The 96667-nt window shown below is 65.1% G+C and carries 91 protein-coding genes; 52 read left to right on the top strand and 39 right to left on the bottom strand.

The window, feature by feature from the left end; genetic code table 11:
• Positions 1–893 (top strand): porin (locus GR158_RS22620; RefSeq protein WP_160872685.1); only part of this gene is annotated, 893 nt, incomplete at its 5' end.
• A 98-nt stretch (positions 894–991) separates the two neighbouring features.
• On the opposite strand, the gene GR158_RS22615 is transcribed toward GR158_RS22620, so the two are convergent.
• On the bottom strand, positions 992–1867 hold the full coding sequence (locus GR158_RS22615; RefSeq protein WP_160872684.1) for an alpha/beta fold hydrolase: 876 nt from the start codon (positions 1865–1867) through the stop codon (positions 992–994).
• Between the two features lie 93 nt (positions 1868–1960).
• Positions 1961–4030, bottom strand: a complete 2070-nt coding sequence (locus GR158_RS22610; RefSeq protein ID WP_160872683.1) for a lytic transglycosylase domain-containing protein — start codon at positions 4028–4030, stop codon at positions 1961–1963.
• 314 nt (positions 4031–4344) lie between these two features.
• Between GR158_RS22610 and dapA the strand changes: the two genes are divergently transcribed.
• Complete coding sequence (gene dapA / locus GR158_RS22605; RefSeq protein WP_134649769.1) at positions 4345–5229, top strand: 4-hydroxy-tetrahydrodipicolinate synthase; 885 nt, start codon at positions 4345–4347, stop codon at positions 5227–5229.
• A 1-nt stretch (position 5230) separates the two neighbouring features.
• The gene (gene smpB, locus GR158_RS22600; RefSeq protein WP_134649770.1) at positions 5231–5710 is read left to right on the top strand and encodes an SsrA-binding protein SmpB; all 480 of its coding nucleotides are present in this window, start codon (positions 5231–5233) and stop codon (positions 5708–5710) included.
• A gap of 19 nt (positions 5711–5729) precedes the next feature.
• On the opposite strand, the gene GR158_RS22595 is transcribed toward smpB, so the two are convergent.
• Both GR158_RS22595 and GR158_RS22590 read right to left on the bottom strand, forming a co-directional pair.
• Complete coding sequence (locus tag GR158_RS22595; protein WP_160872682.1) at positions 5730–6113, bottom strand: hypothetical protein; 384 nt, start codon at positions 6111–6113, stop codon at positions 5730–5732.
• Between the two features lie 190 nt (positions 6114–6303).
• A complete protein-coding gene (locus GR158_RS22590; protein ID WP_134649772.1) occupies positions 6304–6879 on the bottom strand; it encodes an NYN domain-containing protein in 576 nt (191 codons plus the stop codon).
• 404 nt (positions 6880–7283) lie between these two features.
• On the opposite strand from GR158_RS22590, the gene rpoZ reads away from it, so the two are divergent.
• From rpoZ to era, 8 genes are all read left to right on the top strand, one after another.
• On the top strand, positions 7284–7685 hold the full coding sequence (gene rpoZ / locus GR158_RS22585) for a DNA-directed RNA polymerase subunit omega (protein WP_134649773.1): 402 nt from the start codon (positions 7284–7286) through the stop codon (positions 7683–7685).
• A gap of 116 nt (positions 7686–7801) precedes the next feature.
• Positions 7802–10030 carry a bifunctional (p)ppGpp synthetase/guanosine-3',5'-bis(diphosphate) 3'-pyrophosphohydrolase gene (locus tag GR158_RS22580; protein WP_134649774.1) on the top strand — a complete coding sequence of 743 codons (2229 nt, stop codon included), beginning with the start codon at positions 7802–7804 and terminating at the stop codon, positions 10028–10030.
• 168 nt (positions 10031–10198) lie between these two features.
• Entirely contained in the window at positions 10199–10351 is a 153-nt protein-coding gene (locus GR158_RS22575; RefSeq protein ID WP_134649775.1) for a DUF3563 family protein, read from the top strand.
• A 103-nt stretch (positions 10352–10454) separates the two neighbouring features.
• Positions 10455–11042 (top strand): DUF2062 domain-containing protein, encoded by a 588-nt coding sequence (locus GR158_RS22570; protein WP_160872681.1) that lies wholly within the window; start codon positions 10455–10457, stop codon positions 11040–11042.
• Complete coding sequence (gene acpS, locus GR158_RS22565) at positions 11039–11452, top strand: holo-ACP synthase (protein ID WP_160872680.1); 414 nt, start codon at positions 11039–11041, stop codon at positions 11450–11452. The genes GR158_RS22570 and acpS overlap by 4 nt, the downstream gene beginning before the upstream one ends.
• Positions 11453–11542: 90 nt before the next feature.
• On the top strand, positions 11543–12286 hold the full coding sequence (lepB, locus tag GR158_RS22560) for a signal peptidase I (protein ID WP_134649928.1): 744 nt from the start codon (positions 11543–11545) through the stop codon (positions 12284–12286).
• A complete protein-coding gene (gene rnc, locus GR158_RS22555) occupies positions 12283–12996 on the top strand; it encodes a ribonuclease III (RefSeq protein WP_134649778.1) in 714 nt (237 codons plus the stop codon). Before lepB ends, rnc begins: the two co-directional genes overlap by 4 nt.
• A gap of 79 nt (positions 12997–13075) precedes the next feature.
• A complete protein-coding gene (era, locus tag GR158_RS22550) occupies positions 13076–14020 on the top strand; it encodes a GTPase Era (protein ID WP_134649779.1) in 945 nt (314 codons plus the stop codon).
• 18 nt (positions 14021–14038) lie between these two features.
• Here era and GR158_RS25670 read toward each other — a convergent pair whose 3' ends face one another.
• Positions 14039–16402, bottom strand: coding sequence for a bifunctional diguanylate cyclase/phosphodiesterase (locus GR158_RS25670; RefSeq protein ID WP_160872678.1), 2364 nt, complete (start codon positions 16400–16402; stop codon positions 14039–14041).
• Positions 16389–17438, bottom strand: a complete 1050-nt coding sequence (locus tag GR158_RS22540; protein WP_134649781.1) for a spermidine/putrescine ABC transporter substrate-binding protein — start codon at positions 17436–17438, stop codon at positions 16389–16391. Before GR158_RS22540 ends, GR158_RS25670 begins: the two co-directional genes overlap by 14 nt.
• Positions 17439–17658: 220 nt before the next feature.
• On the opposite strand from GR158_RS22540, the gene GR158_RS22535 reads away from it, so the two are divergent.
• Together GR158_RS22535 and bla are read left to right on the top strand one after the other, a co-directional pair.
• A complete protein-coding gene (locus tag GR158_RS22535) occupies positions 17659–19968 on the top strand; it encodes a Tex family protein (protein ID WP_160872677.1) in 2310 nt (769 codons plus the stop codon).
• Positions 19969–20105: 137 nt separating this feature from the next.
• Positions 20106–20999, top strand: coding sequence for a BKC/GPC family carbapenem-hydrolyzing class A beta-lactamase (bla, locus tag GR158_RS22530; RefSeq protein ID WP_160872676.1), 894 nt, complete (start codon positions 20106–20108; stop codon positions 20997–20999).
• Between the two features lie 30 nt (positions 21000–21029).
• On the opposite strand, the gene GR158_RS22525 is transcribed toward bla, so the two are convergent.
• On the bottom strand, positions 21030–21353 hold the full coding sequence (locus tag GR158_RS22525) for a helix-turn-helix transcriptional regulator (RefSeq protein WP_160872675.1): 324 nt from the start codon (positions 21351–21353) through the stop codon (positions 21030–21032).
• Between the two features lie 70 nt (positions 21354–21423).
• Here GR158_RS22525 and GR158_RS22520 point away from each other — a divergent pair, with 70 nt between their 5' ends.
• Positions 21424–21912, top strand: coding sequence for an SRPBCC domain-containing protein (locus GR158_RS22520; protein ID WP_134649785.1), 489 nt, complete (start codon positions 21424–21426; stop codon positions 21910–21912).
• A gap of 76 nt (positions 21913–21988) precedes the next feature.
• On the opposite strand, the gene GR158_RS22515 is transcribed toward GR158_RS22520, so the two are convergent.
• The gene (locus GR158_RS22515; RefSeq protein WP_160872674.1) at positions 21989–22699 is read right to left on the bottom strand and encodes a L,D-transpeptidase; all 711 of its coding nucleotides are present in this window, start codon (positions 22697–22699) and stop codon (positions 21989–21991) included.
• A 204-nt stretch (positions 22700–22903) separates the two neighbouring features.
• Between GR158_RS22515 and recO the strand changes: the two genes are divergently transcribed.
• The 4 genes from recO to GR158_RS22495 all read left to right on the top strand — a co-directional run bounded on the left by recO (position 22904) and on the right by GR158_RS22495 (position 28243).
• Positions 22904–23668 (top strand): DNA repair protein RecO, encoded by a 765-nt coding sequence (gene recO, locus GR158_RS22510; RefSeq protein WP_134649787.1) that lies wholly within the window; start codon positions 22904–22906, stop codon positions 23666–23668.
• A gap of 143 nt (positions 23669–23811) precedes the next feature.
• Complete coding sequence (locus GR158_RS22505; protein ID WP_160872673.1) at positions 23812–26628, top strand: DUF2339 domain-containing protein; 2817 nt, start codon at positions 23812–23814, stop codon at positions 26626–26628.
• A gap of 36 nt (positions 26629–26664) precedes the next feature.
• A complete protein-coding gene (locus tag GR158_RS22500; protein ID WP_160872672.1) occupies positions 26665–27318 on the top strand; it encodes an HD domain-containing protein in 654 nt (217 codons plus the stop codon).
• A 79-nt stretch (positions 27319–27397) separates the two neighbouring features.
• On the top strand, positions 27398–28243 hold the full coding sequence (locus tag GR158_RS22495; protein WP_160872689.1) for an MOSC domain-containing protein: 846 nt from the start codon (positions 27398–27400) through the stop codon (positions 28241–28243).
• Here GR158_RS22495 and GR158_RS22490 read toward each other — a convergent pair.
• The gene (locus tag GR158_RS22490; protein ID WP_160872671.1) at positions 28240–29232 is read right to left on the bottom strand and encodes a magnesium transporter CorA family protein; all 993 of its coding nucleotides are present in this window, start codon (positions 29230–29232) and stop codon (positions 28240–28242) included. The two genes, GR158_RS22495 and GR158_RS22490, sit on opposite strands and share 4 nt — an antisense overlap.
• A gap of 299 nt (positions 29233–29531) precedes the next feature.
• Here GR158_RS22490 and GR158_RS22485 point away from each other — a divergent pair, with 299 nt between their 5' ends.
• The 5 genes from GR158_RS22485 to GR158_RS22465 all read left to right on the top strand — a co-directional run bounded on the left by GR158_RS22485 (position 29532) and on the right by GR158_RS22465 (position 35337).
• The gene (locus GR158_RS22485) at positions 29532–30767 is read left to right on the top strand and encodes an MFS transporter (RefSeq protein WP_160872670.1); all 1236 of its coding nucleotides are present in this window, start codon (positions 29532–29534) and stop codon (positions 30765–30767) included.
• A gap of 166 nt (positions 30768–30933) precedes the next feature.
• Positions 30934–32013, top strand: coding sequence for a quinolinate synthase NadA (gene nadA / locus GR158_RS22480; protein ID WP_160872669.1), 1080 nt, complete (start codon positions 30934–30936; stop codon positions 32011–32013).
• Between the two features lie 194 nt (positions 32014–32207).
• On the top strand, positions 32208–33806 hold the full coding sequence (locus GR158_RS22475) for an L-aspartate oxidase (RefSeq protein WP_160872668.1): 1599 nt from the start codon (positions 32208–32210) through the stop codon (positions 33804–33806).
• Between the two features lie 36 nt (positions 33807–33842).
• On the top strand, positions 33843–34748 hold the full coding sequence (gene nadC, locus GR158_RS22470) for a carboxylating nicotinate-nucleotide diphosphorylase (RefSeq protein WP_134649794.1): 906 nt from the start codon (positions 33843–33845) through the stop codon (positions 34746–34748).
• Positions 34749–34815: 67 nt separating this feature from the next.
• Positions 34816–35337, top strand: a complete 522-nt coding sequence (locus GR158_RS22465) for a superoxide dismutase family protein (protein WP_371731774.1) — start codon at positions 34816–34818, stop codon at positions 35335–35337.
• Positions 35338–35433: 96 nt separating this feature from the next.
• Here the strand turns inward: GR158_RS22465 and GR158_RS22460 are convergent, their stop codons facing one another.
• The 9 genes from GR158_RS22460 to GR158_RS22420 form a co-directional block, all read right to left on the bottom strand.
• Positions 35434–36264, bottom strand: a complete 831-nt coding sequence (locus tag GR158_RS22460) for a mechanosensitive ion channel family protein (RefSeq protein WP_160872667.1) — start codon at positions 36262–36264, stop codon at positions 35434–35436.
• Between the two features lie 68 nt (positions 36265–36332).
• On the bottom strand, positions 36333–37310 hold the full coding sequence (locus GR158_RS22455; RefSeq protein ID WP_134649797.1) for an NAD regulator: 978 nt from the start codon (positions 37308–37310) through the stop codon (positions 36333–36335).
• Entirely contained in the window at positions 37307–37840 is a 534-nt protein-coding gene (locus GR158_RS22450; protein ID WP_160872666.1) for a tyrosine phosphatase family protein, read from the bottom strand. Before GR158_RS22450 ends, GR158_RS22455 begins: the two co-directional genes overlap by 4 nt.
• 2 nt (positions 37841–37842) lie before the next feature.
• Positions 37843–38472, bottom strand: a complete 630-nt coding sequence (locus GR158_RS22445) for a YfbR-like 5'-deoxynucleotidase (protein WP_160872665.1) — start codon at positions 38470–38472, stop codon at positions 37843–37845.
• Positions 38469–39314: a folate-binding protein YgfZ gene (locus GR158_RS22440; protein WP_160872664.1), complete on the bottom strand. Its 846-nt coding sequence runs from the start codon at positions 39312–39314 to the stop codon at positions 38469–38471. Before GR158_RS22440 ends, GR158_RS22445 begins: the two co-directional genes overlap by 4 nt.
• A gap of 196 nt (positions 39315–39510) precedes the next feature.
• Positions 39511–40296, bottom strand: coding sequence for a hypothetical protein (locus GR158_RS22435; protein ID WP_160872663.1), 786 nt, complete (start codon positions 40294–40296; stop codon positions 39511–39513).
• 15 nt (positions 40297–40311) lie between these two features.
• Positions 40312–40581, bottom strand: coding sequence for a hypothetical protein (locus GR158_RS22430; RefSeq protein ID WP_134649802.1), 270 nt, complete (start codon positions 40579–40581; stop codon positions 40312–40314).
• Between the two features lie 92 nt (positions 40582–40673).
• Positions 40674–41093: a TIGR02301 family protein gene (locus GR158_RS22425; protein WP_160872662.1), complete on the bottom strand. Its 420-nt coding sequence runs from the start codon at positions 41091–41093 to the stop codon at positions 40674–40676.
• Positions 41090–41524, bottom strand: a complete 435-nt coding sequence (locus tag GR158_RS22420; protein WP_134649931.1) for an NUDIX domain-containing protein — start codon at positions 41522–41524, stop codon at positions 41090–41092. The genes GR158_RS22425 and GR158_RS22420 overlap by 4 nt, the downstream gene beginning before the upstream one ends.
• Positions 41525–41584: 60 nt before the next feature.
• Here GR158_RS22420 and GR158_RS22415 point away from each other — a divergent pair, with 60 nt between their 5' ends.
• Positions 41585–42361, top strand: coding sequence for an SOS response-associated peptidase (locus GR158_RS22415; protein ID WP_160872661.1), 777 nt, complete (start codon positions 41585–41587; stop codon positions 42359–42361).
• 11 nt (positions 42362–42372) lie between these two features.
• Here GR158_RS22415 and GR158_RS22410 read toward each other — a convergent pair whose 3' ends face one another.
• Positions 42373–42555 carry a hypothetical protein gene (locus GR158_RS22410; RefSeq protein ID WP_160872660.1) on the bottom strand — a complete coding sequence of 61 codons (183 nt, stop codon included), beginning with the start codon at positions 42553–42555 and terminating at the stop codon, positions 42373–42375.
• 574 nt (positions 42556–43129) lie between these two features.
• Here GR158_RS22410 and cysS point away from each other — a divergent pair.
• The 6 genes from cysS (at position 43130) to rarD (ending at position 49301) form a co-directional block, all read left to right on the top strand.
• Positions 43130–44563: a cysteine--tRNA ligase gene (cysS, locus tag GR158_RS22405; RefSeq protein WP_160872659.1), complete on the top strand. Its 1434-nt coding sequence runs from the start codon at positions 43130–43132 to the stop codon at positions 44561–44563.
• Complete coding sequence (locus GR158_RS22400) at positions 44560–45042, top strand: GFA family protein (protein ID WP_134649807.1); 483 nt, start codon at positions 44560–44562, stop codon at positions 45040–45042. The genes cysS and GR158_RS22400 overlap by 4 nt, the downstream gene beginning before the upstream one ends.
• A gap of 115 nt (positions 45043–45157) precedes the next feature.
• Positions 45158–45640, top strand: a complete 483-nt coding sequence (locus GR158_RS22395; protein ID WP_134649808.1) for a GFA family protein — start codon at positions 45158–45160, stop codon at positions 45638–45640.
• Complete coding sequence (pip, locus tag GR158_RS22390; protein ID WP_160872658.1) at positions 45637–46596, top strand: prolyl aminopeptidase; 960 nt, start codon at positions 45637–45639, stop codon at positions 46594–46596. The genes GR158_RS22395 and pip overlap by 4 nt, the downstream gene beginning before the upstream one ends.
• Positions 46597–46623: 27 nt before the next feature.
• Positions 46624–48240, top strand: coding sequence for a citramalate synthase (gene cimA, locus GR158_RS22385; RefSeq protein WP_160872657.1), 1617 nt, complete (start codon positions 46624–46626; stop codon positions 48238–48240).
• Positions 48241–48356: 116 nt separating this feature from the next.
• On the top strand, positions 48357–49301 hold the full coding sequence (gene rarD, locus GR158_RS22380) for an EamA family transporter RarD (RefSeq protein ID WP_134649811.1): 945 nt from the start codon (positions 48357–48359) through the stop codon (positions 49299–49301).
• Positions 49302–49374: 73 nt separating this feature from the next.
• Here the strand turns inward: rarD and GR158_RS22375 are convergent, their stop codons facing one another.
• A complete protein-coding gene (locus tag GR158_RS22375; RefSeq protein WP_134649812.1) occupies positions 49375–49995 on the bottom strand; it encodes a TIGR00730 family Rossman fold protein in 621 nt (206 codons plus the stop codon).
• A gap of 160 nt (positions 49996–50155) precedes the next feature.
• Here GR158_RS22375 and GR158_RS22370 point away from each other — a divergent pair, with 160 nt between their 5' ends.
• The 7 genes from GR158_RS22370 to GR158_RS22340 all read left to right on the top strand — a co-directional run bounded on the left by GR158_RS22370 (position 50156) and on the right by GR158_RS22340 (position 59621).
• Positions 50156–52459 carry a LysM peptidoglycan-binding domain-containing protein gene (locus GR158_RS22370; protein WP_246665759.1) on the top strand — a complete coding sequence of 768 codons (2304 nt, stop codon included), beginning with the start codon at positions 50156–50158 and terminating at the stop codon, positions 52457–52459.
• A 146-nt stretch (positions 52460–52605) separates the two neighbouring features.
• Positions 52606–54501, top strand: coding sequence for an ABC transporter ATP-binding protein/permease (locus GR158_RS22365; RefSeq protein WP_160872656.1), 1896 nt, complete (start codon positions 52606–52608; stop codon positions 54499–54501).
• Between the two features lie 175 nt (positions 54502–54676).
• A complete protein-coding gene (locus GR158_RS22360) occupies positions 54677–55375 on the top strand; it encodes a phosphatidylserine decarboxylase (RefSeq protein ID WP_134649814.1) in 699 nt (232 codons plus the stop codon).
• A gap of 118 nt (positions 55376–55493) precedes the next feature.
• Positions 55494–56342, top strand: a complete 849-nt coding sequence (gene pssA / locus GR158_RS22355) for a CDP-diacylglycerol--serine O-phosphatidyltransferase (protein ID WP_134649815.1) — start codon at positions 55494–55496, stop codon at positions 56340–56342.
• A gap of 132 nt (positions 56343–56474) precedes the next feature.
• Positions 56475–56930, top strand: coding sequence for a MarR family winged helix-turn-helix transcriptional regulator (locus tag GR158_RS22350; RefSeq protein WP_160872655.1), 456 nt, complete (start codon positions 56475–56477; stop codon positions 56928–56930).
• 80 nt (positions 56931–57010) lie between these two features.
• Positions 57011–58582 (top strand): MFS transporter, encoded by a 1572-nt coding sequence (locus GR158_RS22345; RefSeq protein ID WP_230640057.1) that lies wholly within the window; start codon positions 57011–57013, stop codon positions 58580–58582.
• Between the two features lie 4 nt (positions 58583–58586).
• Complete coding sequence (locus tag GR158_RS22340; protein ID WP_160872654.1) at positions 58587–59621, top strand: HlyD family secretion protein; 1035 nt, start codon at positions 58587–58589, stop codon at positions 59619–59621.
• Between the two features lie 63 nt (positions 59622–59684).
• On the opposite strand, the gene GR158_RS22335 is transcribed toward GR158_RS22340, so the two are convergent.
• The 5 genes from GR158_RS22335 to alr form a co-directional block, all read right to left on the bottom strand.
• Positions 59685–60425: an SDR family NAD(P)-dependent oxidoreductase gene (locus GR158_RS22335; RefSeq protein ID WP_134649819.1), complete on the bottom strand. Its 741-nt coding sequence runs from the start codon at positions 60423–60425 to the stop codon at positions 59685–59687.
• Positions 60426–60436: 11 nt separating this feature from the next.
• On the bottom strand, positions 60437–61930 hold the full coding sequence (gene purF, locus GR158_RS22330) for an amidophosphoribosyltransferase (protein WP_134649820.1): 1494 nt from the start codon (positions 61928–61930) through the stop codon (positions 60437–60439).
• Between the two features lie 190 nt (positions 61931–62120).
• Positions 62121–62723, bottom strand: coding sequence for a CvpA family protein (locus GR158_RS22325; RefSeq protein ID WP_134649821.1), 603 nt, complete (start codon positions 62721–62723; stop codon positions 62121–62123).
• Positions 62724–62864: 141 nt separating this feature from the next.
• Positions 62865–64268, bottom strand: a complete 1404-nt coding sequence (gene radA / locus GR158_RS22320) for a DNA repair protein RadA (protein ID WP_160872653.1) — start codon at positions 64266–64268, stop codon at positions 62865–62867.
• 102 nt (positions 64269–64370) lie between these two features.
• Positions 64371–65540, bottom strand: coding sequence for an alanine racemase (alr, locus tag GR158_RS22315; protein ID WP_134649823.1), 1170 nt, complete (start codon positions 65538–65540; stop codon positions 64371–64373).
• Positions 65541–65642: 102 nt separating this feature from the next.
• Here alr and GR158_RS22310 point away from each other — a divergent pair, with 102 nt between their 5' ends.
• Positions 65643–66236, top strand: a complete 594-nt coding sequence (locus GR158_RS22310; RefSeq protein ID WP_160872652.1) for a hypothetical protein — start codon at positions 65643–65645, stop codon at positions 66234–66236.
• 158 nt (positions 66237–66394) lie between these two features.
• On the opposite strand, the gene GR158_RS22305 is transcribed toward GR158_RS22310, so the two are convergent.
• The 6 genes from GR158_RS22305 to rpsF all read right to left on the bottom strand — a co-directional run bounded on the left by GR158_RS22305 (position 66395) and on the right by rpsF (position 72186).
• The gene (locus GR158_RS22305; RefSeq protein WP_134649825.1) at positions 66395–67894 is read right to left on the bottom strand and encodes a replicative DNA helicase; all 1500 of its coding nucleotides are present in this window, start codon (positions 67892–67894) and stop codon (positions 66395–66397) included.
• 289 nt (positions 67895–68183) lie between these two features.
• Positions 68184–69470, bottom strand: a complete 1287-nt coding sequence (locus GR158_RS22300) for a cyclopropane-fatty-acyl-phospholipid synthase family protein (protein WP_160872651.1) — start codon at positions 69468–69470, stop codon at positions 68184–68186.
• 205 nt (positions 69471–69675) lie between these two features.
• On the bottom strand, positions 69676–70254 hold the full coding sequence (rplI, locus tag GR158_RS22295) for a 50S ribosomal protein L9 (RefSeq protein ID WP_160872650.1): 579 nt from the start codon (positions 70252–70254) through the stop codon (positions 69676–69678).
• A 21-nt stretch (positions 70255–70275) separates the two neighbouring features.
• The gene (locus GR158_RS22290) at positions 70276–71250 is read right to left on the bottom strand and encodes a DUF2232 domain-containing protein (protein ID WP_160872649.1); all 975 of its coding nucleotides are present in this window, start codon (positions 71248–71250) and stop codon (positions 70276–70278) included.
• A gap of 210 nt (positions 71251–71460) precedes the next feature.
• Positions 71461–71709, bottom strand: a complete 249-nt coding sequence (gene rpsR / locus GR158_RS22285; RefSeq protein ID WP_023515801.1) for a 30S ribosomal protein S18 — start codon at positions 71707–71709, stop codon at positions 71461–71463.
• A gap of 24 nt (positions 71710–71733) precedes the next feature.
• Entirely contained in the window at positions 71734–72186 is a 453-nt protein-coding gene (rpsF, locus tag GR158_RS22280) for a 30S ribosomal protein S6 (protein ID WP_117369405.1), read from the bottom strand.
• A 351-nt stretch (positions 72187–72537) separates the two neighbouring features.
• Between rpsF and GR158_RS22275 the strand changes: the two genes are divergently transcribed.
• Entirely contained in the window at positions 72538–72906 is a 369-nt protein-coding gene (locus GR158_RS22275) for a hypothetical protein (RefSeq protein ID WP_134649829.1), read from the top strand.
• A gap of 115 nt (positions 72907–73021) precedes the next feature.
• Here GR158_RS22275 and GR158_RS22270 read toward each other — a convergent pair whose 3' ends face one another.
• Entirely contained in the window at positions 73022–74065 is a 1044-nt protein-coding gene (locus GR158_RS22270) for an aldo/keto reductase (protein WP_160872648.1), read from the bottom strand.
• 191 nt (positions 74066–74256) lie between these two features.
• Here GR158_RS22270 and fabD point away from each other — a divergent pair, with 191 nt between their 5' ends.
• The 7 genes from fabD (at position 74257) to gmk (ending at position 81239) form a co-directional block, all read left to right on the top strand.
• The gene (fabD, locus tag GR158_RS22265) at positions 74257–75198 is read left to right on the top strand and encodes an ACP S-malonyltransferase (protein WP_134649831.1); all 942 of its coding nucleotides are present in this window, start codon (positions 74257–74259) and stop codon (positions 75196–75198) included.
• A gap of 106 nt (positions 75199–75304) precedes the next feature.
• Positions 75305–76042: a 3-oxoacyl-[acyl-carrier-protein] reductase gene (gene fabG, locus GR158_RS22260; protein WP_134649832.1), complete on the top strand. Its 738-nt coding sequence runs from the start codon at positions 75305–75307 to the stop codon at positions 76040–76042.
• Between the two features lie 279 nt (positions 76043–76321).
• Entirely contained in the window at positions 76322–76558 is a 237-nt protein-coding gene (locus tag GR158_RS22255; protein ID WP_003531676.1) for an acyl carrier protein, read from the top strand.
• 118 nt (positions 76559–76676) lie between these two features.
• Positions 76677–77936, top strand: a complete 1260-nt coding sequence (gene fabF / locus GR158_RS22250; protein ID WP_160872647.1) for a beta-ketoacyl-ACP synthase II — start codon at positions 76677–76679, stop codon at positions 77934–77936.
• A 226-nt stretch (positions 77937–78162) separates the two neighbouring features.
• Positions 78163–79344: an endolytic transglycosylase MltG gene (gene mltG / locus GR158_RS22245; RefSeq protein WP_134649834.1), complete on the top strand. Its 1182-nt coding sequence runs from the start codon at positions 78163–78165 to the stop codon at positions 79342–79344.
• Between the two features lie 344 nt (positions 79345–79688).
• Positions 79689–80576 (top strand): YicC/YloC family endoribonuclease, encoded by an 888-nt coding sequence (locus tag GR158_RS22240; RefSeq protein WP_160872646.1) that lies wholly within the window; start codon positions 79689–79691, stop codon positions 80574–80576.
• Between the two features lie 3 nt (positions 80577–80579).
• Complete coding sequence (gmk, locus tag GR158_RS22235) at positions 80580–81239, top strand: guanylate kinase (protein ID WP_134649837.1); 660 nt, start codon at positions 80580–80582, stop codon at positions 81237–81239.
• 199 nt (positions 81240–81438) lie between these two features.
• On the opposite strand, the gene rsmA is transcribed toward gmk, so the two are convergent.
• From rsmA to lptF, 6 genes are all read right to left on the bottom strand, one after another.
• Positions 81439–82266 carry a 16S rRNA (adenine(1518)-N(6)/adenine(1519)-N(6))-dimethyltransferase RsmA gene (gene rsmA / locus GR158_RS22230; protein WP_160872645.1) on the bottom strand — a complete coding sequence of 276 codons (828 nt, stop codon included), beginning with the start codon at positions 82264–82266 and terminating at the stop codon, positions 81439–81441.
• A complete protein-coding gene (gene pdxA, locus GR158_RS22225) occupies positions 82266–83303 on the bottom strand; it encodes a 4-hydroxythreonine-4-phosphate dehydrogenase PdxA (RefSeq protein ID WP_160872644.1) in 1038 nt (345 codons plus the stop codon). The genes rsmA and pdxA overlap by 1 nt, the downstream gene beginning before the upstream one ends.
• Positions 83304–83372: 69 nt before the next feature.
• The gene (locus GR158_RS22220; RefSeq protein WP_370358525.1) at positions 83373–84305 is read right to left on the bottom strand and encodes a peptidylprolyl isomerase; all 933 of its coding nucleotides are present in this window, start codon (positions 84303–84305) and stop codon (positions 83373–83375) included.
• Positions 84306–84432: 127 nt separating this feature from the next.
• A complete protein-coding gene (locus GR158_RS22215) occupies positions 84433–86754 on the bottom strand; it encodes an LPS-assembly protein LptD (RefSeq protein WP_160872643.1) in 2322 nt (773 codons plus the stop codon).
• Positions 86754–87836, bottom strand: a complete 1083-nt coding sequence (gene lptG, locus GR158_RS22210; protein ID WP_160872642.1) for an LPS export ABC transporter permease LptG — start codon at positions 87834–87836, stop codon at positions 86754–86756. Before lptG ends, GR158_RS22215 begins: the two co-directional genes overlap by 1 nt.
• Positions 87833–89014 carry an LPS export ABC transporter permease LptF gene (gene lptF / locus GR158_RS22205; protein WP_160872641.1) on the bottom strand — a complete coding sequence of 394 codons (1182 nt, stop codon included), beginning with the start codon at positions 89012–89014 and terminating at the stop codon, positions 87833–87835. Before lptF ends, lptG begins: the two co-directional genes overlap by 4 nt.
• A gap of 271 nt (positions 89015–89285) precedes the next feature.
• Here lptF and GR158_RS22200 point away from each other — a divergent pair, with 271 nt between their 5' ends.
• From GR158_RS22200 to GR158_RS22185, 4 genes are all read left to right on the top strand, one after another.
• Complete coding sequence (locus GR158_RS22200) at positions 89286–90776, top strand: leucyl aminopeptidase (RefSeq protein ID WP_160872640.1); 1491 nt, start codon at positions 89286–89288, stop codon at positions 90774–90776.
• Between the two features lies 1 nt (position 90777).
• Positions 90778–91227, top strand: a complete 450-nt coding sequence (locus tag GR158_RS22195; protein ID WP_160872639.1) for a DNA polymerase III subunit chi — start codon at positions 90778–90780, stop codon at positions 91225–91227.
• A 60-nt stretch (positions 91228–91287) separates the two neighbouring features.
• Positions 91288–91689: a MarR family winged helix-turn-helix transcriptional regulator gene (locus GR158_RS22190; protein ID WP_160872638.1), complete on the top strand. Its 402-nt coding sequence runs from the start codon at positions 91288–91290 to the stop codon at positions 91687–91689.
• 72 nt (positions 91690–91761) lie between these two features.
• Positions 91762–93054 carry an MFS transporter gene (locus GR158_RS22185; RefSeq protein ID WP_160872637.1) on the top strand — a complete coding sequence of 431 codons (1293 nt, stop codon included), beginning with the start codon at positions 91762–91764 and terminating at the stop codon, positions 93052–93054.
• A gap of 32 nt (positions 93055–93086) precedes the next feature.
• Here GR158_RS22185 and GR158_RS22180 read toward each other — a convergent pair whose 3' ends face one another.
• Positions 93087–94013: a Gfo/Idh/MocA family protein gene (locus GR158_RS22180; RefSeq protein ID WP_134649847.1), complete on the bottom strand. Its 927-nt coding sequence runs from the start codon at positions 94011–94013 to the stop codon at positions 93087–93089.
• A gap of 248 nt (positions 94014–94261) precedes the next feature.
• Here GR158_RS22180 and GR158_RS22175 point away from each other — a divergent pair, with 248 nt between their 5' ends.
• Together GR158_RS22175 and GR158_RS22170 are read left to right on the top strand one after the other, a co-directional pair.
• Positions 94262–94837 (top strand): TRAP transporter small permease subunit, encoded by a 576-nt coding sequence (locus GR158_RS22175; RefSeq protein ID WP_134649848.1) that lies wholly within the window; start codon positions 94262–94264, stop codon positions 94835–94837.
• Positions 94834–96624, top strand: coding sequence for a TRAP transporter large permease subunit (locus tag GR158_RS22170; RefSeq protein ID WP_160872636.1), 1791 nt, complete (start codon positions 94834–94836; stop codon positions 96622–96624). Before GR158_RS22175 ends, GR158_RS22170 begins: the two co-directional genes overlap by 4 nt.
• Positions 96625–96667 lie beyond the last annotated feature (43 nt).

The following is a 96667-nucleotide window of genomic DNA, read 5'->3' as shown; positions in this document are numbered from 1 at the left end:
TCTTCTACATCCCGGGCACCGAAACCTGCCTCAAGGTCGGCGGTTACGTCCGTTTCCAGACCGACTTCGGTCGTGACGCATTCGGCGCTTCGGACTGGAACAGCTTTACCCGCGCTCGTGTAACCTTCGACGCCAAGTCGGACACGGAACTCGGCACGCTCACGAGCTTCATCGCTCTGCAGGTCGAAGCTGGCAACGAAGACGGCCCGATCCCGGGTGCTTCTTCCGGCGCTTCTGGCGATCTCTACATTGACGAAGCCTACATCGAACTCGGCGGCTTCCGCGTCGGTACCTTCCTGAACTGGTGGGATAACGACCTGATCGGCGAAACCGAAACGGCCTCCTACAAGACCCGCTTCACCTCGGTTCGTTACGTATACGACGGCGGCACCTTCCGCGCCGGCCTCAGCGTCGACGAAATCCCGAACTACTATGACGTACTCGCTGGCGTTGGTAATACTCACAACGACTTCGGCGTTTCCGGTATGGTTGCCGCAACGCTCGGTGGCGTGAACTTCGAACTGCTCGGTGCATACGACAACGCCGCTGAAGAAGGCGCAGTCCGCGCTTGGCTGTCGGCTGAAGTCGGTCCGGGCACGCTCGAAATCATGGGTCTGTATGCCAGCGGCTACAACGTCTACTACAACGCCTCTGAATGGAGCGTTGCTGCAGACTACTCGTTCAAGGCAACTGAAAAGCTGACGATCACCCCCGGTGCCCAGTACTTCGGTGACTACCTGCTCGTCGACGGCAACGACGCATGGCGCGTTGGCCTGACGGTTGACTACGCTATCGTTGACAACCTCAACCTCAAGGCGACCGTCAACTACACGGATCCGGACAACAGCGACGACTTCGTCTCTGGCTTCCTCCGTCTGCAGCGCAACTTCTAATCTGAAGTTGAGCTAGGAATAGACCCGCAGCCTCTCTGAGGCTGCGGGTTTTCGTTTTTGCGGTCTTAAGCCGTATAGCGTTTCATGATCGCGGCACGTTAGTGCCCGTCGAGAAATCCCTTTACCCGTTCGAACAAATCCGGATGATGCAAAAGCGGCGCGTGGCCCTGGCCTTTCGCAATCGTGGTTTCGACATTCGGCCCCTGCGCCTTCATCCGCGCCAACGTCTTCTCTGAAAACAGTTTGGAATACTCGCCGCGCACAACGAGCAGAGGCTTTTGGGCGAGCAGGGCATATTGCGGCCAGAGCGTCGGCAGGGGCTGGGTGAAATCCATTGTGAGCAAGGGTGCTACCAGGGCCGGGTCGTGGTCTGAGACCAGCCTGCCATTCTCCTCGACATAGATGGCGTCTGCCATATCCAGCCAGTCCTGCCGGGTGAGGGCCGGGAAGGTCGGGCCGTGAACGGCTTCAAGATGGTCGGTCGCCGCTTCGGTATCGTCAAACACGGCCCGGCGTGCGAGGTAATCACGGATGTCCCGAAGACCCTCCGCCTCGATCTCCGGGCCGATGTCGTTGAGAACGGCCGCTGCGATCCGATCGGGCTGCAATGCCGCCATGACATGCAGAATCAACCCGCCCCGCGAGGTCCCGACGAAGGTGGCCTGGGCGATGCCGAGCGCGTCGCAGACGGCCAGCACATCGGCGCATTCCGCGCCGACATTATAATGTGTGGGGTCCGGGTCGCGGCTCGAGCGGCCCCGGCCGCGATAATCGATGGAGACCACGCGTCTTGGAGAGGCCGCATCCTCGCAAAGGCGGGAGGCGAACGGATGAAAGTCACGGCTGTTGCGGCTGAGCCCCGGCAGGCAGACGACGGGAAGCCGGGCGGCAGCGTCTGACACCGGCGCATAATCCCGCACATGGAGTTGCAATCCGTCCGTTGCGGTGATGAAGCGGCTGATAAAGTTTGCCATGCTGCGCCCTCGTGTCCGATGGCGAGAGCTTAGGGCAAAAGAGCGGCTGTTGCGTAGCGCTTTCGCATGGGAATTATGTGCCGCGGCGCGCCGTTAACGCCCCGCGACGAGGTCGTGTTCGATATCGGCCTTCTGGCCAAGCCGCGTCTTGTAGACCTGGTAGTTCTCCATCACGCGCTGCACATAGCCACGCGTTTCCGAGAAGGGAATGCGCTCGATCCAGTCCACCACCTCGTCGATCGGCTTGCCGCGCGGGTCGCCATAGCGGGCGATCCACTGCGGTACGCGGCGCGGACCGGCATTGTAGGCGATGAAGGTCAGCACGTAGGAGCCGCCGAAATCATTGATCTGTTCACCGAGATAATGCGCGCCGAGCGTGGCATTGTAGGCGGCGTCCGTCGTCAATCGCTCCTTGGAATAGGCGAGGCCGTAGCGTTTCGCGACGCCCTGGGCGGTCGCCGGCATCAATTGCAGCAGGCCTTGCGCATTGGCGGGCGAGACGGCCGCCGGGTTGAAGGCGCTTTCCTGGCGCGCGATGGCATAGGCCAGCGCCTTGCCCGAGCCGGAAATGTTGGCGCCGTCGGGAATGACACCCACCGGGAAGGCCAGTGCCGCCACATCGATGCCGCGGCCGAAGGCGATCTTGCCGATCTGGAGTGAAAGCTGGTGGTTGCCGCCTTTTTCCGCCTGCGCGGCCAGCAGCGCCAGTTCGCCGGGGCTCATCAGTTCGGCAGCCAGTGCGCGGTAGAGGCTGTCGCCGCGCCAGCCGTGGCCGGCGGCCTGGAGCCGGGCGATGGCCTGAACCGCCTCACGCCCGTGGAAACGCGCGCGCTCCTCCGCCGTCGGCTTCGGATAGGCGACGTTCAGGGCCTTGCGGCCGAGCCGTGCCGCGGCAAGCTGGCCGTAGAATGTGCCGGGAAAGGCCGCGGCCTTCGCGAAATAATCCTTGGCGTCGCCCGTGCCGCCCTTTTCCGCCGCACGGCCGAGCCAATACCAGGCGCGGGAAACGGACAGCGGACGATCGGAGGCTTGCAGGATGCGCTGGAAATGCTTGTGCGCGGTCTTCGCATCGCCGAGATCGCGTAGCGCATACCAGCCGGCATGGAATTCCGCCTCGACGATATCGGTGGGATCGTCCGCGCCATGATGGGCGGCAACCCGGTAGGCATCGCGATAATCGCCGAGATCGGCAAGGCCGCGGCTGACGATGCGCTGCTCGTTCCACCAGGCGCCCGGATTGACGAGCCGTGCGGGGTCTTCCGGCATGGCGGAGAACAGCTTGCCGGCGGCGCGGTATTCCTCGTTGTTGCGCAGGTTGCGGATGCGCAGGTAGGTATAGGCGGGATTGTTCTGCCAGCGGGCGTCCACGGCCTTAATCAGGGCGGCCGTATTCTTGCTCTTGCGGATGACGGCGGCCCAGGCGCGGTAAAGCGACTGCGCCTGGCCGAGATCGCCGAAACGCTGGGCCTGGTCGGCGCGGTCCCGGTAGAGCAGCATCTCCATGCGCGCACGGTGGTCCGCGATGGTGAGAAGCGAGCCGAATTCACCGAGAACCTGCGTTTCGAGATCCGTGTTCATCGCCTCCTTGTGCCAGAAGGTGCGCAGCACGTCCGTGGCACGGGCCGTATCGCCCGTCGCGATGAGGGCGCGTGCAAGCACCATGGCGCCTTCCGCCGTTTCGGGGCGGGTGGTGCCGAAGGCGGCGAGCACATCTGATGTCGGCGGGTTTTCGCGGGCGAGCGCCCGTTCGGAATGGCCGCGCAGCGCCTTCAGCCCGGGCCAGCCCTTCAGCTCGCGCTGCGCCTCGGCGATCTCCCAGGATGGCACGCCGCGCTGGCCGGAGACGGCGATGGCCCATGTCAGGATATGGCGGTCGAGGCTGTCTTTCGGAAGGCGATCGCGCGCGACCATCGCGGCCGCCGCATCCCGGTTGGAGAGCGCGTCCAGCCCGGCCTTGAGCGCGGGGTTCACCTGCGGCAGGGCATCGCCGCGCGGAATGGCGTTGGTGATGATGTCCTTCGACGGCATCTCGGCCGCGAAACCGAGCGGTTTGATCGTGGGCGTCGCGACACTTTCCGCTTCCACAGGGGAGGGGCGAAGGGAAAGACCGGCCACGCCGGCCAGCAGCAGCGCGCAAAGGGCAAGATTGCGTTTTGAGATCATCTCACGTCCCGGATGCCTGGCAGGCGACGATGCTCATATTGCGCCTGATCCTCGACAATCATTAACCCTTTGTTGTCTTAACGAATGCTTAACCGCCCCGGTCACCAAGCCGTGAAGGCCCATGCTTCACACGACGGGCCGAACGACGCGGATATTCGCGTCGTTGCGGCACTTTCGCCTTGATCGCGCACGAAAAACGCCTCTCACGCCGCTTGCCGCATGACTGTCACATGACTATTGTGCGTTCGTTTTTAACCACGGAATACGGCCAAAGCATGTAAGCCCTCGGGCGGCTCTGGTCCTAGGAGTTCTCGATGTTCAAGGGATCCATTCCCGCTCTCGTCACCCCCTTCACCGATGCCGGTGCCGTCGATGAGGCCGCATTCGCCGCCCATGTCGAATGGCAGATCGGTGAGGGCAGCCACGGCCTCGTCCCCGTCGGCACCACGGGCGAATCGCCGACGCTGTCGCATGACGAGCACAAACGGGTGGTTGAACTCTGCATCGAGGTTGCCAAGGGCCGCGTTCCCGTCATCGCCGGCGCGGGCTCGAACAACACCAAGGAAGCGATCGATCTGGCCCGCCATGCCGAGAAGGCAGGCGCGGATGCGATCCTCGTCGTCACGCCTTATTATAACAGGCCGACGCAGAAGGGCCTGTTCGCGCATTTTTCCGCCATTGCGGAAAGCGTGGCGCTGCCGATCGTGATCTACAACATTCCCGGCCGTTCGGTCGTGGACATGACGCCGGATACGATGGGCGCGCTGCACAAGGCGCATCCCTCGATCATCGGCGTCAAGGATGCCACCGGCAAGATCGAGCGTGTCTCCGAGCAGCGCATCGCCTGCGGCAAGGATTTCGTCCAGCTCTCGGGCGAGGACGCAAGCGCGCTCGGCTTCAACGCGCATGGCGGCGTCGGCTGTATCTCGGTCACGGCCAATGTGGCGCCGCGCCTGTGTGCGGAGTTCCAGGAGGCGACGCTTTCGGGCGATTACGCCAAGGCGCTCGGCTATCAGGACAAGCTGATGCCGCTGCACAAGGCGATCTTCATGGAGCCGGGCGTCTGTGGCGCGAAATACGGCCTGCATCGCATCCGCGGCGGCAACCGCGCCGTCCGCTCGCCCCTTCTTCCCAGCCTGGAGCCGGCAACGGAGGCCGCTATCGATGCGGCCCTTCGCCATGCCGGTCTGTTGAACTGACATGGCAACCAAGGCACGTCCGACAACGATCAAGAAGATTGTCGCGGAGAACCGCAAGGCCCGCTACAACTACGAGATCGTGGATACCTACGAGGCCGGCCTCGTGCTGACCGGCACGGAGGTCAAATCCCTGCGCGAGGGCAAGGCGAATATCGCCGAGTCCTACGCGTCGGACGAGGGTGGCGAGATCTGGCTGATCAATTCCTACCTGCCGGAATACCTGCAGGCGAACCGCTTCAACCACGAGACCCGCCGCCGCCGCAAGCTGCTGCTGTCGAAGCGGGAAATCCATCGCCTGCGCTCCGCGATCAACCGCGAGGGCATGACGCTGGTGCCGCTGAAGGTCTATTTCAACGACAGCGGCCGCGCGAAGCTCGAGCTGGCGCTTGCCAAGGGCAAGAAGCTGCACGACAAGCGCGAGAGCGAGAAGGAACGCGACTGGAACCGCCAGAAGGGCCGCCTGCTGCGCGATCGCGGCTGACGGCCTCGCGCTTCCTGCGTCAGAACTGGCTGTAGAGCCGTGCGATCATCGACTGGTTGACGGTGCGCGGCGACGTCTCTCCATCGTCGGCGGTGCGCGCCGTAAGGAAAGACGACATCAAGGCGTTGAGGTCTGCGCTCTGGATGGCAAGCGGGGCGGGCGTATGACGCGCGGTGTCGGCGCTCGCACTGCGCTCGACCGTATCGGCCGATGCCGCCGAAACGCTTGGAAGGCCGTTCGCCGCGTAAAGAAAGCCGGTGTCATCCACGGTCTCGGACGGCTGTGCGACGGCGGGTGCCGGAGCGATGGGACGGGTCTCGCCGGCCGGTGCGGCCGGACGCAGCGCCAGCGCCTGGGTTGCCGCCCGGTAGCTATTGCCAGAAAGCGATACTGCGTCGACCATGACGGGATATTCCAATGCGGGACGTGTTGACCGCATTTTGATAGCAGCAGAACGTTGCGGAATGCTAATGGAGTTCCGCGCTATTCTCCTCGATGTTTAACGAACCGTTGAAAGGCCCGGTTGCAGCATCGGCACGCGTCGCAAACCGGTCACTTCCGGTCCCTTCGCGCGAACGGCTCTTTCACAAATATCAGTCGGCGGCCGTGTCGGTCACTTCCGCCGGGCGGGCGGGACGTTCGGAGGGATCGCGGCCGATTTCGGCCTTCAGCGTGCCCAGATCGATGAAGTAATCCGCCTGCCGGCGCAGGTCGTCGGCGATCATCGGCGGCTGGGTCTGCATGGTGGAGACGACGGAGACCTTGCGGCCGCGGCGCTGGAGCGCTTCGACCAGCGTCGTGAAATCGCCATCGCCGGAGAAGATGACGAGGTGGTCGACCGTTTCGGACTGCTCCATCGCGTCGATGGCCAGTTCGATGTCCATGTTGCCCTTGATCTTGCGGCGGCCGAGCGAGTCGGTGAATTCCTTGGCCGGCTTGGTAACGACCTTGTAGCCGTTGTAGTCGAGCCAGTCTATCAGCGGGCGGATGGAGGAATATTCCTGGTCCTCGATCAGTGCCGTGTAGTAATAGGCGCGCAAGAGATAGCCGCGTTTCTGGAATGCTTTCAGTAGTTTCCGATAATCGATGTCGAACCCGAGTGTTCTGGAAGCGGCATAGAGATTGGCGCCGTCGATGAAGAGTGCGATTTTCTCGCGCGGGTCGAACATTTCAAAAATTCCCTTAAATAGAGCCCGGAAGATGCGTAAGCCACGCCGGCCCGGCGTGCATGGCTGCGTTTTCCGGTGGCATTATGCATATTTCATGTATTTGTCATTTAGGGCAGCTTGGTGACATTTCCAACCAAACACGGGTTGCGGGGCATTTTTTCGAGAAGCACGGAGCCCGTGCATTTCACAATAGGCAAATTGGGAAGTATTTACCGGCCGTTATCCTGGCCGTTCATTGTGCCGTGCCCCAATTTTTCCGAGGTCTGGAACCTCAACCGGGAATTACAAGCGGCCGTTAAGGGGGCCGCGAAAGGGGATGCCGGCAAGGAAAAACTTGAATTTGCCGTCCTTTGCCTGTATCGGGCATGCAAACTCCTGAAATTCTCGATCACAAAGGACAGGCAATGGCCCGTGTCACCGTTGAAGATTGCATTGACAAGGTAGACAACCGCTTCGAGCTGGTTCTCCTGGCAAGCCATCGCGCCCGCCTCATCTCGCAGGGTGCGGCCATCACCATCGATCGCGACAACGACAAGAACCCCGTCGTGGCGCTGCGCGAGATCGCCGACGAGACCCTGTCGCCCGACGATCTCAAGGAAGACCTGATCCACTCGCTGCAGAAGCATGTGGAAGTCGATGAGCCCGAGCCCGATCCGGCAAGCCTGCTGGCCGACGATGCCACGACGGCGACCGCCGACGAGGACGACGACCAGCCCGAGACGATCGCCTTCGACCGCATGTCGGAAGAAGAGCTGCTCGCCGGCATCGAAGGCCTCGTTCCGCCGGAAAAAAGCGACGATTACTGATTTCGGTAGCCATTCCGAAACCTTTATTATTGTGAATACCGGTGCGCCCCTTCTAAGCTTGGGGCGCACTTTTTGTTTGCCCCGCCTGAACGAGCCGGGGAGGGAGCCCACCGAGAATGATGCGTCAATATGAACTCGTGGAGCGGGTTCAGAAATACAAGCCCGATGCCAACGAGGCGCTGCTCAACAAGGCCTATGTCTACGCCATGCAGAAGCACGGCCAGCAGAAGCGTGCGAGCGGCGATCCCTACATCTCGCATCCTCTCGAAGTCGCCGCCATCCTCACGGATATGCGGCTCGACGAATCGACCATCGCCGTCGCCCTCCTGCACGATACGATCGAGGACACCAGCGCGACGCGCGCGGAAATCGACGAACTGTTCGGCGAGGATATCGGCGCCCTCGTCGAGGGCCTGACCAAGATCAAGAAGCTCGACCTCGTTTCCAAGAAGGCCAAGCAGGCGGAAAACCTGCGCAAGCTCCTGCTCGCCATCTCAGACGATGTGCGCGTGCTGCTCGTCAAGCTCGCCGACCGCCTGCACAACATGCGCACGCTCGAGCACATGTCGCCGGAAAAGCGCGCCCGCATCTCCGAGGAGACGATGGACATCTATGCGCCGCTCGCCGGCCGCATGGGTATGCAGGATATGCGCGAGGAGCTGGAAGACCTTTCCTTCCGGCATATCAATCCGGAAGCCTACGAGACCGTCTCGCGCAAGCTGGAGGAGCTGTCGCAGCGCAACGAGGGGCTGATCCGCAAGATCGAGGAGGAGCTGCGCGAACTGCTCGTCGTCAACGGCCTGCCGGATGCCCTCGTCAAGGGCCGCCAGAAGAAGCCCTATTCGGTCTTCCGCAAGATGCAGTCGAAGTCGCTCTCCTTCGAGCAACTGTCCGACGTCTACGCCTTCCGCATCCTCGTCGGCGACATTCCCGCCTGCTACGCGGCGCTCGGCATCGTGCACACGCGCTGGCGCGTCGTGCCGGGCCGCTTCAAGGACTATATCTCGACGCCCAAGCAGAACGACTACCAGTCGATTCACACCACGATCGTCGGGCCGTCGCGCCAGCGCATCGAGCTGCAGATCCGCACCAAGCGCATGCACGAGATCGCCGAATACGGTATCGCCGCACACTCGCTCTACAAGGACAAGGAGCCGGTCAACGAGGAGGCCGCGCGCTCGCCGCGCTCCAATGCCTATGCCCTGCTGCGCCGGACCATCGAGGCGCTTGCCGAAGGCGACAACCCGGAGGAGTTCCTTGAACACACCAAGCTGGAACTGTTCCAGGACCAGGTGTTCACCTTCACGCCCAAGGGCCAGCTGATCACGCTGCCGCGCGGCGCGACACCCATCGATTTCGCCTATGCGGTGCACACCAATATCGGCGATACCTGCGTCGGCGCCAAGATCAACGGCCGCATCATGCCGCTCGTCACCCGCCTCAATAATGGCGACGAGGTGGAGATCATCCGCTCCGGCATCCAGGTCCCGCCGCCCGCCTGGGAGGAGATCGTCGTGACCGGCAAGGCGCGCGCGGCCATCCGCCGCGCCACGCGCGCCGCCATTCGCAAGCAATATTCCGGCCTTGGCTACCGCATCCTGGAGCGCACCTTCGATCGCGCCGGCAAGACCTTTTCACGCGACGGCCTGAAGCCCGTGCTGCACCGGCTCGGCCAGAAGGACGTGGAAGACGCCATCGCCTCGGTGGGGCGCGGCGAACTCTCCTCGCTCGACGTGCTGCGCGCCGTCTTCCCGGATTATCAGGACGAGCGCGTCACCGTGAAGCCCAGCACGGACGAGGGCTGGTTCAACATGCGCAGCGCCGCCGGCATGGTCTTCAAGCTGCCCGGCAAGACGAAGGCGGCGCTGGAAGACGGCGAAGGCGAAACGGGCCCCGAGGCCCTGCCGATCCGCGGTCTGTCCGGCAATGCCGAGGTGCATTTCTCCGCCGGCGGCGCCGTTCCCGGCGACCGCATCGTCGGCATCATGGAGAAGGACAAGGGCATCACCATCTATCCGATCCAGTCGCCGGCCCTGCAGAAGTTCGACGACGAGCCGGAGCGCTGGATCGACGTGCGCTGGGATCTCGACGAGGCCAACAACACCCGCTTCATGGCGCGCATCATGATCAACGCGCTGAACGAGCCGGGCACGCTGGCCGAGGTCACGCAGGTCATCGCCACCAGCGACATCAACATCCGCTCGATGTCCATGGCGAGGGTGGCGGCCGATTTCACCGAGGTGCATATCGACCTCGAGGTCTGGGACCTGCGGCAGCTCAACCAGCTAATGGGACAGCTGAAGGAGTTGCAGTGCGTTTCGACCATCAGCCGTGTGTTTGAGTAGGGGCTATAACGCAATTTTCAGCATTTTGCCTTGAATAAGGCATGATTGCCCAAGTTTTGACCAGTCGATATGCGCCATTCGCATGGCTGCGTTGGTATACTCGCGCTGGTGCCGAAGGGGTGTTCGACTTATCTTCTGTCTCGGGAGGTCAACCGAAAGAGGTTTACCATGCTGAAGCAGTTCAGAAACATCGCCCGCGCCCTGCGCGTTCCGTCGACCGAAGAGCGCGAAAGTGCTTATCTCAACGGCGCCATCGACCGGATCGACCTGGAATACCGCCAGCGTCAGATCGACCGCGGCCTTTTCCGCAAGTCCTACTAAGGTCTGCAGCCATGCGGCGCACCCCGTGCGCCGCGGCGGCCCATGCCGTGGCGCCGTCAGGGCGCCATTGAAATGCCACCAACGGATCGGCTATGTCTGAGCAATGTTGTTCAGACGCCGAAAAAAGGCCTCGCGGGCCGAACGCTTGCGCGAATTTCTCTGGCCGCGCAAGGGCCTGACGCGGCCGGCGCGCTATCTCGCGAAGCGCATCATCCGCCTGTCGGCGTCTCCGCACGCGGTCGCCGCAGGTGTCGCGGCCGGTGTCTTCTCCGCCTTCACGCCGCTGCTCGGGTTTCACGTCATCCTGGCGCTGGTTCTGGCCTATCTCATGGCCGGCAATCTGCTTGCCGCTGCCCTTGCCACCACCGTCGCCAATCCCCTGACCATTCCGCTGATCGCGCTTGCCACCTTCCGGGCGGGCGAAACGCTGCTCGGCATCCAGGCCGCGGAGGCCATCACCACGCATGACCTGCTGCACAGGCTGGAGCATCTTCAGTTTTCCGAGCTCTGGCAGCCGGTGCTGAAACCCATGCTGGCCGGCGCCGGTGTTCTCGGGCTGCTCGCGGCCGTCATCGCCTATGGCGTGACGCGCCTTGCCGTCCAGTCCTTCAAGGCCCGCCGCCGCGCGCGACTGGCGCTGCGCGCAGGGCTTGCGCCCACAGCCCTCTCATCCGGAGACCTGTCCTCATGATCATCGGCATCGGCAGCGACCTCATCGACATCCGTCGGGTGGAGAAGTCGCTGGAGCGTTTTGGCGCGCGCTTCACCGAGCGCTGCTTCACGCAGATCGAGCAGGCCAAGTCCGACGGGCGCAAGAACCGCGCGGCCTCCTATGCCAAGCGCTTCGCCGCCAAGGAGGCCTGTTCCAAGGCGCTCGGCACGGGTCTGGCGCAGGGTGTCTTCTGGAAGGACATGGGCGTCATAAATCTGCCCGGAGGCAAGCCGACCATGCATCTCACCGGCGGCGCGCTCGAAAGGTTGAAGTGGATGCTGCCGGCCGGTCACGAGGCGCGGATCCACCTCACCATCACCGACGACTTTCCGCTGGCGCAGGCTTTCGTGATCATCGAGGCGCTGCCCGCCGGGACGCCGGCCTTGTGAGGTTCCGCGTCTTTTTGACCGATGTGATTTCCAACGGACAACCTTTCCTCTATAGAGGGCTTCATGTTAGCAAATAAGGACAAGTCGGGCGTGGCAGAGAAGACTGAGAAGGCCGAAGGCGGCCTGTGGGAAAACGTCAAGGTCATCATCCAGGCGCTGCTGCTCGCCGTCGTGATCCGCACCGTGCTTTTCCAGCCCTTCACCATTCCGTCCGGCTCGATGATGCCGACGCTGCTGGTCGGCGACTACCTGTTCGTCAACAAGTTCTCCTACGGCTATTCGAAATATTCGCTGCCCTTCTCGCCGAACCTGTTCTCGGGCCGCATCTTCGCGAGCGAGCCCAAGCGCGGCGACATCGTCGTGTTCCGCTTCCCGCCGAACCCCGATATCGACTACATCAAGCGTCTCGTCGGCCTGCCGGGCGACCGCGTGCAGGTGCGCGACAGCATTCTCTACATCAACGACAAGCCCGTCGAGCGCCAGCAGGACGGCTTCTTCCGCGCCGATGACCAGTACGATACCGGCGAGAACATCCCGATGTTCCGCGAGACGCTCGATACGGGCGTCTCCTACGACACGCTGGACACCCGTCCGGGCACCGTCGGCGACAACACGCGCGAGTTCATCGTGCCCGAAGGCCATTATTTCATGATGGGCGACAACCGCGACAACTCCGCCGACAGCCGTTTCGACGTCGGTTTCGTGCCCGCCGAGAACCTCATCGGCCGCGCCAGCCTGATCTTCTTCTCGCTGGGCCACGACACGTCCTTCAGCGAAATCTGGAAATGGCCGGCGAACCTGCGTTGGGACCGCCTCTTCAAGGTCGTTGAATGAAGGGCGCCATTCCGTTGAACGACGTCAACCGCAAGGCCCTCGAAGAGCTGATCGGCTACGTCTTCACCGACAAGGATCGCCTCGACCGGGCGATCACGCATGCAAGTGCGCGGCCCGGCAAGGGCAGCAACTACGAGCGGCTGGAGTTTCTCGGCGACCGCGTTCTCGGCCTGTGCGTGGCCGAGATGCTGTTTCGCACCTTCCGCGATGCCAAGGAGGGGGAGCTCTCCGTTCGCCTCAACCAGCTCGTCAGCGCGGAAAGCTGTGCGGCTGTTTCGGATGATCTCGGTCTCCACCGCTTCATCCGCACCGGCGCCGACGTCAAGAAGCTCACCGGCAAGGCCATGTTGAACGTCAGGGCCGATGTGGTGGAATCGCTGATCGCAGCCATCTATCTCGATGGCGGGCTGGAGGCCGCGCGCGGCTTCATCCTCGCCAACTGGGAGGGCAGGGCGGCGCGGGCCGAGGGCGCGCGGCGCGACGCCAAGACGGAATTGCAGGAATGGGCGCACGCGCGGTTCGGCCTCACACCGAATTACCGGGTGGACGAGCGCTCCGGACCGGATCATGATCCCCGCTTCACCGTGACGGTCGAGGTCAAGGGCGTGGCGCCGGAAACCGGCATCGATCGCTCGAAACGGGCCGCCGAGCAGGCGGCCGCGACGAAGATACTGGAACGCGAAGGCGTCTGGCCCAAGGCCGGTGCCTGACCGCATTTCCACCTTTTGAAATTGCATGGAAACAGGAACGTGGGGCCTTCCGCCGGAAGGACCCGGATTGACGGATATCATGACGGAAGAAACCAACACCCCCGCCGAGACCGGCGCCGCAGCCGAGGGCGCGACCCGCTCGGGCTTCGTCGCCCTGATCGGCGCCACCAATGCCGGCAAGTCGACGCTGGTGAACCGGCTCGTCGGCGCCAAGGTGTCGATCGTCAGCCACAAGGTGCAGACGACGCGCGCCATCGTGCGCGGCATCGCGATCCACAACAACGCGCAGATCGTCTTCATGGACACGCCCGGCATCTTCAAGCCGCGCCGCCGGCTCGACCGCGCCATGGTGACGACCGCCTGGGGCGGCGCCAAGGATGCCGACTTCATCATGTTCCTGATCGACAGCGAGCGCGGCCTGAAGGGTGACGCCGAGACGATCCTGGAAGGCCTGAAGGAAGTCCACCAGCCGAAGATCCTCGTGCTGAACAAGGTCGATCGCGTCAAGCCGGAAGACCTGCTGAAGCTGACGGCAGCCGTGAACGAGGTCGTGAAGTTCGAGCGCACCTTCATGATCTCCGCGCTCAACGGCTCGGGCTGCGAGGATGTGATGGACTATCTTGCGGCCGCGCTGCCGGAGGGTCCCTGGTACTATCCGGAAGACCAGATTTCCGATCTGCCCATGCGCCAGCTCGCCGCCGAGATCACGCGCGAGAAGCTGTTCCTGCGTCTCCACCAGGAGCTTCCCTATTCCTCCCATGTCGAGACGGAAAAGTGGGAAGAGCGCAAGGACGGCTCGGTGCGCATCGAGCAGGTCATCTATGTCGAGCGCGACAGCCAGAAGAAGATCGCGCTCGGCAAGAACGGCGATGCCATCAAGGCCATCTCCACGGCGTCCCGCAAGGAGCTCTCGGAAATCCTGGAGCAGCCCGTGCACCTCTTCCTCTTCGTGAAGGTGCGCGAGAACTGGGGTGACGATCCGGCCCGCTTTCGCGAAATGGGCCTCGACTTCCCGACATCCTGATCCGTCGGCTCGTCCGTCTCAGCCCTGTGCGCGGCGTTCCGCCGACCGCATCGTCTCGCGCGCGGTGTCCAGGAGGCGCTGCATGGCCCAGACACCGAGGTCGTCGAGCGGCAGCGGACGGCTGATGAGGTAGCCCTGGTAGAGATCGCAGCCCGCCGCGGCGAGCAGCGACATCTTCTCCGGCGTATCGACCCCTTCGGCAATGACCGACATGTCCTGCGCGTGGCAGAGTGCGATCAGAGCGCGCAAGGTGGGGAGCGCTGCCGACCGGGTCAGGCTCTCCACCAGCTCCCGGTCGAGCTTGATGGTCTCGGCCGGGTATTCGATGATCTGCTGGACGGACGTATAGCCCGCGCCGAAATCGTCGATCGAGATGCGGAAGCCCTTGGCGCGCAGGATCTCGATGTTGCGGCGCGACTGCTCGCCCAGCTTGACCGCGAAGGTCTCCGTCAGCTCGATCTCGATCAGCCGCGCATCCACGCCATGCCTGTCGGCGCAATCGCAGAAGTGATCGCTGATCGACTTGGTGTAGAGTTCGGCGGACGAGATGTTGATGCACAGGATCGTCTCTGCGCCGAAGAGCTTCCTGACATGGCCGTAATCGGCCATCGCGCGGTTGATCACCCACCAGTCGATCTTGCTGAAAAGGCCCGTCGTTTCCGCGATGGGAATGAATTCGTCCGGCGTGACGTTGCCAAGCACCGGCGAGGTCCAGCGCAGCAGCGCCTCGCAGCCCGTGACCTTGCCCTGGCCGTTGACGATGGGCATGTAGACGAGATGGAACTGCTCGTCGGCATTGAGGATGCGCAGCTCCTCCTCGATGCGGCGGCGGCGGTTGCGCTTTTCGTGCAGGGAGCGGGAATAGCGTGCCGAGCCGTTCTTGCCCTGCGACTTGGCCTGGTACATGGCCGCGTCCGCATTGGCGATGAGTTCGGGCAGCGTGCGCGCGTCCTCGGGATAGACGGCGATGCCGATGCTGGCGGTGACCGGATAGGCCTTGTCCAGCACTTCGAAACCTTCGGCGAACAGTGCCAGGATATCGCCGGACAATTCGGTGATCGTGCCGGCGCCGGGCTGGCAACGCAGCATGATGGCGAATTCGTCGCCCGAGAGGCGGGCGAACAGCCCCGCCGGCAGCTGGCGCTCGACGACGATGCGCGCGACGATGTCCGAGATGCGGTCGGCGAGCGTCTTGAGCAGCTCGTCGCCGATCTTGTGGCCATGCTTGTCGTTGACGAATTTGAAGTTGTCGACGTCGATGAACAAAAGCGTGCAGCCGATGCCGGCTTCCGCCGCCTCTTCGAGCAATTGCGTCGAGCGGATGTTGAAATATTCGCGGTTGGAGATGCCGGTCAGCGTATCCGTCCAGGAGGCGTTCTGCACGAGGTCGAAGGAGTGCATGGACTGGTCGTGCAGGCGCTTGACGTTGACGGAGAGGCGGCCGATTTCGCCGATCTCGTCCATGTCGGGCAGGGCGCTGCGGTTGCCGGTCATGACTTCGGTTAGCTGGCGGTCGAGGCGGGCGATCGGGTTGGTGATGTAGCGGCGCACGAGCACCAGCACGAGAACGATGGTGCACAGGCTGAGCGCGATGGCGCCGAGCGCCAGCAGCATCCTGAGCGTCGAAAGCCGCTCTTCGAGGAAGCCCGGCTCCGGCGTCAGGCGTGCGAAGAGCGACGGGCCGAGCGTGGCGGTCGCCGAAAGCCCGCCCTGCGCGAGGAACTGATGCCGGGCGATCTCGACCGTCGCGCCATATTCCTTCTCGAGCGCCCGCTTCAATTCGAGAAACGCCTTCGGCCGCACCGCCGTCTGCACCAGGATCGATTCGGCCTTGGCGCTGGCGACCGGGCGATTGAAGGTCACGGGGTCGATGAATTCGGAATGCACGATGAGCGGTTCGATGCCCGGCGTGTCGAGATAGGTCCACGAGGAGAGCCGCGGGCTGTCGATGGTCCGGCGGATATGCTCGAGCTGCTGTGGGGTGATCTCGGCGAAGGGATCGTCGCTGTCCTCGAAATAGTAGTCCACCGTCAGCGGCGGGCGGATGATGGCGGCCGAAATGAAGCGCTTGCGATCCTCGGAGAGCGAGGTGATGCTCTGCTGCAGCCGCACACCGAGCGCCATGCGGCGGTAATCGGCATTCGGCTCGTTGACGAAGAGGCGCACCGCACCGCCTTCGACGAGCGAATAGAGGAAGCTGCGGTTCTGCATCACGTCGTTCTGGAAGACGGCGGTCAGCATGCCGATCTGCTGCCACAGGCGCGCACGCTCCAGCCCGGCAATGGACGAGCTCTGCACATAGTAGATGAGGGAGGCCGCAAGCACATAGCCGGCGAGAACGACGGGAAAGATGAGGGCGAGGGCGCGTTTACCGAGCGTCACTGAATTGAGCCAGACTGCTGAGGATGCGACGGCGGGCCTGTACCGATTGAACGGTCAGTTCCTCCTGAAGCTGGCTCTTAGCCAGGATTTCCGGGGCCGCATAGATTTCGGGATTGGATTGCATGTCTTCCGGCAGCAGCGCCATCGCCGCCTTGTTTGCCGTGGGCATGTTGAGCTTGATGGCATTGCGCGCGCTGTTTTGCGCGTTGCCGATGTAATCGACCAGTTTCAGCGCCAGCGCCTTTTCCTTCGAACGCTCGCTGACCGAGATGCAGTCGAGCCAGGACAGCGTGCCTTCCTCCGGCACGGCATAGCGCCACAGATGCGGTTTGCCCACCTTGCCGTTGAGGGTGAACTGGTCGCCGCTATAGCCGAGCGCCATCCAGATGTTCGGCCCCTTGTCCGGGCTCTGCACCGAGGTGATGGCGTAGTCGTAGGTCAGCACATAGGGGGCCTGCTCCTTCATCATGTCGTAGGCGGCCTTGAGCGTCTCGTTGTCGTTGGCGTTCACCGATTTCCCGAGCAGCACGAGCGGCGCGACGAAGGCTTCGGCATGATCGTCGTACATCGCGATATGGCCGCGCAGGCTTTCCGCGGGCTTCATGATGTCGGCCCAGGAGGTCGGCGGCGTCGTGATCTTGTCGGATCGGTAGAGGATGCCCATCGTCCCCCACAGATAGGGAACGCCGTAGCCGCCGCAGCGCTTGGTCCAGCTCTCCTCGTAGTCCTTCAGCGCCGGCACGTTGCCGGTGTCGAGTGCCGTCAGGATGCCACGCTTGCCGTAGAGCTTCGCGCCGTTCTCGTTGGTCACCACCACGTCGATATTGCTGTTGGGGTCGGCAAGGATCTCGTCGCGCACGTCGCCGCTGTCATACAGCGTCTGGCGAACCTCGGCGCCGGTTTCGGCGGTGAAGTCGGCGAGTATCTGTTCGTCGATATAGGCTTCCCAGATCAGCAGGCTGAGCGTCGTCGCATGTGCAGGCCCTGCAACGGCGAGGGCCGCTATTGAGACTGTTGCGAAAAATGCGCTGCGCATGACGATGGCCCTGTTGCCGTTCCACAGCGCACGATACCGGCGGAAGGCTTTATGAAGCGTTACAACCCCAAGGTCGGAAAGCGTGGTCGCCTCACTTTTCCGTGCTTGCCGAAGCGTCGCGATATATTGTGGACGGCCCGCCCGCCGGCTCCCTTGCGGTTGGCCTTGCGCCCTCGGCAAACTATGGTCGCCGCCCGCCGTCATCCCACAGGAGTTCGTCATGGCCCCGACCCCGCTCAAGATCGCGAACCTGATCGCCACGGAGATCAAGGCGACCGCCGCGCAGGTGACTGCGGCCGTCGAACTGATCGACGAGGGCGCGACGGTTCCCTTCATTGCCCGTTACCGCAAGGAAGTGACCGGCGGGCTCGATGATACCCAGCTGCGCACGCTCGCCGAACGGCTCGCCTACCTGCGCGAACTGGAAGCCCGCCGCGCCTCCATCCTCGATTCCATCGCAGGGCAGGGCAAGCTGACAGACGAGTTGTCCGCCCGCATCGCCGCCGTCACCACCAAGGCCGAGCTTGAGGATATCTATCTTCCCTACAAGCCGAAGCGCCGCACCAAGGCGGAAATCGCCCGCGAACGCGGCCTTGGCCCGCTCGCCGAGCATATTCTCGCCGACCGCGCGCTGATACCGGCGGAGCTCGCGGCAAAATTCGTCTCCGCCGACGTGCCCGATGTGAAGACGGCGCTGGAAGGCGCGCGCGACATCGTCGCCGAGCAACTCACGGAAAATGCCGACCTTCTCAAGCGCCTGCGCAACTATATGAAGGACAACGCCTTCCTGCGCTCGCGCGTGGTCGAGGGCAAGCAGGAGGCCGGCGCGAAATTCTCCGACTATTTCGACCACACCGAACGCTGGGCGACCGTGCCCGGCCATCGCGCGCTCGCCATGCTGCGCGGCTGGAACGAGGAGTTCCTGTCGGTCGATATCGTCGTGGACCAGGACAGCACCGAGCCGGTCAAGCCGGTCGAGCGCATCATCGCCTCCTTCTATGCCGTCGGCTCCAGGCCCGGCGACAAGTGGCTGGCCGACGTCATCGGCTGGACGTGGCGCGTCAAGCTGTCCATGTCGCTGTCGCTTGACCTGATGCGCGAGATGCGCGAGCGTTCGGAGGAAGAAGCGATCCGCGTCTTCGCCCGCAATCTCAGGGATCTGCTGCTTGCGGCGCCCGCCGGAACGCGCGCCACGATGGGCCTCGATCCGGGCATCCGCACCGGCGTCAAGGTCGCCGTGGTCGACAACACCGGCAAGGTGGTCGAGACGACGACGGTCTATCCCTTTCCGCCGAAAAACGATGTGCGCGGCACACAGACCGAACTGGCCGCGCTCATCCGAAAGCACAAGGTGGAGCTGATCTCGATCGGCAACGGCACGGGCAGCCGCGAGACGGAAAAGCTCGTCGCCGACCTGCTCGCCCAGCTTCCGGCGCCCAAGCCCACCAAGGTCATCGTCTCGGAGGCCGGTGCCTCGGTCTATTCCGCGTCGGAAACGGCGGCCGCCGAGTTCCCGAACCTCGACGTGTCGCTGCGCGGCGCCGTCTCGATTGCGCGCCGCCTGCAGGACCCGCTCGCCGAACTCGTCAAGATCGAGCCGAAGTCGATCGGCGTCGGCCAGTACCAGCACGATGTCGACCAGGGCAAGCTGTCCCGCTCGCTCGATGCCGTGGTCGAGGATGCCGTGAACGCCGTCGGTGTCGACCTCAACACGGCGTCTGCGCCGCTTCTCGCGCGTGTTTCGGGCCTGGGGAAATCTTCCGCCGAAGCCATCGTGGCGCATCGCGATGCCAACGGCCCCTTCGAAAGCCGCAAGGAGCTGATGAAGGTCGCGCGTCTTGGTGCCCGCACCTTCGAGCAGTGCGCCGGCTTCCTGCGCATCCCGAACGGCAAGGAGCCGCTCGATGCCTCGTCGGTCCATCCCGAAGCCTATGGCGTCGCCAAGAAGATCGTCGCCGCCTGCGGCCGCGACCTGCGGGCGCTGATGGGCGACAGCGCGGCTTTGAAGCAGCTCGATCCGAAGCTGTTCGTCGATGAGCGCTTCGGCCTGCCCACCGTCAAGGACATCCTCGCCGAGCTGGAAAAGCCCGGCCGCGATCCGCGTCCGGAATTCAAGACCGCGACCTTTGCCGACGGCATCGACGACATCAAGGACCTCAAGCCCGGCATGCTGCTGGAAGGCACCGTGACGAACGTCGCCGCCTTCGGCGCCTTCGTCGATATCGGCGTGCACCAGGACGGCCTCGTGCACGTCTCCCAACTCGCCGACCGCTTCGTCAAGGATCCGCACGAGGTGGTGAAGGCCGGCGATGTCGTGAAGGTGCGGGTGACGGAAGTGGACGTGCCGCGCAAGCGCATCGGCCTCACCATGCGCAAGGACGGGGCGGCCGCTGCGCCGCGCGACAACACCCCGCGCAACGACCGCAACACCCAGACGAAGCCGAAGTTCAGCCAGGCCGCGCCCAAGCAGCAGGCCCCGGCGCAGGGGGCCTTCGGCGCCGCACTCGCCGAGGCGATGAAGAAGAAATAGCCTTAGTTTTCCTAATGGCTGCCGGCAGAAATCGTCGTTTGTTTTGACCTCGCCCCTTGCGCATAGTCGCGGCATGGGCGGGCTCAAACGGGCCGGGCGCGCAGCGTTCGGTGCCCGGCAGACAGGACAAATGGACGATGACGATGACGATTTCACGCCGGCAGGCGATGGCCGGCGCTCTCCTTGCGATTCCCGCCGTTGCGGCAATGACGCGCTCCGCCGAGGCCGCCGGCGACGGCGCGCTCGGCAAGCGGCTCGCCGAACTGGAGGCCCGCCACAAGGGCCGCATCGGCGTTGCCATACATAATCTCGCAACGGGCGCCCGGCTCGGCCATCGCGCCGACGAGCGGTTCCTGATGTGCAGCACCTTCAAGGCGCTGCTGGCGGCGCATATCCTCGCGCGCGTCGACCGCGGGGAGGAAGCGCTCGACCGGCGCATCGTCGTCAAGACAACGGACCTCGTCGACTGGTCGCCGGTGGTGGAAAAGCATGTCGGCGACGCGGGCATCTCGGTTGCCGCACTGTGTGAGGCGACGATCACGCTCAGCGACAACGCCGCCGCGAACCTGCTGCTTGCCGCGTCGGGTGGTCCGGAAGCCGTCACAGCCTTCCTGCGCGGGTTCGGTGACACGGTGACGCGCCTCGACCGCACGGAGCCGACGCTGAACTATCACGACAGCCCGGCCGACGAGCGCGACACCACGACGCCGGCGGCCATGACAGACACCCTGCACAGGCTCGTTCTCGGCGACGTGCTTTCGCCGCAGGCCAAGGCACAGCTTGCCGCCTGGCTGGTGATGAACAAGACGGGCGATACGCGGCTGCGCGCCGGCTTCCCGGCGAACTGGATGACCGGCGACAAGACCGGAACGAACGGCGACAAGGCCGGCAACGCCAACGATGTCGCCATCGCCTGGTCGCCGGACCGCGGCGCGATCGTGGTGACCGCCTTCGTGGAGATGCCCGGCATCTCCGGCGACGACCGCAACGCCATCATCGCCGAGATCGGCCGCGTCGCGGTCGAGGTCTGATTTTGCGGGGCGCCGCCGAAAGGCGGCGCCTCAGCCCTTCAGTTCGTCTTTCAGCGCCGACAGCACGTTCATGGCATGGCCGGCATACCGGCTGATCCAGCGGTCATGGATGGCCTGGATCGGCAGGGCGTTGAGGTGGTTCCAGCGCTCGCGGCCCTCTCTGCGCGGAATGACCAGGTCCGCCTCTTCCAGCACCTTCAGGTGCTGCATCACCGTACAGCGGTCCATGTCCGGAAATTTCTCGCACAGCGCGCGCGTCGTCAGCGGTGCGAGCTTGATCGCGTCCAGCATCTGCCGCCGCTTGCCGTTGGCAAGCGCCTTGAAAACGGCGTCCTCTATCGATTCGGTTGACATGTTATATTTTTATAACCTATTTTGACCGGGTACAAGACAGGGAGGGCGGGTACGCCCCAAGGAGGACGGCATGACGCTGGAATTTCGTGTGAACGGGCGGATCGGCAAGCCGGTTGCCGAGGTTTTCGACGCGGTGGTCAATCCGAAAAAGCTGAGCGGCTACTTCACGACGGTCGGCGGCGCCAGCGCGCCGCTGGTCGAGGGTACGACCGTCACCTGGTGGGGCATGGCGCCCGTCATCGTCGACAAGGTGGAGGAAAACGCCCTCATCGTCTTTCGCTGGGATGCGATGGTCGATGAGGGGGAGGCGCCCTACAAGACTCGCGTCGAGATGCGCTTCAAGCCGCTCGACGACGGCGGCACCATGGTGACCATCGCCGAGACCGGCTGGCGCGAGAACGAGCGCGGCCAGAAGTCGTCCTACATGAATTGCGAAGGCTGGTCGCAGATGCTCGCCTGCATGAAGGCCTATGTCGAATACGGCATCAATCTGCGCGAAGGCTACTATCCCAGCGAAATGAAGGGGGTGGTCACCGCAGAACAGCAGGATTTCACGTAAGGGGCCATGATGCGCGCTGGATCATGAACCCCGCCGGCATCGTGCATATGGTGCGCGAGCCCGAGCCTGGTGAGGCTCAGATCGCGGCCGGCGGCACCAGGCCGTCGGAGGCGGCCATCGGGCCGGGCTCTTCGACCGGCGTATGGTGTTGCAGCACCACGACGCGGCTGCCCGTGGGAACACGGCCATAGAGGTCGATGATGTCCTGGTTGAACAGCCGGATGCAGCCGCTGGAGACCGCCTTGCCGATCGACCACGGCTCGGATGTGCCGTGGATGCGGAAGAGCGTGTCCTTGCCGTCCTTGTAGAGATAGAGCGCGCGGGGCCCGAGCGGATTGGTGAGGCCCGGCTCCATGCCGCCCGCCCATTTCAGGTTGCGCTCGGGTTCGCGCGCGATCATGTTCTGGGTGGGCGTCCAGCGCGGCCATTCCGCCTTGCGGCCGATGCGCGCCGCGCCCTCGAATTCCAGCCCCGCCTTGCCGACGCCGATGCCGTAGCGCATCGCCATGCCGTCGCCCTGCACGAGATAGAGGAAGCGCTCCTGCGTATCGACCACGATTGTGCCGGGCGGCTCCATCGTCTGGTAGGCCACCTGCTGGCGGAAGTATTTCGGATTGACCTTGCTGATGTCCATCGCCGGCAGCGGGAAGCGCTCGTCGGGATGCGGCCCGTACATCGCCACATGCATCGGATCAGGCCCCTTCTGCCTCACCTCCATCACGGTCGTGGCGCAGCCGGCGAGCGTCGAGGCGAGAACAAAGAGGGCGATGGAGCGAAGCAAACGCATGAAAACGGCACCTGTCATGTCAGTGAAATCAGGCTTTGCAGCCTTCGGGCGGTCTTTCGGGGGCAAAGCGGGCGAGGGCAGGGCGAGAAGAAAGCGAAACTGTGGCAAGGGCTTGGGTGTGGCCTCCACGCCACGCGGCGTTCCGCCGCACGCGGACCACCCGCCCGCCTTGCAGGCGCGGGGCCGAAGGCGTAAGGCTTGGCCATGCAGTGGAGTGATGAGGCCATCGTTCTGGGCGTTCGGCGCCATGGCGAAACGTCCGTTATCGTCGAGGTGATGACGCGTGGCCGCGGCCGGCATCTCGGCATGGTGCGCGGCGGCCGCTCGCGGACCATGCAGCCGGTGCTCCAGCCGGGAAATTCCGTCGATGTCACCTGGCGCGCGCGGCTCGATGAGCATCTCGGCGAATTCCGCATCGAGCCGGTGGAACTGCGCGCGGCCCGGCTGATGGAAACGGCGACCGCCGTCTACGGCGTGCAGGCCATGGCCGCACTCCTGCGCTTCCTGCCGGAGCGCGATCCGCATCCCCATCTCTACGAGGCGCTGACCGTCATCCTCGATCACCTGCACGAGCCCTCTGCCGCGGGCGAGCTTCTCATCCGCTTTGAGCTCGCCGTCCTCAACGATCTCGGCTTCGGCCTCGATCTCCTGGAATGCGCCGCCACCGGCTCGCGCGAGGACCTCTGCTACGTCTCGCCCAAATCGGGCCGCGCGGTGTCGCGTGCCGCCGGCGGGCCCTGGGCGGACAGGATGCTGGCGCTGCCGGCGTTCCTGGGTGATGAAAGCCGCCACGCCGCCGATGCCGCGGCCCTTTCCGATGGCTTCCGGCTCACCGCCTTTTTCCTCAACCGCTACGTCTGCGAGCCCCGCGGCCTGACCCTCGCCAACGCCCGCGATGGCTTCGTGCAGGCTGCGCTGAAGGCGCTGGGGACGGCGGAAGAGATGCGTGCCGGGGAAGCCGGCGCGTGACCGTTGTGCGTGGCGCTAGTCGCCCCGGCCGAAATCTCGATCCCAATCCTGTGAAGAGATCGCACGCCTGAAACGTAACCCTGTTTGGCGTTTGAAGAAAAACGGGTAGTCTGCCGCCCGAACCTGGCCGTCCTGGAGTTGTAATGCTGGAAATCCTTACCCTCGTCGCGTTCGGTCTGGCGCTCTATACCCTCAACGCATCCCGCACCAGCGCTCAGAAGATCAGCGAAGAGGTGCTGCGTCTCCGGCGCGAGGTGGAGGCACTGAAGGCGGCAGGTCCCGTGGCGGCGGTCGAGGGGCAGGCCGACGATGTCGCCGCACCTGCGGATGCCGCGGACGAGCCCGACCAGGAAACGTTCGAAGGCCCATGGGCAGGAACGACCGACGAGCTTGAAAAGGGCCGCGCCATCTTCGGCGGCGCGCCGGCCGAAGAAACGCCGGAAACCGTCGCGGCAAGCGAGACGGCGCAGGATGTGGCCACGGCTCCGGCCACCCCGGCCAAACCGCGCGAAAGCTTCGAAAGCCGCATCGGCGCACGCTGGGCCGTCTGGGTGGGCGGCGTCGCGCTGGCGCTCGGCGGCATCTTCATGGTGAAATACTCCATCGAGGCCGGGCTGCTCAGCCCCGCGGTGCGCCTGGCGCTCGCCGCCGTCTTCGGTTTGCTGCTGATTGGCGTCGGCGAATTCGTGCGCCGCCGCACCCAGCCGCTCATCGCCAACGCCTTCCAGAACGCCATGATCCCCGGCGTGCTGACGGCCGCCGGTGCGCTGACGCTCTTTGCCGTCACCTATGTCTCCTACGCGGTCTACGGCTATTTCGGCCCGCTGACGGCCTTCGTGCTGCTGGCGATCGTTTCCTTCGGCACGATCGGCCTGTCGCTGCTGCACGGGCAGGCGCTCGCGGGTCTCGGTCTGCTCGCCTCCATGCTGACGCCGGCTCTCGTCTCCACGGAAAATCCGAGCGCCTGGGGCCTGTTCGGCTTTCTCGGCATCGCGTGGCTCGCCACCTTCGCCGCCGCGCGCATCCGCCGCTGGCAGGCCGTGCCGGCGCTCGCCAATGCCGGCATGCTGATGTGGACGCTGCTCTATCTGACGCAGGCGAGCTATGTCGATGTCATTCCGGTGCTTCTGACTATGCTGCTGCTGGCGCTCGGACACGGCCTGCTCTGGCCGGGCAGCGTAACGGCGGAAGACGTTCCGCGTCCTGCCGCGACACCGGCGGCGCCGTCGACCGCGCTCGACCGCCTGTTCGCTCCGCCGCTGCTTGCCGTTTCCCTGACCGGCGCGCTCGCCATGGTGTTCCCGGCGCTCGTGCTGGCCAGCAAGGTGCCGACGATTGCGTATGGCGAATACGCCTTCGCAGCCATCGTGCTGGCGCTGGCCGTCCTCGGCACGCTGCGCGGCTGGGCGATCTATCCGGCGCTTCTGTCGGCCATCGCTGCCGTCGGCGGCGTCATGAAGATGACCGCGCTGCCGGGCGGCCTCATCGATCCGTTCACGCTGATCGAACCGCCGACGCTGGATGGCGCGCAGCCTGTTTCCGTTCTCGGTCTGGTGCCGGTCAATCTGCTGCTCGTCCTGGCGGTCGCCTATGCCGCGATCGGCCTTGTCGCGGTGCGCCTGCAGGGCAGGGGCGAGCGCGCCTTCGCCGCGATCTGGAGCATATTGGCGCCGGCCGTGCCCTTTGCGATCCTTGCCGTCAGCTTCCTGACGCTCGGCAATCTCTCCTTCGATCCCAGACACGGTCTTCTCGCCATCGTTCTCGGCCTCGTCTTCTTCGCAGCCGCGGAGATGTTCTCCCGCGAAAGCGAGGCGCAGGACGGCGCCGACGTCACGCAATGGGCCTTCGCCGCCGGCGGCTTCGCCTTCCTCGTCCTTGCGCTGCACGCCCTGACCGATGGCCTGGCGACCACGCTCGGCATCGCCATTCTCGGCACCATCGCGGTCTTTGCCACGCGCCTGCGCCGCTGGCCGGTCCTGCCCTGGCTGATGGCGGCCGCGGCAATGCTCGTCGCGGGCCGCATCGCCTGGGAGCCGACCATCGTCGGCGCGGCCAATCTGTCGAAGACGCCGGTGTTCAACCAGCTTCTCGCCGGTTACGGCATTCCCGCCGCACTGCTCGCGCTGTCTGCCTTCGAACTGCGCCGCTGGCCGGGCGAACGCATCCGCAATCTCCTGCAGGCGCTCGCCAGCCTCTTCGTCCTGCTGACGGCGGCGATCCTGGTGCGCCACGGCATGAACGGCGGCGTGCTCGACAGCGCCGTGCCGACGCTCGGCGAGCAGGCGACCTATACTCTGCTGATTATCGGCGCCTCGGCGGTCATGATGTCGCTCGACCTCAAATCGCCGAGCCCGGTCTTCCGCTATGGCTCGATGGTGGTCGGCGTGCTTTCGGTCCTGTCGGTGCTGAGCGCGCATTTCATCGGCCTCAACCCCTATTTCACCGGGGAACTGCTCGGCAAATGGCCGGTGCTCGACCTGCTGCTGGTCGGCTACCTGCTGCCCGGCCTCGCCTATGGCGGGCTTGCCTTTTATGCGCGCCACCGCCGGCCGCTGCCCTATGTCATCATGCTGGCGCTCACGGCCGTGGCGCTCGCCTTCGCCTGGGTGACGCTCTCGGTTCGCCGCTACTGGCACGGCGAGGGCATCGCCGACTGGAAGGGTTTCCTCCAGCCGGAGACCTATACCTATTCCGTCGTCTGGCTGCTGCTCGGCGTCATGCTTCTGGCGATCGGCTCGAAATTCGATTCCCGCAGCATCCGCCTTGCCTCCGCCGGCCTCGTGCTGATTTCCGTGGTGAAGGTCTTCCTCGTCGACATGTCGAACCTCGAAGGCATCCTGCGGGCGCTCTCCTTCATCGGGCTCGGCGCGGTGCTGATCGGCATCGGCCTGTTCTACCAGAAGATCCTGTCGCGAAAGTCAGGGACGGAGGACGCGGCGGAATTGAACGCCGAAGCGTGACGGGCTAGGGAAGGGGCACCATTCCGGGATCGCTCCATGTCCTTCGCTTGCCTCGCCGCTGCATTCTCGCCGCTCGGAGACCTTGCCGAACGCCTGCTGCCGCAGGCCTTCGCCGCCGATGACGGCTCGCACGACGCCGCCCATCTCATCCGTGTGTGGAAGAACGCCCGCCGCATCCAGGCCGAGGAGGGCGGCGACCTGCGGCTGCTTGCCGCCGCCGTTCTGCTGCACGATTGCGTGGCCGTGGAGAAGAATTCGCCGCTGCGGGCGCAGGCCTCGCGCCTTGCCGCGGAAAAGGCTTCGAGCCTGCTTTCCGCCGAAGGCTGGCAGGAGGCGGACATCGCCGCCGTCGCGCATGCCATTCTCACGCACAGCTTCTCCGCCAATATTGCGCCGGAGACGCTGGAGGCGAAGATCGTTCAGGATGCCGACCGTCTCGATGCCATCGGCATGATGGGCGCGGCGCGCTGCTTCTACATTGCCGGGCGCATGGGCAGCGGCCTTTACGATCCCATGGATCCGCTCGCCGAAAATCGCCCGCTCGACGACAAGGCCTTCGCCATCGATCATTTCGAGGTGAAGCTCTTCAGGCTCGCCGATGGCTTTTGCACGCCGACCGGCAGCCGCATGGCGGCGGAAAGGACGCAGCGCCTGCGCGTCATCCGCGACATGATGCTGGATGAAATCTGAGGAAAAACATGCTTTTGTGATGCCGGATTGAATCGATCCGGCAAGGATTTGAATCGATATGTCAGGAAAGATCGCCGTCATGCAGGTCGAGGGCCTCAACATCCATCCGCTGAAGAGCGGCCGCGCCATTCCGCTGGAAACGGCGACCGTCCGCATCGACGGCCTGGCCGGCGACCGGCGCTACATGATCGTCGAGCCAGACGGCCGTTTCATCACCCAGCGCGAATTGCAGGCGCTGGCCCGGGTCGAAGCCACGGCAGTCGGTGAAAGCCTGCATCTCGAAATGGACGGCCGCCAGCTCTTCGCGAGCTTCGAGCCGGAGGATCGCCTCGATGTCGTGATCTGGGATACGCCCGTCAACGCGGCGGTCGCCGATCCCGCGGTCAACGAGGCGCTTTCGGAATGGTTCGCCCGGCCCGTCAAGCTCGTGCACATGGATGCGCTGGCCCGTCGCGCGGAAGGCGAGGCATGGGCGGGTAGTGCGGCGCCTGTCGGCTTTGCCGACGGGTTTCCGGTTCTCGTCACGACGACCGCATCGCTCGCCGACCTCAATGCGACGCTGACGGAAAAAGGGCAGGAGCCGGTCGGCATGGATCGCTTCCGCACCAATATCCTCGTGTCGAGCGACGAGCCCTGGGCCGAGGACCTCTGGGAGACGATCGAGGTGGGCGGTGTCGTCTTCGACCTCGTCAAGCCTTGTGCCCGCTGCATCATGACAACACAGGACCAGACGACGGGCGAACGCATCGGCGGAAATCCGATCCAGGGGCTCGCCGAAAAGCGCATGTCCGCCGACCGGCGTGTCCCCGGCGTCCTGTTCGGCTGGAACGCCGTCCCGCGCAACGAAGGCGAAATCCGCCTCGGCGACCCGGTGCGCGTGACGAAGGCGCGCACCGAGCGCTGGCCGATGAAGGTGCGCGGTTAGACCCAGCCGCGCCGCTTGAAGTAGAGGTAGGGCATCAGCGCGGAGATGACCATCAGGCCGACGGCATAGGGGTAGCCGAAGTGCCATTGCAGTTCCGGCATCAGTTCGAAGTTCATGCCATAGGCCGACGCGACCAGCGTCGGCGGCAGGAAGACGACCGAGGCGACGGTGAAGATCTTGATGATCTGGTTCTGCTCGAGATTGATCAGCCCGAGTGTCGCGTCGAGCAGGAAGTTGATCTTGCCGGACAGGAAGGCCGCATGGTCGCCCAGCGAGGTGGCGTCGCGCTGCACGAGCTTCACCAGCTGGCGAACCTCCTTGGAGGGCCGGCGTGAGGGGCTTTCCAGAGCCGCGTGATAGGCGACGAGCCGCGAGATGCTGACGAGGCTTTCGCGCACGCCGCTCAGGAAATCGCCCTTGCGGCCGAGTTGCTCGATCAGCGCCTCCAGGTCACGCGTCTTCTTGCGCGAGGAGGCCTTCGTGCTGCGGAACACGCCGCGCGAAATGCCGTCGATCTCGTTGCCGAGCCGTTCCAGCACATCCGCCATCCGGTCGATCACCGCTTCGATCACGCCGAGCATGACATCCTCGCCCGTCTCGTAGCTGTGGCCGTTGCCGCGCAGCGCCCGCGTGCAGAAGGTGGAGAAGGGCTTGGCGTCGGCATGGCGCACCGTGATCAGCGTCGGTCCCCGCAGGATGAAGGTGATCGGCGTCTTGGCCGGCTCGTCGCTGTCGAGGTTTGTCAGCGCCGTCATGGTCATGAAGGACGCGCCGTCCTCCTGATAGAGCCGGGCCGACAGCTCGATATCCTCCATTTCCTCCCGCGTGGGGATGGAAACGTGAAGGGCCTCCTGGACGTCCTTGATTTCCGCGGGCGTCGGGCTGAGCAGGTCATACCAGAGGGCGGGCGAGATCGCCTGCTCGATGGCCGGGTTGGAAATTTCGCGCAGGCAAAAACGGTCGGCCCTGCGGGCGTAAATCTGCAGCATGCTTCACTCCTTTGAGGGCAGGCGAACCGCCCGGAGCGAAGCGTGAAGCCGCTACCGGACAGATCGTTCGACTGCTCTCGATCGTCTACTGTCGGGGTCCATTGTCTTATCCGGTTTGGTTTGGCGTCCTGTGACGCCTGCGGTGGAGATGCGCCTAAAATCGCCCCGCGTCAAGTCGATCTGGCAGGGCGGGAAAGCCGGCCGGATTCCATCAGCGCCGCTGATCTTCCGGTCAATTAAATTCGCTTTTGTTCATCGATGGCGAAGCCTAGGTTCGGCAACCCGATCTGGAGACCGCCATGTCCGCCCCGACCACCCTTGCGACACCCTCCGCCAGCCGCCCGATGCCCTGGGGCATCATCGTCGCCGGCTCGCTGATCGCCGTGCTCACCTTCGGCCCGCGTTCGGCCATGGGCTTCTTCCAGCTGCCGATGCTGCAGGATACCGGCTGGGATCGCACGACCTTCGGCCTCGCCATGGCCTTGCAGAACCTCGCCTGGGGCCTCAGCCAGCCGTTCTTCGGCGCCATCGCCGACAAGTTCGGCACCTGGCGGGTGTTGCTGGTCTCCGGCCTCGTCTATGCGCTCGGCCTGTTCCTCATGTCGCTCGGCACCTCGCCGCTCTGGCTGCATATCGGCGGCGGCGTGCTGGTCGGGCTCGGCGTCGGGTCCGGTTCGTTCGGCATCCTGCTGTCGGCCTTCGCGCGCAATGTCACGCCCGAGCAGCGCTCCATGGCCTTCGGCATCTGTACGGCGGCGGGCTCCGCCGGCATGTTTCTCTTCGCGCCCCTGTCGCAGGGTCTCATCAGCGCCTATGGCTGGTCGGACAGTCTCGTCTATCTCGGCATGCTGATGCTGCTCGTGCCGCTGATCGCCATTCCGCTGCGCGGCAACTCTTCGTCCGGCATCACCGCGGCGAGCGAATACAAGCAGACGATCGGCGAGGCCCTGCGCGAGGCGCTCGGCCACCGTTCCTATCTGCTGCTCGTCTCCGGCTTCTTCGTCTGCGGCTACCAGGTCGCCTTCATCACCGCGCATTTCCCGGCCTATCTCGGGGATATCGGCATCGATGCGCGCTATGCGGTGATCAGCCTGGCGCTGATCGGCTTCTTCAACATCATCGGTTCGCTGGCCGCCGGCGTCATCGGCCAGCGCTACTCCAAGCCCTATTTCCTCGCCTATATCTACATCGCCCGCTCGGTCGCCGTTTCGGCCTTTATCCTGCTGCCCAAGTCGCCCGCCTCCGTCATCATCTTCGCCATCGTGATGGGCCTGCTGTGGCTTTCCACGGTGCCGCCGACCAATGGCCTCGTCGCCATCATGTTCGGCACCAAGCATCTCGGCCTGCTGGGCGGCATCGTCTTCCTGTCGCACCAGGTGGGCTCGTTCCTCGGCGTGTGGATGGGCGGCTATCTCTACGACCATTTCGGCACCTACGATCCGGTCTGGTGGCTCGGCGTGGTGCTCGGCATCTTCGCTGCCATCGTGCACTGGCCCATCGAGGAAAAAGCCGTGGCGCGGCCGGCCGTCGCCTGAACGAAACGAGGCGGCGCCACGAGGATTTCGGGCGCCGCTCCTTGCAAACCGTCACAAAAGTTTTTAAATCAGAACCACCGGCCATGCCGGTTTTGTTTTAAGGCCATTATGCTCATTTTGAGCAAAATGGCGACGCCGCCGGAGGGCGGTGGAAGAGGAGGGTTTAATGACCGTTCTGGCCCAGCATGCGCCGGCAGCCGATGCACCGCGTCCGCTCACCGCAGCGGAGCGCTTCGGCGTCCTTGAAAAACCGGACCTCACCTTCACGCCCGAAATCGCCCGCGAGACCGAGCACCTCTACGAGAAGGTCAAGCAGTTCATCCCGGCCTTCGAATGGCCGGTCTATGCGCCCTATGTCGCCGCCATCAACCGGCTGAAGCGCGAGCGCGGCGCGGTCATCCTGGCGCACAACTACCAGACGCCGGAGATCTTCCACTGCGTCGCCGATATCGTCGGCGATTCGCTGCAGCTCGCCCGCGATGCGACCAAGGTCGATGCCGAGATCATCATCCAGTGCGGCGTGCATTTCATGGCGGAGACCTCCAAGCTCCTGAACCCGGAAAAGACCGTCCTCATCCCCGATTCCAAAGCCGGCTGCTCGCTGTCGGATTCGATCACCGGCGCGGATGTGCGGCTCCTGAAGGAGCGCTATCCGGGCGTGCCCGTCGTCACCTATGTGAACACGTCTGCGGATGTGAAGGCGGAGACGGATATCTGCTGCACCTCGTCCAACGTGCTGGCCGTCATCGAAAGCCTGGAGAGCGACACCGTCCTCTGCATTCCCGACGAATATCTGGCGATGAACGTCGCCAAGCAGACGAACAAGAAGATCCTGACCTGGAAGGGCCATTGCGAGGTGCACGAGCGCTTCACCCCGCAGGAGCTCTTGTCCTACAAGGAAGCCCATCCCGGCATCGAGATCATCGGGCATCCGGAATGCCACCCTGATGTCATCTCCGTCTGCGATTTCGCGGGCTCCACGGCGGGCATGATCAACTATGTCAAGGACAACCGTCCCTCGCGCGTCCTGCTCGTCACCGAATGCTCCATGGCCTCCAATATCCAGGCCGAACTGCCCGGCGTCGATTTCGTCAAGCCGTGCAATCTCTGTCCGCACATGAAGCGCATCACGCTGCCGAAGATCCTCGACAGCCTGGTGACCATGACGGAGGAGGTCGTGGTGGACCCGGCGATCGCCGACCGCGCCCGCCTCGCCGTCGAGCGGATGGTGAATTTGAAGCAGTAGGAAGCGCGACCGGAAGGACGCGAAGGGACAGGACGCGAGCGTTGCGGCTTTCGATCTCCCCCCTTGTGGGGGAGATGCCCGGCAGGGCAGAGGGGGGTGAACCTCCTCCGGTGTCGTCGCCCCCCCTTTGTCACTTCGTGACATCTCCCCCACAAGGGGGGAGATCAGTTCGGTGCTCGCAGGAGGAAACAGGCATGCCCATCGAAAGTTTTCGCCCGCAATCCTGGAACGGTATCGACGATATCGTCATCGTCGGTGGCGGTCTGGCCGGCCTGTTCTGCGCGCTGAAGCTCGCGCCGCGGCCCGTCACGATCCTCGCGGCCGCGCCCATCGGGCAGGGCGCCTCCTCGGCCTGGGCGCAGGGCGGCATCGCTGCGGCCATGAGCCCCGGCGATACCTTCGACAAGCACGTGGCCGATACGCTCGAAGCCGGTGCCGGCATCGTCGATGAGAAGATGGCGCGCTTCATGGTCTCCGAAGGCCCCGCCCGCATCCACGATCTGCTCGAATACGGCGTGCCCTTCGATCGCGACCTGGAAGGCAAGCTCCTGCTGTCGCGCGAAGCGGCCCATTCCGAGCGCCGCATCGTGCGCGTCAAGGGCGACATGGCCGGCAAGGCCATCATGGAGGCGTTGATCGCGGCCGTGCGCAACACCCCGTCGATCCGCGTGCTGGAAGGTTACGTGGTCGAGGAACTGGTGCGCGAGGGCCGCTTCATTTCCGGCGTCGTCGCACGGCCGGATGCGGGCCAGTCGAAGCGGCGCGTGCATTTCCCCGCCCGCGCCGTGGTGCTGTGCTCGGGCGGCGTGGGCCATCTCTTCGCCGTCACCACCAATCCGTGGGAGGCCTGTGGGCAGGGTGTGGGCATGGCCGCGCGCGCCGGCGCCATTATCGCGGATCCGGAATTCGTGCAGTTCCACCCGACCGCCATCAATATCGGCCGGGATCCGGCACCGCTCGCCACCGAGGCCCTGCGCGGCGATGGCGCCCATCTCGTCAATTCCGCCGGCCACCGCTTCATGCTCGATATCCACGAGGATGGCGAGCTCGCCCCGCGCGACATCGTCTCGCGCGGCGTCTTCGCGGAGGTCCAGGCCGGCCGAGGCGCCTTCCTCGATTGCACGAAGGCGGTCGGCGCGCATTTCCCGGACATGTTCCCGACGGTCTACGCGTCCTGCATCGCCGCCGGCATCGATCCCGTCACCCGGCCCATTCCCGTCGTGCCGGCCGTGCACTACCATATGGGCGGCGTGCTGACGGATGCCGAGGGCCGCACCTCCATCGACGGCCTCTGGGCAGCCGGTGAGGTCACCTCGACGGGCGTGCACGGCGCCAACCGCCTCGCCTCCAATTCGCTGCTCGAAGCCGTCGTCTTCGCCGCACGCATCGCCGAGAACATCAAGGGCATGCTGCCCGAGCCCAAGCTCAACGACTGGGGCGAGAATGCCGGCGAGAGCGACGACCTCGTCACCATCGAGGACAGCGCCGCGCTCAAGCGACTGCGCCGCCTCATGAGCGACCATGTCGGCGTGATCCGCAGCCGCGAGGGCCTGATGACCGCGATCCGCGAGATCGCCACGCTGGAACGCGAGAACACCCGCATGCGCTTCCACAATATCGTCACGACCGCCAAGCTGATCGCGGCCGGCGCCTATCTGCGCGAGGAAAGCCGTGGCGGCCACTTCCGCTCCGATTTCCCCGAGCAGAAGGCAAGCTGGAAGCACCGCACCTTCCTCACCCTCGCCGAAGCCGACCGCGTCGTCGCCGAACTCTCCGAAACGAAGGCGGCGTGAACGACCACGCATCCACGATCTGAACAGGACAAGCCCATGACCACGCCCCATCTTCCCGTTCTCTCTCCCCTGATGGTCGAGGAGCAGGTGCGCGCGGCGCTTGTCGAGGATCTCGGCCGGGCGGGCGATATCACCAGCCAGGCGACGATCGCGTCCGACATGACGGCGACGGCGGAGATCAATGCGCGGGAGGAGGGCATCGTCGCGGGGCTCGACCTGGCGCGCGCGGCATTCCGGCTGATGGACCCCGACATCCGCTTCGAGGCCTTCGTGAAGGATGGCGACCGGCTGGCACCCGGCACGGTCATCGCGAAAGTATCGGGCCCGGCGCGCGCCGTGCTCTCGGCCGAGCGTGTCGCGCTCAATTTCCTCATGCATCTGTGCGGGGTCGCCACCCACACCGGCCATTTCGCGCAGGAGATCGCGCACACGCCGGCAAAGGTCTGCTGCACGCGCAAGACCATTCCGGGCCTGCGGGCGCTGGAGAAATATGCGGTCCGCATGGGCGGCGGGTCCTCGCATCGCTACGGCCTGGACGATGCCATCCTCATCAAGGACAACCACATCGCCGTCGCCGGTGGCGTCGCGCCCGCCATCCGCGCCGCCCGCGCCTTTGCCGGCCATCTGGTCAAGGTGGAGGTCGAGGTGACGACGCTGGAGGAGCTGGAGGAAGCGCTGGAGGCCCAGCCCGACGTCGTGCTGCTCGACAATATGGGGCCGGAACTGCTCTACCGCGCCGTCGAGATCAACCGCGATTGCGCTGGGCTGACGGACGCCACCTACGCCGCCGATCCGCGCCGCGTGAAGCTGGAGGCCTCCGGCAACGTCAACCTCAAGACGATCCGCGCCATCGCCGAGACCGGCGTCGATTATATCTCGACGTCCAAGATCACCATGGCGGCGCCGACGCTCGATATCGGCCTCGACGTCGTCGTCGGCTGAACACGGCGGAACACCCTTACGCACGATGCGTTCCGGTTTCAGGACCAACCAACCGGAAGGACGTATCATGTTGAAAATTCTCGCACTCGCCGCCGCGGCGAGCACCGTGGCGCTCGCTTTGCCCGCGCTCGCCCAGCAGGCCGGCAACACCGCCCAGGCGGATTTCGTCGACAAGTCCGGCAAGGAGACCGGCCGCGCCCATCTCACGGCGGCAAGCGGCGGCGTGCTGTTCGAAGTCGAAGTTTCCGGCCTGGAGCCGCGCAAATGGGTCGCGCTGCACGTTCACGAAACGGGCAACTGCGATGACCATGCCGAAGGCCACAAGGCATCGGGCGGCCATTTCAATCCCGATGAGAAGGAACATGGCTTCCTGTCCGCCAACGGTCCGCATGCAGGCGACCTGCCGAACCAGTATGTCGCGGAGGACGGCGTCATGCGCGCCCAGATCTATTCCACGCTGGTTCGTCTCGACGACAAGGAGCGCGGCATTCGCGGCCGTGCGCTGATCGTCCATGCCGGCTCGGATGATAACCGCACCGATCCCGCTGGCGGCGCCGGCGACCGGCTGGCCTGCGCGGTGATCCGCTAGCGTTCGAGCCGAAGCCGGATCGCTTCGGCATCGACGATATCAAAACACGAAGAGACCATTTCCGGCGAACCGATAGTCGCCGGAAATGCTTTGATGTCAGCCGGCTGGTGCCGCATCCGGCTCGGGCCCGGCCACCTTCTGGCCGAAGGCGATCCGCACGCGGCGGTTCATGTCCCGGGTGATCTTGAACCATTGCGGCGTGGACACCCAGTAACGCAGCTTCAGCGTCGCGGCACTGTCGCTCAGGCTGTCGACGAAGACCTGCGGCGCGGGCACGCTCTCGATCATCGGGTCTTCCTGCGCAATCGCCAGCAGGCGCGCCATCTCGTCATCGATATTGCGGTCGCCCGGCACCGTCACCTCCAGGTCATGCTTGCGGATGCGCTCGCGGCTGAAATTGGTGACGGGGGTGTTCCAGAGCGTGGAGTTCGGTGCCAGCAGGTAGAGCCCGTCGCTGGTCTTCATTTCGGTGGCGAACAGGCCGACTTCGATGATCGTGCCGGAAACATCCTTGGTCTGGATGTACTCGCCGACCCGGAACGGCCGTAGCACCAGAAGCATGATGCCGGCCGCGATGTTCTGCAACGTGCCCTGCAGGGCCAGGCCGATGGCCAGGCCGGCGGCGCCGAGGGCCGCGATGATCGAGGCGGTCTGCACGCCGAACTGGCCGAGTACCGTCACGAAAACGAGAATGAGGATGGCGTAGCGCAGCGCGTTGGCGAAGAAATGCGCCAGCGTGGTGTCGATGCCGCGCACATGCTTGAGCCCGTTCAGCGCCCAGCCGTGGAGAATGCGCGACAGGAACCAGCCGAGCAGGAGCAGCACGACCGCGCCGAGGATGGAAAAGGAATATTGCACGGCCATGGCACTCGCCTGGGTGAGTGCGGCACGTGTTGCGACGACGGCTTCGTTGACCTGTTGTTCCATGAGCCCTTCCACTTTTGATGTCGAAGGCCAAATGTCAGGGAAAGCAATAGGTTCCCCGGTTCGCTCGCCTAGCGCATACCGACCTTGAGGCCCGGCGCGGGGCGTTCTTCCAGAATGCGGCGGCGGAAGCGGAAGAGGGCGGCCGGCCGGCCGCCCGTTGCGGATGTGGAGCCGCCCGTGGGCTCGACGAGTTCGGCGCCCTCCACGAGCCGGCGGAAATTCTGCTTGTGCAGGTGCCGCCCGGAAATCGCCTCGACGCTCGCCTGGAGTTCGGTGAGGGTGAATTCCGGCGCCATCAGCTCGAAGATGACAGGGCGGTATTTGATCTTGCCGCGCAGGCGCGCCATGGCGGTGGCGAGGATCCGGCGGTGGTCGTGGCGCATGGCCACGCCCGGGGCGCTGAGACAGGATGTGCCGCGCCCGTCGGTCACGGCCTCCTCGGCCAGACCCGCCTCGTAGAGCAGTTCGTAACGCTCCAGCACGCGTTCCTCGTCCCAGGGAAAGTCGTCGAGGCCGAAGGCGAGGCGCATGCGGGTGCGCGGCGAGGGCGCGGCGCCGGCGCGCTCCTCCGGCGGCGGCTCGGCCGCCCAGTTTTGCAACGCGGGCAGGATGATCTGGTCGATGACGGCGGGGCGGCCCTGCCGCCAGTCCTCCCAGGGAAGATATCTGTACCAGTCGCGCCAGGCAGCACCCGCTTCCGCCAGCTGCTCCGTGGCCTCCGCATCCGTGCGGGTCAGCGCAAGATAACCGACGGACACCATATGCGTGCCGGCCTCATCGGGCAGCTTCTGCCGCCCCCGGTCGCCGAAGGTATAGAGCTGCTCGATATAGCCGAGCTTCAGCGCGGTCTGCGCCTCCACGCTCGCCCTCAGGCTGGTTTCGAAGGTGCGGTGCTGGCGCGGGTCGAAAGGGCCGAAGGGCAGCGCGTCGCGGCCGTCGGGCCCGTCGCCGCTGATGGCAAGAATTGAGGGCCGGCCGCCCGAGATCGCGACCACCGCCGCATTGAGGCCGATCTCCACCGGCGGTCGGGCGCGGGCCTCGCTCATGGCGCGACAGGCTCCGGCATGGCGGAGAAGGAGAAGGGGCTGTCGCCGACATAGTCCGCACCGCGGCCGATCGCCTTGACGGCGGCGACCAGCCGTCCGCCACGGCCCAGCATCCGGTCGCCGATCTCGATCAGCCGCGCATTGGGCGTGGCCTGAACGGAGGCGCGGCGCAGGCGCTGCGCAAGGTCGTGATCGTCCTGGTCCGGCGCCACCGCCAGCGCGGCGATGAGGGCGGCGGCGGGAGAGCGGGAGACGCCCATCTGGCAGTGCACGAGAAGCGGCGCCTGGCGGTCCCATGCGCGCGCGAAGCCAATGATGGCGTCGACATGCTCTTCACCGGGCGCCACGAGCCTGCCGGTGCCGGCAAAGGCGATATCGTTGACGCCGAGGATCAAGTGGCGGTCCCCGGCGATGACGGCGGGCCGATGGAAGTTCTGCTGCGGGGCGATCAGGCTCAGCATCTCGCGGCAGCGGTGGCGCACGGCGAGTTCCGCGATCTTGCCGAGCGGCGCAACGATGATCGTGCCCATCGTCACACCGCCGCGGCGGTGAGGCCGCGTTCCCGCTCCAGCGCCCCGAACCGCGCGCTAAACAGCCGCTGCGCTTCCAGCGCGGGAACGGGGGTGATGTCGATCATGTCGAGCGTGATGCCGCGCGGCGCGCCGAAGAACTTCACGGCCTCGGCATGGGAGAAGCCGGCAAGCTCGGTGGCCTCGAAGAAGGCGGCGACCTGGTCGGCTTTCTTGATCTTCGCCTTCACGGCGGCGGGCGTGACGGGCGGCAGGCCGAAGCGCAGGTGCACGGCCGCCTCCAGCCGCTTCTCCACCGTCTTGTAGCCGCCGCCGACCACCGCCTTGAACGGCGAGATCATGTCGCCGATCACATATTCGGGCGCATCGTGCAGCAGCGCCATCAGGCATTCGTCCACGCCGCAGCGGTTCTGGTGACGGAAGATCGTCTCCACGATCAGCGAGTGCTGCGCGACGGAAAAGGCATGGTCGCCGTTGGTCTGGCCGTTCCAGCGCGCGACGCGGGCAAGCCCGTGGGCGATATCGGACAGCTCGACATCGAGCGGCGAGGGGTTGAGCAGGTCGAGGCGCCGGCCCGACAGCATGCGCTGCCAGGCGCGCGGCTCGGTCCTGGAACGCACCGTTCCGCTCATGGTGCGGGAGCCTCCGCGGCATCCTGCGGGAAGGCGAGCCCGGTCCAGTGCGGTAGTTCCACCGTCACGGGCGCGCCGTCGAGCGTGATCGGCGTGCCGGACTGGATGGCCTCGCCCGCGCGGTCGATGCGCACGATGGCAAGCCCGAGCGTGCCGGCGACGCTGCCGAGCGTGCCGATCGGCTTGCCGCCGGCCATAAGCTCGGCGCCGCTGTCGGGCAGCGCCACTTCGCCCTTGACGATGACCGGGCGGCGGCGCGCCGTGCCGCGATGATGCATGCGCGAGACGACCTCCTGGCCGACATAACAACCCTGCCGGAAGGAGACCCCGTCGGTGAGATCGAGCAGCACGTCATGCGGAAAGGCGTCCGACAGCGCATAGTCGCGGCCGGCTTCCGGCAGGCCCGCCTCGATGCGCAGGAGATCGTAGAGGGCCGGGTCGTCATTGCCGGCCGCACCGGGCACGCGCGACAGGGCAATGCCCGCCTTGGCGAAACGGCCGTCATGCGGCGCCCCGGCTTGCGCCTCGTCCCAGGCGACCGTCACGCTGTCGCCGTCCACGACCGAAAGGTCGACGGCGGCGCGCAGCCGGTACATGGTCAGCCGTTTCAGGAGCGCGTCGCGCTGGTCTGCGCCCGTCTCGATCAGGAAGGCGCCCTCGCCATCGCGGCGGATCAGGAAATCGAACAGGATCTTGCCCTGCGGCGTCAGCAGCGCACCGGGCCTGATCTCGCCCTCGGCCAACTCGGGCAGATTGGTGGTGATCAGCGATTGCAGGAAGGTCTCGGCGTCCTTGCCGGAAATATGGAGAAAGGCGCGGCCGGAAAGCGTGACGGAAGGCATGGCAGGATCCAGATATCTCGCGCGCCGGCAAACGCCCGGCGCAGGCGGTGCGTCGATGCACCCATCGAAACAGAGGTAGAACGGCCGGGCGCCTTTCGCAAGGTCGGGCCTCTTGCCGCAGCGCGCAAAGCCGCTATGACAGCCTTCCAGATCGAAGGCTGCCGACTGGCGGCTTTACAGGTGAGGGCGGCTGGCCCTAGTCGCCGGTCACGAAGAACTTCCACTGGCCATCCGGCGCGATGCCGACGCGGTAGAAGTTGTAGCTGCCGAATTCCTGCATGTCGGCGAAGTCCCCGGCGGTGACGATGCGCAGCAGCTCGACCTTTTCCGGCGGCGTGAGGCCGGCCAGCGGCTTGGCGGTGAAATAGGGCCAGACATACATCTCGTCCGGCGTGCCCTGGCCGACATGGACATAGCCCGTCGCCAGCACGTCGAGCAGGATGGCGAGGACCTCGATGCCGTCGGAATCGCCGGACTGGCCCTTGAGGGTCTCGACCGGCCCTTCCTGGCTCTCGACCATGGAGACCTGGGTTTCGGTCACGCCCTTGCCGAGCAGGGGGCGCAGGCGCTCGATATCGCCGGAGGCCGCGGCCTCGACGATCAGCTGGCGCATGCGGCGCACCGGTTCGGGCGCCTTCTCGATGTCATAGAGGACTTCGACGGGTGCCTGCGGTTCCTCTTCGGCGGGCTTGTCGTCGGTGACGGCAGGCTCGTCCGCGGGCTCCGTCACCGAATCGCGCTTGCGGATCAGCGGGTCGGGTTGCGGCAGTTCGACGGGAGTGGCGTTCTCCTGCTCCTCCTCGACCGGCGCCGCCTTTTCGCCCTCGGCGGGCTTCTGCGGCACCTCGACCTCTTCCTTCTTCAACTCGCTGAGCGCGAAGGCGGGGCGTGCGGGCAGGGTGAGCGCCGTTGTCGCAAACAGCGCCGACAATACGATGAGGCTGCCGCGAAGCAGCGTTTTACCGTCCGTCGGTATGCGCATGATCAAAATTCCAGCCTATTGCAGGATACGCTCGGGGGAAAATTCGCCGGCAAGCATACGCTCGCGCAGGGCCTCGAGCATCGCTTCCGCGCCGCGTTCGCCCTGGGTGCGGATCGTCTCGCGAAGCGCAAGAGCGATCGCCGCATCGGCGATGATTTCGGGCTCGATGCCGTCAGCCATTCCGTCGGCCCAGGCCTCGTTCTGGTATTCCAGAGCGGCCTGCATCTTCTCGTGCACGATCATCTCGTCGATATCGTTGAGAGTAGGTTCCATCAATCGGTCCATGCGCGGCATTCAGTTCTTACTGCTCTGTTAACGACCTTAGCAGCCTTTTCCCAAAACGGCACTGGGTCAGGTAAAAAGGGGTTAATTAATCCCTAATTTCCGAAGCGTGCGGTTATTTCTGTGGCAAGTGTTGCACCTTCGTTACGGTATCTCTGTTCTGCGACAACTGCCGAGTCGGTGCAAGCGGTATAGATGGCGGCGAAGGACCGGTATCCACGGTTGAATGCCGCCGTCAGCTTTTCCTGCCGCTTCGGCTCGCCCGCCGCCTCCATGTCGATGAGGCGCTGCATGTCGGCGCGCCAGTTGTCCTCCGCCTGACCGAGGCACAGATTGCGCAGGTAATGCACCGCGCCGAGGATCTCCGACAGGCGCTCCAGCCGCTCGTCATAGGGGGCGGGCTTTTCCTCCACGGTGGGGGTCGCAGGCGTCGCGGCCGAGGCTTCGCCCTTCGCCTTCTGGGCGAGCGCCGGCGTGGCCAGCGCAAGGCTGAACAGGAGAAGAAGGCGAATCATGCGCTGATCCCCAGCCGTTCGGCCTCGAGCCGGGCGATACAGTCGCGCACGCTGTCGGGTGCCGGCATGGTGGCGATCTCGGCGGCCGTGTACCAGCCGACGCTCGCCGCATCGTCGGACGCGACGGCAACGGCCTGCGGATCGGCCTTCACCTTGAACACCGACAGAAAGAAGGCGAGGCTGCCGGGCGCACCCTCGGGGCCGGACAGATCGTAGGTGGCGAAGAGTTCGGGGTTTTCGCCCCGGATGCCGGTTTCCTCGGCCAGTTCGCGCAGCGCCGTTTCGGCAGCCGTCTCGCCCGGTTCGCCGCGGCCGCCGGGAAAGGCATACATGGCCTTCGACGGCGGCTTGCTGCGCAGCACGAGCAGATAGCGGCCGTCGCGCTCGAGAATTGCGGAGGAGGCGGGCTTGGATATCCTGGGCGTCGTCATCGTGATCCGGTTCGCTGGCGCTTCATTGACCCCTTATAGGCAAAGTGCGATGACGACGCCATGTGTGGACGATTTGCATTGCTGGCCAAGACCGATCTCGCGCGCGAATTCTTCAGCCTTGCCGAGATCGACGACCTGACGGAGCGCTACAATATCGCGCCGACCCAGCCGATCGTCATCGTGGTCGCGAGCGAGCGGCAGGAGAAGGGCAGCAACCTGCCGGAGCGCAAGGCCATGCTGGTGCGCTGGGGCTTCATGCCCGGCTGGGTGAAGGACCCGCGCGAGTTTCCGCTGCTCATCAATGCCCGCGCCGAGACGGCCATCGGCAAGGCGTCCTTCAAGGCCGCCATGCGCCACCGCCGCATCCTCGTGCCGGCGACGGGCTTTTTCGAATGGCGCCGGCCGCCGGAGAAGGGCGCCAAGTCGCAGGCCTATTTCATCCGCCCGAAAAAGGGCGAGATCGTCGCCTTTGCCGGGCTGATGGAGACGTGGTCCTCGGCCGACGGGTCCGAGGTCGATACCGGCGCCATCCTGACCACGGCGGCCAACAACGACATCGCCCGCATTCATGACCGCATGCCCGTCGTCATCCGCCCGGAGGATTTTTCCCGCTGGCTCGACTGCAAGACGCAGGAGCCGCGCGACGTGCTCGATCTGATGAAGCCGATCGAGGACGGTTTCTTCGAGGCCATCCCGGTCTCCGACAAGGTCAACAAGGTCGCCAATATGGGCCCCGAGATCCTCGAACCGGTCGAGGAGGTCATCGCCGTGCCGGCGCCCAAAAACGACAAGGGCGCTGACGCGCCCCCTTCATCCGGTCAGCTGTCGCTGTTCTGAGCGGTGTCCGCTCAGTCGTGCAGCGCCTGAAGCACGGCGGGGATATCGCGCTTGCTGTTGGCGTCCGCGCTCTTGATCTCCGGCTTGCACTGCGTGGCCGCGACGACGGCGCGCAGGCCGAGCGGCTTGTAGCGCGTCTGCAGGCTTTCCTTCGTGGCGCCCTGCGGAGCAGGCTGGGTTTTGGCGGTCGACATTTCATTCTCCTCAGATCTGTTGGCGAGGCAGCCCCGTGTGTTCCCTCCGGTCGCCGCTCTCGATGAGCTATGAATTTAACGCAGCCTTCCGGCCGAATTCTGCCCGAATTTTGATCGCTCTGCGGCAAACCGCTGAAAGCACGGGGTTTTTGATCAACAATTGTGACCGGCGCACACAATCAGCGGGTAGGCCGCGGGCGTGGCCGGGCCAGCATGGCGGCCGCCAGGACGGCGCGAATGGCGAGCGGGTTATGGCGTGTGGCGAGGTCGATCTGCGTCCTGTCGGTCTTCATCCGGTGGATCCTTTTCATGCGGTGAAGGCCTCTTCTCGCATGTCCCGGCCCGACGGCCAGTCACCCGGGGAACAGAAGCGGCAGGATTTTCGCATCGCCGCCCTCCCACCCGCTTGACCGGACGCCTGCGGGGCGCAATAAAGCACACCATGAAAACGGTACTCTGCCTTCGCCGGAGCATTATTCGCTAGCGCACGCGCTGGCTCGGCCGTTTTCGTCCCCCGAAATCCCTGGATGACAACGACCCGGCCAGCCGGGTTTCTGCATTTTGGGAGATTCTAATGGCCGAAAAGCCGGTCCTGACGCTGTACAACACGCTCACGCGCACCAAGGCGCCCCTTGCGCCCATCGATCCGCAAAACGTGCGCATGTATGTCTGCGGCCCGACGGTCTATGACTTCGCCCATATCGGCAATGCGCGTCCGGTCATCGTCTTCGACGTGCTGTTCCGCCTGCTTCGCCACATCTACGGCGAAAGCCACGTTACCTATGCCAGAAACATCACGGACCTCGACGACAAGATCAACGCCCGGGCGCTGCGCGATTTCGGTAATGAGATCGCCGACGGCTCCCTGTCGCTGAACGAGGCGATCCGCCGGGTGACGGAGAAGACGGCAAACCAGTTCCATTCCGACGTCAAGATACTCGGTTGCCTCGAGCCGACCCACGAGCCGCGCGCCACCGATTTCGTGCAGCCGCGCGACGATGGCAAATCGGACATGATCACCTTGATTCTGCGTCTGATCGAACGCGGCCATGCCTATGAAGCCAATGGGGAAGTTCTGTTCGATACCCATTCGACGGCGCACTATGGCGAGCTCTCCAAGCGCAATCTCGACGAGCAGCAGGCCGGTGCCCGCGTCGCTGTCGATGCACACAAGAAGAACCCCGGCGATTTCGTGCTCTGGAAGCTCTCCTCGCCGGAGGAGCCAGGCTGGGATTCGCCCTGGGGCCGCGGCCGTCCGGGCTGGCACATCGAATGCTCCGCCATGTCGGCCGCCTATCTCGGCGAGGTCTTCGACATCCATGGCGGCGGGCTCGACCTGATCTTCCCCCACCACGAGAACGAGATCGCCCAGTCGCGTTGCGCCCACGGCACGACGGTCATGGCCAATGTCTGGATGCACAACGGCTTCGTGCAGGTCGAAGGCCGCAAGATGTCGAAGTCGGAAGGCAACTTCGTCACCATCTACGAACTGCTGCACGAGGAAAAATTCGGCGGCCGCAAATGGCCCGGCGAGGTGCTGCGGCTCGCCATGCTGATGACCCATTATCGCGAGCCGATCGACTTTTCCGTCAAGCGGCTGGAGGAGGCCGAACGCCTGCTCGCCAAATGGCCGGCCGGCGGCAACCCGGCGGAAGGCCGCGTGGACGAGACCGTGCTCGCGCCCCTTCTCGATGACCTCAACACGGTCGGCGCGGTGCAGGCGCTGCACGCCCTTGCCCAATGCGCCAACAGCGACCCGCTGATGCTCCCGGTCTTCGCCGCCAGCGCCGCGCTTCTCGGGGTCCTGCCGAAGAAGGCCAAGGTCTCCCAGGCGCTGGAGGACAGCATCGAAAGCCTCATCCAGCTGCGCCTGGAAATGCTGAAGGCCAAGAACTTTGCCGAGGCCGACAAACTCCGCGACGACCTCGCCGCCAAGGGCATCCAGCTCAAGGACGGCAAGGACCCCCAAACCGGCGAACGCGTGACGACCTGGGAGGTGAAGCGGTGACCGCATCCGCTCAAACCGGCGGCTGCCAGTGTGGGGCGGTGCGCTTTCGTGTCGAGGGGGCGCTGGGCGATGCGTCGGTCTGTCATTGCCGCATGTGCCAGAAGGCGAGCGGCAATTTCTACCTGCCGCTGGTCTCCGTGCGCGATGCGGTGCTCACCTGGACGCGGGGCGCGCCGAAACGCTTCCGCTCGTCCAACCACGGCTATCGCGGCTTCTGCGCCGATTGCGGCACGCCGCTGACCTACGAGGCGCCGGATGGCGTGGCGCTGACGATCGCCGCCTTCGATGATCCCGCCGCGATCGCCCCTCGCATCCAGTGGGGCATCGAGGCGAAGCTGCCTTATGTCGATACGATCCCCGAGCTGCCCGGCGAGGACACGATGGCCGATCAGGACGCCGCGTCCTTCCTCGCCGATCTCGTCTCCTACCAGCATCCCGACCACGATACCGATGAATGGCCGCCGGAGGATCGTCGATGACCGACGTGACGACGAGCCTCGGTTTTCCCCGCAAGGGACTTGATCTCGTCGCCACCGAGTCGGCGCTGATCGCCGCCGTCGCCATCCATTCCTTAAACCGTTGAAGGATATCGTCATGAGCAAGGAAGAGCAGGAAGTGAGAACCGGCGGTTGCCAGTGCGGTGCGGTGCGCTTCCGCATCAAGGGCAAGCTCGGCCGTCCGTCGATCTGCCATTGCCGCATGTGCCAGAAGCAGTTCGGCGGTTTCTTCGGTCCGCTGGTGACGGCTGAGGGCGAGGTTGAATGGCCGCGCAACGAGCCGGCCTATTTCCAGTCCTCCATCAACATCGCCCGCGGCTTCTGCCCGCAATGCGGCACGCCGCTGACCTACAAGCATCCCGGCGGCCTGGAGATCGCCATCGGCGCCTTTGACGACCGCAGCGATCTCGCCCCGCAGATCCAGGTCAACTACGGCTCGCGGCTGCCCTGGGTGGAGCAGATCTTTGCCGCCCCTGTTCACGACGACCCGGACTATTACAGCCAGCAGGAGGGCATCATCTCCTTCCAGCATCCCGACCACGACACCGAAAACTGGCCAGAACACGGACTGAAATTATGAGCGATACCCTGCGCGGCCTCTATCCCGAGATCGAACCCTACGCATCCGGCCATCTCGATGTCGGCGATGGCCATGTCATCTATTGGGAGCGTGCGGGAACGCCGGGCGCCAAGCCGGCCGTGTTCCTGCACGGCGGCCCCGGCGGCGGGTTTTCCCCGAGCCATCGCCGCCTGTTCGATCCCGGCCTCTACGACGTGACGCTGTTCGACCAGCGCGGCTGCGGCCGGTCCACGCCGCATGCGGAGCTGAACGCCAACACGACCTGGCACCTTGTCGAGGATATCGAGCGGCTGCGCGAAATGGCCGGCGCGGAGAAGTGGCAGGTCTTCGGCGGCTCCTGGGGCTCGACGCTGGCGCTCGCCTATGCGCAAAAGCATCCCGAGCGCGTGTCCGAACTCGTCCTGCGCGGCATCTACATGCTCACCAAGGGCGAGCTCGACTGGTACTACCAGTTCGGCGTCTCGGAAATGTTTCCCGACAAGTGGGAGCGTTTCATCGCGCCCATCCCGCCGGAAGAACGCCATGAGATGATGCACGCCTACCATCGCCGCCTGACCAGCGACGACAAGGCGACGCGTTTTGCCGCCGCCAGGGCCTGGAGCCTGTGGGAAGGCGAGACGATCACCCTGTTGCCCGAGCCGTCGACGAGCGACAAGTTCGGCGAGGACGAATTCGCCCACGCCTTCGCCCGCATCGAGAACCATTTCTTCGTCAATGCCGGCTGGATGGAGGAGGGGCAGCTCCTGCGAGACGCCGGTCGTCTTACCGGCATTCCCGGTGTCATCGTGCATGGCCGCTACGACATGCCGTGCCCGGCCAGATATGCCTGGGCGCTGCACAAGGCCTGGCCGGAAGCGGAATTCTACCTGATCGAGGGCGCCGGCCACGCCTATTCCGAGCCCGGCATCCTCGATCGCCTGATCTACGCGACGGACAAGTTCGCGGGCAAACAGTAAGACAGACCGTTCCCAGGGAGGGAACAGATGAAAAAAGACCGTATCTATCTTTTCGACACCACGCTGCGCGATGGCCAGCAGACGCCCGGCATCGATTTTTCCGTCGAGGACAAGATCGCGATTGCCGGCATGCTGGATGCGTTCGGCCTGGATTATGTCGAGGGCGGCTATCCCGGGGCCAACCCGACGGATACGGCATTCTTCGCAAGGAAACGCACCACGCGCGCAAAATTTGTCGCCTTCGGCATGACCAAGCGCGCCGGCATTTCCGCCTCGAACGATCCCGGCCTCGCCGCCCTTCTCGATTCGCAAAGCGACGCGATCTGTCTCGTGGCCAAGAGCTGGGATTATCATGTGCGCGTGGCGCTCGGCTGTTCCAACGAGGAGAACCTCGAAAGCATCGCCGAATCGGTGAAGGCGGTCGTCGCCTCCGGCCGCGAGGCGATGATCGACTGCGAGCATTTCTTCGATGGCTACAAGGCCAATCCCGGCTATGCGCTGGCCTGCGCCACCACGGCCTTTGCGTCCGGCGCGCGCTGGGTCGTGCTGTGCGACACCAATGGCGGCACGCAGCCGGCCGAGGTGCGCGCCATCGTCGAGGCCGTCATCGCCGCCGGCGTGCCGGGCGCAAACCTCGGCATCCATGCCCATAACGACACCGGACAGGCCGTCGCCAACACGCTCGCCGCCGTCGAAGCGGGCGTGCGCCAGGTTCAGGGCACGCTGAACGGCATCGGCGAACGCTGCGGCAACGCCAATCTCGTGACGCTCGTCCCGACGCTCGCGCTGAAGGAAACCTATGCCGAACGCTTCGACATCGGCATCGACGCCGACATGCTGACAGGCCTCACCAAGCTGTCGCACACGTTCGACGAACTGCTGAACCGCTCGCCCGACCATCAGGCGCCCTATGTCGGTGCCTCCGCCTTCGCCACCAAGGCCGGCATCCACGCCTCCGCGCTGCTGAAGGACCCGCGCACCTATGAGCATGTCACGCCGGAAAGCGTCGGCAACCTGCGCAAGGTCATGGTGTCGGACCAGGGCGGCAAGGCGAACTTCATCAATGCGCTGAAGCTGCGCGGCATCACCGTCGCCAAGGACGATCCGAAGCTCGATCGCCTCATCCAGATCGTCAAGGAACGCGAGGCCACCGGCTATGCCTATGAGGGCGCGGATGCGAGCTTCGCGCTCTTGGCCTACCGGACGCTGGGCTCTGTGCCGGATTTCTTCCATGTCGAAAGCTTCCGCGTGATGGTCGAGCGGCGCTACGATGCAAACGGCCAGTTGAAGACCGTGTCCGAGGCCGTGGTGCGCGTCGTCGTCGATGGCGAGACCATGATGTCCGTCGCCGAGGGCCATGGCCCGGTCAACGCGCTCGACCTCGCGCTGCGCAAGGACCTCGGCAAGTACCAGTCGGAGATCGCCGATCTGGAGCTTGCGGACTACAAGGTGCGCATCCTCAACGGCGGCACCGAGGCCATCACCCGCGTCCTGATCGAATCCACCGATGCCTCCGGCGCGCGCTGGTGGACGGTGGGCGTCTCCGACAACATCATCGACGCCTCCTTCCAGGCGCTGATGGACAGTATCGTCTACAAGCTCCTGAAGAACCGGGGCGAGGCGGGCAAGGTCGCGGCGGAGTAACGCGGGCGGCAGGTTCAATGCCGCTCATGCATCCCTTCACCGGAATGAATTGGTACATTCATCGCGGTTGGAGTATTCCCGTCGAAAAATCCATAAATCGACGGGAAGTGACACCCATGGCCGACGCCAATTCCTCCAGCGGCCCGCAGACCGGCGATTCGCCGCGCGGTTTCGCCTTTGCCCTGACAGCCTATGTCTTGTGGGGCTTCCTGCCGTTCTTCATGAAGGCGGTGGCGCATATCCCGGCGGCCGAGGTGGTCGCGCACCGCATCATCTGGTCGGTACCGCTCGCCGGCCTCGTCCTCGTCTGGCTGGGCCGCACCGCCGATATCAAGGCGGCTTTACGCTCGCCGCGCATGCTCGGCATGGCGACGCTGACGGCGGTGCTCATCACCATCAACTGGGGCATCTATGTCTGGGCCATCGGCGCGGGCCGCGCCATCGAGACGGCGCTCGGCTATTACGTCAATCCGCTGTTTTCGATCTTCCTCGGCGCCGTCCTCCTGAAGGAGAAGCTGGACCGGGCGCAGATCGTGGCGATCGCGCTTGCCGCCGTCGCCGTCGCCATTCTCGCCTTCGACGCGGGCGGTCTGCCCTGGGTGTCGCTGAGCCTGTGCGTTTCCTGGGCCTTCTACGCCTTCTGCCGCAAGGCGCTGCCGATCGGGCCGAACCAGGGCTTCTTCCTCGAAGTGCTGATCCTCAGCGTGCCGGCCATCGGCTATGTCATCTGGCTGGAATCCACGGGGCAGGGCCATTTCGGCGACACCGGCATGGCGGATGTGCTGTGGCTCCTGTCCTGCGGCATCGTCACCGCGGTCCCGTTGATGGTCTATGCCAACGGCGCGAAGCTTCTGCGCCTCTCCACCATCGGCATCATGCAGTATATCGCGCCGACCATGATCTTCATCATCGCCGTCTTCGCCTTCGGCGAGCCCTTCGGCACGGTGAAGCTCATCGCCTTCGTCTTCATATGGGCGGCACTTTTCATCTATTCGGGCTCCATGCTGCGCAGCGCGCGCAACCGCCGCCTGGCCGCCGCCGAAGTGAAGCCGGCCGAATAGCGGCCTCTGTCGCGAACGACAATGGCCGGGACGTGCCCGGCCATGATGCGGTTTTCTGCCGGATGACGACGCGTCAGAGCCGCGCGATGATCTCCGCCTCGCCCTCGCGGTCCACCTGGCTCGCCCAATGGTCGAGCAGGGTCGAGACGATCTCTTCGGGATCGTCGATGACGAGCGGCTGCACGAGATGGGCGGTGTGGATGAAGCCTTCGTCCGCCATGTGGCGGATGAGCTTGAGCATCGGATCCCAGAAACCGCCGATATTGGCGAAGACCATCGGCTTGCGGTGGCGGCCGAGCTGCCCCCAGGTCATGATCTCCACGATTTCCTCCAGCGTGCCGATGCCGCCCGGCAGGGCGACGAAGGCATCGGAGCGCTCGAACATCTTGTGCTTGCGCTCGTGCATGTCGGGCGTGACGATCAGTTCGCTGAGCTGGCCGAGCGAATGCCGCGTGGCCTCCATATCGATGAGGAATTGCGGTATGATACCGGTGACGCGGCCGCCGTGGGCGAGCACGCCGCTGGCGACGGCGCCCATGATACCCTTGGTGCCACCGCCATAGACGAGGCGCAGATGGTTTTCCGCCATCGCCTTGCCCAGGCTGCGCCCGGCGTTGACATAGGCTGCATCGCGTCCCGGCTGGGAACCACAGTAAACACAGACGGATCGAATCGGCATTGAATGTTCGCTCATGGGTCGGATTCAGCCACCCGCCCGCGGGCCCGTCAAGGATAATGACGGAAAATGCGCGCGTGGGAGGCTCCTGAAGGCTGCAAACCTTGTGCGAGCCATCGGGAATCGATAGCAATTCGGGCAGGGAACTCCCCGGGAAACCGGGACAGAGAGAGATTTGATGATGAAGAACAAGACCGGCCTGGTGGCCCTGATCGTGCTGGCGGCGGCAACGCTGCTCATGGTTTTCTTCGTGCTGCCCAACATGAACACGGACAAGCCGGCCGAAACCACCGTCTCGACGGCCAGCGAGACGCCGGCCACAGGCGGCGGCGATACCACCACGGCAGCCGGCAAGCAGGCGCGCGGCACGACCGAAGCCGCCGGCGAGACCGCCGCGACCGACGGTACCGCGGGCGCTGAAGCCACCCCGACACAGGACGCGACCGCAACGCAGGAAACGGCCACGCAGGAAACCGCGAAGGCGGATGCGACGCCGGCCACGCCGGGCGAGAGCTTGGTCACGCCGTCCTTCGACGTGCTGCGCGTCGAGCCCGATGGCTCCACGGTCATTGCCGGCCGCGGCCAGCCGAACAGCAAGCTGGAGATCAAGAACGGCGATACGGTCGTCGCCACGGCCGATATCGGCCCGTCCGGCGATTTCGCCGCCGTCTTCGACCAGCCGCTCGCTGCCGGTGACTACCAGCTCACCCTCAACACGAAGGACGACAAGGGCACGTCGAAGACCTCCGAGGAGGTCGCGACCGTTTCCGTGCCCAAGGACGGCGCGGGCGATCTGCTTGCCATGGTCTCCCGTCCCGGCGAGGCAAGCCGCCTGATCACAGTTCCCACGACCGAGACCGCCGGCACCGCCGCCGAGGGCGCGACCGCCACCCCGACCGCCACCCCGGCCGGCGAAACGGTCGACAAGCCGGCAACCGAGCCGGCAACCGAGACCGCGTCTGCGGATGCCGGTACGGCCGCAGGCGAACAGCCTGCCGCGGGCGACACCGCCAGCGCGGCCGAGGACGCGGCAACGACATCAGGCGATGCCGCGACGGCGGCTGCTCCCGAGGCCGTCGCCAAGGAAGCGCAGGCCCGCGTTTCGGCCGTCGAGCTGGAAGGCCGGCGCATGTTCATCGCCGGCACCGCCAAGCCCGGCGCGCTGGTCCGCCTCTATGCCGATGACACGCTCGTCGGCGAAACGAAGGCGGACGAGCAGGGCCGTTTCGTGGCCGACGGCACGATCGATCTCTCGGTCGGCCGCCACACGATCCGGGCCGATATCATGAGCGCCGATGGCGAAAAGGTCGAGTTTCGCGCCTCCGTGCCGTTCGATCGTCCCGAAGGCGAGCAGGTCGCTGCCGTCGTGGCGCAGGACAATGCGACGGGCGCCTCCGATGCCGCGCTCGGCCTGATCGGCTGCAGCACCTTCGACAAGCTGCGCGGCGATGCCGACAAGGCGCTCGCGTTGCTCAGGGGCCTCTACGCCAACGGTGCGGTTCCCTCCGCCGAACAGCTGGCCGCAGCCCGCTCGGCGACGGAAATCGCCTTGAAGTCGCTCGCCGAATTCAAGCCGGGCGAAGAAGAGGGCGACGCCGCCTGCACGATGGCCGCCAAGGCTTCGGCCGCTGCCGCAGATGCGCTTGCCCGCCTGCGTGCGCTGCCGAAGGACGCTGCTGCCGTCGGGGCCGCGCTCGGTTCCATCGAGACGGCGGTGGCGGATGCGGTCGCACCGGCCATCGAGAAGGCGCAGACCATGGCCGAGAATGTCGCGGCCGCGGCTGACGGCTCCGTCGAGGCACTGGTCGAACAGACCGCGGCGATCCACCAGAAGTTCGTCGCACTCTTCGCCGATGGCCGCAACGCCACGGCGGCCGAAATCCAGACCGGCCGCTCGGCGCTGGAAGCTGCCCTGCAGAAGATCGTCGGCTTCACCGTCCCGGCCGAGACGACCGGCGACGTGGCGACGGCCATCGAGAAGCTGAAGGGCTGGGCCTCCACCGCGCTCGACCGCCTGGCCGCCGTTCCGGCCGGCGCGGGCGCGGATGCCTATCGCCAGGCGCTCGTGGCGCTGGAAGGCATGCCCTCGCTCAGCGCCGCCGCCGGCGCCGTGGAAACGACGACCGAAGGCGCAGCACCGGCGACGGCCGGCTCTTCCACCGCGGAAACCGCCGGCAGCGGCACGGCGGCGACCCCGGCAGGCGGCGAGGCCGCGGCCGAGGAGCCGGAAACGGTCGAGCAGGCGCCGCTTCAGGCCAGCAAGACCTCCGTCATCATCCGCCGCGGGGATACGCTGTGGCAGATCTCGCGCCGCATCTACGGCAAGGGCGTGCGCTACACGACGATCTATCTCGCCAACGAGGACCAGATCACCGATCCGGACCGCATCCTCCCCGGACAGGTCTTCGGCGTCCCGGACAAGACGGTGGAGACCGACGCGGCCGCCGAGGAGATGCACCGCAAGCACGTGCGCGGCAATTGATGCCCGACAATTTGCCGCCGGCGGTTGCGAAGCAGCCGGCGAGGACCTATCTCACACGGACGGCGCCCGAAAGGGCGCCGTCTTTTCATTACGGAAATTCCAGCATGTAAGATCGAACCGCCGACCGCGGTTCGGCGGAGGCCAGCGTGGCGACGACAACGAAAAAGACGGTTTCGGCCGACAGCAGCAATCCGCTCCGGACGCTGGTCAATCTCTGGCCCTATATGTGGCCCTCCGACAGGCCGGACCTGAAGATGCGGGTGGTCTGGGCCTCCGTCTTCCTGCTCGCGTCCAAGGTCGTGCTGCTGCTCGTGCCCTATTTCTTCAAATGGGCGACGGATGCGCTGAACGGCAAGCCGGACGTCGTGGGCCTGCTGCCGGTCTTCATGCTTGGCGCCGTCATGCTGGTGCTTGCCTATAACGGCGCGCGCATCCTTCAGGCCGGCCTCAACCAGCTGCGCGATGCGCTGTTTGCCAGCGTCGGGCAATATGCGGTCCGCCAGCTGGCCTACCGCACCTTCGTGCACCTGCACCGCCTCTCGCTGCGCTTCCATCTGGAGCGGCGCACCGGCGGCCTGTCGCGCGTCATCGAGCGCGGCACCAAGGGCATCGAGACGATCGTGCGCTTCACGATCCTCAACAGCGTGCCGACCTTCATCGAATTCCTCATGACGGCCGCCATCTTCTGGTGGGGCTATGGGCTGCAATATCTGCTCGTCACCGCCGTCACGGTCTGGCTCTACATCTGGTTCACGGTGCGCGCCTCCGACTGGCGCATCTCCATCCGCCGCTCGATGAACGACAGCGACACCGAGGCCAACACCAAGGCCATCGATTCGCTCCTGAACTTCGAGACGGTGAAGTATTTCGGCAACGAGGAGATGGAGGCCCGCCGCTTCGACCAGTCCATGGAACGCTACGAGAAGGCGGCGACCCAGGTCTGGACCTCGCTCGGCTGGCTGAACTTCGGCCAGGCGCTGATCTTCGGCGTCGGCATGGCGGCCATGATGGCGATGTCGGCCATGGCCGTGCAGCGCGGCGAGCAGACCGTGGGCGACTTCGTCTTCATCAACGCCATGCTCATCCAGCTGGCCATTCCGCTCAACTTCATCGGCTTCGTCTACCGCGAAATCCGCCAGGGCCTGACCGATATCGAGCAGATGTTCGATCTCCTGGAGGTGGAGGAAGAGGTGCAGGACAAGCCTGGCGCCGCCGACCTGGTCGTTTCCTCCGGCGCCATCTCCTTCCGCGACGTGCATTTCGCCTACGATCCCGCGCGGCCGATCCTCAAGGGCGTTTCCTTCGACGTGCCCGCCGGCAAGACCGTCGCGGTCGTCGGCCCGTCGGGTGCGGGCAAGTCCACGCTGTCGCGGCTGCTCTACCGCTTCTACGATGTGCAGGAGGGCGCCATCACCATCGACGGGCAGGATGTGCGCGACGTCACGCAGAAGAGCCTGCGCCATGTCATCGGCATGGTGCCGCAGGATACCGTGCTGTTCAACGACACGATCGCCTACAACATCCGCTATGGCCGGCCGGATGCGACCCAGGAAGAGGTGGTCGCTGCCGCCGAGGCCGCGCAGATCGGCCCCTTCATCCATCAGCTGCCCGAGGGCTTCAAGGCGATGGTGGGCGAGCGGGGCCTGAAGCTTTCCGGCGGCGAGAAGCAGCGTGTCGCCATCGCGCGCACCATCCTGAAGAGCCCGCCCATCCTCATCCTCGACGAGGCGACCTCCGCGCTCGATACGCGCACGGAGCAGGAAATCCAGGCGGCGCTCGACATCGTCTCGAAAAACCGCACCACGCTGGTCATCGCCCACCGCCTGTCCACGGTCATCTCCGCCGACGAGATCATCGTGCTGAAGGACGGCACGATTGCCGAGCGCGGCACCCATGGCGAACTCATGCAGCGCGACGACGGCCTCTACGCCTCCATGTGGAACCGCCAGCGCGAGGCCGTCCAGGCCGAGGAACGCCTCAAGCAGGTGCGCGAAAGCGACGATCTCGGGATTGTCGTGCGCGGTGCGCCGGCGGCGGAGTGAGAATGAGCGAATAGGAAGTTGCGAATAGCGAATAGGGAAAGAACCTTTCTCGCTATTCGCTATTCGCTATTCGCTATTCGCGACTGCCTGCCGCTTAATCCCACGTCCTAAAACATTGCCCCCATCGCCATTTCACGCTAGGTCGATGGCGTGAAATTGTCAGGAGATGTCGAAGATGAGTTTGGTCGATACAGTCCGCAGCACCCTGGTGCCGATCCATCGGGAGGGCTGGAAGTTCGTGGCCGGCTTCTTCGTCGTCTCGCTTCTGCTGGGGCTGCTCTGGACGCCGCTGATGTGGATCGGCTTCGTGCTGACCGCCTGGTGCGCCTATTTCTTCCGTGATCCCGAGCGCCTGACCCCGCAGGACGACGACCTCGTCATCAGCCCGGCCGACGGTCGCGTCTCGGCCATCGCCCTGATGACGCCGCCGGTGGAGCTCGAGCTGGGCGACCAGCCGATGCTGCGCATCTCGGTGTTCATGAACGTCTTCAACTGCCATGTGAACCGCGCGCCGATGCGCGGCCGCATCACGCGCGTGGCCTATCGCGCCGGGAAATTCCTCAACGCCGATCTCGACAAGGCGAGCCAGGAGAACGAGCGCAACGGCCTCGTCATCGAAAGCGCGCATGGTCAAATCGGCGTGGTGCAGATCGCCGGCCTCGTCGCGCGCCGCATCCTGTGCTGGAGCACGATGAACGATCATCTCGACGCAGGCGAGCGCTTCGGCCTCATCCGCTTCGGCTCGCGCCTCGACGTGTTCCTGCCGGCCGGCGCGCAGCCGCGCGTCAGCGTCGGGCAGACGGCCATTGCCGGTGAAACCGTGCTGGCGGAATTCGGCTCTGCCAAGGGGCCGGTGGTGAGCCGCAGGGGATAGGAGTTTGGAGGCGAATAACGAATAGCGAATAGGGATCGCATCATTTGTCTTCCTCTATTCGCTACTCCCTATTCGCTATTCGCCGCTGATTATTCACTGTATCGAACGAGCGAAACCGATGGAAACGCCATTTCCGCCCTATGAGCCCAACGGCCCGAACGACGAGGCCCGCGGACCGCGCCTGCGCGAAATCCCGCTGCGCATCGTCATTCCCAACGTCATCACCGTGCTCGCGATCTGCGCGGGCCTCACCGGCATCCGGCTGGCCTTCGAAAACCGCTACGAACTCGCCGTGGGCATGGTGCTGCTCGCCGCCTTCCTCGATGGCATCGACGGGCGCGTGGCGCGGCTCTTGAAGGCCACCTCGAAATTCGGCGGCCAGATGGATTCGCTGGCCGATATCGTCAATTTCGGCGTGGCGCCCGCGCTGGTGCTCTATGTCTTCATCCTCGATCAGGCCCGCTCCTTCGGCTGGATCGCGGCGCTGATCTACGCCATCGCCGCGGGCCTGCGCCTTGCGCGCTTCAACGTCATGGCCGAGCGCGAGACCAAGGCGCAATGGCAGAGCGAATATTTCGTCGGCGTGCCAGCCCCGGCCGGCGCCATGCTGGTGCTCCTGCCTGTCTATATCGGCTTCCTCGGCGTGCCCCCGAGCCCGCTCTTCGCGTTCCTCGCCTCCGGCTACACCGTGGTGATCGGCTTCCTTCTGGTGAGTCGCCTGCCGGTCTGGTCGGGCAAGTCCGAGGGCAGCCGCATCCGCCGCGATCTGGTGCTGCCCGGCATCCTGCTCGTCGTGCTCTACGTCGCGACGCTGATGAGCTTCACCTGGGAAACCATGGTGGTGACCGTCCTTGCCTATCTCGTGACGCTGCCTTTCGGCGCCCGGTCCTGGAAGCGCAAGTATGGCGGCTGGTCGGCACCCGTCACCCCGGCCGCCAGCGAGTTCCCCGAAACCGACGGTCACTGACGCCCGCAATCATTTTTACGTGAGCTTGCCGCAAGCCCCGTCCAGTCCTCTGGGCGGGGCTTGATTTTTGTCATGTCCTGGATTAACTAGCAAGCAAATAGATAGTAAGCTAATAATATTTAGGCTAGCAAGATGACGACGACCGATCCGCGTGAACGCCTCCTCGACGACCTCTCCCGTGTCCAGCGCAAGATGCGCGCCTTGTTCGATGCGCGCGTGAAGGAGAGGGGCCTGACCCTGCCGCGCGCCCGCGCCCTGATGATTCTCGGGCGCGGCTCCCAGCTCAACCAGCGCGAACTGGCAGACGAACTCGATATCGAGACGCCGACGCTGGTGCGCCTGCTCGACGGGATGGAAAAGCAGGGCTTCATCGAGCGCCAGTCGGTGGAAGGCGACCGCCGCGCCAAGCAGATCGTCATGACGCCGCACGGCGCGCGCATGGCCGGCGAGGTGCTCGATCTCGCCCGTTCGCTGCGGGCGGACGTGCTTGCCGACATTTCCACCGCGGACATGACGGTCACCGTGAAAGTCTTCGCGACCATGTCGGACAACATCGCCAGGAGCTGCCGGGACAGCGTCGAGGCATGAGCACGGTTTCCCCAAGCGATGAGCTGGACGAGCCGGCCGAGCCGGCAACGCCGGCGGCCGCACCGCCGGCGCCGCCACCCATGCCGCCCGGCCGGGCCGCCCTGTACATGGTGGCATCCACGCTGCTGGCCATGACGCAGGGCTTCGGCATGAACTTCGTCGCCGCCAATCTGCCGCAGCTGCAAGGCCCGCTCGGTGCCACGAGCACCGAGGCGGTCTGGCTGGTCGCGGCCTATATGGCGCCGAACGCCTCGCTGTCGATCGCCCTCGTCAAGATCCGCAACCAGTACGGCCTGCGCAACTTCGCCGAACTCGGCATTGCCGTCTTCCTCGTCGTGTCGGTGATGCACATCTTCATCACCGACCTGCATTCGGCCATCGTGCTGCGCTTCTTCGCCGGCATGGCGGCCGCGCCGCTGTCCACCCTCGGCTTCCTCTACATGCTGGAGGCCTTCTCCCCGGCGCGCAAGCTGACCATCGGCATCTCGCTGGCGCTCACCAATATCGCGCTCGCCGCGCCCCTGACCCGCATCGTCTCGCCGTTTCTGATCGACATCGGCGGGGTAAGGGCGCTGCTCTATCTCGAACTCTCGCTCGCCATGCTGGCCTTCGCGGCCATCTATCTCCTGCCGCTGACGCCTTTGCCGCGCGCCAAGGTCATCGAGAAGCTCGATATCGTCAGCTACCTTTTCATCGCCGTCGGCTTCGGCTCGGCGGCCGTCATCTTCGCCGTCGGCCGCACCTATTGGTGGCTGGAGGCGGAGTGGATCGGCGTGCTGGCCGTCGTGATGATCGCGGCGCTGACCATCGCGGCCGTCCTCGAACTCAACCGTGCGACGCCGCTGATCGACCTGCGCTGGCTTTTCAGCCGGGAGGTGATGCATTTCGCCGCCGTGCTCATTCTCTTCCGGCTCATGCTGGCCGAGCAGACGGCGGTGGCCAGCAACTTCTTCCAGATCATGGGCCTGCAGAACGACCAGCTGACCGGCCTCTATTCCTGTGTCGCGCTGGCGACGCTGGCGAGCGGTCTCGTCTGCGCGGCGATCCTCAAGCCCAGCCGCGAGCCCGCCATCCACATGGTGGCGCTCATGCTGATCGGCGTCGGCGCCTGGCTCGACAGCCACGCCACCAACCTGACGCGCCCGCACGACATGTATCTCAGCCAGGCGATGATCGCCGCCGGCGGCGGCCTCTTCCTGCCGCCCGCCATCGCCGCGGGTTTCACCATGGCGCTGCGCAAGGGGCCGCAATACATCCTGAGCTTCATCGTGGTCTTCCTCGCCACGCAGAGCCTGGGCGGTCTTGCCGGCTCCGCGATCTTCGGCTCCTTCATCACGCTGCGCGAGAAGTTCCATTCCAACATTCTCGCCCAGGCGATGACGCTGACCGACCCGCTGGTCGCCGCGCGCATCGCCCAGCTTTCCGCCGCCTATGGCCGCACGATCACCGATCAGGCCATGCTGAAGGCCGAAGGGGTGGCGCTGCTCAGCCAGCAGGTGACCCGCGAGGCGAACGTGCTTGCACACAACGATGCCTTCTTCGTCATCGCGCTTCTGGCCGTCGCCGCCGCCATCGCGCTTGCCATTCACCGAATCTATGTCCGTATTAAAGAGGCGGGCGCCGTTTCGGGCGCAGCCGCCGCAAAGGCCTGATCCTATGAAACAGTATATTCGCAACACCGCGACGGCGCTGGCCGTCGTCCTTGGCATCGTCGGCATCGTCGTCGTCGCCTATGCCTGGCGCCTGCCGCCCTTTGCCAGCGAAGTCCAGACGACGGACAATGCCTATGTGCGCGGCTATGTCACCCTGATCAGCCCGCAGCTTCCCGGCTACGTCACGGAGGTCGCGGTCAAGGATTATGAGAGCGTCAAGCAGGGGCAGGTGCTTGTCCGCCTGGACGATCGCATCTACCACCAGAAGCTCGCCCAGGCCGAGGCGACGCTCGCCAGCCAGAAGGCGGCGCTTGCCAATTCGCAGCAGCAGGAAAATGCCGCCAAGGCCCGCATCGGCGCCAGTGAAGCCGCGCTCGGCGGCGCCACATCGGCCAAGCGACGGGCGGAAGAAAACTGGAACCGCGTGGAGGAGCTGTCCGCCAAGGGCATCTCGACCCAGAGCGATCTGGAGCAGAGCCGCACGACGCTCGACCAGGCCGAGGCCGCCGTCTCGCAGGCGCAGGCCAATCTCGAAGTGTCGAAGCAGGATCTGCAGACCATCATCGTCGGCCGCGATTCGCTGGGTGCGGCCGTCGCCGGCGCCGAGGCCGCGGTGGAGCTCGCGCGCATCGACCTTTCGAATACCGTGATCACGGCCCCGCGTGACGGCGCGGTCGGCGAGGTCGGCGTCAAGCTCGGCCAGTATGTCGCCGCCGGCACGCAGCTCATGGCCGTCGTGCCGCGCGATACCTGGGTCATCGCCAATTTCAAGGAAACCCAGCTCGCCTATATCAAGCCGGGGCAGGCGGTCGAGGTGACGGTCGATGCCTTCCGCCATGCCACGCTGAAGGGCCATGTCGAACGCTTCTCGCCGGCCGCCGGCTCGGAATTCAGCGTCATCAAGCCCGACAACGCGACCGGCAACTTCACCAAGGTCGCCCAGCGCATCCCCGTCCGCATCGCCATCGACGACGGGCAGGACCTGTCGCAATACCTGGCGCCGGGCCTTTCGGTGGAGGTGAGGACGGTGGTGGAGTAGGGCGCGGTGACACCCCTCTGCCCTGCAGGGCAGAGGGGGGGCTCCAGGCGATGACGCTGAAGATCACTCCGGCAGGCGGTAGTCCACAAGACGGCCCTGGCGCATGTCGAACAGCTTGCCGGTCTCGGCATAGTCGCGCGAGACGAGCGGCAGGATGGCCTTGGCCACTTCGGAGGGATGCTGCACCGTCGAAGGGTCTTCGCCGGGAATGGCCTGGGCGCGCATGGCCGTGCGGGTGCCGCCGGGATCGAACGAGGTGATGCGCAGCGCCGTGCGCTGCGTCTCGCCGGCCCAGGTGCGGGCCAGCGCCTCGACGGCGGCCTTGGAGGCGGAGTAGGGCCCCCAGAACGGCTTGCACTTGTGCGCGGCGCTCGAGGAGAGCAGCACGGCGCGGCCGGCATCGGACTTCAGGAGCAGCGGCGCGACCGAGCGGATCAGCCGCCACGTCGCCGTGACGTTGATGGTCATCACCTTCTCGAACACCTTCGCCTCGACATGGTCGATCGGCGAGATGGTGCCGAGCACGCCGGCATTGGCGATCAGGATGTCGAGCCTGCCCCAGCGCTCGAAGATCGAGCCGCCGAGCTTGTCGATAGCCGCCATGTCGGCGAGGTCGAAGGGCACCAGCGTGGCCGAGCCGCCCGCGGCCTGGATGGCATCGTCCAGCTCCTCCAGTCCCCCGACGGTGCGGGCGCAGGCGATCACATGGGCGCCGGCCTTGGCCAGTTCGAGGGCGGTGAAATAGCCGATCCCGCGCGACGCGCCGGTGACCAGCGCGATGCGGTCTTTCAGGTCGATGCTCATGCTGTCTTCAATTATCCGTTGCTTGCCAGAACCGAGACCTTCCGTCCCATCGTCTCGCCTTCCTTGTCAAGGAGGCGTGTCGGATAGTCGCCGGTGAAGTAATGGTCGGTGAACTGGGGACGGGCCGGGTTGCGATCCTCGCCGCCGACGGCCCGGTAGAGACCGTTGATGGAGATGAATTCCAGCGAATCCGCACCGATATACTTCGCCATGGCGTCGACGTCGGCATACTGGTTGGCCAGCAGCTTGTCCCGGTCCGGCGTGTCGATGCCGTAGAAATCGGGATAGAAGATCATCGGGCTTGCGACGCGCACATGCACTTCCTTGGCGCCGGCGTCGCGGATCATCTGCACGATCTTGAGCGAGGTGGTGCCGCGCACGATCGAATCGTCCACGAGAATGACGCGCTTGCCTTCGATCATCGCGCGGTTGGCCGAGTGCTTCAGCTTCACGCCGAAGGCGCGGATCTGCTGCGTCGGCTCGATGAAGGTGCGCCCGACATAATGGTTGCGGATGATGCCGTATTCGAACGGGATGCCGCTCTCCTGGGCGTAACCCAGGGCCGCGGGCGTGCCGCCGTCAGGCACGGGCACGACGACGTCGCCCTCGACCGGGTGTTCCTTGGCGAGGTTGATGCCCATGTTCTTGCGCGCCACATAGACGCTGCGGCCGCCGACGACGGAATCGGGGCGGGCGAAATAGACATATTCGAACAGGCAGAGCCGTTCCGGCTGCGCGTTGCCGGACTTCCGCGCCTCGATGGTGATGGAGCCGTCGGGCTGGATTTCGCAGATGACGATCTCGCCGTTCTCGACGTCACGGATGAACTTGGCGCCGATGATGTCGAGCGCGCAGGTTTCCGAGGCGAAGATCGGCTTGCCGTCGAGTTCGCCCATGACCAGCGGGCGGATGCCCGTGGGGTCGCGTGCGGCGATCAGCTTCGTGCGGGTGATGCCGAGCATCGAATAGCCGCCTTCCATCTGGCGGATCGCGTCGATGAAGCGGTCGGTCGTGTTGGTGTAGCGCGAGCGGGCGATGAGGTGGAGAACGACTTCGGTGTCCGAGGTCGACTGACAGATGGCGCCGCCGGCGATAAGCTGGCGGCGCAGCGTCAGGCCGTTGGTGAAGTTGCCGTTATGGGCGACGGCGATGCCGCCGACTTCCAGTTCCGCAAACAGCGGCTGCACGTTGCGCAGGGCCACTTCCCCCGTCGTGGAGTAGCGCGTGTGGCCGATCGCCATGTTGCCGGGCAGCTTCGCCAGCGTCACCGGATTGGTGTAATGGTCGCCGACGAGGCCCATATGCTTTTCGGTGTGGAACTGCGTGCCGTCGAAGGAGACGATACCCGCCGCCTCCTGGCCGCGATGCTGGAGCGCATGCAGGCCGAGCGCGGTCAGCGTCGCGGCATCGGGATGGCCCAGAATGCCGAACACGCCGCACTCCTCGTGAAGCGTATCGCCGTCGAGATCGTCGTCGTGGCGGCCGGGGAAGAGGAAATCGCTCATTGCTGCAAGCCTTTGCTCGGAACCTGGGAGGTTGCACGGGGGTCTTCACCACTCCGGCCATGCCCCATATGGGTATGGCCTAAAGCATTTGCCACCGAGGCCCGGGAGCATCAGTGGCGGTTCTTCATCCTAACAAAAAACGGGGAGCCTGCCTTCGTCAATTTTCGCGAGTGGCGGCTCCCCTGATGTCTTATCCGTTCGTCGCGGGCGTCTCTTCGGCAGGCGCCTGGTTGGTCCCACCGGCCGCGCCGTCCGGCTCCTCCGTGGCGCCGTCGGTCTGCTTGCCGCGCAGGCGGTCGATGATCGTCGCGTCGGCATCTTCCGGCAGCAGCGCGATGAGGCGCGAACCGAGATTGTCGAGCAGCGGCTTGGATTTGGCGGTGGTGACCCAGGACGGCTGCTGCTGCGGCGCCACCAGCCAGTTGAAGAACAGCATGGCGACGACAACGAGCAGGATGCCGCGTGCGGCGCCGAACAGGAAGCCGAGGGTGCGGTCGAGCGCGCCGATGCGGCTGTCGATGATGAAGTCGGCGATGCGCATGGTGATGAAGGAGATCACGATGAGCGCGACGAGGAAGACGGCGGCGGCGGAGCCGACCATGGCGACCGTGTCGCTCGTCGTATAGTCCTTCGCATAGGGCAGAAGGACGGGATAGAGGAAATAGGCGGCAGCCGCGGCACCGACCCAGCTTGCGACGGAGAGAACCTCGCGCGAGAAGCCGCGCACCATCGCCAGCACGGCGGAGAACAGCGCAACGCCGATGACGATACCGTCGAGAATTGTGATGGGCATGTTCGTCCTACTCCAAACCCGAAATGTCGCCAGGCCCGCCCCGTGCGAAGCGCACATTAGCGGAAGGCGTCTTCGCCGTCCCGGTTCGGCACGCTTCAAACCCGTGTTTCCCACAGGGCATTGACCCGCTGCCGAAGGCCGTCAGACGTCCTCGTCTTCCCGCTTGAGGGCACTCTTCGATCCGGCGATGCGCGCCACCAGGTCCGGCAGGCCTTCGATCTCGCTCCAGCGGCTGCCGGTGCCCTTGGGCAGTTCGGCTGAACCCGCGGGCAGCAGGGCCTGCGAAAACCCCAGTTTTTCCGCCTCCTTGAGGCGCTGGGCGGTGTGCGCAACCGGACGAATGGCGCCCGACAGGCTGACTTCGCCGAAATAGACGCAATCGGCGGGAAGGGCAAGACCGGCAAGCGAGGAAACCAGCGCCGAGGCCACCGCAAGGTCCGCCGCCGGCTCGGAGATGCGGTAGCCGCCCGCCACATTGAGGTAAACGTCGTGTTGACCGAGCCGCACGCCGCAATGGGCCTCCAGCACCGCGAGGATCATCGAAAGGCGCGCCGAATCCCAGCCGACGACGGCGCGACGCGGTGTGCCCAGCGATGTGGGCGCCACGAGCGCCTGCACCTCCACCAGCACGGGCCGCGTGCCCTCCATGCCCGCGAAGACCACCGCACCCGGCGCCTTCTCGTTGCGCTCGCCGAGGAAGAGTTCGGAGGGGTTGGAAACCTCGCGCAGGCCCTTGTCGGACATTTCGAACACGCCGATCTCGTCCGTCGGGCCGAAGCGGTTCTTCACGGTGCGCAGGATGCGGTAATGGTGCCCGCGGTCGCCCTCGAAATAGAGCACCGCGTCGACCATGTGTTCCACGACGCGCGGTCCCGCGATCTGGCCTTCCTTGGTGACATGGCCGACCAGCACCATGGCCGCGCCCGTCTGCTTGGCGAAGCGGATCATGGCCTGCACGCCGGTGCGCACCTGCGTTACCGTGCCGGGCGCGGCCTCCGCCGTATCGCTCCACAGCGTCTGGATCGAATCGATGATGACGAGGTCGGGGCGCTTGCCTTCGCCGATGGTGGCGAGAATATCCTCGACATTGGTCTCGGCGGCCAGCAGCACGTCGGTCTGGTGTGCCTGGAGGCGCTGCGCACGCAGCCTGACCTGCGCCACGGCCTCTTCGCCCGAGACATAGATGATGCGGTGGCCATGGCGGGAGAGGGCGGCGGCGGCCTGCATCAGCAGCGTCGACTTGCCGATGCCGGGATCGCCGCCGATCAGCACGGCCGAGCCGCGCACGAAGCCGCCGCCCGTGGCACGGTCGAGTTCGGCGATGCCGGTATGGATGCGCGGCGCTTCCTCGATCTCGCCGGAGAGCGCCGTCAGCGCGACGGGCCGGCCCTTCTTCGGCACCTTGCCGGGCCCCGAGCCGATGCCGCCCATCGGGTCTTCCTCGACCACGGTGTTCCACTCGCCGCAGCCCTCGCATTTTCCCACCCAGCGGGAATGCACGGTGCCGCAGTTCTGGCAGACGAATTGAGTGCGGCCTTTCGCCATCAGGACTTCTTCTCCGGTATCAGTTGCCCATGGCAATAGCACAAAACGGGAACAAGTCCAGTTCGCGGGTGAGCACAGAGTGCGCCGTCGTGGGAGGGCGACCTACTTCTTCACGGCCTCGTAGCGCCGTTCGTAGCGGTTGCCCAGGCTGGTGAGAAGTTCGTAGTCGACGGTGCCGGCGGCGCGCGCCACATCCTCGATCGGCATGGTCCTGCCGAAGAGTTCGATGAAGTCGCCCGGCCGCACGCTGCCGGCGGGCATGTCCGTCACGTCGAAATGCGTGAGGTCCATGGTCACGCGGCCGATGACCGGCACGGGGCGGCCATGCAGCATGCCGCTCGGGCCGGCAAGGCCGGTCCGGCGCAGCGGTATGCCGGCGCTGGAAAGGCTGCGCATATAGCCGTCCGCATAGCCGATGGCGGCGATGGCGACGCGCGTATCGCGGGCGCAGACCACGGCGGCGCCGTAGCCGACGCTTTCGCCGGCCTTCACGTCGCGCACCTGGAGAATGCGGGCCTCCGCCGTGACGACCGGTTTCATCGGGTTCGGCACGCCATTGACCGCAGCCCCGCCATAAAGCGCGATGCCGGGGCGGGTGAGGGTGAAGTGATAGTCCTCGCCGAGAAAGATGCCGGCGGAATTGGCAAGCGTCGCGTCGATATCGCCGAAGGCGGAAACGACGCTGCGGAAGCGCTGGAGCTGCTGTCGGTTGAGCGCGTGGGACGGCTCGTCGGCGCAGGCGAGGTGGCTCAGAAGCATGATCGGCGAGAAGCTCGCGGGACGCGCGATGTCGTCGGCCAGCGCCAGCGCATCCTCCACTCTCAGCCCCAGACGGCTCATGCCGGTATCGACATGCAGCACGCAGGGAATGTCCCCGCCGTCGGCGATCGCCGACATGAACACCACCAGCTGCTCCTCGGACACGATGACCGGCACGAGGTCAAATTCGAAGAACAGCCGCTCGGCGCCCGCCCACATGCCCGAAAGCACATAGATGCGCGCATCGGGCAGGGCAGTGCGGACCGCAGCCCCTTCGGCCGGTGTGGCGACGAAGAAATCGCGCGCGCCGGCCTGGTGGAAGGTTTTGGCGGCCGGCTCCAGCCCGATGCCATAGGCGTCGGCCTTCAGCACGGCGGCGGTGCGCGCCGCGCCCGAGCGGCGGGCCATGGCGCGCCAGTTGTCGGCAAGCGCGGAAAGGTCGATCGTCAGGCGGGCATGATCCTCGCCTGCGACGGGAAGCGTGGGGCGGCCGGAAGCTGGATGTTTGCTCATCGTGTGGAAATACAGCCTGTGGACTGTGGCGGCAATACGGTCGCAGCCCGCATTGCGGCGGCCCGGTGCCGGCCCTATGGTGCGGCGCGAACAGGAGCGACCATGGCGCGCATAAAACCATCGATCCTTGCCGCTACGACGGTGCTCCTGGCGCTGCCGGCCGTTGCGCAGGACGCCCCGACGGAAGCGGATATCCGCGACGCTCACGCGACGCTGCTCGGCCTTGCCCGAGACGATGGCAAGCCGCAGGAGGACGACAGCGCGGCGCTCTATTACTCCATCGTCGAAAACCCCGACGCGCCGCGCCTTGTCACCCGGCTGCAGGTGGGCGGCGTCCCGTGCCGCGCCCGCTTCATGTCCGCGCTGCAGTTTCCTGGCCAGTGGGCGACCGTGACATTCGGCATGGTGGACCTGCGCCGCGTCACCTCCGTCCTCGCCTATGCCTCGGCCGACGACATGATCGCCGGCGTCAAGCCGGTGCCGGTCGATTCGGAGAAGGCGGTGCAGATCGTTCTCACCGGCAAGGACCTGCACTGCGCCACGCGCGTATCGCTTTCGGGTGAAGCCGCTTCTGACATGGTCTGCGCCGACCGGCTGGACCTGACCTTGACGGACGCACGGGAAAAGGAACGCGCCCGCAAGGCACTCGCCATCGTCGCCGGCATCTGCAAGGCGCCGGCTTTCGTGAAGAAATAGCATCGAAGGGCACCGCCACCCCCTCATCCGCCTGCCGGCACCTTCTCCCCGAGGGGGAGAAGGAAGGGGAATGCGACGTCCAATCTTCCCCTTCTCCCCCACGGGGAGAAGGTGGTCGAAGGCCGGATGAGGGGGATGGCTCCGCCTCGTCGGACGCCTCAGTGCTCGTACTGGGTGAAGGACGGGTCGGCGAGGTCGGTGAAGCGGGTGTATTCCGACTGGAAGGCGAGCTTCACGGTGCCGGTCGGTCCGTGACGCTGCTTGGCGATGATGACGTCTGCCGTGCCCTTCACGGCCTCGAACTTCATCTTCCATTCCTCGTATTTCGGATCGAACTCGTCGCGCGGCTCGAGGTTCTTCACATAGTATTCCTCACGGAACACGAAGAGCACCACGTCCGCGTCCTGCTCGATGGAGCCCGATTCGCGAAGGTCCGAAAGCTGCGGGCGCTTGTCCTCGCGGCTTTCCACCTGACGGGAGAGCTGGGAAAGCGCGATGATCGGCACGTTCAGTTCCTTGCCCAGCGCCTTGAGGCCCGTGGTGATCTGGGTGATTTCCTGCACGCGGTTGTCGCTCGACTTGCCCGAGCCGGTCATGAGCTGGATATAGTCCACCACGAGGCAGTCGAGGCCGCGCTGGCGCTTGAGGCGCCGGGCGCGCGCCGAAAGCTGCGCGATGGAGATACCACCGGTCTGGTCGATATAGAGCGGCACCTTCTGCATCATCTGGCTGCAGGCGACGAGCTTTTCGAAATCGGCCTCGGAAATGTCGCCGCGGCGGATCTTCGAGGAGGACACTTCCGTCTGCTCGGAAATGATACGGGTCGCCAGCTGCTCGGACGACATTTCGAGCGAGTAGAAGCCGACGACGCCGCCGTTGCGCGCCTTGAACGAGCCGTCCGCCTGCACTTCGGGCTCGTAGGACGCCGCGATATTGTAGGCGATGTTGGTGGCAAGCGAGGTCTTGCCCATGCCGGGGCGTCCCGCAAGCACGATAAGGTCCGAACGCTGCAGGCCGCCCATGCGGGCATCGAGCGAATGGATGCCGGTCGAGATGCCCGACAGCGACCCGTCGCGTTCGAACGCCTGGCCGGCCATGTCGATGGCCTGCGCGACGGCATCGTTGAACGACTGGAAGCCGCCGTCATAGCGGCCGGTCTCGGCCAGTTCGAACAGGCGACGCTCGGCGTCCTCGATCTGCGTCTGCGGCGGCATGTCGAGCGGCGCGTCATAGGCGATGTTGACCATGTCCTCGCCGATATTGATCAGCGAGCGGCGCAGCGCGAGGTCGTAGATCGCCCGGCCATAGTCTTCCGCGTTGATGATCGTCACGGCCTCGGCCGCCAGACGGGCGAGATATTGCGGGATCGTCAGATCGCCGACGCGTCCATCCGTCGGCAGGTGCGTCTTGAGCGTGATCGTCGTGGCGATCTTGCCCATGCGGATCGTATCGCCGGCAAGCTCGTAGATCTTGCGGTGCAGCGGCTCGTGGAAATGGATCGGCTTCAGGAAGTCCGAGACGCGGTAATAGGCGTCGTTGTTGACGAGAATGGCGCCCAGCAGCGCCTGTTCGGCCTCGACGTTGTTCGGCGCCTCGCGATGGTGAAGCTCCGCATTGTCGTGACCGGCCTGGCTGAGCTTGCGCACGGCATCATTCATCGTCCCGAATCTCCCCGTCCTCTTTTGCGAAGGTCGATGGTTTGGGTCATGTACCGGCGGGGGTCAAGCGCATCCGACTCACACCGGTGGTTAAGCCCGGTCTTAGACTTTTCCACAGGCAGGCCCGCCACAGCAAGTCCGGATTCCTTCGGGGCCCTTGGCTTTCGATTGACTCGCGATGCGAATCCCCGCGCGCGTGCCACCGAACCGGGGCGGCTTCGGCGGCGGACAACGCGCAGAAAACGGAGCATGGAGCGTCCCCGGTGAACGCGTGTCCACCGGAGATTTTTTAAAGGGCGGCTTCCTGCGGGAATTGGCGGGGGCCGCGCCGCTCGCCCTTGGGATTGCCCTCATGCGCCTTCAGGCAATCCTCGCCGCGGCCGATATAGTCGCGGGTCAGCGGGATCGCCTCCTGGTCATGCGCGAGCTGCAGCTGGAAGACGACGAGGTTCTGCCAGCGGAAGGCGCTCTCGGACGCTGCGAGATAGAATTCCCAGATCCGGCAGAACTTCTCGTCGTAGAGCGCCTTGGCCTCGTCGCGCCGGGCCATGAAGCGCTCGCGCCAGTGGCGCAGCGTCTCGGCATAATGCAGCCGCAGGATTTCCACGTCCGTCACCGCAAGCCCGCTTTTTTCCACAGCCTGCATCACTTCCGACAGGGCAGGGATATAGCCGCCGGGGAAGATGTATTTCTCGATGAAGGGATTGTTGGCCGTCGGCCGGTCGGTGCGGCCGATCGTGTGCAGGAGCATCACGCCGTCGCGCTTCAGAAGGGAGGCACTCTTCTTGAAGAAGGTCAGGTAGTTCGGCCGTCCCACATGCTCGAACATGCCGACCGAGACGATGCGGTCGAACGGGCCTTCCGTATTGCGGTAGTCCTGCAGCAGGAATTTCACCTCGTCGCCCAGCCCCGCCTCGCTCGCCCGCTTCACCGAAAGCGCATGCTGCTCGTCGGAGAGGGTGACGCCCGTGACCTTCGCGCCGAGCTGGCGGGCAAGGTAGAGCGCCATGCCGCCCCAGCCGCTGCCGATGTCGAGCACGCTCTGGCCGGGCCGGTTGATGTTGAGCTTGGCGGCGATGTGCCGTTTCTTGGCAAGCTGCGCCTCGTCCAGCGACTGGTCCGGCCGCTCGAAATAGGCGCAGGAATATTGCCGGTCCTGGTCGAGGAAGAGATCGTAGAGCGCGCCGGTCAGGTCGTAGTGATGCTGCACGTTGCGGCGCGACCGCACGACGCTGTTCTTCTCGCGCGCCCAGCGCAGCAGGTAGCGCAGCCGCTCCAGCGCCCGGTTCCAGCGTGTGTCGTAATACTGGAAGTCGGGATTGCCGGTGAAGACGATCTTGAGCAGGCCGTACATGTCGCCCTCGACGATATCGATATCGCCGGTGCCGTAGTGGTGGCCGAGATAGTAGGCGGGGTCGACCGCAAGGCCCCAAAGCGCCTTGCGGCTGTTGATGCGCATGTGCACCGGATTGCCCGTTCCATCCCCGAAGGTCTGGCGGGATCCGTCCGGGTAGGTGACCGTCAGATTTCCAGTCTCGACGAGACGGGAAACGAGAGCCTGTACTATGAATTTCATCAGCAAACTCCGTCGCGCTTGAAAACATGGCGGAACGGGTCTGGTCGGAAACCGGCCTGAAGAGCGGCCCAACCGCCAATCCAGTCTAACGGCTATAAGATATTGCTGGGAAAGCGGGGATTTCAACCCGTGTTTTTTGACCTGCCGAAACGAAGACGGGCCGGCAATGCCGACCCGTCCCGTAACCGTCCGTAAGGACTGGATATTATGCGTCGTCTTCGTCGACGCCGTCGGCTTCCGGGTCGAAGAAGTCGGCTGCCGTCAGCGCGTCTTCGTCGACGCCGTAGATGGCGTCGGCCGAGGTCAGGCTTTCGCCCTTGGCCTGGCGCTCGGCTTCATCGGCCGAACGGGCAACGTTGAGCTCGATGGAGATGGCGACTTCGGCATGCAGGTGCAGCACGACCTTGTGCAGGCCGATGGCCTTGATCGGCGTGTTGAGCTCGACCTGGTTGCGGCCGACGTTGAAGCCTTCGGCTTCCAGCACTTCGATGATGTCGCGGGCAGCGACCGAACCGTAGAGCTGGCCGGTTTCGCCGGCGGAGCGGACGATGACGAAGGACTTGCCGTCGAGCTTTTCGGCAACGGCCTGGGCTTCGGACTTGCGCTCCAGGTTACGGGCTTCGAGCGTCGCACGCTCGGCTTCGAAGCGCTTCTTGTTGGCTTCGTTGGCGCGCAGCGCCTTGCCCTGCGGCAGCAGGAAGTTGCGGGCGAAGCCGTCGCGAACCTTTACGGTTTCGCCCATCTGGCCGAGCTTGGCGATGCGTTCGAGGAGAATGACGTCCATTTTAGAGTTCCTTTCTTGAGTTCAGGTATCGGGGTTTTTCTGTTCGGCCGGGCCGGTGGGCGTCAGCGCGATGGTGCGCCTCGTGTCCATCAGCCCGAGAATGAGGATGAAGAAGACCGGTATCGTGAAGAGCAGTACCGAGATGTAGGTGAACCACAGCGCAAGCAGCCGCCACGGCTTGCCGCGCGTGCGGAAATGCAGGCTCGCGAAACCGGCGAGCACGAAGCCGGCGCCGAACGTGCCGCAGATCAGGGCGCCGATGATCGCCGGAACGCCGCCCGCGAAGGTGAGCACGAGGCCGCCGAGGAAGGCGAAGACCGCGTTGCGGTGCATGCGCAGCGTCGCGGGCATGTCCTCGCGCGGGCGCAGCCCCTTGCCGGAGGCGCGCACGATGAAGGACGCGATGTAATAGGCCGCAAACAGCAGGAACACCCACAGCGCGCCCTGCACGAGCGGCAGCGCGATCGCAAAGACCGACTTCAGCTGCGCGACGGCTGCGGCATCCGGGTTGTAGAGCGGCTCCTGCGCCTTCAGCGCCTCGATGACCATGTCGACGAGCTTGCTCGCCATCTCGCTGTCATAGCCGACGATGGCGCCGACCGCGATCATGCCGAGCGTCACCATCACGGCGAGGTGGGCGAGGATGTTGGACAGCGGATACCAGGCGAGCGCGTTGTCGGGGCCGCCGAGCTCGGAAGCCGGGCGCGCGAGGTTCGCGAGGTTGGAAAGCCAGCCGGCCGGGATCAGCGTGATCAGCACGATCAGCGCGGCGAAATGCGAGGAGACGAGCGCGGACGCCGTGACGCCGCCGGCAACGACGGCGATGAAGGCGCTGGCATTGCCCCAGCCGAGGCCGGCGATCAGGATGGGAAGCGCGGACGCGGCGTAAAGCACGATGGCCAGCGACGACTGCGCATTCGCGCTCAGCGAAAGCAGAGCGGCGGTCACACCGGCAACGAGGCCGATCGCAATCGAGGTTGGCGTCAAGGTCTTCACGTTCGCTGTCCTGTCTCATCAGACAGTTAGAGGAGGTTCCTGACCGATGGTTTCAGGACGGTCTCCCCAACATGGGATTGGTGGCCTCAAAAGACCGGCGGCTCCGATCCGCGCCCGACGCGGAAGGGAGATGGGGAAGGCGGCAGACCGTCTTCCCCTTGAGTCAGAGGCCACGGCCTGACGTCGAGTCAGGCCGCAGCGTCAGCGTGCTTACGCGACGACGTAGGGCAGCAGGCCGAGGAAGCGGGCGCGCTTGATCGCCTTGGCGAGTTCGCGCTGCTTCTTCTGGGAAACGGCCGTGATGCGGGACGGAACGATCTTGCCGCGCTCGGAAATGTAGCGCGACAGGAGACGGACGTCCTTGTAGTCGATCTTCGGAGCGTTTGCGCCCGAGAAGGGGCAGGTCTTGCGGCGGCGGTGGAACGGACGGCGTGCCGGAGCGGAAGAAACATCAGCCATATCTATAATCTCCTTCTGCTTCGATTACGCGCGGTCTTCGCGGGCCGGACGGTCGCCACGCGGCGGGCGGTCGCCGAAATCGCGGCGCGGACGGTCGCCGAAGTCGCGGCGCGGGCCGCGGTCGTCGCCTTCGCGGCGCGGACGGTCGTCGCGGTCACGCTTCTGCATCATGGCCGACGGGCCTTCTTCGTGGGCTTCGACGGCGATGGTCATGTAACGAAGGATGTCTTCGTTGATGCGCATCTGGCGCTCGACTTCGTGGATCGCAGCGGCCGGGGCGTCGATGTCCATCAGCGCGTAATGCGCCTTGCGGTTCTTCTTGATGCGGTAGGTCAGGGACTTGAGGCCCCAGTTTTCGACCCGGCCGACCTTGCCGCCGAACGATTCGATAACGCCCTTGTACTGTTCGACGAGAGCGTCGACCTGCTGGGCGGACACATCCTGGCGGGCCAGGAAGACGTGTTCGTAAAGAGCCATGTGGCTTTGCCTTTCTTGCGTTTGCATATCACCCGAAACCGGCGCCAAGCCTCAACGACAGTTCTCAAAGGCCGAGGCCCGAAGCAAGAAAAGCGTTAATCCAGACGGTCGAGAGCGGAGACACGGGAGGCTGGAGCCCTTGGCTCCAAACGGCATGTCGCAAGGATATGCCGGCCCTCCGTTCAGCCACCAGCCGATTGACCGGGTGTTTTGAACAGCGCGCTTATACGGATTTTTCAGCCAAACGCAAGGCCTGCCGGCAAAAGCCTCTGTTTCGTTCTGCAACGCATTGCGGAACCATCCCCGGCCCGGGGCGTTATTCCGGCGATCTAACAACATGGAGTGAACGACATGCAAGACCCGAACCTTGTCAATCGTCCCCTGGAACACAGCTCCCCGGACGGCCGCGTCGAGCGCCCGGTACAGGATCGCGATCCCGTCGTCGTGAACAACGCGCGGGGTGGTGGCTCGGGCGGCTGGGCCGTCGCGGTCATCCTCGCCGTGCTGGTCGCGGTTGGCGCCTTCTACTTCGTCGGCAGCGGCACGCCCGATAATGTCGACCCGAACGCCAACACCTCGTCCATCACGACGCCGGAAACCGCACCGGCCGGTGGCACGGCCACCGACGGCCAGACCGGCGGCGCAACGACGGGCGGCACCCAGCAGCCGCTGAACAGCCAGCCCGCAGAAGGCGGCGGCGCCACGACGACCACGCCGTAATCTTTCCGAAGCCCGGACAAGGACAAACCCCAAGTCCGCGCCCGGGCCGAGGAAGCGAGAAACCCGCCGGAAACGGCGGGTTTCTTATTATATTGATGTGATGGGAATGCCGATATCAGATCGGTGCGGGGTGCAGCCGGTGGATGCGGGCGATGCCGTCGAGGACGTCCTGGGACAAGGTGACGTCCTTGGCCGCGATATCATTCTTCAGCTGCTCCATCGACGTCGCACCGATGATGACGGATGCCATGAAGGGGCGTGTCAGGCAGAAGGCGAGCGCCATCTGGGCCGGGTCGAGCCCGTGCTGGCGGGCAAGCTTCACATAGGCGCGCACCGCCGGCTCCTGCAGCGGCTGGTAGCGCCCGCCGAGATCGCCGTTCTTCGTCAGGCGCGAGCCCTCGGGCTTTACGCCGTCGAGATACTTGCCGGTGAGAAGGCCGGCGGCGAGCGGCGAATAGGCGAGCAGACCGATGTCCTCGTGATGCGAGAGCTCCGCGAGATCGAGATCATAGGTCCGGTACAGCAGGTTATATTCGTTCTGGATCGAGGCGACGCGCGGCAGGTCCTTTTGCTCGGCAAGCGCCAGCATGCGCATCGTGCCCCAGGCCGTATCGTTGGAAAGCCCGAGCGCGCGGACCTTGCCGTCCTTGACGAGCTCGCCCACGGTTTCGAGGATTTCCGAAAGTTCCTCGGCCACCTGGTTGCGGTCCTGCTTCGAGGGATCGTAGCCCCAGGAATTGCGGAAGTGATAATGCCCGCGGTTGGGCCAGTGCAGCTGGTAGAGATCGACATAGTCGGTCTGGAGGCGTGACAGGCTGGCGTCGATGGCCGCCCGGATGCCGGCGCGGTTCATCGGCGCGCCGCCGCGAATATGCGGGCGGCCGGGACCGGCGACCTTGGAGGCGAGCACCACCTTGTCGCGGTTGCCGCGCGCCTTCAGCCAGCTGCCGATGAAGCGCTCGGTGTCGCCATAGGTTTCTGCCGAGAGCGGCGTGGTCGGATAGAGTTCGGCGGTATCGATAAAGTTCACGCCCTGGGAGAGAGCGTAGTCGAGCTGGTCATGGGCTTCCTGCTCGCTGTTCTGGGAGCCCCAGGTCATGGTGCCGAGGCAGATTTCCGACACGTCGATGCCGGTCCTGCCGAGCGGATTGTATTTCATGGGAGGGAAAATCCTTTTGTGGGAACCGCGCGAATGTAGGCGGGCGCCGGCGAAGTGCAAGATATAAGCCGCAATTCCCTGTGCAAGGCGCGCCGAACGGCGCTCCGGGCAGGGGGCCGGGGCGCGCCACGCCTTGACTTGGCGGGCCGGAATGTGAATGGAAAGACAAACAGAAGACGGGAGACCCCCAAATGAGCGTAGCATTCACTTTCCCCGGCCAGGGCAGCCAGGCCGTCGGCATGGGCAAGGAACTCGCAGACACCTTCCCGGAAGCGCGCGCCGTTTTCCAGGAAGTCGATGACGCCCTGGATCAGAAGCTGTCCGCCATCATGTTCGAGGGCCCCGAGGAGACGCTGACGCTGACGGCGAACGCCCAGCCGGCGCTGATGGCCGTCTCGATCGCCGTCATGCGTGTTCTGGAAGCGCGCGGCCTGTCGTTGAAGGACAAGGTCTCCTATGTCGCCGGCCATTCGCTCGGCGAATATTCCGCGCTCTGCGCCGCCGGCACCTTCTCGCTGGCCGATACCGCGCGGCTCCTGCGCATCCGCGGCAATGCCATGCAGTCGGCCGTCCCCGTCGGCGAGGGCGCCATGGCCGCCATCATCGGCCTGGAGCAGGCGGATGTCGAAGCCATCTGCCAGGAAGCGTCGAAGGGCGGCTCGTGCCAGATCGCCAATGACAATGGCGGCGGCCAGCTCGTCATCTCCGGTTCCAGGCCGGCGGTCGAGGTGGCGGCCCGGCTCGCGACGGACAAGGGCGCCAAGCGCGCGCTGATGCTGTCGGTCTCCGCACCGTTCCATTCCGCCCTGATGGCGCCCGCCGCCGATGCCATGCGCGAGGCGCTTGCCGCCGTCGCGGCGAAGGCCCCGGTCGTGCCGCTCATCGCAAACGTACGCGCTGCCCCCGTCAGCGATCCGCAGGAGATCGTCCGCCTTCTGGTGGAGCAGGTCACCGGCCAGGTCCGCTGGCGCGAGACGGTCGAGTGGTTCGGCGCCAACGGCGTCACGACGCTGTACGAGGTGGGGTCCGGCAAGGTGCTGACCGGTCTCGCCCGCCGCATCGACAAATCCGTCACCGGCATCGCGATCAACACGCCCGCCGATATCGACAATGCGCTGGCGGAACTCGTCTGAAGGGCGAATTGGGAATAGCGAATAGCGAATAGAAGCTGCGCTACCGCTTTTCCCCCTATTCGCCATTCGCTATTCGCTATTCGCTCTAGCAAGAGGAACCCAACCCATGTTCGACCTTTCCGGCCGCAAGGCTCTCGTTACCGGCGCGTCCGGCGGCATCGGCGAAGAGATCGCCCGCATCCTGCATGCCCAGGGCGCGATCGTCGGCCTGCACGGCACCCGCGTCGAGAAGCTGGAAGCGCTTGCCAACGATCTCGGCGAGCGCGTCCACATCTTCCCGGCCAATCTGTCCGACCGCGCCGAGGTCAAGGCGCTCGGCGAGAAGGCGGAAGCCGATCTCGGCGGCGTCGACATCCTCGTCAACAATGCCGGCATCACCCGCGACGGCCTGTTCGTGCGCATGAGCGACGAGGACTGGGATGCGGTTCTGGAAGTGAACCTCACCTCCGTTTTCCGCCTGACGCGCGAGCTGACCCATCCCATGATGCGCCGCCGTTATGGCCGCATCATCAACATCACGTCGGTCGTCGGCGTCACCGGCAATCCGGGCCAGGCCAACTATTGCGCCTCCAAGGCCGGCATGATCGGCTTCACCAAGTCGCTGGCGCAGGAGATCGCCACCCGCAACGTCACCGTCAACTGCGTGGCGCCGGGCTTCATCGAAAGCGCCATGACCGACAAGCTGAACGACAAGCAGAAGGACGCCATCATGGGCGCCATTCCCATGAAGCGCATGGGCACTGGCGTGGAAGTTGCGTCGGCCGTGGCCTATCTCGCGTCGTCGGAAGCCGCCTATATGACGGGGCAGACGCTGCATGTGAACGGCGGCATGGCCATGATCTGATTGGGCTGCGGGCACCCGGTCAACCGGCTGAAATTGCATGTTGACCGCTGGAGCACCGGCCATTTTCGGACTTTGCGACAGACTTAAACCGTGTTAATCGGGCCATGACTGTCAGCAGTCGACCGGCAAAAGCCTGAGCGATCAGGCGGTGCGAACGAGTATCGCCGATGCCGTTTGCCGGTTGCAGGGATTGCCGGATGTGTTCTTGAGGCACATCGGGCGTGTTGAGTGTCCGGTGCCGTAAGGCGCCGATCAAAAACAAAGGTCGAGGAATCCGACATGAGCGATATCGCAGAACGCGTAAAGAAAATTGTCATTGATCATCTGGGCGTTGACGCCGAAAAGGTCAGCGAAGGCGCAAGCTTCATCGATGACCTTGGCGCGGACTCCCTCGACACCGTTGAGCTGGTCATGGCGTTCGAAGAAGAATTCGGCGTCGAGATCCCGGACGATGCCGCGGACTCGATCCTGACGGTCGGCGACGCTGTCAAGTTCATCGAGAAGGCCCAGGCCTGATCGAAGCGATTTCCGGCGGGCCGCCTTCGGGTGGCCCGTCCCGGTCTCCGTCCGGGAGGCCGCTCCCCCCTCGTAGCGAGGCAACAGAAATAACATTCTATAGGGTGGATCACGGACGATGAGGCGTGTCGTTATCACGGGTACCGGCATGGTATCTCCGCTTGGATGTGGTACCGAAGTAACCTGGAACCGGCTTCTCGAAGGCCGCAGCGGTGCCGCAAGGGTTACTGCTTTCGAGGTGGAAGACCTTCCCGCAAAAATCGCCTGTTCCATCCCGCGCGGAGACGGCTCCGACGGCACCTATAATGCCGACCAGTGGATGGAGCCCAAGGAGCAGCGCAAGGTCGATCCCTTCATCGTCTATGCGGTGGCTGCCGCCGACATGGCGCTTGCCGATGCCGGCTGGCATCCGCAGAGCGACGACGACCAGATCGCGACCGGCGTTCTCATCGGTTCGGGCATCGGTGGCCTGGAAGGCATTGTCGAAGGCGGCTACACGCTGCGCGACAAGGGCCCCCGCCGCATATCGCCCTTCTTCATTCCCGGCCGGCTGATCAACCTGGCTTCCGGCCATGTCTCGATCAAGCACAAGCTGCGCGGCCCCAATCATTCCGTCGTCACGGCCTGCTCGACGGGCGCGCACGCCATCGGCGATGCCAGCCGCCTGATCGCGCTGGGTGATGCCGACGTCATGGTCGCCGGCGGCGCCGAATCGCCGATCTGCCGCATCGCGCTCGCGGGCTTCGCCGCCTGCAAGGCGCTGTCGACCGAGCGCAACGACGATCCCACGGCCGCTTCGCGGCCCTATGACCGCGACCGCGACGGCTTCGTCATGGGCGAGGGCGCCGGCATCGTCGTGCTGGAAGAGCTGGAGCACGCCAAGGCGCGCGGCGCCAAGATCTATGCCGAAGTCGTCGGCTACGGCCTGTCCGGCGATGCCTACCACATCACGGCGCCGTCGGAAGACGGCGAGGGCGCCTACCGCTGCATGCAGATGGCGCTGAAGCGCGCCGGCATCCCGGCGAGCGAAATCGACTACATCAACTCGCACGGCACCTCGACCATGGCCGACACGATCGAGCTCGGCGCGGTCGAGCGCCTGGTGGGCGATGCCGCGTCGCGTGTCTCGATGTCGTCGACCAAATCCGCCATCGGCCACCTGCTGGGTGCCGCCGGTGCGGTCGAGGCCATCTTCTCGGCACTGGCGATCCGTGACAACATCGCGCCGCCGACGCTCAACCTCGACAATCCCGCCGTCGAGACGGCGATCGACCTGGTGCCGCACAAAGCCCGCAAGCGCGAGATCAACGTGGCAGTCTCCAACTCGTTCGGCTTCGGCGGAACGAATGCCTCGCTGGTCCTGAAGCGTTACGCCTGACCCTTTACCGCCGGCAAGGCATCCTCATCGGCCTGCCGGCATCTTCTCCCGAAGGGGAGAACCGGAACGCCCCATCCTCTCTTCCTCTCCATTGCATGGAGGGCGGCCCGAAGGGCCGGACGAGAAGAGGCCCGGGACATCGACAGAAGACGCGGGGCTCATCCCTGCTTTTGCCGCATTGCTCTGCTGGAAGACGTCGAGCAATGCCCGAACATGAGGACAGTCCGTGAGCGACACGAACGAACCTGGTGAAACGCCCTTTGGCCGTACGGAAACATCCGGCCAGCCGCGCATCATCCCCAAGTCCGCCAATGAGGCTCTCCGGCCTGAACAGGTGCCGCAACCGCCGAGCCGCCGCCGTTCGCGCAAGGCCCGCAGCCAGGTCGTCATCTTCCTGAATTTCGTCATGACCCTTGTCGTCTTCGCGACGGTCATCGGCGTCGGCGTGTTCTATTATGGCGTCCGCAGCTATGACGAGCCCGGCCCGCTGGTCACCAACACCAATTTCATCGTGCGCAACGGTGCCGGCACCAATGAAATCGCCGCCAATCTGGAGCGCAACAACATCATCACCGATGGCCGCGTGTTCCGCGTGCTTTCGCGCGTCTATCTCGACGGCGAGACGCTGAAGGCCGGCGAATACGAGATCAAGGCCGGCTCCTCGATGCGTGACATCATGGAGCTGCTGAAGTCCGGCAAATCGATCCTCTACAGCGTCTCCGTGCCCGAGGGGCTGACGGTCAAGCAGGTGTTCCAGCGCCTCGCCGACGATCCGGTGCTGGAGGGCGATCTGCCGCAGGACCTGCCGGTGGAAGGCACGCTGATGCCCGATACCTACAAGTTCTCGCGCGGCACCAAGCGCGCCGATATTCTCCAGCAGATGCTGACGGCCCAGAAGAACCTGGTGGACCAGATCTGGGCGCGCCGCGACGAGGGCCTGCCGGTCACGACCCGCGAGGATTTCGTGACGCTCGCCTCCATCGTCGAGAAGGAGACCGGCCGGGCCGACGAACGCCCGCGCGTCGCCTCCGTCTTCATCAACCGCCTCGAGAAGGGCATGCGCCTCCAGTCCGACCCGACGATCATCTACGGCATCTTCGGCGGCGACGGTAAGCCTTCGGATCGGCCGATCTATCAGTCGGACCTGGAAAAGCAGACGCCCTACAACACCTACATCATCCGCGGCCTGCCGCCGACGCCGATCGCCAATCCCGGCCGTGCGGCGCTGGAGGCGGTGGCAAACCCGTCGCGCACGCCCGACCTCTACTTCGTCGCCGACGGCACGGGCGGCCACGTCTTTGCCGAAACGCTCGACGAGCACAATCAGAACGTCCGCCGCTGGCGCAAGCTGGAAGCCGAAAAGGCGGCGGCCGCCGCGAAGGAAGCCGAAGGCGCGACCGCGCAGTAATTGAGGGGCGCGGGGACGGTCACCCCCCTCTGCCCTGCCGGGCATCTCCCCCACACGGGGGGAGATCGGCAAGATGCAAAGGCGTCGGCCAAATTGGGAACGTTGGAGATGGGGCGAGGCGGTCCCCCATCCAGTCTCCCCCCTTGTGGGGGAGATGGCCGGTAGGCCAGAGGGGGGTATTCCCCTCGCATCCTGCGACACATCCCACCTTTGATGTGGATCGCTGCACCTTCCGCACGTCGGCCCGTTTCCAAGCCCTTAAAACTGCTTCACTTTGGCAAATGGTTCCGCCGTGACGGCGCGTGCCGGGCGGCCCGTTCCGGCGGGCACCATTGGAGGATGACATGACATTGCAGTCGATGACCGGTTTTGCGCGCGTCGAAGGCACCAGCGGACGCACGCGCTGGGCCTGGGAGCTGCGCTCGGTCAACGGCAAGGGGCTGGACCTGCGCCTACGCCTGCCGCCCGGCCTGGAGGCGCTGGAGGCGGATATCCGTCGTCTGGCCGGCGAAACCTTTTCGCGCGGCAACCTGCAGATCGGGCTGACGACGAGTGTCAGCGAGGCGCAGGTCGAGGCCGTCGTGAACGAGGGCGCGCTTGCCGCCGTGCTCGCCCTGCGCGACCGGCTTGCCGGCACCATCGATCCCGCGCCGCTGAAACTCGACACGCTTCTGTCGGTGCGCGGCATCGTGGATTTCCGCGAAGCCGAGGAAAGCGAAGCCGAAACGCAGGCGCGCGATCGCGATATCCGCGCGGGCCTGGCGGAGGCGATCCGCCGCCTCGCCGACATGCGGCGCAAGGAGGGGACGGCGCTTGCCGACGTGCTGCTCGGCCAGGTCGCGCGCATCGAGGCCCTGACGGCGGCTGTCGAGGCCGATCCGTCGCGCAGCGTCGCGGCCATCGCCGAGCGGCTCGCCACCCAGGTCGCGACGCTCATGCAGGGTGCGACCGCGCTTGATCGCGACCGGCTGCATCAGGAGGTGGCGCTGCTGGCCACCAAGGCGGACCTGCGCGAGGAGATCGACCGGCTGAAGTCCCATGTGCGCGCCGCGCGCGAGCTGATCGCCGAAGGCGGACCGATCGGCCGCAAGCTCGATTTTCTCGCACAGGAATTTAACAGGGAATCGAATACCATCTGTTCCAAGTCAAACGCGGCTGCTGTAACGGCTGCGGGTATAGAGTTGAAGGTCGTCATCGACCAGTTCAGGGAACAGGTCCAGAATCTGGAGTAGGCCATGGCCGAGCAGACCAAGCAGATCCACATCGAGCGCCGCGGGCTCATGCTCGTCATCTCCTCGCCGTCGGGCGCGGGCAAGTCGACCATCGCCCGCAATCTCCTCGAAGCCGATTCCGGCCTCAGCCTCTCGGTCAGCGTGACGACACGCCAGCGCCGGGCAAGCGAGATCGCCGGCCGCCACTACCACTTCATCAACCACAAGGAATTCGAGCGCCTGCGCGACAGCGATGCCCTGCTGGAATGGGCGGAGGTGCACGGCAATTTCTACGGCACGCCGCGCGAGCCGGTCGAGGAGGCCATGTCCGCCGGCCGGGACATGCTGTTCGACATCGACTGGCAGGGCGCCCAGCAGTTGCAGGAAAAGATGCCGGCCGATGTCGTCTCGATCTTCATCCTGCCGCCATCCATGACCGAGCTGCAATCGCGCCTGCACCGCCGCGCGGAGGATACGGAGGAGGTCATCCAGACCCGCCTCGCCAACTCCCGCGCGGAGATCGAGCACTGGCGCGAATATGACTATGTCATCCTGAACGACGACCTCTCCGTCGCCTTCGATGCCGTGCAGAGCATCGTCAAGGCCGAACGCCTCCGCCGCGACCGCCGCCACGGCCTGTTCGAATTCGTGACGGGACTGGTGACGGAAAAGCCGGTTCTGTAGGGCAGCGGTCTGCAACACCCCCTTCTGCCCTGCCGGGCATCTCCCCCACGAGGGGGGGGATCGGATGGGGCGGCGTTTCGCTCCAAACGCGGGCTTTGCTGATGAGGTGGTGTCCGCGCTTCTTGCCAATCTCCTCCCCTTGCGGGGGAGATGGCCGGCAGGCCGGAGGGGGGTATCCGAGGCCGCGCCCCCTAATTCCTCACAGCGCGTTCGCCAGCCGCACGAACTCTTCCACGCTCAGCGTCTCCGCGCGCCGCTGCGGATCGATCTCGGCCCGCGCCAGCAAGGCCTCCCCACCGAGCGACTTCACGCTCTGGCGCAGCATCTTGCGGCGCTGGCCGAAGGCGGCCTGTGTGACGCGTTCGAGGGAGGCGACGTCACAGGGCAGGGGATCGGCGATCGGCTCCAGGTGGACCACTGATGATGTCACCTTCGGCGGTGGCGTGAAGGCCTGCGGCGGCACGTCGAAGGCCATATGCGCCCGTGTGCGCCAGCCGCAGAGCACGCCGAGACGCCCATAGTGGTCGTCGTTCTCCTCGGCCACGATGCGCAGCCCCACCTCGCGCTGGAACATCAGCGTCAGGGATTCCCAGAAGGGCGGCCAGGTCTTCGGCAGCAGCCAGTTGACGAGCAGCTGCGTGCCGACATTGTAGGGCAGGTTGGCGATGATGCGGACGGGCTCGTCGGGCGCCAGCGCCTCGAAATCCGTCTTCAGCGCGTCGCCCTCGATGACGGTCAGGCGCCCCGGATAGTGCGCCGATACCTCCGCCAGCGCCGGAAGGCAGCGCGCGTCGCGTTCGATGGCGATCACGCGCTTGGCGCCGAGCGCCAGAATGGCGCGCGTCAGGCCGCCCGGTCCCGGGCCGACCTCGATCACCGTGTGGTTCTCGATGGGCCCGGCCGTGCGGGCGATCTTCTGCGTCAGGTTGAGGTCGAGGAGAAAATTCTGGCCGAGCGCCTTCTTGGCATCCAGGCCGTGCCGCTGGATGACATCGCGCAGCGGCGGCAATCCGTCGAGGGCGGCCATCAGAGCGTTTCCTTCGATGCGCGCTCGTGCGCGGCGAGCGTGTGGGCGAGGCGCAGCGCCGCCAGCAGGCTGTCGGGCTTTGCGACACCTTTTCCGGCGAGCGCGAAGGCCGTGCCGTGGTCCGGCGAGGTGCGGATGAAGGGCAGGCCGAGCGTGGCATTGACGGAATCGTCGAAGCCCAGCGCCTTCGCCGGGATCAGCGCCTGATCGTGATACATGCACAATGCCACGTCATAGGTGGCGCGTGCCGCGTCATGGAACATCGTATCGGCCGGAAGCGGCCCGACGGCATCGATGCCCGCCGCCTGGAGGCGGGCGACAGCCGGCCGCACCACGGCGTCGTCCTCCAGCCCGAGCGCACCGCCTTCACCGGCATGCGGGTTCAGCCCGGCAATCGCAAGCCGCGGCCGCGCGATGCCGAAACGCTGGCGCAGGTCCCGCTCGGTGATGACGGCGGTTTCCACGATCAGCGCCTCGGTGAGCGCTCCCGGCACGTCTTTCAGCGGAATGTGGATCGTCACGGGCACGCTGCGCAGCTTCGGGCCGGCCAGAAGCATCACGGGAAGCAGGCTGTCCACGCCTGTCGCCCTGGCGGCCAGATCGGCAAGGAACTCCGTATGGCCGGGGAAGCCGAAGCCGGCTTCGTAGAGCACGGCCTTGGCGATCGGGTTCGTCACGACGGCCGACGTCCTGCCGGCCATCGTCAGCGCGACGGCCGTCTCGATCGCCCCGGTCACGGCGGCGGCATTGCGGGAATCGGGCGTGCCGGGCACCGCCGCCACGGCGCATTCGACCGACAGGACCGGTAGCGCCGTGTCGAAGAGCGCGTTCGCCGTCTCGGGCGTCGCGTTGGCAACGGCGATGTCGAGGCCGAGCGCGGCCGCGCGTGCGGCCAACACCTGTGCATCGCCGATGAAAAGGAAGGGTGGCAGCGAAAGCGATGTACGGTCGGACCAGAGCGCAAGCGCGATATCCGGTCCAATCCCCGCGGGGTCGCCCATGGTGAGCGCCAGCGGCGGAACAGTCGTCGGTGTCATGATACCCCGCAGCGGGTTGGGAACGCGAATGCCCCGCCGGGGCGGGGCATCGTAGATTCGGCGCTTTGCTCAGCGATCGGTGATCGTGGCCTTCTTGCGAAGCTCGGCGAGGAGCTTCTTGCTGTTTTCGTCGTTTTCGTTGCCCTTGGCTTTCGCGAGGTCCTCCGCACGGAAGACCATTTCTGCGGCAACGTCGTCATTGACCTCGCGCTTCATGCAGATCGCGAGATATTCGACGCCGCGTTCGGTCACGCGCGTGCCGGTGGTCTGGCCATTCGCCTTTTCGATCAGCGGCTTCCAGTCCTCGGGCATCTGCGGCGCAAGCACCCGGCCAAGGTCGCGGATCGACACGTCATGCATCGTGGCGGCAAAGGCCTTGGCCTGGTCGCAGCCCGGGAATTTCGAGCGTGAGGCTTCCGCCTCCGACTTGCGCTTGCCGAGGATGGCGTTGCGGCGCTTTTCCGGAACGACGAAAATCACCTGCTTGAGGAAATATTCCGTCGTGACGGGCTTCTTGCCGCCATTCTCCTGCATGCGCTGGACGAGCGATTTGCCCGTACCGGAGCCGGCGAAACGCGCGTTCACCACGCGCGGCCAGCTCATCTGCAGGGCGATGAACTGCTTGAAATGCTCGGAGCCGACGCCGGCCTGGCTCAGGACCTTGCCGAGCTGCTCCGTCGTCATCTTGTTGGAGGAGGCGAAGCGTGCATAGGCGGCATCGACTTCCGACTGGCTGACGGACGCGCGCACGCGCAGGATCTCGTCGCGCTTGAGCGTATCCTCGATCAGCTGTTCGCGCGCCATGCTGCGAAGGTTGCCCTTGGCGCGTTGCAGCTTGAGGAAGTTCACCCGCTTTTCGACGTCACCGGTGGTGATCGCCGTGTTGTTGACGACTGCGACAACGGAGCTTGCCGCCTGCACCGTGCCGGCCGGCACGACGATTGCAACCGCCGCGGCCAGCGCCGCTCCCATCATCACGGAGCGTACCAGAGAGTGTCTCATCCCGTTCCCTTTCCCGTAGCCGTTCCGCATGGTTTGAGCGCACAATGCCCCTTAGGCGTGCTGCCATCCGGAAGTTCTTTTCCCGGATGTGCATAGTACATGCGGCTAAACAATGACAAGTGCAGCCTTAATCGCTGTCGGTGCCGATCTGGATGTCGCCGATCGTGCGGAACATCAGGCGGGCCATGACCGACCAGTCGTTCGCGGCGGTATTGCTCTTGTCGCGCGTCTGTTCATAGGCGATCGAGAAGAGCGTATCGCGGTCGTCATAGGCGAAGCCGAGGCCGTTGCGCGCGACGACCTTGTTGCTGATGTCATAGGTGACAGAGCCGAAGACCGACCAGTAGTCGCGGAACTTGAACGACGAGGTATTCTGGATTTCGCTTGCCGTTTCGTCGGCGCCGTAGAGCGGCTGAGCGGCGATGCGCGTATAGGTCGTCGTCGTGCTGAAGCGGTCGTTCGTGTAGCCGAGCGACACGTCGGAGCGGCGCAGCGACAGGTCGTCCTTGTCGAGGCGCGCACCCGTGGTGAAGGTGATGCCGATCGGCAGATCGACCCCCGCCATGCTGACATAGTCGGAGCTGTCCGTTTCCAGGCCGGAATTCGCACCCGCATTGACCAGATCAGGGGTCGCGAAGGAGTTCACGCCGCCGAGATGATAGGACTGGCCGACAATGCTGCGCAGCCGCATGCCGTTGTCGAACGTCCCGGTATAGCGCAGGCCGACATTGGCGCGGCTGCCGCCTTCGATCCGGTCGAAGCCCGAGAACTTGTCGCGCTCGAACAGGTTGGAGGCGTCGAAGACGAAGCTTTGCGCATCTTCGTTCGGCAGGCGGCCGGCAAGATCCTCGTCCGGACGCAGATAGATCTGCGCGATCGGCTCGAAAATGTGGCTCGACGAGTCGGTCGTGACGAGAATCGGGTAGCGGGCTTCCAGTCCCGCCGTCAGCATCGAGCGCGTCGCGCTGCCGGCCGTCTCGAAATCGCCGCCGTATCCGACCGGCGAACGGACGTCGAGGCGATGGACATCGCCGCGTGCCGCGAGCAGGGGCGTCAGCACCAGCCCGCCGGGCGCGATGAACTGGCGCTTCCATTCCATTTCGCTGGTGAACCGCGTCGAACCGCCTTCCAGACCCCCGAATCGTATGCCACCGGGAACAAGCCTGCTGTCGGTCAGGTCGCGATCGATATTGGTGAAGTTGGTCGTGACGGAAAGCTCGCCGCCGAGAACCGGCTCCGGGACGATATACTGGTGATCGAGAACTTGGGCGATAGCCTGCTTGCGCTCGGCTGTATTGTCGACATTGGCGTCCTGGACGTCGAAGTAGAACGCGCGCAAATCGAAGCTGTTGCGGCGGCTCAGGCCCGTCAGATAGGCCTGATTCACATAGGTGCTGCTCCTGAAACGCTGGATGCTGTATGTGCGCGAGAAATTGTTGTCGCTCTGCAGCATTGCGTTCCAGCCGAACGCCCAGCGCGGATTGATCTGGAATCTGCCCGTCGTGCCGACCATGCCACGCGTCGTCTCGAGCTGGTCGCTCGTCCCGGCGGTGAAGCGGTCCGGATCCGACTGGTTGATGCCGGCGGCATGCAGCGTCACCATGCCGTTGTGGAAGCGCTTGCGGAACTCCGCTTCCATCAGGAAGCCCTGACTGGTCAGGCCCGTCGGTGAGAGCGTCGCATCCATGTCGGGGGCGATCGCGATATAATAAGGCGTCGTGACGCCGAAACCGAGCTTCTGGTCGAAACGGAATTGCGGGAAAAGGAAGCCGGTTTTCCGCTTTACGGTATGATCGGGCACTTCCAGCACGGGAATATAAGCGACCGGCCTGCCGAACATCTCGAAGCGCGCATGCTCGAGACGAATCGTCTTGGTGCGGCCGTTCTGCACGACACGCTCCGCCTTGACCTCCCACACGCCGCGATAGGTCGGATTGGTCGCGCAGGGCGTACAGGCGGTATAGACGGCGTGGTTGAGGATCATCTCCTCGTCATTGACGCGCTCGCCGCTCGTCGCGGCAAGCTTCGTCAGATCGGTCGTCTCGACGCGCACGGCGTTGACGAAGCCGTTCGCGAAATCGTCCGACAGGTCCATTTCATCGCCATAGAGGCGGTTGCCCGTCGGTTCGATCAGCTCGATATTGCCATAGGCCTTCACCCGGCCGGTCTTCTGGTCATAGACCACCTGGCGGGCGACCAGCTTGTAGCCGGCATAATTGATCTGCACGGCGCCGCGCGCGGTGACGGTCTCGTTGTCCTTGTTATAGACAACCTCGTTTGCCGCCAGAAGCAGCTTGCTGCCCTCAGGGACATTCGGCGCCATCGCATCGACGCGCGCGTTCTGGGAATATGCGGGGACTGCGGATGCGGACATGAGGGCGCACGCGGCCGCACCTGCAAGCAGGGCGGCTTTCAACCACCGATTCGTTTTGCGGGCGCCTGCCGCCACTAGCCGTCCTCCTGATGCAGAAGAATCGTCGCTCCCAAGGACATCGCGACGACCACTGGGAGCCAAGCCGCAACGAACGGAGGAACAACACCGCTGCTTCCGAATGCCTTCACAAGCACGGTGACGACATAAAGCATGAAGCCCGAAAGGATTCCACCCAGAATCACCGCACGCGATTGATTAAACCGGCTAAATTTCAATGATACACAGGCGGCGATCAGCGTCATCGCAACCAGGAGAAGAGGCAGCGCCAGCATCGTGTGAAGCTGCGTTTCCATCGCATGCGTCGGAAAGCCGAAGGATTTGGCCGCCTCGATTTTCCGTCCCAGATTGAAAAAGGCAATGGTTTCAGGCTTTTCAAGGCTTTCCTGAACGAATTCCTGTTTCAGGTTGGTACGAAGCTGTACCTCGTCGAGACGCACGGGTAATTCGCCGGCGCGCGTTTCGCGCACATTCTTAAGAAGCCAGTAACCATCTTCCAAAGTCGCCTGGTCCGCGTCCTGGCGAAGCGTGATGCGATTGTCGGTATCGAAGTGGATGACGGACACGTTCATCAGGCGCATTCCGCCGTCGAGAACGGCCTTTGCGCCGATGATGGCCTGGTCATTGCCGTAGATCTGGCGCAGCCACGGCACGGCGGTCTCGGAGCGGGCCGCGTTGGTCGCGCCCCACGATGCCTCGAACTCCTGCGCCTTCTTGCTGCCCCAGGCGGCGAGCGGGTTGATCGTCAGGATCGCGGCCACGCCGAACAGGAAGGCGCCGAGCAGGAAGGGGCGGAGAAACTGCCATGCGGAAATGCCCGCGGCGCGGGTCACCACCAGCTCATAGCGCCGGTTGAGCGAGATCAGCGCGGCCATGCCGGCGAAGAGCGCGACGAAAGGCACCGTCTGCATCAGGATCATCGGAATGCGCAGCGCGGTGACCACGAGGCCCATCCCCAGCGTATAGCCGGGCAGGCCGCCGACGCGATTGGACATCTCGCTGAAGTCGATGATGAAGACGAGCGCGAAGATGCCCAGCAGGAACCAGAGGGTGGTGACGATGTACCGGCGGAAGAAATAGAGATCGAGCGTGCGGATCATGGCTGCTTGCCTCCGCCGGGCAGGGCGCGGCTCTTCACGAAGCGCGACCGGAGCTTATCCACGACCTCCGTCAGCCGCTCGCCTGCCGAACTGGGAAGATCGAGGCTCTTGTTGCGTGCGAGATACCGGATCGCGATCGCTGCCGTCAGGAGCGGGATGATATACATGACGGGAATGAAATAGGCGGATTTTTCGGCGCTGTTGGAGGCGTAGAAACTCGCCCAGCGCACGAAGAGCGCGGTCAGGAGTGCCGTCACCATCGGATGCAGCCGCGCTTCGCGGTGCGAACGGGCGTCGCCGCTCACCACCAGCGCGATCAGGCCGAAGACCGCCGGAAACAGCCATTCGGTAAAGCGGCGGTGCAGCTCGGCGCTGAAGGCCAGCGGGTTGTTCTTGTAATGTGTATCCGCGGGATCGGGATTGAGCAGGTAGGCGAGGTCGCGATCCTTCGGGCGGATGTTCGCCGTGCCCGCGTTCTGCGTCAGGTCGGCGAGGTCGAAGGCGTAGGAATCGAACTTGATGATCGAGACGCTTCCATCGGGAAGCTTGCGGTGCACTTCACCGTCCTTCATCACCAGCGCCGCGCTGTTCTCGTCCACCGCGCCTTCGCGGGCATAATAGATCATCTCGAAGCGCGGATCGCGCGTGTCGGCAACGAAGAGACCGTGCAGCACGCCGCCGTTGCGGCGCTCCGCCACCTGCACATAGAGACCGTCGGTCACCTTGCGGAACGTGTTTTCCTGCACGACCGAGGAGAGCATGTCCGCATTGGCGGTGGCGATCATCTGGCGCACGGCCATGCGCGAATAGGGCTCGACGAAATTGTCCACGGCGAAGGAGGCGACGCTCGTGGCCATGGCGAGGATCATGACCGGCTTGATGATGGTCATGCGCGAACTGCCGGCGGCGTTCAGCACGGTCAGTTCCGAATCGCTGTTCATCACCGTCAGCGTCTGCGCCACGCCGATGACCAGCGCGAAGGGCAGGATGATCGGGATGACGGAGGGAAGGATGAGCGTCGCGAGCCGCAGGAAGGCGAAGATCGACTGACCGCTGTCGGTGACGAGATTGACGCTGGTCAGCGCCTGCGTGACCCAGACGATGCCGATCAGCGGCAGAAGCGTTGCCGCGAACATGAGCGACGCCCGCCGCAGGATATAGCGCTCGATCAGTTTCATCGTTCAGTCCGCGTGGTCCAAAGGCGGCTCCGGTCAGCGCCCCCTGGCGCCCCTCTGCGGAACTGCAATGGGCATATAAGCTTTCTTGAGGCTGACGCCATACCCAGGAGTCTCCACCCGGATGGAAAATTTATGGCGAACAAGCATGGTTAACGTTCTCTAAACAACCGAACGCATCTTGCCAAGCGCTGCAAAAGCGACAAGGAGTCGATGTCATCGCGGGCCTTGCCCGCCCCGCCGGCAGGTTCCGGCGTCACATGCGGAGTAAGTCATGGCATCCAGGTTCGACATCGGTTTCGCAAAGACGGCACGCGCTTCGGGCGGCGTCGCAATCCTCCTGCAGGCCGCCGGCCAGCCGGCCGCAGGGCTGGCGGATGTCGACCCGGGCAATGTCGTGGGACGCGCGGCCGACGTGGCGAAATTCACCGGCAAGGCGCTGAAGAGCCTGGATGTTCTCGCCCCCCACGGCGCCCCGGTCGATCGCATCCGCGTGCTCGGCCTCGGCGAGGCGGACCGGCTCGTTGCGCATGACTGGTTGAAGGCCGGCGGTGCCGCGGCCGCCAAGATCGGCCGGGCCGACAAGGTGACCGTCTATCTCGATGCGCCCGGCGTCACGGTCAGCGCGCGCAACGCCGCCGATTTCGCGCTCGGCATGCAGCTCGGCGCCTACAGCTTCGATACCTACAAGACCAAGAAGGGCGACGAAGACGAGGCGAAGCCCGGCAAGCCGGTGAAGGTGACGCTCGTCACCACCGCCGCCAGCGCCGCCAAGAAGGCCAGCGAGGTCTCCGACGCCGTCGCCGAGGGCGTCATCCTCGCCCGTGACCTCGTCAACGAGCCGGCCAACGTGCTCGGCCCCGTCGAGTTCGCCACGCGCGCCAAGGCGCTGGAAAAGCTCGGCGTCGCGGTGGACATCCTCACCGAGCGCGAGATGAAGAAGCTCGGCATGGCAGCACTTCTCGGTGTCGCGCAGGGCTCCGTGCGTCCGCCGCGCCTTGCGGTCATGCACTGGAAGGGCGGCAAGGAGAAGGACCGTCCGATCGCCTTCATCGGCAAGGGCGTGGTGTTCGATACCGGCGGCATCTCCATCAAGCCGGCTGCCGGCATGGAGGACATGAAGGGCGACATGGGCGGCGCGGCCGCCGTCATCGGCCTCATGCACACGCTTGCCGCGCGCAAGGCGAAGGCCAATGTCATCGGCATCATCGGCCTTGTGGAAAACATGCCCGACGGCAATGCGCAGCGCCCCGGCGATATCGTGAAATCCATGTCGGGCCAGACCATCGAGGTCATCAACACGGATGCCGAGGGCCGGCTCGTGCTGTGCGATGCGCTCTGGTACTGCAACGAGACCTTCAAGCCGCAGTTCATGGTCAACCTTGCCACGCTGACCGGCGCCATCATGGTCGCGCTCGGCAGCCACCACGCGGGCCTGTTCTCGAACGACGATACGCTCGCCACGCGCCTCACCGCGGCGGGTCTCGCCACCAACGAGCGCCTTTGGCGCATGCCGCTCGGCCGCGAATACGACAAGATGATCGACAGCAAGTTCGCCGATATGAAGAACACCGGCGGCCGTTATGCCGGTTCCATCACCGCCGCGCAGTTCCTGCAGCGTTTCGTCAAGGACACGCCCTGGGCGCATCTCGACATCGCCGGAACGGCGATGGGCTCTCCGACGGACGAGATCAACCAGTCCTGGGCCTCGGGCTTCGGCGTGCGGCTGCTCGACGAGCTCGTGCGTGCGAATTACGAGGGATGAGGTGAGCGAGGTCCTCTTCTATCACCTGACCGAATCGAAGCTCGAGGATGCGCTGCCGCCGCTCCTCGACAAGAGCCTCGAGCGCGGCTGGCGCGTCGTCGTGCAGGCCGGCGATGCCGAACGGCGCGACGCCATCGACACCCATCTGTGGACGTTCCGAGAGGACAGTTTCCTGCCGCACGGCACCGACGAGCAGGCCTTCGCCGCCGACCAGCCGGTGCTGGTGACGGCAACGCCCGACAATGCGAACGCCGCGAATGTGCGCTTCATCGTCGCCGGTGCGGTCCCGCCGCCGCTCGATGCCTATGAGCGCGTGATCTTCATGTTCGACGGCTACGACCAGGGCGAGGTCGAGACCGCGCGCGAGCACTGGAAGCGCCTGAAAGGCGAGGGCCACCAGCTCACCTACTGGCAGCAGGACACCGACGGGCGCTGGACGAAGAAGGCCTGATAGGGCGATCGTCTGCGCTCTCGTCTTGCAAGTTCGGAATCATGGGTATATACCCGCGAAATGAGCAAGGATCTCTGCCACTGCATTTTGCTGCGCAAGGCATCGCGCAAGGTCTCGTCCTACTATGACGAGGCGCTGGCGCCGCTCGGCGTGAACATCGCCCAGTTCAGCCTTCTCCGGAACATCAACCGCATGGCGCCGGTATCGCTGACGGATCTGGCCGCCCGGGTCGAGCTCGACCGCTCGACCGTCGGCCGCAATGCCAAGGTGCTGGAGCGCATGGGGCTGGTGGAAATCCGTCCCGGCAAGGATCAGCGCGAGGCGACGCTTCTGGTCAGCGAGCCGGGCAAGGCGATCCTGCTTGAAGGGGCGCCGCTCTGGGATCGCGCGCAGGCCGATATCGAAACCCGCCTGGGCGCGGATGGCGCCGGCCGGCTGCGGGATCTCCTCGCGGCGCTCTGACTTTTTTGCTTTTAAAAGGGTATATACCCGCAATTCCACCGCGACGCCGGTGCTGACGAAAGGGATGGGAAGATGGTTTCGGCAAATGTCGCCAGATGGATGGCGGCCAGGAATGTGCACTATGGCTGGGTGGTGGCCGCGACCACCTTCCTCACCATGCTGGCGACGGCCGGCGCCATGGGCTCGGCGGGCGTGATGATCCAGCCGCTGCACCAGGAATTCGGCTGGGACATCGCCGACATCTCCTCGGCCATGGCCGTTCGGCTCGTGCTCTTCGGTCTGCTCGGCCCCTTCGCAGCCGCCTTCATGAACCATTTCGGCATCCGTCAGGTGGTGGCGGCGGCCCTGTCGCTCATCATGGGCGGCATCGTACTGTCCTTCTTCATGACCGCGGTCTGGCAATTGCTGCTGCTATGGGGCGTCGTCATCGGCGTCGGCACCGGCATGACGGCGCTGGTGCTCGGCGCCACCGTCGCCACCCGCTGGTTCTCCAAGCGCCGCGGCCTCGTCGTCGGCCTGATGACGGCGAGCAACGCGACGGGCCAGCTCGTCTTCCTGCCACTGCTCGCCGCCCTCACGGAAGCCTATGGCTGGCGCACGGCGCTCACGCTCTCCGTCGCCGTCATCGCCACCGCGATGGTGCTCGTCCTTCTCCTGATGCGCGATCACCCGGCCGATGTCGGCCTGCCGGCCTATGGCGAAACGGCGGTCGTCGCGCCGCCCAGGCAGGATCACAAGCTTGGCGCCACGCTGCTCGCACCGCTCGTCACGTTGAAGAGCGTCTCCGGCAATCCGGTGTTCTGGGTGCTGTTCGGCACGTTCTTCGTCTGCGGCCTCTCGACCAACGGCCTGATCCAGACGCACTGGATCTCGATCTGCGGCGATTTCGGCATGGCGGCCGTCACGGCGGCGAGCACGCTCGCCGTCATCGGCGTGTTCGATTTCTTCGGCACCGTCTTCGCCGGCTGGCTGTCGGATCGCTACGACAACCGCGTTCTGCTGTTCTGGTTCTACGGCCTGCGCGGCCTGTCGCTGCTTTATCTGTCCATCTCGGGCTTCAGCTTCGTGGAACTGTCGGTCTTCGCCGTGTTCTACGGCCTCGACTGGGTCGCCACGGTGCCGCCGACGGTCAAGCTGGCGGCCGAGAATTTCGGCCGCGAGAAGGCCGGCCTGGTGTTCGGCTGGGTCTTCGCCGGCCACCAGCTCGGCGCGGCCACCGCCGCCTTCGGCGCCGGCTACCTCAAGAGCGACTTTAACACCTACATGCCGGCGCTGCAGATCGCGGGGCTGATGTGCATCCTCGCCGCGCTGTCGGTCATGCTGCTCAAGCGCCCCCAGCCGCGCCCGCTCGCCGCACAGGCCTGAACGACAAAAGGCCCGCCGAAGCGGGCCTTTTGTCAATCGTGAAAAGCGTCGACGAACTTGCGCCGCCCCAGCATGAAGGCGTCCGCCACGTGGCGCAGCGGCGCCAGGTCGACATCCGACCGTCCCGCCTTGATGATTTCCGCGAACCGCTTGTAGAGCATCGGATATTCCTGCTCCGGCTCGTCATGCGTGAGCGTGCCGTCGATGGAAAGCTTTGCGCCGCCTTCCGACAGCACCATCTCGCCGGCCTCGGTCTGCGCGACGATGTCCCAGCTCTGCTTGCCCGTCTGGCGCCAGTCGAACGCGGCCTTGAGGTCGAGGCCCTTCGCGTCGGTGAAGGTGATGGCGGCGGCGATCGGCGCGTCGCGGTTCTCCGGGAATTCCAGCGTGGCCTCGGTGATGAAGACCGGCCGCGGCAGGATGTGGGTGACGATCGACAGCGCGTTGATGCCGGGATCGAACACGCCCAGGCCGCCCGCCTGCCAGATCCAGTCCTGGTTCGGGTGCCAGTGGCGCACGTCTTCCTTCCAGATCACCTGCATGGAGCGGATCGTCGTGGCGGACAGGAAGCGCTTTGCGGCCTCCACGGCCGGCGCATAGCGCGAATGCCAGCTGGCGAAGAGGGAAAGCCCCTTGGAGGCTGCCAGCGCCTCCAGATCGGCCACTTCCGAAAGCGTCGCGCCCGGCGGCTTTTCCAGGAAGACGTGCTTGCCGGCCGAAAGCGCCTTTTCGGCAGCCTCGTAGCGGTATTGCGGCGGCATGCAGAGCGACACGGCGTCGATAGCGGGCACGGCCGCAAGCATCTCGTCGATCGACTTGAAATTGTCGATGCCGTCGACCACGCCATGCCGGCTTGCGGCGGCGATCAGCGTGTAATCGCCATTCTTGGCGACGGCCGGAAGATGCTGGTCGCGCACGATCTTGCCGACGCCGACGATTGCGAGATTGATCGGTGCCATGTCTCCACCCTCATTTGTATGATGATTGCGCCGCTGTTTTAGCAGAACCCTTTGCCGCGGCAAGGCGTCATCGTGGCGATAACTGCCTATTTCTTATGCACCACGTCTGCGGCCCGCCGCGCGGCATTCGTCTTTTGTCTAATAAGGGTGGTGCCGGTCCGGTTTCTGACTTGCAAGCGTCGATGAAATTGGCACTCTGGCCAGGCTGGGCACCATAGAAAAAGAACGCCACGCGGGGAGGAATATTCATGAAGACACTGCTGGTTTTCAGCCGGCTGATCGATGCTGTCACGGAAAGTGTCGGCAAGGCGGTCGGCTGGCTCATCCTGGTTGCCGTACTCGTCAGCGCCGGCAATGCCGTCGTCCGCAAGGCTTTCAACATATCGTCGAACGCCTGGCTGGAGGCGCAGTGGTATCTGTTCGGTGGCGCCTTCATGCTGGCCGCCGCCTATACGCTGGCGCAGAACGAGCACATCCGCATCGACGTGGTCTACGGCAAGTTCTCCCGCCGGGTGCAGCACTGGATCGACCTGCTCGGCCATTGCCTGTTCCTGATGCCCTTCGTGCTTTTGATGATCTACTACCTCGTGCCCTACGTGCTGATGTCCTATCGCTCGGGCGAGGGCTCCTCCAGCGCCGGCGGCCTCATCGTCTGGCCCGCCAAGGCCATCCTGCTTGCCGGCTTCCTGCTTCTGGCCGCCCAGGGCGTTTCGGAGATCATCAAGAAGATCGCGATCATGCGCGGTGACATGGACGATCCCACCCCCTACGTGCCGACGCACGCGCCGCTCGATACGGCCGTGGCTGGGGAGAAGGGCGCATGATCGAGTTCATCGCTGACAACCTCGCACCGATCATGTTCGTGTCGCTGATCGTGTTCCTCCTGCTCGGCTACCCCGTGGCCTTCTCGCTGGCGGCAAACGGTCTGCTCTTCTTCGTCATCGGCGTGGAACTCGCGCCGCTCTCCGATTCGATCAACCTCTCCTGGCCGCTGCTGAACGCGATGCCGGAACGGCTATGGGGGGTGATGTCGAACGACACATTGCTCGCCATCCCCTTCTTCACCTTCATGGGCATCGTGCTCGAACGGTCCGGGATGGCCGAGGACCTGCTCGACACGATCGGCCAGCTCTTCGGGCCGATTCGCGGCGGCCTGGCCTATGCGGTCATCTTCGTCGGCGCGCTGCTGGCGGCCACCACCGGCGTCGTCGCCGCCTCGGTCATCGCCATGGGCCTCATCTCGCTGCCCATCATGCTGCGCTACGGCTATGACCGGTCGATCGCCTCGGGCGTCATTGCCGCATCGGGCACGCTCGCCCAGATCATCCCGCCGTCGCTCGTGCTGATCGTGCTTGCCGACCAGCTCGGCCGCTCCGTCGGCGACATGTATGCCGGCGCGCTGATTCCCGGCCTGGTCCTGACCGGGCTCTACATGCTCTACATCCTGATCATGACGTTCCTGAAGCGGGACTCGATGCCGGCGCTCCCGCTGGAGGCGCGCTCGCTCGGGTCGGGCGTCACGTCGCTGATCGTCGCGCTCGCGGTGGCGGCGGGCATCGCCTATGCCGCACACGTCTATCTCTACCCGACGCATGGCGAGAATGCCGATATCCTCGGCGGCACGGTCGGCGTCATCTTCATCTATATCGTGGCGCTGGCCGACAAGGGCCTGAACATCAACATGATGTCGCGGCTTGCCCAGCAGGTCATCATCGTGCTGATCCCGCCGCTGGCGCTGATCTTCCTGGTGCTCGGCACCATCTTCCTCGGCATCGCCACGCCCACGGAAGGCGGCGCCATGGGCGCGGTCGGCGCGCTCGTCATGGCGGCGGCCAAGGGAAGGCTCAGCCTCGATGTCGTCCGCTCGGCGCTTGCCGCCACCACGCGCCTCTCGTCCTTCGTGCTGTTCATCCTCATCGGCGCGCGCGTCTTCTCGCTCACCTTCTACGGCGTGAACGGGCACCTGTGGGTCGAGCACCTGCTGGTCTCGATGCCGGGCGGCGAGACGGGCTTCCTGATCGCGGTGAACGTTCTGGTCTTCTTCCTGGCGTTCTTCCTCGATTTCTTCGAGCTCGCCTTCATCATCGTGCCGCTGCTCGCACCCGCCGCCGACAGGCTCGGCATCGACCTCATCTGGTTCGGCGTGCTGCTCGGCATCAACATGCAGACGAGCTTCATGCATCCGCCCTTCGGCTTCGCGCTCTTCTACCTCCGCTCGGTCGCCGCCAAGATACCCTATCTCGACAAGGTCACCGGCAAGCGCATGGAGCCGGTCACCACGGGCCAGATCTACTGGGGCGCGGTCCCCTTCGTCGGCATCCAGATCCTGATGGTCGGCCTCACAATCATGTTCCCGGGCATGGTCATGCACTACAAGGGTGATGGCAGCGGCGTCGATCCCGCCACGATCAAGATCGAGGTCCCCGGCTTCGGCGGCGGCGGTCTCGGCCTGCCGGACAATGGCGGCGGCCTCGGCTTGCCCGGCGGCCTGCAACTGCCCGCCGGCAACCCGCTGGACGGCGGCGGCGCGCAGCAGCCGGCCGAAGGCGGCCAGCAAGGCACCGGACAGAAACCCGCCACCGACCTCTCAAGCCCGCCGTCGTTCAACTGACGGGGGGCGGCAGCCGGATGGGCACCGCAAAGCGCGGCCCATC

The sequence above is a fragment of the Shinella sp. AETb1-6 genome, from assembly GCF_009826875.1.
Taxonomy (GTDB): Bacteria; Pseudomonadota; Alphaproteobacteria; order Rhizobiales; family Rhizobiaceae; genus Shinella; species Shinella sumterensis.
This window is presented reverse-complemented; position numbering and strand designations above follow the sequence as displayed.

What these genes read in the sequence shown, in the direction of transcription:
- GR158_RS22615 (WP_160872684.1), bottom strand. Translation starts at nt 1,867, where the DNA reads ATGGCAAACTTTATCAGCCGCTTCATCACCGCAACGGACGGATTGCAA.
- GR158_RS22610 (WP_160872683.1), bottom strand. Translation starts at nt 4,030, where the DNA reads ATGATCTCAAAACGCAATCTTGCCCTTTGCGCGCTGCTGCTGGCCGGC.
- dapA (WP_134649769.1), top strand. Translation starts at nt 4,345, where the DNA reads ATGTTCAAGGGATCCATTCCCGCTCTCGTCACCCCCTTCACCGATGCC.
- smpB (WP_134649770.1), top strand. Translation starts at nt 5,231, where the DNA reads ATGGCAACCAAGGCACGTCCGACAACGATCAAGAAGATTGTCGCGGAG.
- GR158_RS22595 (WP_160872682.1), bottom strand. Translation starts at nt 6,113, where the DNA reads ATGGTCGACGCAGTATCGCTTTCTGGCAATAGCTACCGGGCGGCAACC.
- GR158_RS22590 (WP_134649772.1), bottom strand. Translation starts at nt 6,879, where the DNA reads ATGTTCGACCCGCGCGAGAAAATCGCACTCTTCATCGACGGCGCCAAT.
- rpoZ (WP_134649773.1), top strand. Translation starts at nt 7,284, where the DNA reads ATGGCCCGTGTCACCGTTGAAGATTGCATTGACAAGGTAGACAACCGC.
- GR158_RS22580 (WP_134649774.1), top strand. Translation starts at nt 7,802, where the DNA reads ATGATGCGTCAATATGAACTCGTGGAGCGGGTTCAGAAATACAAGCCC.
- GR158_RS22575 (WP_134649775.1), top strand. Translation starts at nt 10,199, where the DNA reads ATGCTGAAGCAGTTCAGAAACATCGCCCGCGCCCTGCGCGTTCCGTCG.
- GR158_RS22570 (WP_160872681.1), top strand. Translation starts at nt 10,455, where the DNA reads ATGTTGTTCAGACGCCGAAAAAAGGCCTCGCGGGCCGAACGCTTGCGC.
- acpS (WP_160872680.1), top strand. Translation starts at nt 11,039, where the DNA reads ATGATCATCGGCATCGGCAGCGACCTCATCGACATCCGTCGGGTGGAG.
- rnc (WP_134649778.1), top strand. Translation starts at nt 12,283, where the DNA reads ATGAAGGGCGCCATTCCGTTGAACGACGTCAACCGCAAGGCCCTCGAA.
- era (WP_134649779.1), top strand. Translation starts at nt 13,076, where the DNA reads ATGACGGAAGAAACCAACACCCCCGCCGAGACCGGCGCCGCAGCCGAG.
- GR158_RS22540 (WP_134649781.1), bottom strand. Translation starts at nt 17,438, where the DNA reads ATGCGCAGCGCATTTTTCGCAACAGTCTCAATAGCGGCCCTCGCCGTT.
- GR158_RS22535 (WP_160872677.1), top strand. Translation starts at nt 17,659, where the DNA reads ATGGCCCCGACCCCGCTCAAGATCGCGAACCTGATCGCCACGGAGATC.
- bla (WP_160872676.1), top strand. Translation starts at nt 20,106, where the DNA reads ATGACGATGACGATTTCACGCCGGCAGGCGATGGCCGGCGCTCTCCTT.
- GR158_RS22525 (WP_160872675.1), bottom strand. Translation starts at nt 21,353, where the DNA reads ATGTCAACCGAATCGATAGAGGACGCCGTTTTCAAGGCGCTTGCCAAC.
- GR158_RS22520 (WP_134649785.1), top strand. Translation starts at nt 21,424, where the DNA reads ATGACGCTGGAATTTCGTGTGAACGGGCGGATCGGCAAGCCGGTTGCC.
- GR158_RS22515 (WP_160872674.1), bottom strand. Translation starts at nt 22,699, where the DNA reads ATGCGTTTGCTTCGCTCCATCGCCCTCTTTGTTCTCGCCTCGACGCTC.
- recO (WP_134649787.1), top strand. Translation starts at nt 22,904, where the DNA reads ATGCAGTGGAGTGATGAGGCCATCGTTCTGGGCGTTCGGCGCCATGGC.
- GR158_RS22505 (WP_160872673.1), top strand. Translation starts at nt 23,812, where the DNA reads ATGCTGGAAATCCTTACCCTCGTCGCGTTCGGTCTGGCGCTCTATACC.
- GR158_RS22500 (WP_160872672.1), top strand. Translation starts at nt 26,665, where the DNA reads ATGTCCTTCGCTTGCCTCGCCGCTGCATTCTCGCCGCTCGGAGACCTT.
- GR158_RS22495 (WP_160872689.1), top strand. Translation starts at nt 27,398, where the DNA reads ATGCAGGTCGAGGGCCTCAACATCCATCCGCTGAAGAGCGGCCGCGCC.
- GR158_RS22490 (WP_160872671.1), bottom strand. Translation starts at nt 29,232, where the DNA reads ATGCTGCAGATTTACGCCCGCAGGGCCGACCGTTTTTGCCTGCGCGAA.
- GR158_RS22485 (WP_160872670.1), top strand. Translation starts at nt 29,532, where the DNA reads ATGTCCGCCCCGACCACCCTTGCGACACCCTCCGCCAGCCGCCCGATG.
- nadA (WP_160872669.1), top strand. Translation starts at nt 30,934, where the DNA reads ATGACCGTTCTGGCCCAGCATGCGCCGGCAGCCGATGCACCGCGTCCG.
- GR158_RS22475 (WP_160872668.1), top strand. Translation starts at nt 32,208, where the DNA reads ATGCCCATCGAAAGTTTTCGCCCGCAATCCTGGAACGGTATCGACGAT.
- nadC (WP_134649794.1), top strand. Translation starts at nt 33,843, where the DNA reads ATGACCACGCCCCATCTTCCCGTTCTCTCTCCCCTGATGGTCGAGGAG.
- GR158_RS22465 (WP_371731774.1), top strand. Translation starts at nt 34,816, where the DNA reads ATGTTGAAAATTCTCGCACTCGCCGCCGCGGCGAGCACCGTGGCGCTC.
- GR158_RS22460 (WP_160872667.1), bottom strand. Translation starts at nt 36,264, where the DNA reads ATGGAACAACAGGTCAACGAAGCCGTCGTCGCAACACGTGCCGCACTC.
- GR158_RS22455 (WP_134649797.1), bottom strand. Translation starts at nt 37,310, where the DNA reads ATGAGCGAGGCCCGCGCCCGACCGCCGGTGGAGATCGGCCTCAATGCG.
- GR158_RS22450 (WP_160872666.1), bottom strand. Translation starts at nt 37,840, where the DNA reads ATGGGCACGATCATCGTTGCGCCGCTCGGCAAGATCGCGGAACTCGCC.
- GR158_RS22445 (WP_160872665.1), bottom strand. Translation starts at nt 38,472, where the DNA reads ATGAGCGGAACGGTGCGTTCCAGGACCGAGCCGCGCGCCTGGCAGCGC.
- GR158_RS22440 (WP_160872664.1), bottom strand. Translation starts at nt 39,314, where the DNA reads ATGCCTTCCGTCACGCTTTCCGGCCGCGCCTTTCTCCATATTTCCGGC.
- GR158_RS22435 (WP_160872663.1), bottom strand. Translation starts at nt 40,296, where the DNA reads ATGCGCATACCGACGGACGGTAAAACGCTGCTTCGCGGCAGCCTCATC.
- GR158_RS22430 (WP_134649802.1), bottom strand. Translation starts at nt 40,581, where the DNA reads ATGGACCGATTGATGGAACCTACTCTCAACGATATCGACGAGATGATC.
- GR158_RS22425 (WP_160872662.1), bottom strand. Translation starts at nt 41,093, where the DNA reads ATGATTCGCCTTCTTCTCCTGTTCAGCCTTGCGCTGGCCACGCCGGCG.
- GR158_RS22420 (WP_134649931.1), bottom strand. Translation starts at nt 41,524, where the DNA reads ATGACGACGCCCAGGATATCCAAGCCCGCCTCCTCCGCAATTCTCGAG.
- GR158_RS22415 (WP_160872661.1), top strand. Translation starts at nt 41,585, where the DNA reads ATGTGTGGACGATTTGCATTGCTGGCCAAGACCGATCTCGCGCGCGAA.
- GR158_RS22410 (WP_160872660.1), bottom strand. Translation starts at nt 42,555, where the DNA reads ATGTCGACCGCCAAAACCCAGCCTGCTCCGCAGGGCGCCACGAAGGAA.
- cysS (WP_160872659.1), top strand. Translation starts at nt 43,130, where the DNA reads ATGGCCGAAAAGCCGGTCCTGACGCTGTACAACACGCTCACGCGCACC.
- GR158_RS22395 (WP_134649808.1), top strand. Translation starts at nt 45,158, where the DNA reads ATGAGCAAGGAAGAGCAGGAAGTGAGAACCGGCGGTTGCCAGTGCGGT.
- pip (WP_160872658.1), top strand. Translation starts at nt 45,637, where the DNA reads ATGAGCGATACCCTGCGCGGCCTCTATCCCGAGATCGAACCCTACGCA.
- cimA (WP_160872657.1), top strand. Translation starts at nt 46,624, where the DNA reads ATGAAAAAAGACCGTATCTATCTTTTCGACACCACGCTGCGCGATGGC.
- rarD (WP_134649811.1), top strand. Translation starts at nt 48,357, where the DNA reads ATGGCCGACGCCAATTCCTCCAGCGGCCCGCAGACCGGCGATTCGCCG.
- GR158_RS22375 (WP_134649812.1), bottom strand. Translation starts at nt 49,995, where the DNA reads ATGAGCGAACATTCAATGCCGATTCGATCCGTCTGTGTTTACTGTGGT.
- GR158_RS22370 (WP_246665759.1), top strand. Translation starts at nt 50,156, where the DNA reads ATGATGAAGAACAAGACCGGCCTGGTGGCCCTGATCGTGCTGGCGGCG.
- GR158_RS22360 (WP_134649814.1), top strand. Translation starts at nt 54,677, where the DNA reads ATGAGTTTGGTCGATACAGTCCGCAGCACCCTGGTGCCGATCCATCGG.
- pssA (WP_134649815.1), top strand. Translation starts at nt 55,494, where the DNA reads ATGGAAACGCCATTTCCGCCCTATGAGCCCAACGGCCCGAACGACGAG.
- GR158_RS22350 (WP_160872655.1), top strand. Translation starts at nt 56,475, where the DNA reads ATGACGACGACCGATCCGCGTGAACGCCTCCTCGACGACCTCTCCCGT.
- GR158_RS22345 (WP_230640057.1), top strand. Translation starts at nt 57,011, where the DNA reads ATGCCGCCCGGCCGGGCCGCCCTGTACATGGTGGCATCCACGCTGCTG.
- GR158_RS22340 (WP_160872654.1), top strand. Translation starts at nt 58,587, where the DNA reads ATGAAACAGTATATTCGCAACACCGCGACGGCGCTGGCCGTCGTCCTT.
- GR158_RS22335 (WP_134649819.1), bottom strand. Translation starts at nt 60,425, where the DNA reads ATGAGCATCGACCTGAAAGACCGCATCGCGCTGGTCACCGGCGCGTCG.
- purF (WP_134649820.1), bottom strand. Translation starts at nt 61,930, where the DNA reads ATGAGCGATTTCCTCTTCCCCGGCCGCCACGACGACGATCTCGACGGC.
- GR158_RS22325 (WP_134649821.1), bottom strand. Translation starts at nt 62,723, where the DNA reads ATGCCCATCACAATTCTCGACGGTATCGTCATCGGCGTTGCGCTGTTC.
- radA (WP_160872653.1), bottom strand. Translation starts at nt 64,268, where the DNA reads ATGGCGAAAGGCCGCACTCAATTCGTCTGCCAGAACTGCGGCACCGTG.
- alr (WP_134649823.1), bottom strand. Translation starts at nt 65,540, where the DNA reads ATGAGCAAACATCCAGCTTCCGGCCGCCCCACGCTTCCCGTCGCAGGC.
- GR158_RS22310 (WP_160872652.1), top strand. Translation starts at nt 65,643, where the DNA reads ATGGCGCGCATAAAACCATCGATCCTTGCCGCTACGACGGTGCTCCTG.
- GR158_RS22305 (WP_134649825.1), bottom strand. Translation starts at nt 67,894, where the DNA reads ATGAATGATGCCGTGCGCAAGCTCAGCCAGGCCGGTCACGACAATGCG.
- GR158_RS22300 (WP_160872651.1), bottom strand. Translation starts at nt 69,470, where the DNA reads ATGAAATTCATAGTACAGGCTCTCGTTTCCCGTCTCGTCGAGACTGGA.
- rplI (WP_160872650.1), bottom strand. Translation starts at nt 70,254, where the DNA reads ATGGACGTCATTCTCCTCGAACGCATCGCCAAGCTCGGCCAGATGGGC.
- rpsR (WP_023515801.1), bottom strand. Translation starts at nt 71,709, where the DNA reads ATGGCTGATGTTTCTTCCGCTCCGGCACGCCGTCCGTTCCACCGCCGC.
- rpsF (WP_117369405.1), bottom strand. Translation starts at nt 72,186, where the DNA reads ATGGCTCTTTACGAACACGTCTTCCTGGCCCGCCAGGATGTGTCCGCC.
- GR158_RS22275 (WP_134649829.1), top strand. Translation starts at nt 72,538, where the DNA reads ATGCAAGACCCGAACCTTGTCAATCGTCCCCTGGAACACAGCTCCCCG.
- GR158_RS22270 (WP_160872648.1), bottom strand. Translation starts at nt 74,065, where the DNA reads ATGAAATACAATCCGCTCGGCAGGACCGGCATCGACGTGTCGGAAATC.
- fabD (WP_134649831.1), top strand. Translation starts at nt 74,257, where the DNA reads ATGAGCGTAGCATTCACTTTCCCCGGCCAGGGCAGCCAGGCCGTCGGC.
- fabG (WP_134649832.1), top strand. Translation starts at nt 75,305, where the DNA reads ATGTTCGACCTTTCCGGCCGCAAGGCTCTCGTTACCGGCGCGTCCGGC.
- GR158_RS22255 (WP_003531676.1), top strand. Translation starts at nt 76,322, where the DNA reads ATGAGCGATATCGCAGAACGCGTAAAGAAAATTGTCATTGATCATCTG.
- fabF (WP_160872647.1), top strand. Translation starts at nt 76,677, where the DNA reads ATGAGGCGTGTCGTTATCACGGGTACCGGCATGGTATCTCCGCTTGGA.
- GR158_RS22240 (WP_160872646.1), top strand. Translation starts at nt 79,689, where the DNA reads ATGACATTGCAGTCGATGACCGGTTTTGCGCGCGTCGAAGGCACCAGC.
- gmk (WP_134649837.1), top strand. Translation starts at nt 80,580, where the DNA reads ATGGCCGAGCAGACCAAGCAGATCCACATCGAGCGCCGCGGGCTCATG.
- rsmA (WP_160872645.1), bottom strand. Translation starts at nt 82,266, where the DNA reads ATGGCCGCCCTCGACGGATTGCCGCCGCTGCGCGATGTCATCCAGCGG.
- pdxA (WP_160872644.1), bottom strand. Translation starts at nt 83,303, where the DNA reads ATGACACCGACGACTGTTCCGCCGCTGGCGCTCACCATGGGCGACCCC.
- GR158_RS22220 (WP_370358525.1), bottom strand. Translation starts at nt 84,305, where the DNA reads ATGAGACACTCTCTGGTACGCTCCGTGATGATGGGAGCGGCGCTGGCC.
- lptG (WP_160872642.1), bottom strand. Translation starts at nt 87,836, where the DNA reads ATGATCCGCACGCTCGATCTCTATTTCTTCCGCCGGTACATCGTCACC.
- lptF (WP_160872641.1), bottom strand. Translation starts at nt 89,014, where the DNA reads ATGAAACTGATCGAGCGCTATATCCTGCGGCGGGCGTCGCTCATGTTC.
- GR158_RS22200 (WP_160872640.1), top strand. Translation starts at nt 89,286, where the DNA reads ATGGCATCCAGGTTCGACATCGGTTTCGCAAAGACGGCACGCGCTTCG.
- GR158_RS22190 (WP_160872638.1), top strand. Translation starts at nt 91,288, where the DNA reads ATGAGCAAGGATCTCTGCCACTGCATTTTGCTGCGCAAGGCATCGCGC.
- GR158_RS22185 (WP_160872637.1), top strand. Translation starts at nt 91,762, where the DNA reads ATGGTTTCGGCAAATGTCGCCAGATGGATGGCGGCCAGGAATGTGCAC.
- GR158_RS22180 (WP_134649847.1), bottom strand. Translation starts at nt 94,013, where the DNA reads ATGGCACCGATCAATCTCGCAATCGTCGGCGTCGGCAAGATCGTGCGC.
- GR158_RS22175 (WP_134649848.1), top strand. Translation starts at nt 94,262, where the DNA reads ATGAAGACACTGCTGGTTTTCAGCCGGCTGATCGATGCTGTCACGGAA.
- GR158_RS22170 (WP_160872636.1), top strand. Translation starts at nt 94,834, where the DNA reads ATGATCGAGTTCATCGCTGACAACCTCGCACCGATCATGTTCGTGTCG.